This is a genomic window from Variovorax robiniae (assembly GCF_037889955.1).
Lineage (GTDB): Bacteria > Pseudomonadota > Gammaproteobacteria > Burkholderiales > Burkholderiaceae_C > Variovorax > Variovorax robiniae.
The window spans coordinates 1-114,495 of the sequence record NZ_JBBKZS010000018.1; the positions used below are offsets into that span (position 1 = coordinate 1).

The 114,495-nt window shown below is 66.2% G+C and carries 97 protein-coding genes and 1 pseudogene; 47 read left to right on the forward strand and 51 right to left on the reverse strand.

All coding sequences use genetic code 11. The annotated features are described in order from the left end of the window. Positions 1–397: 397 nt before the first annotated feature. Both WKW79_RS28550 and WKW79_RS28555 read left to right on the forward strand, forming a co-directional pair. On the forward strand, positions 398–2,296 hold the full coding sequence (locus tag WKW79_RS28550; RefSeq protein ID WP_340338614.1) for an ATP-binding cassette domain-containing protein: 1,899 nt from the start codon (positions 398–400) through the stop codon (positions 2,294–2,296). Positions 2,297–2,374: 78 nt separating this feature from the next. Continuing rightward, positions 2,375–4,090, forward strand: coding sequence for a phospholipase D family protein (locus WKW79_RS28555; RefSeq protein WP_340338615.1), 1,716 nt, complete (start codon positions 2,375–2,377; stop codon positions 4,088–4,090). A gap of 12 nt (positions 4,091–4,102) precedes the next feature. On the opposite strand, the gene WKW79_RS28560 is transcribed toward WKW79_RS28555, so the two are convergent. Then, positions 4,103–5,521 (reverse strand): aminotransferase-like domain-containing protein, encoded by a 1,419-nt coding sequence (locus tag WKW79_RS28560; RefSeq protein ID WP_340338616.1) that lies wholly within the window; start codon positions 5,519–5,521, stop codon positions 4,103–4,105. Between the two features lie 103 nt (positions 5,522–5,624). Between WKW79_RS28560 and WKW79_RS28565 the strand changes: the two genes are divergently transcribed. From WKW79_RS28565 to WKW79_RS28625, 13 genes are all read left to right on the forward strand, one after another. Then, positions 5,625–6,224, forward strand: coding sequence for a LysE family translocator (locus WKW79_RS28565; RefSeq protein ID WP_340338617.1), 600 nt, complete (start codon positions 5,625–5,627; stop codon positions 6,222–6,224). Beyond that, the gene (locus tag WKW79_RS28570; RefSeq protein ID WP_340338618.1) at positions 6,221–7,156 is read left to right on the forward strand and encodes a DMT family transporter; all 936 of its coding nucleotides are present in this window, start codon (positions 6,221–6,223) and stop codon (positions 7,154–7,156) included. The genes WKW79_RS28565 and WKW79_RS28570 overlap by 4 nt, the downstream gene beginning before the upstream one ends. Then, a complete protein-coding gene (locus WKW79_RS28575; RefSeq protein ID WP_340338619.1) occupies positions 7,153–7,761 on the forward strand; it encodes a LysE family translocator in 609 nt (202 codons plus the stop codon). Before WKW79_RS28570 ends, WKW79_RS28575 begins: the two co-directional genes overlap by 4 nt. A 28-nt stretch (positions 7,762–7,789) precedes the next feature. Continuing rightward, positions 7,790–9,016, forward strand: coding sequence for an aminotransferase-like domain-containing protein (locus WKW79_RS28580; protein WP_340338620.1), 1,227 nt, complete (start codon positions 7,790–7,792; stop codon positions 9,014–9,016). Positions 9,017–9,038: 22 nt separating this feature from the next. Beyond that, positions 9,039–9,671: a DJ-1/PfpI family protein gene (locus WKW79_RS28585; protein ID WP_340338621.1), complete on the forward strand. Its 633-nt coding sequence runs from the start codon at positions 9,039–9,041 to the stop codon at positions 9,669–9,671. A 15-nt stretch (positions 9,672–9,686) separates the two neighbouring features. Then, the gene (locus tag WKW79_RS28590; RefSeq protein WP_340338622.1) at positions 9,687–10,319 is read left to right on the forward strand and encodes a LysE family translocator; all 633 of its coding nucleotides are present in this window, start codon (positions 9,687–9,689) and stop codon (positions 10,317–10,319) included. A 29-nt stretch (positions 10,320–10,348) separates the two neighbouring features. After that, positions 10,349–10,996 carry a glutathione S-transferase family protein gene (locus tag WKW79_RS28595; RefSeq protein WP_340338623.1) on the forward strand — a complete coding sequence of 216 codons (648 nt, stop codon included), beginning with the start codon at positions 10,349–10,351 and terminating at the stop codon, positions 10,994–10,996. 5 nt (positions 10,997–11,001) lie between these two features. Then, positions 11,002–11,907 (forward strand): PhzF family phenazine biosynthesis protein, encoded by a 906-nt coding sequence (locus WKW79_RS28600; protein ID WP_340338624.1) that lies wholly within the window; start codon positions 11,002–11,004, stop codon positions 11,905–11,907. Between the two features lie 4 nt (positions 11,908–11,911). Then, positions 11,912–12,619, forward strand: a complete 708-nt coding sequence (locus WKW79_RS28605) for a VOC family protein (RefSeq protein WP_340338625.1) — start codon at positions 11,912–11,914, stop codon at positions 12,617–12,619. 2 nt (positions 12,620–12,621) lie between these two features. Further along, a complete protein-coding gene (locus tag WKW79_RS28610; RefSeq protein WP_340338626.1) occupies positions 12,622–13,254 on the forward strand; it encodes a LysE family translocator in 633 nt (210 codons plus the stop codon). Then, the gene (locus WKW79_RS28615) at positions 13,251–14,225 is read left to right on the forward strand and encodes a threonine dehydratase (protein ID WP_340338627.1); all 975 of its coding nucleotides are present in this window, start codon (positions 13,251–13,253) and stop codon (positions 14,223–14,225) included. The genes WKW79_RS28610 and WKW79_RS28615 overlap by 4 nt, the downstream gene beginning before the upstream one ends. Before the next feature lie 265 nt (positions 14,226–14,490). Then, a complete protein-coding gene (locus WKW79_RS28620; RefSeq protein WP_340338628.1) occupies positions 14,491–15,165 on the forward strand; it encodes a histidine phosphatase family protein in 675 nt (224 codons plus the stop codon). Between the two features lie 45 nt (positions 15,166–15,210). Continuing rightward, a complete protein-coding gene (locus tag WKW79_RS28625; protein ID WP_340338629.1) occupies positions 15,211–16,593 on the forward strand; it encodes an L-serine ammonia-lyase in 1,383 nt (460 codons plus the stop codon). A 67-nt stretch (positions 16,594–16,660) separates the two neighbouring features. On the opposite strand, the gene WKW79_RS28630 is transcribed toward WKW79_RS28625, so the two are convergent. From WKW79_RS28630 to WKW79_RS28640, 3 genes are all read right to left on the reverse strand, one after another. Further along, the gene (locus WKW79_RS28630) at positions 16,661–16,942 is read right to left on the reverse strand and encodes a DUF4124 domain-containing protein (RefSeq protein ID WP_340338630.1); all 282 of its coding nucleotides are present in this window, start codon (positions 16,940–16,942) and stop codon (positions 16,661–16,663) included. A gap of 26 nt (positions 16,943–16,968) precedes the next feature. Further along, positions 16,969–18,138 (reverse strand): ABC transporter substrate-binding protein, encoded by a 1,170-nt coding sequence (locus WKW79_RS28635; RefSeq protein WP_340338631.1) that lies wholly within the window; start codon positions 18,136–18,138, stop codon positions 16,969–16,971. Between the two features lie 313 nt (positions 18,139–18,451). Further along, complete coding sequence (locus tag WKW79_RS28640) at positions 18,452–19,945, reverse strand: D-amino acid dehydrogenase (protein ID WP_340338632.1); 1,494 nt, start codon at positions 19,943–19,945, stop codon at positions 18,452–18,454. On the opposite strand from WKW79_RS28640, the gene WKW79_RS28645 reads away from it, so the two are divergent. Continuing rightward, positions 19,884–20,351: a winged helix-turn-helix transcriptional regulator gene (locus WKW79_RS28645; RefSeq protein ID WP_340338633.1), complete on the forward strand. Its 468-nt coding sequence runs from the start codon at positions 19,884–19,886 to the stop codon at positions 20,349–20,351. The genes WKW79_RS28640 and WKW79_RS28645 overlap by 62 nt on opposite strands. Positions 20,352–20,364: 13 nt before the next feature. Here WKW79_RS28645 and WKW79_RS28650 read toward each other — a convergent pair whose 3' ends face one another. Genes WKW79_RS28650 through WKW79_RS28660 form a run of 3 tightly spaced genes read right to left on the reverse strand, consistent with a single transcriptional unit; the run spans position 20,365 to position 21,540 of the window. Then, the gene (locus WKW79_RS28650; protein WP_340338720.1) at positions 20,365–20,688 is read right to left on the reverse strand and encodes a hypothetical protein; all 324 of its coding nucleotides are present in this window, start codon (positions 20,686–20,688) and stop codon (positions 20,365–20,367) included. A 25-nt stretch (positions 20,689–20,713) separates the two neighbouring features. Then, complete coding sequence (locus WKW79_RS28655) at positions 20,714–21,232, reverse strand: hypothetical protein (protein WP_340338634.1); 519 nt, start codon at positions 21,230–21,232, stop codon at positions 20,714–20,716. Positions 21,233–21,288: 56 nt separating this feature from the next. Further along, positions 21,289–21,540: a GlsB/YeaQ/YmgE family stress response membrane protein gene (locus tag WKW79_RS28660; protein ID WP_340338635.1), complete on the reverse strand. Its 252-nt coding sequence runs from the start codon at positions 21,538–21,540 to the stop codon at positions 21,289–21,291. 107 nt (positions 21,541–21,647) lie between these two features. Between WKW79_RS28660 and WKW79_RS28665 the strand changes: the two genes are divergently transcribed. Beyond that, positions 21,648–22,325, forward strand: coding sequence for a YbhB/YbcL family Raf kinase inhibitor-like protein (locus WKW79_RS28665; RefSeq protein WP_340338636.1), 678 nt, complete (start codon positions 21,648–21,650; stop codon positions 22,323–22,325). Between the two features lie 22 nt (positions 22,326–22,347). Here WKW79_RS28665 and WKW79_RS28670 read toward each other — a convergent pair whose 3' ends face one another. From WKW79_RS28670 to WKW79_RS28680, 3 genes are all read right to left on the reverse strand, one after another. Continuing rightward, positions 22,348–23,082 (reverse strand): ProQ/FINO family protein, encoded by a 735-nt coding sequence (locus tag WKW79_RS28670; RefSeq protein ID WP_340338637.1) that lies wholly within the window; start codon positions 23,080–23,082, stop codon positions 22,348–22,350. Positions 23,083–23,184: 102 nt separating this feature from the next. Further along, a complete protein-coding gene (locus WKW79_RS28675) occupies positions 23,185–24,006 on the reverse strand; it encodes a creatininase family protein (protein WP_340338638.1) in 822 nt (273 codons plus the stop codon). Between the two features lie 41 nt (positions 24,007–24,047). Further along, on the reverse strand, positions 24,048–25,985 hold the full coding sequence (locus tag WKW79_RS28680) for an acyl CoA:acetate/3-ketoacid CoA transferase (RefSeq protein ID WP_340338639.1): 1,938 nt from the start codon (positions 25,983–25,985) through the stop codon (positions 24,048–24,050). Between the two features lie 139 nt (positions 25,986–26,124). Here WKW79_RS28680 and WKW79_RS28685 point away from each other — a divergent pair, with 139 nt between their 5' ends. Beyond that, on the forward strand, positions 26,125–26,922 hold the full coding sequence (locus WKW79_RS28685; protein WP_340338640.1) for an SDR family oxidoreductase: 798 nt from the start codon (positions 26,125–26,127) through the stop codon (positions 26,920–26,922). A 13-nt stretch (positions 26,923–26,935) separates the two neighbouring features. Continuing rightward, complete coding sequence (locus WKW79_RS28690; RefSeq protein WP_340338641.1) at positions 26,936–27,340, forward strand: VOC family protein; 405 nt, start codon at positions 26,936–26,938, stop codon at positions 27,338–27,340. Here WKW79_RS28690 and WKW79_RS28695 read toward each other — a convergent pair. Together WKW79_RS28695 and WKW79_RS28700 are read right to left on the reverse strand one after the other, a co-directional pair. Next, positions 27,313–27,900, reverse strand: coding sequence for an SET domain-containing protein (locus WKW79_RS28695; protein ID WP_340338642.1), 588 nt, complete (start codon positions 27,898–27,900; stop codon positions 27,313–27,315). The genes WKW79_RS28690 and WKW79_RS28695 overlap by 28 nt on opposite strands. Before the next feature lie 66 nt (positions 27,901–27,966). Then, positions 27,967–29,310: a PQQ-dependent sugar dehydrogenase gene (locus WKW79_RS28700; protein WP_340338643.1), complete on the reverse strand. Its 1,344-nt coding sequence runs from the start codon at positions 29,308–29,310 to the stop codon at positions 27,967–27,969. A gap of 183 nt (positions 29,311–29,493) precedes the next feature. On the opposite strand from WKW79_RS28700, the gene WKW79_RS28705 reads away from it, so the two are divergent. The 5 genes from WKW79_RS28705 to priA all read left to right on the forward strand — a co-directional run bounded on the left by WKW79_RS28705 (position 29,494) and on the right by priA (position 37,184). Then, on the forward strand, positions 29,494–30,234 hold the full coding sequence (locus tag WKW79_RS28705) for an alanyl-tRNA editing protein (RefSeq protein WP_340338644.1): 741 nt from the start codon (positions 29,494–29,496) through the stop codon (positions 30,232–30,234). 123 nt (positions 30,235–30,357) lie between these two features. Next, a complete protein-coding gene (locus tag WKW79_RS28710; RefSeq protein ID WP_340338645.1) occupies positions 30,358–32,574 on the forward strand; it encodes a protein-disulfide reductase DsbD family protein in 2,217 nt (738 codons plus the stop codon). 124 nt (positions 32,575–32,698) lie between these two features. Continuing rightward, a complete protein-coding gene (locus WKW79_RS28715) occupies positions 32,699–33,394 on the forward strand; it encodes a redoxin domain-containing protein (protein WP_340338646.1) in 696 nt (231 codons plus the stop codon). A 43-nt stretch (positions 33,395–33,437) separates the two neighbouring features. Continuing rightward, entirely contained in the window at positions 33,438–34,556 is a 1,119-nt protein-coding gene (hemE, locus tag WKW79_RS28720; RefSeq protein ID WP_340338647.1) for a uroporphyrinogen decarboxylase, read from the forward strand. A gap of 498 nt (positions 34,557–35,054) precedes the next feature. After that, the gene (priA, locus tag WKW79_RS28725) at positions 35,055–37,184 is read left to right on the forward strand and encodes a replication restart helicase PriA (protein ID WP_479694198.1); all 2,130 of its coding nucleotides are present in this window, start codon (positions 35,055–35,057) and stop codon (positions 37,182–37,184) included. Between the two features lie 4 nt (positions 37,185–37,188). Here the strand turns inward: priA and WKW79_RS28730 are convergent, their stop codons facing one another. Then, positions 37,189–38,415 (reverse strand): OmpA family protein, encoded by a 1,227-nt coding sequence (locus WKW79_RS28730; protein ID WP_340338649.1) that lies wholly within the window; start codon positions 38,413–38,415, stop codon positions 37,189–37,191. Continuing rightward, positions 38,412–40,685, reverse strand: coding sequence for a serine/threonine-protein kinase (locus WKW79_RS28735; RefSeq protein ID WP_340338650.1), 2,274 nt, complete (start codon positions 40,683–40,685; stop codon positions 38,412–38,414). Before WKW79_RS28735 ends, WKW79_RS28730 begins: the two co-directional genes overlap by 4 nt. A 231-nt stretch (positions 40,686–40,916) precedes the next feature. Here WKW79_RS28735 and WKW79_RS28740 point away from each other — a divergent pair, with 231 nt between their 5' ends. Together WKW79_RS28740 and WKW79_RS28745 are read left to right on the forward strand one after the other, a co-directional pair. Beyond that, complete coding sequence (locus WKW79_RS28740) at positions 40,917–41,789, forward strand: hypothetical protein (RefSeq protein WP_340338651.1); 873 nt, start codon at positions 40,917–40,919, stop codon at positions 41,787–41,789. Positions 41,790–42,229: 440 nt separating this feature from the next. Continuing rightward, positions 42,230–42,928, forward strand: coding sequence for a hypothetical protein (locus WKW79_RS28745; RefSeq protein ID WP_340338652.1), 699 nt, complete (start codon positions 42,230–42,232; stop codon positions 42,926–42,928). Positions 42,929–42,935: 7 nt separating this feature from the next. Here the strand turns inward: WKW79_RS28745 and WKW79_RS28750 are convergent, their stop codons facing one another. Further along, entirely contained in the window at positions 42,936–43,931 is a 996-nt protein-coding gene (locus tag WKW79_RS28750; RefSeq protein WP_340338653.1) for an AEC family transporter, read from the reverse strand. Between the two features lie 35 nt (positions 43,932–43,966). After that, positions 43,967–45,241 carry a phospholipase D-like domain-containing protein gene (locus tag WKW79_RS28755; protein WP_340338654.1) on the reverse strand — a complete coding sequence of 425 codons (1,275 nt, stop codon included), beginning with the start codon at positions 45,239–45,241 and terminating at the stop codon, positions 43,967–43,969. Positions 45,242–45,330: 89 nt separating this feature from the next. Between WKW79_RS28755 and WKW79_RS28760 the strand changes: the two genes are divergently transcribed. The 5 genes from WKW79_RS28760 (at position 45,331) to WKW79_RS28780 (ending at position 51,127) form a co-directional block, all read left to right on the forward strand. Further along, positions 45,331–47,415, forward strand: coding sequence for an ATP-dependent helicase (locus tag WKW79_RS28760; RefSeq protein ID WP_340338655.1), 2,085 nt, complete (start codon positions 45,331–45,333; stop codon positions 47,413–47,415). After that, positions 47,412–47,912, forward strand: a complete 501-nt coding sequence (locus tag WKW79_RS28765; protein WP_340338656.1) for a hypothetical protein — start codon at positions 47,412–47,414, stop codon at positions 47,910–47,912. Before WKW79_RS28760 ends, WKW79_RS28765 begins: the two co-directional genes overlap by 4 nt. Beyond that, positions 47,909–49,066 (forward strand): phospholipase A, encoded by a 1,158-nt coding sequence (locus WKW79_RS28770; protein WP_340338657.1) that lies wholly within the window; start codon positions 47,909–47,911, stop codon positions 49,064–49,066. Before WKW79_RS28765 ends, WKW79_RS28770 begins: the two co-directional genes overlap by 4 nt. Positions 49,067–49,239: 173 nt before the next feature. Beyond that, complete coding sequence (locus WKW79_RS28775; RefSeq protein ID WP_340338658.1) at positions 49,240–49,509, forward strand: DUF4242 domain-containing protein; 270 nt, start codon at positions 49,240–49,242, stop codon at positions 49,507–49,509. 208 nt (positions 49,510–49,717) lie between these two features. Continuing rightward, positions 49,718–51,127, forward strand: a complete 1,410-nt coding sequence (locus tag WKW79_RS28780; protein WP_340338659.1) for an FAD-binding oxidoreductase — start codon at positions 49,718–49,720, stop codon at positions 51,125–51,127. On the opposite strand, the gene WKW79_RS28785 is transcribed toward WKW79_RS28780, so the two are convergent. Then, entirely contained in the window at positions 51,117–54,665 is a 3,549-nt protein-coding gene (locus tag WKW79_RS28785; protein ID WP_340338660.1) for a helix-turn-helix transcriptional regulator, read from the reverse strand. The genes WKW79_RS28780 and WKW79_RS28785 overlap by 11 nt on opposite strands. Before the next feature lie 84 nt (positions 54,666–54,749). Here WKW79_RS28785 and WKW79_RS28790 point away from each other — a divergent pair, with 84 nt between their 5' ends. Continuing rightward, entirely contained in the window at positions 54,750–55,472 is a 723-nt protein-coding gene (locus WKW79_RS28790; RefSeq protein WP_340338661.1) for a Crp/Fnr family transcriptional regulator, read from the forward strand. A 6-nt stretch (positions 55,473–55,478) separates the two neighbouring features. On the opposite strand, the gene WKW79_RS28795 is transcribed toward WKW79_RS28790, so the two are convergent. The 3 genes from WKW79_RS28795 to WKW79_RS28805 all read right to left on the reverse strand — a co-directional run bounded on the left by WKW79_RS28795 (position 55,479) and on the right by WKW79_RS28805 (position 60,327). Then, positions 55,479–56,132, reverse strand: coding sequence for a redoxin domain-containing protein (locus tag WKW79_RS28795; protein WP_340338662.1), 654 nt, complete (start codon positions 56,130–56,132; stop codon positions 55,479–55,481). A gap of 19 nt (positions 56,133–56,151) precedes the next feature. Beyond that, the gene (locus WKW79_RS28800) at positions 56,152–59,499 is read right to left on the reverse strand and encodes an adenylate/guanylate cyclase domain-containing protein (RefSeq protein WP_340338663.1); all 3,348 of its coding nucleotides are present in this window, start codon (positions 59,497–59,499) and stop codon (positions 56,152–56,154) included. Positions 59,500–59,682: 183 nt separating this feature from the next. Beyond that, positions 59,683–60,327 carry a Crp/Fnr family transcriptional regulator gene (locus tag WKW79_RS28805; RefSeq protein WP_340338664.1) on the reverse strand — a complete coding sequence of 215 codons (645 nt, stop codon included), beginning with the start codon at positions 60,325–60,327 and terminating at the stop codon, positions 59,683–59,685. Between the two features lie 208 nt (positions 60,328–60,535). Here WKW79_RS28805 and WKW79_RS28810 point away from each other — a divergent pair, with 208 nt between their 5' ends. Continuing rightward, positions 60,536–62,137, forward strand: coding sequence for a phospholipase D-like domain-containing protein (locus WKW79_RS28810; protein WP_340338665.1), 1,602 nt, complete (start codon positions 60,536–60,538; stop codon positions 62,135–62,137). Between the two features lie 6 nt (positions 62,138–62,143). On the opposite strand, the gene paaZ is transcribed toward WKW79_RS28810, so the two are convergent. From paaZ to WKW79_RS28875, 13 genes are all read right to left on the reverse strand, one after another. Beyond that, the gene (gene paaZ / locus WKW79_RS28815; protein ID WP_340338666.1) at positions 62,144–64,189 is read right to left on the reverse strand and encodes a phenylacetic acid degradation bifunctional protein PaaZ; all 2,046 of its coding nucleotides are present in this window, start codon (positions 64,187–64,189) and stop codon (positions 62,144–62,146) included. A gap of 35 nt (positions 64,190–64,224) precedes the next feature. Further along, the gene (locus WKW79_RS28820) at positions 64,225–64,980 is read right to left on the reverse strand and encodes an ABC transporter ATP-binding protein (RefSeq protein WP_340338667.1); all 756 of its coding nucleotides are present in this window, start codon (positions 64,978–64,980) and stop codon (positions 64,225–64,227) included. A gap of 25 nt (positions 64,981–65,005) precedes the next feature. Further along, positions 65,006–66,865 carry a branched-chain amino acid ABC transporter ATP-binding protein/permease gene (locus WKW79_RS28825; RefSeq protein WP_340338668.1) on the reverse strand — a complete coding sequence of 620 codons (1,860 nt, stop codon included), beginning with the start codon at positions 66,863–66,865 and terminating at the stop codon, positions 65,006–65,008. After that, entirely contained in the window at positions 66,862–67,890 is a 1,029-nt protein-coding gene (locus WKW79_RS28830; RefSeq protein WP_340338669.1) for a branched-chain amino acid ABC transporter permease, read from the reverse strand. The genes WKW79_RS28825 and WKW79_RS28830 overlap by 4 nt, the downstream gene beginning before the upstream one ends. Positions 67,891–68,030: 140 nt before the next feature. Beyond that, positions 68,031–69,176 (reverse strand): ABC transporter substrate-binding protein, encoded by a 1,146-nt coding sequence (locus tag WKW79_RS28835; protein ID WP_340338670.1) that lies wholly within the window; start codon positions 69,174–69,176, stop codon positions 68,031–68,033. A 130-nt stretch (positions 69,177–69,306) separates the two neighbouring features. Continuing rightward, positions 69,307–70,392 carry a 1,2-phenylacetyl-CoA epoxidase subunit PaaE gene (gene paaE / locus WKW79_RS28840; protein WP_340338671.1) on the reverse strand — a complete coding sequence of 362 codons (1,086 nt, stop codon included), beginning with the start codon at positions 70,390–70,392 and terminating at the stop codon, positions 69,307–69,309. Between the two features lie 11 nt (positions 70,393–70,403). After that, positions 70,404–70,940, reverse strand: coding sequence for a 1,2-phenylacetyl-CoA epoxidase subunit PaaD (gene paaD, locus WKW79_RS28845; protein WP_340338672.1), 537 nt, complete (start codon positions 70,938–70,940; stop codon positions 70,404–70,406). Next, positions 70,937–71,713 (reverse strand): 1,2-phenylacetyl-CoA epoxidase subunit PaaC, encoded by a 777-nt coding sequence (paaC, locus tag WKW79_RS28850; RefSeq protein WP_340338673.1) that lies wholly within the window; start codon positions 71,711–71,713, stop codon positions 70,937–70,939. The genes paaD and paaC overlap by 4 nt, the downstream gene beginning before the upstream one ends. A gap of 7 nt (positions 71,714–71,720) precedes the next feature. Next, on the reverse strand, positions 71,721–72,014 hold the full coding sequence (gene paaB / locus WKW79_RS28855; protein ID WP_340338674.1) for a 1,2-phenylacetyl-CoA epoxidase subunit PaaB: 294 nt from the start codon (positions 72,012–72,014) through the stop codon (positions 71,721–71,723). Then, entirely contained in the window at positions 72,011–73,018 is a 1,008-nt protein-coding gene (gene paaA, locus WKW79_RS28860; protein WP_340338675.1) for a 1,2-phenylacetyl-CoA epoxidase subunit PaaA, read from the reverse strand. The genes paaB and paaA overlap by 4 nt, the downstream gene beginning before the upstream one ends. A 16-nt stretch (positions 73,019–73,034) precedes the next feature. Then, positions 73,035–74,348, reverse strand: coding sequence for a phenylacetate--CoA ligase PaaK (gene paaK / locus WKW79_RS28865; RefSeq protein ID WP_340338676.1), 1,314 nt, complete (start codon positions 74,346–74,348; stop codon positions 73,035–73,037). 31 nt (positions 74,349–74,379) lie between these two features. Next, the gene (gene paaI, locus WKW79_RS28870) at positions 74,380–74,823 is read right to left on the reverse strand and encodes a hydroxyphenylacetyl-CoA thioesterase PaaI (RefSeq protein WP_340338677.1); all 444 of its coding nucleotides are present in this window, start codon (positions 74,821–74,823) and stop codon (positions 74,380–74,382) included. A 14-nt stretch (positions 74,824–74,837) separates the two neighbouring features. Continuing rightward, positions 74,838–75,620: an enoyl-CoA hydratase-related protein gene (locus WKW79_RS28875; protein ID WP_340338678.1), complete on the reverse strand. Its 783-nt coding sequence runs from the start codon at positions 75,618–75,620 to the stop codon at positions 74,838–74,840. Positions 75,621–75,745: 125 nt separating this feature from the next. Here WKW79_RS28875 and WKW79_RS28880 point away from each other — a divergent pair, with 125 nt between their 5' ends. Both WKW79_RS28880 and WKW79_RS28885 read left to right on the forward strand, forming a co-directional pair. Further along, complete coding sequence (locus WKW79_RS28880; protein ID WP_340338679.1) at positions 75,746–76,351, forward strand: acyltransferase; 606 nt, start codon at positions 75,746–75,748, stop codon at positions 76,349–76,351. Positions 76,352–76,361: 10 nt separating this feature from the next. Then, positions 76,362–77,000, forward strand: coding sequence for a TetR/AcrR family transcriptional regulator (locus WKW79_RS28885; protein ID WP_340338680.1), 639 nt, complete (start codon positions 76,362–76,364; stop codon positions 76,998–77,000). 102 nt (positions 77,001–77,102) lie between these two features. Here WKW79_RS28885 and WKW79_RS28890 read toward each other — a convergent pair whose 3' ends face one another. Further along, complete coding sequence (locus WKW79_RS28890) at positions 77,103–78,611, reverse strand: arylsulfatase (RefSeq protein ID WP_340338681.1); 1,509 nt, start codon at positions 78,609–78,611, stop codon at positions 77,103–77,105. A gap of 304 nt (positions 78,612–78,915) precedes the next feature. Here WKW79_RS28890 and WKW79_RS28895 point away from each other — a divergent pair, with 304 nt between their 5' ends. From WKW79_RS28895 to WKW79_RS28910, 4 genes are all read left to right on the forward strand, one after another. Next, positions 78,916–79,530 carry a type IV toxin-antitoxin system AbiEi family antitoxin domain-containing protein gene (locus tag WKW79_RS28895; protein WP_340338682.1) on the forward strand — a complete coding sequence of 205 codons (615 nt, stop codon included), beginning with the start codon at positions 78,916–78,918 and terminating at the stop codon, positions 79,528–79,530. Then, positions 79,527–80,372, forward strand: a complete 846-nt coding sequence (locus WKW79_RS28900) for a nucleotidyl transferase AbiEii/AbiGii toxin family protein (RefSeq protein WP_340338683.1) — start codon at positions 79,527–79,529, stop codon at positions 80,370–80,372. The genes WKW79_RS28895 and WKW79_RS28900 overlap by 4 nt, the downstream gene beginning before the upstream one ends. A 423-nt stretch (positions 80,373–80,795) precedes the next feature. Next, positions 80,796–81,185, forward strand: a complete 390-nt coding sequence (locus WKW79_RS28905) for a hypothetical protein (protein WP_340338684.1) — start codon at positions 80,796–80,798, stop codon at positions 81,183–81,185. Positions 81,186–81,198: 13 nt separating this feature from the next. Then, positions 81,199–81,615 (forward strand): hypothetical protein, encoded by a 417-nt coding sequence (locus WKW79_RS28910; RefSeq protein ID WP_340338685.1) that lies wholly within the window; start codon positions 81,199–81,201, stop codon positions 81,613–81,615. 20 nt (positions 81,616–81,635) lie between these two features. On the opposite strand, the gene WKW79_RS28915 is transcribed toward WKW79_RS28910, so the two are convergent. From WKW79_RS28915 to WKW79_RS28925, 3 genes are read right to left on the reverse strand one after another with little or no spacing between them, the layout of a single operon-like run. Next, entirely contained in the window at positions 81,636–81,827 is a 192-nt protein-coding gene (locus WKW79_RS28915) for a hypothetical protein (RefSeq protein ID WP_340338686.1), read from the reverse strand. A 13-nt stretch (positions 81,828–81,840) separates the two neighbouring features. Continuing rightward, positions 81,841–82,218: a helix-turn-helix domain-containing protein gene (locus WKW79_RS28920; RefSeq protein ID WP_340338687.1), complete on the reverse strand. Its 378-nt coding sequence runs from the start codon at positions 82,216–82,218 to the stop codon at positions 81,841–81,843. Positions 82,219–82,231: 13 nt separating this feature from the next. After that, positions 82,232–82,543, reverse strand: coding sequence for a type II toxin-antitoxin system HigB family toxin (locus tag WKW79_RS28925; RefSeq protein ID WP_340338688.1), 312 nt, complete (start codon positions 82,541–82,543; stop codon positions 82,232–82,234). Between the two features lie 901 nt (positions 82,544–83,444). On the opposite strand from WKW79_RS28925, the gene WKW79_RS28930 reads away from it, so the two are divergent. Next, on the forward strand, positions 83,445–83,579 hold the full coding sequence (locus WKW79_RS28930) for a hypothetical protein (protein WP_340338689.1): 135 nt from the start codon (positions 83,445–83,447) through the stop codon (positions 83,577–83,579). Between the two features lie 152 nt (positions 83,580–83,731). On the opposite strand, the gene WKW79_RS28935 is transcribed toward WKW79_RS28930, so the two are convergent. Then, complete coding sequence (locus tag WKW79_RS28935) at positions 83,732–84,178, reverse strand: hypothetical protein (RefSeq protein WP_340338690.1); 447 nt, start codon at positions 84,176–84,178, stop codon at positions 83,732–83,734. 58 nt (positions 84,179–84,236) lie between these two features. Here WKW79_RS28935 and WKW79_RS28940 point away from each other — a divergent pair, with 58 nt between their 5' ends. Together WKW79_RS28940 and WKW79_RS28945 are read left to right on the forward strand one after the other, a co-directional pair. Continuing rightward, entirely contained in the window at positions 84,237–84,410 is a 174-nt protein-coding gene (locus tag WKW79_RS28940) for a hypothetical protein (protein WP_340338691.1), read from the forward strand. A gap of 176 nt (positions 84,411–84,586) precedes the next feature. Further along, positions 84,587–84,823, forward strand: a complete 237-nt coding sequence (locus WKW79_RS28945; protein ID WP_340338692.1) for a hypothetical protein — start codon at positions 84,587–84,589, stop codon at positions 84,821–84,823. Positions 84,824–84,985: 162 nt separating this feature from the next. On the opposite strand, the gene WKW79_RS28950 is transcribed toward WKW79_RS28945, so the two are convergent. The 6 genes from WKW79_RS28950 to WKW79_RS28975 form a co-directional block, all read right to left on the reverse strand. After that, complete coding sequence (locus tag WKW79_RS28950; RefSeq protein ID WP_340338693.1) at positions 84,986–86,794, reverse strand: hypothetical protein; 1,809 nt, start codon at positions 86,792–86,794, stop codon at positions 84,986–84,988. Further along, positions 86,791–87,690: a hypothetical protein gene (locus WKW79_RS28955; RefSeq protein ID WP_340338694.1), complete on the reverse strand. Its 900-nt coding sequence runs from the start codon at positions 87,688–87,690 to the stop codon at positions 86,791–86,793. Before WKW79_RS28955 ends, WKW79_RS28950 begins: the two co-directional genes overlap by 4 nt. Positions 87,691–87,706: 16 nt before the next feature. After that, positions 87,707–87,829: a hypothetical protein gene (locus tag WKW79_RS28960; protein ID WP_340338695.1), complete on the reverse strand. Its 123-nt coding sequence runs from the start codon at positions 87,827–87,829 to the stop codon at positions 87,707–87,709. Between the two features lie 91 nt (positions 87,830–87,920). After that, entirely contained in the window at positions 87,921–90,791 is a 2,871-nt protein-coding gene (locus WKW79_RS28965) for a Z1 domain-containing protein (RefSeq protein WP_340338696.1), read from the reverse strand. 1 nt (position 90,792) lies between these two features. After that, on the reverse strand, positions 90,793–91,788 hold the full coding sequence (locus WKW79_RS28970) for a PD-(D/E)XK motif protein (protein ID WP_340338697.1): 996 nt from the start codon (positions 91,786–91,788) through the stop codon (positions 90,793–90,795). Further along, positions 91,785–93,263 (reverse strand): ATP-binding protein, encoded by a 1,479-nt coding sequence (locus WKW79_RS28975; RefSeq protein ID WP_340338698.1) that lies wholly within the window; start codon positions 93,261–93,263, stop codon positions 91,785–91,787. The genes WKW79_RS28970 and WKW79_RS28975 overlap by 4 nt, the downstream gene beginning before the upstream one ends. A 457-nt stretch (positions 93,264–93,720) precedes the next feature. Here WKW79_RS28975 and zorA point away from each other — a divergent pair, with 457 nt between their 5' ends. From zorA to WKW79_RS29000, 5 genes are all read left to right on the forward strand, one after another. Continuing rightward, positions 93,721–95,907 carry an anti-phage ZorAB system protein ZorA gene (gene zorA / locus WKW79_RS28980; RefSeq protein ID WP_340338699.1) on the forward strand — a complete coding sequence of 729 codons (2,187 nt, stop codon included), beginning with the start codon at positions 93,721–93,723 and terminating at the stop codon, positions 95,905–95,907. A 32-nt stretch (positions 95,908–95,939) separates the two neighbouring features. Next, positions 95,940–96,692 (forward strand): flagellar motor protein MotB, encoded by a 753-nt coding sequence (locus WKW79_RS28985; RefSeq protein ID WP_340338700.1) that lies wholly within the window; start codon positions 95,940–95,942, stop codon positions 96,690–96,692. A 29-nt stretch (positions 96,693–96,721) separates the two neighbouring features. Further along, complete coding sequence (locus WKW79_RS28990) at positions 96,722–98,134, forward strand: EH signature domain-containing protein (RefSeq protein WP_340338701.1); 1,413 nt, start codon at positions 96,722–96,724, stop codon at positions 98,132–98,134. Positions 98,135–98,211: 77 nt separating this feature from the next. Beyond that, a complete protein-coding gene (locus WKW79_RS28995) occupies positions 98,212–101,493 on the forward strand; it encodes a DEAD/DEAH box helicase (RefSeq protein ID WP_340338702.1) in 3,282 nt (1,093 codons plus the stop codon). Between the two features lie 64 nt (positions 101,494–101,557). Beyond that, the gene (locus WKW79_RS29000; RefSeq protein ID WP_340338703.1) at positions 101,558–103,147 is read left to right on the forward strand and encodes a DNA cytosine methyltransferase; all 1,590 of its coding nucleotides are present in this window, start codon (positions 101,558–101,560) and stop codon (positions 103,145–103,147) included. Here WKW79_RS29000 and WKW79_RS29005 read toward each other — a convergent pair. From WKW79_RS29005 to WKW79_RS37085, 7 genes and pseudogenes are all read right to left on the reverse strand, one after another. Beyond that, the gene (locus tag WKW79_RS29005; protein WP_340338704.1) at positions 103,090–103,563 is read right to left on the reverse strand and encodes a very short patch repair endonuclease; all 474 of its coding nucleotides are present in this window, start codon (positions 103,561–103,563) and stop codon (positions 103,090–103,092) included. The genes WKW79_RS29000 and WKW79_RS29005 overlap by 58 nt on opposite strands. Before the next feature lie 36 nt (positions 103,564–103,599). Continuing rightward, the gene (locus WKW79_RS29010; RefSeq protein WP_340338705.1) at positions 103,600–105,264 is read right to left on the reverse strand and encodes a hypothetical protein; all 1,665 of its coding nucleotides are present in this window, start codon (positions 105,262–105,264) and stop codon (positions 103,600–103,602) included. Then, the gene (locus WKW79_RS29015) at positions 105,261–106,913 is read right to left on the reverse strand and encodes a DEAD/DEAH box helicase (RefSeq protein WP_340338706.1); all 1,653 of its coding nucleotides are present in this window, start codon (positions 106,911–106,913) and stop codon (positions 105,261–105,263) included. The genes WKW79_RS29010 and WKW79_RS29015 overlap by 4 nt, the downstream gene beginning before the upstream one ends. Then, positions 106,910–108,697 carry a DrmB family protein gene (locus WKW79_RS29020; protein WP_340338707.1) on the reverse strand — a complete coding sequence of 596 codons (1,788 nt, stop codon included), beginning with the start codon at positions 108,695–108,697 and terminating at the stop codon, positions 106,910–106,912. The genes WKW79_RS29015 and WKW79_RS29020 overlap by 4 nt, the downstream gene beginning before the upstream one ends. Continuing rightward, complete coding sequence (locus WKW79_RS29025) at positions 108,694–111,888, reverse strand: helicase-related protein (protein WP_340338708.1); 3,195 nt, start codon at positions 111,886–111,888, stop codon at positions 108,694–108,696. Before WKW79_RS29025 ends, WKW79_RS29020 begins: the two co-directional genes overlap by 4 nt. Then, the gene (locus tag WKW79_RS29030; RefSeq protein WP_340338709.1) at positions 111,875–113,470 is read right to left on the reverse strand and encodes a nuclease-related domain-containing DEAD/DEAH box helicase; all 1,596 of its coding nucleotides are present in this window, start codon (positions 113,468–113,470) and stop codon (positions 111,875–111,877) included. The genes WKW79_RS29025 and WKW79_RS29030 overlap by 14 nt, the downstream gene beginning before the upstream one ends. A gap of 662 nt (positions 113,471–114,132) precedes the next feature. Beyond that, positions 114,133–114,287 (reverse strand): annotated as a pseudogene (locus WKW79_RS37085) (transposase); the annotation flags it as partial. Positions 114,288–114,495 lie beyond the last annotated feature (208 nt).

A 114,495-nucleotide genomic window follows, 5' to 3' on the forward strand; every position in this document is an offset into this window, starting at 1 on the left:
TTTCAGCGAAGCCTTCGATTATGACTCAGTTTTTACAACTTCGTCAAGTCCGAGGGACTTTTTTCTCGACTTTTCAAACCACCCCGAAGAGCCCTGTCTGACGAAACGCTCCTGCGTTTCCTGTCGAGCCCACGAGTATATGCCGTTTTTTGACGCCTGCAACCGAAGCTGCGAAAAAAGTACCGGCTAGTAGGTTTCTTCGATTCGGCCACCCTGCGAACCGGGGCCGACGCGCACTGTACACGCGACGCTCAACTCACGTGGACACAGAGATAGCGAACCGCAGGCTACGGCCTGGGACCGCTTCCGACGTATCGGCACCTGCGTGGTGAGTGCTCGGTAGCAAAGGGGAGTCAGGGCAGCGGGTATGAAGGCTCCCCCGGATAATCCCTGCCACATGGCACTCATCACACTCCTCGACGCGCAACTCGCGTTCGGTCACGTCCCGCTGCTCGATCATGCGGACTTCTCTTTGCTCGAATCAGAGCGTATTGGCCTCATCGGGCGTAACGGCGCGGGCAAGTCTTCGATGCTCAAGATTCTCGGGGGGCTGGAGAAGGCGGACGACGGCACCTTGCAGCTGCAGCAGAACCTGCGCGTGGCCTATGTGGCGCAGGAGCCTGCGCTGGACATGGAGGCCAATGTCTTTGACGCGGCGAGCGAGGGTCTGGCGCATGTGATCGCTTCACGCGAGATGTATCTGAATGCCGTGGAGGGTGCGGACCTGGACGCGCTGCAGTCTGAAATAGAGGCCTACGACGCCTGGAACTGGGAGCAACGGGTAGAAGAGACGCTGCATCGCCTGCACCTGGACCCGGAAGCGCGCGTGGGATCGCTTTCCGGGGGCACGCGCAAGCGGGTGGCTCTGGCGCAGGCGCTCGTGACCGCGCCCGATGTGCTGCTGCTGGACGAGCCGACCAACCATCTGGACCTCGATTCGATCGAATGGCTGGAGCAGTTGCTGATCGATTTCAAGGGCAGCGTGGTGACGATCACGCATGACCGGAGCTTCCTGAATCGCGTGGCGACCCGGATCATCGAGCTCGATCGGGGCAAGTTGAATTCCTATCCCGGCAACTTCGAGCAATACCTCGTACAGAAAGAGGAGCAGCTGGCACAGGAGGCGGTGATCAATGCCAAGGCCGACAAGCTGCTGGCCCAGGAAGAGATCTGGATCCGCAAGGGGGTGGAAGCGCGCCGTACGCGCAGCCAGAGTCGCATCACCCGCTTGCAGGAGCTGCGTGCCAGCCATGCGGCACGTCGCAACGTGCAGGGCAGCGTCAACATGGATGTGGTCTCGGGGCAGTCGAGCGGCAAGATCGTGGCGGAGCTGACCCATGCATCCAAGTCCTTCGGCGCCAAGACGGTGGTGCGCGATTTCAGCAACACCATCCTGCGTGGGGACAAGGTGGGGCTGCTGGGGCCGAACGGCGCTGGAAAGACAACGCTACTGAAGCTGATCCTGGGCGACCTGGAGCCCGACAGCGGCAAGGTGCGTCGCGGGACCAATATCGAGGTCGCTTACTTCGACCAGATGCGCGAGAAGCTGGACCTGGACGCGACGCTGGAGGATTTCATCAGCCCGGGCAGCGAGTGGATCGAGATCGGCAAGCAGCGCAAGCATGTGAAGAGCTACCTGAGCGACTTCCTGTTCTCGCCGGCGCGTGCCAATTCGCCGGTGCGCTCGCTGAGCGGCGGAGAGCGCAACCGCTTGCTGCTGGCGCGCCTGTTCGCGCGGCCGGCCAATGTGCTGGTGCTGGACGAGCCGACGAACGATCTGGACATCGATACGCTGGAATTGCTGGAAGACCTGTTGCAGAACTATGACGGCACGGTTTTTCTCGTCAGCCATGACCGGACCTTCCTGGACAACGTGGTGACGAGCACGATTGCCTTCGAGGGCGACGGCTATTGGCGCGAGTACGAAGGCGGGGTGCAGGACTGGCTGATCCAGTCGAAGCGGGCCCGGGAAATCAACGCGCAACGTGCGGCCGCCGCTCCGGCGCCTGCACCTGCGCCGGCTGCCGTTGCGGCGCCGGCTGCCACGACGGGCGCGGCGACGCGCAAGAAGCTCAGCTACAAGGAGCAACGCGAACTCGACGCCCTGCCAGGCCGGATTGCGGAACTGGAAGACGAGCAGAAGCAGATTTCCGAGACGCTGGAGCGCGACGGTGGCGCGATCTACTCGACGGAGGCCTCCCGGGCTGTGGAGCTCGGCGAGCGCCATGCCCGGATCGACGACGAGTTGATGGCTGCGCTGGAGCGCTGGGAAGAATTGAGCGCCGCTGCCCGCTGAGGCCGGCGCGTCTGTCTGACATGTCGGGGCGGTGCGGCGCGCTATACCGCATGCCATAACGACTTCCACTGGCATGTCATGTTCCGTCCGCCGCGCTGGCTTCTCGCTTTCACCGCTTCCATTGGCCTGTTCACGGCCGGCGGGTGCGCAGAGCTTCCAACCCAGGTCGATCGCCCAGTGTCCCATGCGCTGGTGTCACCGGCAGGGACGTCATTTGCGGCGCTGGTGAAGCAACGCCATGACGCGGCGCAGGCGCGCTTCGACTCCGGCTTTCAACTTCTCGACGGTCCGCAGGCTGCCTATGGCAGCCGGCTCGCGCTGGTGGAAGGCGCGCAGAAGACGCTGGACCTCCAGTACTACGCCATCCATGCCGATGCCAGCACTCGGCGACTGATGTCCGCAGTGCGAGAGGCCGCAGCGCGCGGCGTGCGGGTGCGCATCCTCATCGATGACTTTCACAGCACGGGGCGCGACGCGCTGGTGCTGCTGTTGACCTACGACAAGAACATCGAGGTACGGCTGTTCAACCCGGTCGCCGGTGCGCGCAGCTCCACACTCGGACGGCTGGTCAACTCGATCGAGGATCCGCAGCGCATCCAGCAGCGCATGCACAACAAGCTCTTCCTGGCCGACAACGTGCTGGGCGTGACGGGCGGGCGCAACCTCGGCGACGCGTATTTCGGCATCGGGGAAGACGGCAACTTCGTGGACCTCGACGTGCTGGCCGCGGGGCCGATCGTGCAGGACCTGTCACGAAGCTTCGACAGCTACTGGAACAACGAGCGCGCCTATCCCGTGGAGGCATTGGTCAAGCGCGAGGAACTCGAGGCGATCCGTGCCAAGGCGCGTTCGGACGCGAAGGAAAAGCCCGAGGAGGACGCCAAGGCCGCGAAGAGCCGGCGCACCGTCGCGTGGGATGAAAAGGCGGCCGACCTGCAGGGCGCCGAGTTCATTTGGGCACCCGCGGCGATGCTGGCAGACAAGCCCGGGAAGATTGCGGCCAGCAATGATGAGGCCGCCAGTGCGAACGCGACGCCGCGCGGCAATGCACCCGGGCTTGTCGTGACGCAGCCCGGCGGCATGCAACGGACGGCGGCCAAGGCGCCAGGCGGGCGTCAGGCGGCCGTCGAGGATGCGGCCGACACGACTGCGGGCAGCGAGACGCTGGTCGAGGGGCTGCTCCAGCTCGTCGGGCAGGCGCAGAGCGACCTGCTGATCATCTCGCCCTACTTCGTGCCCGGGCCGGACATCACGCAGGCGCTGGCGGCATCGCGTGCGCGCGGTGTTCGCGTGCGTGTGCTGACCAACTCGCTGGCGTCGAACGATGCGCCGGTGGCGCACGTCGGCTATGCGCGGCATCGCGAGGGGCTGCTGAAGATGGGCATCGACCTGTACGAGATGCGCAGCGAGCAGGCCGGCATCGGGAGTGCGTTCGGCTCATCGGGCGGTTCAGTGACAGGCGCTTCGCGCGCGATGCTGCATTCGAAGGTGCTGGTGATGGACAACCGGCTGCTGGTCGTTGGCTCGATGAACCTCGACCTTCGCTCGCAGAAGCAGAACACCGAGGTTGCGTTGTTGATCGGCAGCCGCAAGCTGTCGGGAAACACGACCGAGTTGATCGAGAAGACGCTGCGCGAGGGCGCATGGCATGTGCAACTGGTCGATGGCCGGCTGACCTGGCGCGCGCCGCAAGGCAGCGGTCTCCAGGACACCACGACCGAGCCCGATGCCAGCGCGGGTCTCAAGCTAATGCTCAAGGTGCTGGGGCCACTGGCGCCGGACAGCATTCTTTGAGGGCCGGCCGGATCACCCTCGCACCCGCCCAAACACCTTCCAGAACTCCGCATCCTGCGCCGTCGCGAAGTTGATCCGCATCAGGGTACTTGGCGGCCGCCGCGCGTGGAACAGCGAGCCGGGCGCCAGCAGGTAGCCCTCGTCGAGCATGCGCTGCGTCAGCGCGTCGGTGTCGACGCCGGTATCGACCCAGCCGAACAACCCCGCCGGCTCCGACACGAACGTGCAGCCGTGCGACAGCGCCAGCTTCACCGTCCGCGCACGGGCCCCATCGAGTCGCACGCGGATGCGATCCGCATGCCGGCGCAGTTGGCCCTGGTCGATGCACCAGGCCAATGCGCGTTCGAACAACGCGGGCGTGGTCAGCGTCGCGAGCAGCTTGGTCTCCAGCAGGCCGCCCAGCAAACCCGGCGGCGCCGCGAGAAATCCGATGCGCCAGTTCGGCGCGAGAATCTTGGCAAAGCCACTCACGTAGATCGTGCGCTGCAGTCCATCCAGCGCACACAGCCGCGTCGCATGCTCGGGCGCGAGGTGGCTGTAGGTGTCGTCCTCGACGATGTGGAAGTCGTGCTTGTTGGCCAGTTGCAGCACGCGGTGCGCGCTGCCGGGCGAGAGGCTGTAGCCGGTCGGGTTGTGCAACACGCTCACGCTCACGAACAGCTTCGGGCTGTGGGCCTCGCAGTACTTGGCCATGACCTCCAGGTCCGGCCCGTCGGCGCGGCGCGGCACCGGCAGGATGCGCATGCCCAGCGACTCCAGCCGCGCGAACTCGATGGCCCAGCCGGGCTCCTCGACCATCACCGGATCGCCTGCGCGCAACAGTGTGCGGCTCACGATGTCCAGTGCATGCGTGGCGCCGATGGTGGTGATGATCTGGTCGGGCGCGGCTGGAACGTTGATGCTGACCAGTTTCTGCGACAGGCTGCGGCGCAGCGCCGCATCGCCCAGCGGCTCGCCGTACTGCAGCGACAGATCCTGTAGCGCCCGTGTACTGGTCAGGCGGCGGAGCGAGGTCGGCATGAAGGTCGACTCCATCCAGTCCGGCGGGAACACGCCCATGCCGGGCTGCGGCTTGTCGCTCTGGCGGTGGAACATGCCGCGGATCAGCGAGCTGGCGTCGGCCGGCACGCCGCTGGCCGGCAAGGGCATCGCGAGGGTGTTGACCACCGCGCCCGGCGCCCGAACCTCCTGCTGCGCCACCGCCGAATCCCGCACATAGAAGCCGCGCTGACGCCGCGCCTCGACCAGCCCCTGGGCCAGCAACTGGTCGTACGCCGCGACCACCGTGTGCGGGCTCACCCCCTGCTGCCGCGCACATTCGCGCACGGAGGGCAGGCGCGCGCCAGGCGCGAGCAGGCGCGTCCGGATGCGTTCGGCAAAGCGACCGGCCAGTTGTTCTGTCAACGACTGTGTGGAAGTTCTCGTCAGCATGCGCGTCTTGGGATCTGTGTCGATGGTCGAACCAGTACAGACGCAGCCCATGTTCGACCATCTGTACTGGTACTGTAATGGTCATCAGTTTAGAGTGTGTGCCATGAACTGGCAAGAATTCACTGCGCTGCTGGTGTTGGCCACGGCAATGAGTTTTTCGCCAGGTCCCAACACCACGCTTTCCACTGCCCTCGCGGCCAACGGCGGCTTGCCGCGCGCGATGCGCTTCATTATCGCGGTGCCAGTGGGCTGGACGCTGTTGCTCGCGTTGTGCGCGGCCGGCATCGGCGCGCTGGTGACGGCCGCGCCGATGCTCCGGCTGGCCATCAAGGGCCTGGGCATTGCCTATCTGCTGTGGCTGGCGTTCAAGCTGAGCGGCAGCGGGACGCTGGGCCAGGCCGATGGTCGGCAGCTCGATGTCGGTTTCGGCCAGGGCGTGATGCTGCAGTTCGTGAACATCAAGGCCTGGCTTCTGGCGCTCACGCTGGTGGCAGGATGGATCGCCGGCCGGCCCGACGCGCTGCATCGCTTCGCGATCGTGGCGCCGGTGATGCTGGGCTATGCCTTTGCCAGCAACTTCCTCTATGCGTTTATCGGCGCGCTGCTGCGGCAGTGGCTGGCGCATGGCACGCGCCTGCTCTGGTTCAACCGCGCGATGGCGGCTGTGCTGGTGTTGACGGCCTACTGGATGTTCGAGACATGAAGCTCAAGGACGAGACCCTGGGGATGTGGCTCGGCGTGCTGGGCGTGGCGATCTTCGCGGTGACGCTGCCGATGACGCGGCTGGCCACGGGCACGACCGAGGCGCCGCAGCTTTCGCCGTGGTTCGTGACGGTCGGCCGCGCGGCCTTGGCGGGGCTGTTGTCGCTGGCCTTCCTGCTGGCGACGCGCCCGCCCTTGCCGCAGCGGCACCAATGGAAGCCCTTGGGCATGGCGGTGCTGGGCAATTGCCTCGGCTTTCCGCTGCTGCTGGGCTACGCGCTGCGCACGGTCACCGCAAGCCATGCGGCCGTGATCACCGCCCTGTTGCCCCTGGCGACGGCGGCCGTGGCGGCGTGGGTGCTGCACCAGCGTGCGCGCTTGGGATTCTGGGTATGCGCGGTGCTTGGCAGCTCGCTGGTGGTGGTCTTCTCGGTGCTGCGGGCGAGCCAGCACGGCCATGGCTTCAGCTTCGAATGGGCGGACCTGATGCTGGTCGGCGCGGTGGTTTGCGCGTCCGTCGGGTACGTGTTCGGCGCGCAGGTCACGCCGTCGCTCGGCGCAGAGCGCGTGATCTGCTGGGTTTGCGTGATGGCGCTGCCCTTCAGTCTGCCGGCAACGCTGGCGCTGTGGCCGCAGCAGCCGGTGGCGACTTCGGCGTGGGTCGGCTTCGCGTATGTCGGCATGTTCTCGATGTGGATGGGTTTCTTCGCCTGGTATCGCGGGCTGGCGATCGGAGGCGCGCTGCGGGTGAGCCAGACCCAGTTGCTGCAACCATTCCTCTCGATCCTGGCGGCCGTGCCCTTGCTGGGCGAACAGCTCGACCTCGTGACACTGGCCTTCGCGGCGGCCGTGGTGGCGACGGTGGTTGTCGGCAAGAAGCTGTCGCAACCGCGCGTCGTCGCGCGGCCCGCTACCGCAGGAGGAACAGCATGACCGCAGAAACCTGGCTGGCCTTCAGCCTCTTCGCCCTGGTGAGTTCGATCACGCCGGGCCCCAACAACACGATGATGCTGGCGTCGGGCGTCAACTTCGGCTTTGCCCGGTCGGTGCCGCACATGGTGGGGATCACGGTCGGCTTCTGCTTCATGGTCCTCTTGATGGGCCTGGGCCTGGGTGCGGTGTTCGAGCGCTTTCCGGTGCTGTACACGGTCATGCGCTACGCCGGTGGCGCCTACATGCTGTACCTGGCCTGGAAGATCTTTCGCAGCGGACCCGCGAGCGATGCGGCAAAGGACGGTGCGACCGAGGTCCGGCCGATGGGCTTCACCGCTGCAGCGGCCTTCCAGTGGGTGAATCCCAAGGCCTGGGTGATGGCGCTGGGTGCCATCACCACCTATCTCCCTGCCGAACACTCGCTATGGCAACTTCTTGCCTTGACGGGCGTGATGGCGGTCATCAACATGCCAAGCACCGGCTCCTGGGCGCTGTTCGGCAGCAGCATGCGCCGCTACCTGCAGCAACCCGCCTTCCTGCGCGCCTTCAACACCGTCGCGGCCCTTGCGCTGGTCGCCTCGCTCTACCCTTTGCTCACCCATTGACCCTACACATCACCGAACGGAGAACAACATGACCACCACCTGGAAACTGGCCACCCGCGCCGAGAAGATGAATCCTTCGGTGCTGCGCGAGATCCTGAAGGTCACCGAGCGTCCCGGCATCATCAGCCTGGCCGGCGGCCTGCCCTCGCCCAAGACTTTCCCGATCCAGGCCTTCGCCGACGCCTGTGCCCACGTGCTGCACACCGACGGCCAGGCCGCGCTGCAATATGCCGCCAGCGAAGGCTACGGCCCGCTGCGCCAGGCGGTGGCCGACATGCTGCCGTGGAACGTCGATCCGGCGCAGGTGCTGATCACCACCGGCTCGCAGCAGGGCCTGGACCTGGTCGCCAAGGTGCTGCTCGATCCGGGCAGCCGCGTGCTGGTCGAGACGCCGACCTACCTCGGCGCGCTGCAGGCTTTCGCGCCGATGGAGCCGGTGCCGGTGAGCGTGGCCAGCGATGACGACGGCGTGGTGGTCGACGACCTCGTCGCCAAGGCGGCGGGCAACGCTTCGCAGGAAGCGGCGCGCTTCGTCTACCTGCTGCCCAACTTCCAGAACCCGACCGGCCGCACCATGACCGAGGCGCGTCGCCAGGCGGTGTCGGAGGCCGCCGCCAAGGCCGGCCTGCCGATCGTGGAAGACAACCCGTACGGCGAACTCTGGTTCGACCAAGCCCCGCCGCTGCCGCTGGCCGCGCGCAATCCGGACGGCGTGATCTACCTCGGCTCCTTCTCGAAGGTGCTGGCGCCGGGCCTGCGCCTCGGCTTCCTGGTGGCGCCGAAGGCGATCTATCCGAAGCTGCTGCAGGCCAAGCAGGCGGTCGACCTGCACACGCCTATCTTCACGCAGCGCATGGTCTCGGCGGTGATGAAGGACAACTTCCTCGCCAGCCACGTGCCGACGATCCGCGCGCTCTACAAGCGCCAGCGCGACGCGATGGTCGCGGCCCTGCGGCGCGAGATGAAGGGTCTGGACGTGCAGTTCAACGTGCCCGTGGGCGGCATGTTCCTCTGGGCGCGCATGCCCGAAGGCATCGACACGGTGAAGCTGCTGCCGCGCGCGGTGGAACGCAACGTGGCCTTCGTGCCGGGTGCGCCCTTCTATGCCGGTCCGGGCGACACGCGCACCATGCGCCTGTCCTTCGTGACGGCCAATGTGGACGAGATCGACACGGCCATCGCTGCGTTGGCCGCCGCGGTGCGCGAGGAACTGGCGGCGCAAGCCAAGGGCCAGCCCGCGCCCGCCCTCGGCTGATCGCGCTTCAAGGGACCGCGCCATGCACATCGCCATCCTCACCTTCGACGGCTTCAACGAGCTCGACTCGTTCATCGCGCTGGGTATCCTCAACCGCGTGAAGAAGCCGGGCTGGCGCGTGACACTGGCCGCACCGACGCCGTCGGTCACTTCGATGAACGGCGTCACGGTGCAGATCGGCACCTCGCTGGCGGACGCTTGCGCGGCTGATGCCGTGCTCGTTGGCAGTGGCATGTGCACGCGCGAGATCGCGGCCGATGCGGCGGTGATGTCCGCGCTGCGGCTCGACGCCTCGCGCCAGTTGATCGGCGCGCAGTGCTCGGGCACCTTGCTGCTGGCGAAACTGGGACTGCTCGGCACCGTACCGGCTTGCACCGACCTCACGACCAAGCCGTGGGTGCAGGAAGCGGGCGTGCAGGTGCTGGAGCAGCCTTTCTTTGCCCAGGGCAACGTGGCGACGGCGGGCGGCTGCCTGTCTTCGACCTACCTGGCGGCCTGGCTCATCGCGCGCGCCGAAGGCGTCGAAGCGGCAGCAGCAGCCATTTACTACGTTGCGCCGGTCGGCGAAAAGGACGAATGGGTCGCGCGCACGCTGCGCAACATCACACCCTACCTGCCGACGACCGCGCCCGCTGCGCATCTCGCGGTCACCTGACGCGCGGCGGCTCGCATGATCGACCTCGCGACTTGGGGCTTGTTCGGGGTCGCGCTGCTGGCACTGTTCGCGTCGCCGGGGCCGAACATGGCGTTCGTGCTGTCGCATGGCGTGGCGCACGGGCCGCGTGGCGGATTCGCAGCGGCGCTCGGCATCTCGGCCGCCGACCTGGTGCACACCTTGTGCGCAGCAACCGGTGTCACCGCGTTGGTGGCCGCCTGGGCACCGGCCTTCGACCTGCTGCGCTGGCTCGGCGCGCTGTACCTGCTGTGGCTGGCGTGGCAGGCGCTGCGCCACGGCGCCGCGCTGCCTGACGCATCCGACCGCGCCGGCAGCTTCGGGCGCATCGTGCGGCAGGCCTGGCTCAACAACCTCGTCAATCCGAAGGCGCTGCTGTTCTTCATGGTGTTCCTGCCGCAGTTCGTCGATCCGGCGCGCGGTTCGGTCGCGGTGCAACTGGTGGTGCTGGGTGTGGTGTTGGCGCTGGCCGCCTTGCTGTTCAATACTGTGCTCGGCGCTTGCAGCGGGCAGGTGGGGCGCTGGCTGCGGCGGGGACCGAAAGCCAGCCCGTGGCCTGGCCGCATGCTGGCGGCGGTCATGTTCGGTCTCGCGATGCGCCTGCTGCTGCTCGACCGCCCCGCCCGCTGAACCTTCATCTCTCGAAAGAACCGACAAACATGCTCAACATCTGGGGCCGCATCACATCGATCAACGTGCGCAAGGTGGTCTGGTGCGCGCAGGAACTGGGGCTGGACTTCCAGCGCACCGAGGCCGGCGGCAAGTACGGCGTGGTGCAGACGCCCGAGTACCACGCGCTCAACCCGAATGCGCTGGTGCCAGCCATCGACGACGGCGATGGCGAGGACGCCTCGCATGTGAAGCTGTGGGAATCGAACGTGATCGTGCGCTACCTGTGCGCGCGCTATGCGCCCGGCACGCTCTACCCGGAGCCGTTGCCCGAGCGCTTCGATGCGGAGCGCTGGATGGACTGGCAGCAGACCACCTTCAACCGCGCCAGCGCGCCGGCCTTCGTGCAATGGGTGCGCACGGCCCCGGCCGACCGCAACCCTGATGTGATCGCGACCTCGGTCCACGCCACAGAGCGGCTGCTCGGAATTCTCGATGCGCACCTGGCCACGCGCCGCTTCATGCTCGGCGAAAGCTTCACCATGGCCGACATCCCGTTGGGCTGCGAGGCGCACCGCTGGTTCGGACTGCCGCCGACCGAATACACGCGGCCGGCCTGGCCCAATGTCGAGCGCTGGTTCGGTGAACTGAGGTCGCGTTCCGCCGCGCGCGGCGTGCTCGACCTCGCATTGGAGTGACCCCGATGAAAGCCCGTGCCTTCCAGCAAGTCGATGTCTTCACCGCCGTGCCTTATCGCGGCAACCCGGTCGCCGTGGTGCTCGACGGCAGCGAACTCGACGATTCGGAGTTCCAGCGCTTCGCGCAATGGACCAACCTGTCGGAGACCACCTTCCTGCTGCCGCCGACCGAGCCCGGCGCCGACTACCGCATCCGCATCTTCACGCCCGGTGGCGAGATGGCATTTGCCGGCCATCCGACACTCGGCAGTTGCAGGGCCTGGCTCAAGGCCGGCGGCAAGCCGAAGTCCTCGGAATTCATCGTCCAGCAATGCGTGACAGGCCTGGTCACGATCCGCCGCGACGGCGCGCGCCTGGCCTTTGCCGCACCGCCGTTGAAGCGCACTGCGCCGAGTCCGACGATGCTGGCCAAGATCGCCCACGCGCTGGGCCTCAAGGCGGCGCAGATCCTGGCCGCGCAGCAACTGGACAACGGGACGAACTGGCTGGGCCTGCTGCTGGACGAGATCGACAGCGTGCTGGCGCTCACGCCGGACCATCGTGCGCTGAAGGAACTCGGCATGAAGGTCGGCGTCGCGGCCATTGCGCAGGCGCCCTCCCCCTCGCAGCTGATCGCACGCTCGAACCGCGAGGCCCGGGCCTTCGGCGGCAGCGGGCAGGGCACCGTCGACCTGGAGGTGCGCGCCTTCGCGGCCGCCACCGGCATCGAGGAAGACCCGGTCACCGGCAGCCTCAACGCGAGCCTGGCCCAGTGGCTCATCACCGACGGCCATATGCCCGAACGCTACCTCGTCGGCCAGGGCCAGTGCCTGGGCCGCGACGGGCGCCTGAGCGTGGAACGCGACAAGGAAGGCCGCTTCTGGATCGGCGGCGACACGGTCGTGTGCATCGAGGGAGCGGTCACGCTCTGAAGCCATGCGTCGCACCGGCAAGACCGCCCAGCTCGATCACCTCGTGATCGCCGCGCGCACGCTCGATGAAGGCGTGCAGTGGTGCGAGGCGACGCTGGGCGTCACGCCGGGACCGGGCGGCGTGCATCCGCTGATGGGCACGCACAACCGGCTGCTCAAGGTCGCATCGCCGGCCTTTCCTCTGGCCTACCTCGAGATCATCGCCATCGACCCCGGCCGCCGCCCGACGCGCTCCGGCAAGCTGCACCGCTGGTTTGACCTGGACGACCCGATGCTGCAGCTTGCGGTGTCGCGCGGCGGGCCGCAGCTCATCCACCTCGTCGCGCGCGTGCCCAACGCCGCGGAGACGGTGCATGCGCTGGCGCACATGGCCTCGCACATCGACCGCGGCCACCTGATCGAAGCCTCGCGCGACACGCCGGCCGGCCGGCTCGACTGGCGCATCACGGTGCGCGACGACGGCCAGCGCCTGTTCTATGGCGCCTTGCCGACGCTGATCCAGTGGGGCGCGGTGCACCCGGTCGACACGATGCCGGATGCAGGCGTCGAACTCGTCGGGCTGACCGCCGTGCACCCGCGTGTCGACAGCCTGCGCATCGCGCTCGAGGCCATCGGCTTCGACGCGATGACCTTGCAGCAAGGCCCACCCAACCTCTGCGCCACCCTGAACACGCCGCGCGGCGTCGTCACGCTCGAATCGAAAGGACACTGAACATGCTCGCCCTCCACGAACTCGCCTGGTTCGCACTGGCCTCGCTGCTGCTCGCACTCACGCCGGGGCCGAACATGATCTATTGCGTCTCTCGCACGCTGGTGCAGGGACGGCGCGCCGGGCTGATCTCGCTGGGCGGCGTGATGCTGGCCTTCCTCGTGCACCTGGTGGCGGCAGCGCTCGGGCTCACCGCCGTGCTGCTCGCGGTGCCGCTGGCCTTCGACGCAATCCGTCTCGCCGGCGCGGCCTACCTGTTGTGGCTGGCCTGGCAGTCCGTCAAGCCCGGCGGCACGGCGCCCTTCGAGCCGCGTTCGCTGCCGGCCGATCCGCCGGGCAAGCTGTTCCGCATGGGCTTCATCACCAACCTGCTGAACCCCAAGGTGGCGATGTTCTATCTCTCCTTCTTTCCGCAGTTCATCCATCCGGAGCGTGGCTCGGTGCTGTGGCAGAGCGCCCAGCTCGGCACGGTGCAGATCCTCGGCAGCGGCCTGGTCAACAGCATGATGATCGTCTTCGCGGCGGCCATCACCACCGTGCTGTCGCAGAGCACGGGCTGGCTGCGCGCGCAGCGCTATGTGATGGGCAGCGTGCTGGCCGCGCTGGCCGTGCGCGTCGCGCTCACGGAGCGCAAATGAACTTCACGCGCGAGGAGATCGAGGCTGCGCAACGCACCGTCTACGCGGCCATGCCGCCGACGCCGCAGTACGTGTGGCCGCTGCTTGGCGAGCGGCTCGGCTGCACGCTCTGGGCCAAGCATGAGAACCATACGCCGGTGGGCGCCTTCAAGATCCGCGGCGGCCTCTGCTACGTCGAATCGCTGGTGCGCGAGCAGCCCGGGGTGCGCCATGTGATCAGCGCCACGCGCGGCAATCACGGCCAGTCGATCGGCTTCGCGGCGCGGCGCCACGGATTGGCCGCGACCATCGTCGTGCCGCATGGCAATTCGGTCGAAAAGAATGCGGCCATGCGTGCACTGGGTGTCACGCTGGTCGAGCATGGCGACGACTTTCAGGCCGCCACCGAACATGCGGCGCTGCTGGCCGAGCGCGATGGCCTGCATCGCGTGCCTTCCTTCGCACGCGAGCTGGTGCGCGGCGTCACGACATGCTGGGTCGAGTTCTTCGAGGCGGTGAAGCGCGCCGGTGATGTGCCGGATGTGCTGTTCGTGCCGATCGGCCTCGGCTCCGGCTTTGCTGCAGCAGCCGCGGCGCGCACGCATTGCAAGGTGACGACGCGGCTTGTCGGGGTGGTCTCCGCACATGCGACCGCCTATCGCGACTCCTACATCGCAGGCCATGCAATCGATGCGCCGGTGAGCACGCGCCTGGCCGACGGCATGGCCTGCCGGTCGCCGGTGCCCGAGGCGTTGGAAGTGTTGCGCCGCGAGGCCGATGAGGTGATCACCGTCACGGACGATGAGGTCGCGAGCGCCATGCGCATCCTCTTCACCGACACGCACAACGTGGCCGAAGGCGCTGGCGCCGCAGCCTTGGCCGCCGCGATACGGCAACGCGAACGCTGGCGCGGCAAGACAGTCGGCGTCGCGGTCAGCGGCGGCAATGTCGATGCAACACTGTTCGCCGAGGTGCTCAAGACGACGCCTTGAATGCGGTCAAATTCGACTGTTTGGCTCGGGCAAATTCACCTACGACTTAAGTTATAGATCCGAACTAGTCCCTACAATGTCCTTGCCGGACAGTGATTCGCGTCAAAACGAGTCCTGGTTTTTTTCTCTACCTCCCTGGAAGAAAGCCGCCGGACTTCGCGGCCGCCTCGTGCGGCCGCTTTTTCTTTGGGGGGTCGCAAGACGCTTGGCGAACTCGTCGCAGCCGGGACAAGCGCCCCGCCCGCCCTTTGCCAGAATCGACCGCATGGGAACCCTCTACCTCGTGCGCCATGGGCAAGCCTCCTTCGGCGCGGCCGACTACGACAACCTGAGCGCCCTGGGGCACAAGCAGTCCGTGCGGCTCGGCGAATACTGGCGCGAGCGCGGCATGCGCTTCGACGCCGTCATCACCGGCACGCTGAAGCGCCATCGGCAGACCTGGGAAGGCATCGCCGAAGGGCTGGGCCTCACCGAGCAGGACGTGCTGCCCTGGCCCGGCCTCAACGAATACGACAGCGAGGCCGTCGTCGCCACCATCCACTCCGGCGCGCTGCCCAAGGCCGACACGCCCGAGTTGTACCGCGCGCACTTCCGCCTGCTGCGCGACGGCCTCACCCAATGGATGCAGGGCAAGACCGAGCCGGTCGGCATGCCCAGCTACGTCGACTTCCTGGCCGGCGTGACCAACGCGCTCGACCACGTGCGCGACAAGCATCACGGCGCGAAAGTGCTGGTGGTGTCGAGCGGCGGACCGATCTCGACCGCCGTCGGCCATGTGCTGGGCACCAGCGCCGAGACCACCATCGAGCTCAACCTGCGCATCCGCAACACCTCGATCACCGAGTTCGCGTTCACGCCCAAGCGCCACATGCTGGTCACCTACAACACGCTGCCGCACCTCGACGGTCCCGCCTACGAGAACTGGATCACCTACTCCTGAGGAAGTAGGCGACGCAGCAGGCGCGGTTCGGCGCATGATCGGCGGATGCTTTCCGCCTTCGACATCTTCAAGATCGGCATTGGTCCTTCGAGCTCGCACACCGTCGGCCCGATGCGCGCCGCGCAGCAGTTCGCCAGCAGCCTGGAACGCGACGGCCTGCTGGCCGCGACCGCCCATGTGCGTTGCGAGCTGTTCGGTTCATTGGGCGCCACCGGCGCGGGACACGCGACCGACCAGGGCGTGATCCTCGGCCTGTTCGGCGACACGCCCGACGCCGTCGACCCGGCCAGCGTGCAGCCCCGGCTCACGGCCTTGCGCAAGTCGGGCCAGTTGCTGCTGCTGGGCCGCCATGCGATCGCCTTCGACCGGGTGCGCGACATTCCCTTCCTCGGCGAGGAATCGATGCCGGAACATCCCAATGCGATGCGCTTCACGGCCTCGGCGGCGGACGGCTCGACCTTGGCGCAACGCTGCTACTTCTCGGTGGGTGGCGGCTTCGTGGTCGAGGGCGGTGCGCATCCGGATGCCGTGCCCGAGGTCGCGCGCGACTGGCCCTGGGCCTTTCGCACCGGCGACGAGCTCATGGCCCAGACCCGTGCCAGCGGCCTGTCGGTCGCGCAGCTCATGATGGCCAACGAATGCGCCTGGCGTCCCGAGGCCAAGGTGCGCGCCGGGCTGCTGCGCATCTGGGCCGTGATGCAGCAGTGCGTCCAGCGCGGCTTCGGCATCGACAACCCGATGGCCACCGCCCCGTTGCCCGGTCCGCTGCGCATGCGCCGCCGTGCGCCCGACCTGCATCGCGAGCTCATCGCGCATCAGGGCGCGGCCGACCCACTCGCGGCGATGGACTGGGTCAACGCGTTTGCCATGGCGGTGAATGAGGAGAACGCGGCCGGCGGCCGGGTGGTCACCGCGCCGACCAACGGCGCCGCCGGCGTGGTGCCGGCCGTGATGCATTACTACACGCGCTTCGTGCCAACGGCCAGCGACGACGGCATCGTCGACTTCCTGCTCACCGCGGCGGCGATCGGCATGCTCTACAAGGCCAACGCGTCCATCTCCGGCGCCGAGGTCGGCTGCCAGGGCGAGGTCGGCGTGGCCTGCTCGATGGCGGCCGGTGCGCTGGCTGCCGTGATGGGCGGCACGCCGGCGCAGGTCGAGAACGCGGCCGAGATCGGCATGGAGCACAACCTCGGCCTGACCTGCGACCCGGTCGGCGGCATGGTGCAGATTCCCTGCGTGGAACGGAATGCGATGGGCGCGGTCAAGGCCATCAACGCGGCGCGCATGGCGCTGCGCGGCGACGGCAGCCACTACGTGTCGCTCGACGCGGTGATCCAGACCATGAAGCAGACCGGGGAGGACATGAAGTCCACCTACAAGGAGACTTCGCTGGGTGGGCTGGCGGTGAATGTGGTGGAGTGCTGATCCCGGACGGGTTCACGGCGCGGCAGGTCCGCGGCCCCCACTCATTCGCGTCAGGCCGCCGAAACCGCTATTTCGTCTTGATCACACCCGCGGCGCGCGGAGGCGTCTGCACCGAGACCGGGCTCACGTCCTGCCGCGCGCCCGAAGTCGTCGGCCGGTAGACCTCCTCTTTCCAGCCCTTGGCGGAATTCACCGCGCTGAAGGATTTCTCGGCGCGCACGCCGTTGCAGACGGTGTCGGAGAAGGAAATCTTGCCTTCGGCATCGATGCAGCGATGAACGCCCGCCATCGCGGGGGCGGCGGCCAGCGCGAGCAGCACGGCCAGGACAGGGGTGGAATGCAGATTCACGAGTTGGCTCCTTTTCGGGAAATCGTTCAACGCAACACCCGGCCTTCGGCCGTGATGTAGACCAGGTCGACCGTGCGGGCCGTGTCGTGCAGCGGCGGGCGCAGGTTCACGCGAAAACCGCCGACGTCGTAGTCGTTCATGCCCGCCATGGCCTTCTGCAGGACGGCGCGCGTGGGTGCCGGCCCGGCGCGGCGCACGGCCTCGGCCAGCGACTTGGCGGCGATGAAGCCTTCGAGGCCTTCATACGATGCGGTCTGGTCGGAGTCGGCCAGCGCGGCGAGGTATTCCTTGACGATGGGCGTGCGGCTGTTGTCGCGAGGGGCCGGGACCACCTGCGAAATGATCACGCCGCGGATTTCCTTGCCGAGCGCGGTGTAAAGCGGGTCGATGCCGACGACGGAGAAGGTCATCAGTGCGCTGCCGTAGCCGGCCTTGCGCATCTCGCGCACGAAGGCGGCGGTGGTCTGCGACAGCGAGGCCTGGATGACCGCCTGCGGCTGCGACTTCATCACGGTGGCCACGGCCTCGGAGACCTTGGTGTCGCCCGATGTCACTTTGGCCACAGCTACCGGCGCGGCCAGCTTGAGTTCGACCGCGGCGTCCTGCAACGCTTGCAGGGCGGCGCGACCCATGGCGTCATCGTCGACCACCACCGCGATGCGCTTCTGGCCCAGCGTGTCGCACTGGCGCAGCATCGCGTAGGCCTCGTCGGCCATGCTGGGACGGACGTGAAAGACGTTGCCGTGGTTCCTGTCGCGCAGCGAGTCGGCTGCGGCAAAGGGCGCGAAGAAGGGGGCGCCCTGCTTCTGCGCGAGCGAGGCGCCGGCCTCGGCGCTGGCCGTGCCGACGAAGCCGAACAGCACGTCCGCGCCCTCCGCAAGCAGCTTGTTGGCATTGGCGCCGGCCTTGTCGGCGCTGTAGCCGTCGTCAAGCTGGCGCAATTCGATCGTGGTGCCACCGGCCGCGGCGGCGCGGTCGTTGTATCCGCCCACGAAGAGCTTGGCGCCCCCGGCGAATGCCATGCCGATCTCACTGGCCGCACCCGTCATGGGGATGGACTGGCCGACGATCAGTTTGCCGGATGGCGTGCCCCGCTTGGCGCCTGTGCTTTGCGCGTGCAAAGGGCCAGTCAGCCCCAGCAGCGCCCAGGCGCCGGCTGCCTGGGTGAATCGTCTGCGCGTCGCCTGATGAGACATTGAGAGACCTTTGCAACAATAATTTACAAAGGTGAATCATAGGATGTCCACTCGGCCTATGTCCAAAGCCTGGCGCATGTAACGGCGAAAGCAAACGTGCAGTTCAGCACGCTTCGAGCGGTTGGCCGGGCCTCGGAGCGCAGAGTCTTTCGTGGGCACCCGCGGATCCGGCTTTGCCGGGCCGCTGGGTGCGCCCCCTTGAGGGCTGAGGGCCGCGGCTCCAAGCCTGCCTGCGCAGGCTTTGACGGACCGCAAGAGCAGCAGCCTCCGGCGGCCGCCCCGGCGCCGGAGGCGCTTCGGGGGTGAGCCTATTTCAGGCGGTCGCAGGCGAAGGCGAGCGCATGCCGCGCGCGCCTGCGCGAGGACGCGTGTAACGGTCGATCGCCAATCCCTCCGTGCTGATCTCCGGCCGCTGCCCGGTCACCATGTCGGCGACCAGCTTGCCCGAGCCGCAGGCCATGGTCCAGCCCAGCGTGCCGTGGCCGGTGTTGAGGAACAGGTTGCCGAATTTCGTGGCGCCGATGATCGGCGTGCTGTCCGGCGTCATGGGGCGCAGGCCGGTCCAGAAAGACGCGCGCTTGACGTCGCCACCGGGGAACAGGTCGTTGACCACGAGTTCCAGGGTGGCGCGGCGGCGCGGGTCGAGTCGCAGGTCGAAGCCGCCGAGTTCGGCCATGCCGCCCACGCGGATGCGGTTGTCGAAGCGGGTGACGGCAATCTTGTAGGTTTCGTCGAGCACGGTCGATTGGGGCGCGAAGGCCGGATCGACCAGCGGCACGGTCAGCGAATAGCCCTTCACCGGGTAGACCGGCAAGTCGAGGCCCAGCGGCGTCAGGAAATCGCGCGAGTAGCTGCCGAAGGCGAGCACGAAGCGGTCGGCGGTCAACACCTGGCCATCGACGCGCACGCCGGTGACGCGGCCACCCTCGGTGACCAGGCCGTCCACCGACTGATTGAAGCGGAAGTCCACGCCCAAGCCGTGTGCCAGTTCGTAAAGGGCGTTGGTGAAGCGATGGCAGTCGCCGGTTTCGTCGTTCGGCAGGCGCAGGCCGCCGGTGAGCCGATCGCGGGCCTGTGCCAGGCTGGGTTCCACCTGGCCCAACTGGTCACGGGTCAGCAGTTCGAAGGGGACGTTGCATTCCTTCAGCACGGCGACGTCGCGCTGCACGGCGTCGAGCTGGGCCTGCGTGCGGAACAGTTGCAGCGTGCCGCCGGTGCGCTGCTCGTACTCGATGCCGGTGTCGGCGCGCAGTTGCTGCAGGCAGGCGCGGCTGTATTCGGCCACGCGCATCATCCGTTCCTTGTTCACGGCATAGCGCTCGGGCGAGCAGTTGCGCAGCATCTGCGCCATCCACTGCAGCTGGAACAGGCTGCCGTCGAGCCGGACCGCAAGCGGGGCATGCTTCTGGAACATCCACTTCATCGCCTTGAGCGGGATGCCGGGCGCGGCCCATGGCGTCGAGTAGCCGGGGGACACCTGGCCGGCATTGGCAAAGCTGGTTTCCAGCGCCGGGCCAGCCTGGCGGTCGAGCACCGTGACGCTCGCGCCCGAGCGGGCCAGGTAGTACGCCGTGCTGACACCGATGACGCCGCCGCCAAGAACAATGACTTTCATTGCTGATTCCGAATGTGGTGAGGAATTCGGATAATTTATGCGGCCTGCATCCGTGGATTTGATTGAAGTTTGTTGGCCTTGCAGTGAATATTGCTGCCGCCCACCCCCGTTTTGACCCGCTGGAAGTGAAATGACCGAACTCGACCGCATGGACCGCAAGATCCTCGACATCCTCCAGCGCGACGGGCGCATTTCGATGACCGACCTGGCGCAGCAGATCGGGCTGTCCACATCGCCCTGCTCCGAGCGCGTGAAGCGCATGGAACGCGCCGGCGTCATCACTGGCTACCACGCACGCGTCTCCCCGCAAGCGCTGGGGAAGTCGCTGCTGGTGTTCGTCGAGATCACGCTGTCGTCGAAATCCGCGGAGGTGTTCGACAAGGTGCGCGAGGAGTTGCTGCACGTGCCGGACGTGCAGGAATGCCATCTTGTCTCAGGCAGCTTCGACTACCTCGTGAAGGCCCGGCTCGGCGGCATGGACGAGTACCGCAGCCTGCTGGGGGATGTGCTCAAGAAGCTGCCGGTGACGGCGCAGTCGCACAGCTATGTGGTGATGGAGGAGGTGAAGGAGAGCCTGGCGGTGCGGACGGACAGGTAGCGCTCGATCGAGATCAGGCCTGCCACACGCCGTAGCCGAGCGAACGCAATCGGATGCCCAGCTCGACCTCCATCAGCGCCGCCTCGTCGCGCTTCATCGGGTTGTAGCGCTCGTACAGCGCGGGCAGCAGCCGCAGGCCGTGGTCGCGCACGAACACGTTGGCCTGGATGCCGGCCTTGTGCTTGTCGAAGCGGATGTCCGGATCGAGCCCGGTCATGCCCACGTAGACGAAGGGCTTGCCGAGCAGGTAGTCCGGGTTGGCGCGGCGGAAGCGCGCGCTTTTCCAGACGGGGTCGTCCAGTTCGACGACGTACACGTGATAGCGGGGCTTGCCCAGGACTCCCTCCCCGGCGCTCGCGCGCTCAGCCCCGGTTGTCGCTGGCGTGCTCTTTCATCTTCGCCAGCGCCACCATCAAGGCGGCGCCGCCCAGCGTCTTGATCAGGCCCGAATGCTCGGCATAGAACTGGCTCACCTGGTCGACCACGCCCGGATGCGCCTGCTCGGCATGGGCCGCGATCTCGGTGACCTGCGCCGGCGACAACTGCGAAGCCTGGTCGGGCGTGACCTGGGTCTGGCCGGGTTGCAGCACGCGGCCCAGCGCACCACCGGCGATCGCGGCGGCCGCGGCCGGGCCGAGCGTGGCCAGGATCTGGTTCAGCACACCGGCCTTCTGGTTCGGCGAGGAATTGCCGAACATCTGGCCGACCATGTTGCCGAAGGGCGGGGTCTGGTCGGAACGCATCGCCGCCGCGAGGCCGGCCCCGAGCTGGTCTTGCGAAGCATGTTGCGTCACCTGGTCGAAATGCGTCTCGGCATTCGCGGCATTGGCGCCGCTGCCCGCACCCGACATCACTTGTTGAAGGATGTCCAGCAGTCCCATGGTGTGCTCCTTGACAGGCTGTCATGCCCCGGCGACGTGCCGGGAACCCGACATTCTCAGCTTTTGCGCTTGATCATGCCCCACACGAAAAGCAGCACGATCGCGCCCACCACCGACATGATGAATCCTGCCGCCTCGTTCGGGCCGTACCAGCCCAATGCCCGACCGAGGTAGCTGGCGATCAGCGCGCCGGCAATGCCGATCACCGTGGTGAAGATGAAGCCGGCGGAGTCGTCGCCCGGCTTGAGCGCACGCGCGATCAGCCCTGCAATGAAACCGATGATGATGGTCCCGATGAGTGAAAGCATGGCATTCCCTTGAGCAAAGGTGGAGGGTTCGACGGTGCCGCCAGCGGCGCGGATCATGATAAGCCGCGCCGGCGCTCAACGTCACGGAAAGGCGCGCGGCGGCGAGCGTGTCCTACACCCTGTCGCGCCAGGCGGCGCTACAACGGCGCATGCTCGAAAAACTCCCCGATGCCATCGGCCAGGCCTTGCATGACGTCCGCGCCGGCCTGGACCAGATCGTCTTCAACACGCTGGGCCTGCGGACCGGCATGGCCACCATCGAAGTCAGCAGCCTGGCCTTTGCCGACCACGCGCCGATCCCCGCGCGCTACACCGCGGACGGCGAAGGCTGCTCACCGCCGCTGGCTTGGCGCGGCCTGCCGCCGGAAGCCATGGCCGCGGTGCTGCTGGTGGAGGATGCCGATTCGCCGACACCCCATCCGCTGGTTCACGCGATCGTGGTCGACCTGCCCGTGGCGGACGGTGTGATCGCCGAGGCCGCGATGCCCAGCGCCGACGTGGCCGGCGTGGGCTTGCACGTCGGGCGCAATTCGTACCTGCAGGCGGCGTGGCTGCCACCCGATCCTCCCCCCGGGCATGGGGTGCATCGCTACGCGTTCCAGGTGTTCGCGCTGCGCGACGGCGAGGCGTTCTCGGACACGCCGGGCCGCGACGAAGTGATCGAACGCCTGCGCGAGCGCGCCATCGCGAGCGGGTTGCTGATCGGCACTTGCGAGCGGGCGGACACGTCGATCCAGGATCCGCTGGCGGAGACCGTGTCCGGCGTCACGCAACTGGCAGGCTGAAACCTGCCGGCCGCGTCTTGCGTTACGCGTTTGGGAGCATCCGCCCGACTTCGCGCGGGTCCAGGCCGTACATCTCGGCGAATTCAGCCACCGTCTTGCCGCTGGCGGCAAAGGCGCGCTGCAATGCCTCGCGTTTGGCCGTCTGCGCGGACAGTTCGGCAAAGGCTTCGTCGGTGAGCTCGTTGTTGGCCGGGTCCTGGCTGCGCACCAGGGCCTGGTAGTCCTCGCGCGCGAGGCCGGACTTCTCGAAGGCGTCGAGGATGCGCTTGCGCGTCAGAGGGCGCAGGTCGTCGGCGGTGCGGGCCTGGCGGCGCTTGAACACTTCGAGGATGGCGTGGTGAACGTGCTCCGGGGCCACGTCTTCCACGGGCTGGCCGTCGAGGCCGTGGCGCTTGTCGCCGGCGGCCACGCGTTCGAGGTACTTGGTCGAACGGGTGTGGATCGCGAGCGCCACCTTGAGCTCGTCCTTCTTCAGCGCCTCGGGGTGCTTTTCGAGCAGTGCCTGGAACACGCCACGCTGCAACGGCAGGAAGCGCGCGCCGAACAGGTCGGGATAGAGGCCGAACAGGGTTTCAAGCGCCGGGTGCGTCTTGCGCGGGCCCTTCTGGGCCTGCTGCGGCGGCCTGCCTTGTTGTGGCGGCTGCTGCGAGGGGGACTGTGGAGCGCCTTGCGCCTGCGGCGCGCGGCCAGCCGGGCGCGGCTTGCGCTTCTTCTTGGGCGCGCGGGGCGCTTGGGGTTCGGGGGTGTCGGTCATCATGCGGGCCCGATTGTCGCCGCTCGCACGAAACCGGGCTCCGCCCGGCCTTGTGCGCCCATGTCCAGTCCGTGAAAGACCGTGGCTGAATGGCCGCGCGACAGCTCAGGCCGGGTCCGCCAGGGTCGACAGCGGCAGGCGAGAGACTTCCGCGAGCAGCAGCGCCAGTTGCGCAGCCGCCGCGTCGACCACCTTGCGTCCCTTCTCCGCCGTGGCCGCCGCAGCATTGCCGGCCGCGCCCTGCCGGTTGTAGTCCTGCATGGCCCAGCCGAGCTTGGCGCTCCTGCCATTGCCGAGGATCGCGTAGTCGGCGGCGCGCTGTTGCGAAGTCGAGGGGAAGTCCCGTGCCGCATCGGTGCGCACCAGCGGCGCACGCAGCGCCAGCATCATCGAGGTCTCGATCTCGCCCGCATGCACGCCGAAGCGATGCTCCTGCGCGCTGAACTGTTCGTTGGCCTCGCCCAGCGGCAGGTTGAACCAGCTCACGCTGTAGACGATGAGGTCGTGAGCCTCGCGCAGTTCGCGCGCCACGATGTCCATCGCGCCCACATGCCCGCCGTGCGCGTTGAACAGCACCAGCTTCTTGACCCCGGCGCGCGCCACGCCGGCGCCGATGTCCTTCCACAGCCGAATCAGCGTCTCGGCCGACAGGGTGAGCGTGCCGGTGAAGCGCGCGTGCTCCGGGCTCAGGCCGATGGCTTGGGTGGGCAGGAACAGCACGGGCAAACCATGCGGCAGCTGCGGCAACGCGGCCGCGACGATGCCGTCGACCAGGCAGGTGTCGACGCCCAGCGGCAGGTGCGGTCCATGCTGCTCCGTCGCGCCCAGCGGCAGCACCGCCACCGTGCGCGCCGGATCGAGCGCGGCGAAGTCGCGCGTCGTGAGTTCGGCCCAGAAGCGATGGGGTGCGATGGTGGCGTCCGTCATGCGGCGGATCTTAGGCGAGGGCGCTGTTCAGCGTTGCCGTGTCAACGTGCCGGGCGGTCGCCTTCCACATATTCGGTCGCCGCGCCGAGGCAGTCGAACACGGCCGGCGCGATGGTGCGCGTCAGCGTGCGGGTCAACTGCATGCGCCGGAACGCGCCGCCTGCATGGCGCGACACGCGCGAGTAGAAGCGCTCCTCCATCTCCGTGACCATCCGGGCATAGGCCTCCGCCACGCTCTCGTCGAGCCGGAATCCGTCGTAGTTGACGATGACCGGAACCTTGCGGCCGATCGCCTCGCAGCATGCCGACACAGCCTGGCGAATCCGCGCGACATCGTCCTCGCTGCGGACATGCAGGTGCTGGAAGTGCAGGAACAGCAGGTCGCGCTGGGCGTCGTGCTTCACGCGCCCGCTCAGGTCCAGGTCGAGCAACTGGCTGCGCAGGCCGATGGGGCCCGGCGCGAAGATGCGCGCGTCCATGACCTCGGGCTGGTCGATGATCGGGCGGAAGCTCATGTGGGCCAGGATGTCGCGCTCGATGTCGATGCCCGGCGCCACCTCGGCCAGTCGCAGGCCCTTGGCCGTGAGCTCGAACACGCAGCGCTCGGTCACGTAGAGCACGCGACGGCCCTGCGCGGCGGCGTGCTTGCCAGAGAAGGTGATCTGCTGCACGGCAGAACAGAACTTGCGCGCGCGGCCTTCCTGCACGATGCACAGCCGCCCGCTTTCCACCGCCACCTCCAGACCGCCGGCGGTGAAGGTGCCCGCCAGCACCAGCGTGCGCGCGTTCTGCGAGATGTTGATGAAGCCGCCCGCGCCCGCCAGCTTGGGCCCGAAGCGGCTCACGTTGACGTTGCCCTCCGCATCGCACTCGGCCATGCCCAGGCAGGCCATGTCCAGGCCGCCGCCATCGTAGAAATCGAACTGCTGGTTCTGGTCGACGATGGCCTCGACATTGAGGCCCGCACCGAAGTCCAGCCCGCTGGCGGGCATGCCGCCGACGATGCCGGGCTCGGCCGTCAGCGTGAACAGGTCGAGCACCCGCTCCTCGTTGGCCACGGCGGAGACGCCCTCCGGCATGCCGATGCCGAGATTGACCACGCCATCGACCGGCAGCTCCATCGCGCAGCGCCGGGCGATGATCTTGCGTTCGTCGAGCGGCAGCGGCTTGATGTTGTCGAGCGGCACCTGGATCTCGGACGCGAAGGCCGCCGAATAGGCCGTGCCATAGGTCTGGCGATGGTTCTCCGGCTGCGCCACGACCACGCAATCCACCAGCGTGCCCGGGATGCGCACCGCGCGCGGGTCGAGCGAGCCGTGGCGTGCGATGCGCTCGACCTGCGCGATGACCACGCCGCCCGAGTTGTGCGCCGCCATCGCCATGGCCAGGTTGTCCAGCGTGAGGGCCTCTCGCTCCATCGTGATGTTGCCGTGCTGGTCGGCAGTGGTGCCGCGCACGAAGGCCACGTCGATCTTGAAGGCCTTGTAGAACAGCCACTCCTCGTCGTCGATCTCCATCACGCGGACCAGGTCCTCGGTGGTCACCGCATTGACCTTGCCGCCGCCCAGCCGCGGATCGACGAAGGTGCCGATGCCGACCTTCGACAGCGTGCCCGGCTTGCGCGCCGCGATGTCGCGGTAGAGCTGCGAGATGCAGCCCTGCGGCAGGTTGTAGGCCTCGATGCGGTCCTCCACGGCCAGTCGCGCGAGTTGGGGGATCAAGCCCCAATGGCCGCCGATCACCCGCCGCAACAGGCCGTCGTGCGCGAGTTGGTTCAGGCCCCGGTCGCGCCCGTCGCCCTGCCCGGCGGCGAACACCAGGTCCAGGTTGCGCGGCTCGCCGGTCTCGACGAAGCGCTTGGCCAGCGCCAGCAGCAGCTCATCCGGCGTACCGATGCCGACGAAGCCCGAGGTCGCGAGCATGTCGCCCGCGGCAATGACGGCCACCGCATCGGCGGCCGAGACGATCTTGTTGCGCATGCCTGTTGTCTCCGTCTCAATGCAGGCCCGTCAGGTTGTGTCAGCCCGGTGACGACCAGCAGCGTGATGACGGCGCCATTGTGCGGCAGCACTCCGGAAGAACCGTGCGCACTTCGCCGTTTCAAGGTTCAATCGCCCCATGGACCTCCAACTCACCGACCAACACGTTCTCATCACCGGCGGCAGCAAGGGCATCGGCCTGGCCTGCGCGGTGGGCTTCCTGCGCGAAGGCGCGCGCGTGAGCCTGGTGTCACGCGACCTGGCCCACCTGCAACGCGGCGAGCGCGAACTGGTCGCGCAGTTCAGCGAGGCCGGCGGCCATGTGGCGCTGCATGCGGCGGACCTGCGGCAATCGGCCAGCGCGATCGCTGCGCTGGATGCGGCGGAGCTGAACTTCGGCCCGGTCGATGTGCTTGTCAACTCGGCCGGCGCCGCCAAGCGCACGGCACCCGAGGACCTGGACGCGACGGCCTGGCACGAAGCCATGGACGCCAAGTACTTCACCTACATCCACATGCTCGACCCGGTGATCAAGCGCATGGGCCAGCGCGGTCGCGGCGCCATCGTCAACGTGATCGGCGCCGGCGGCAAGGTCGCCAGCCCGATCCACATGGCCGGCGGCGCGGCCAATGCGGCCCTGATGCTGGTGAGCGCGGGCATGGCCGCCGCCTATGCAGCCAAGGGCGTGCGCGTGAATGCGGTGAACCCCGGCCTCACGCTCACCGCGCGGCTGCAGGAAGGGCTCATCGCCGACGCCAAGGTGCAAGGCATCGGCACCGAGGAGGCGTTGCAACGGGCGACCGCACGCCTGCCGCTGGGCCGCATCGCCACGCCCGAGGAGATCGCGAATGCGGTGGTGTTCCTCGCGTCGCCGAGGGCCAGCTACATCACCGGTGCAGTGCTCGCGATGGATGGCGCCGTGACGCCGATGATCTGAGCCTGGCCCGACGATGTTTTCCCACGTCTTCGTCAGCGTCGGCGACTTCGAACGCGCCCTCACTTTCCACAGTGCGGTCATGCAAAGCCTCGGCGTGGCGCTTCGCTTCTGCGAGCGCGACAAGCCCTGGGCCGGTTGGCACAGCACGGGCGGCGCGCGGCCCCTGTTCGTGATCTGCCAACCCTTCGACGGCCAGCCACACGATCCTGGCAACGGGCAGATGGTGGCCTTCGCGGCGCCGGACCGGGCCACCGTGCGCGCCGCGCACCGCACGGCTCTGGCGCATGGCGGCACCTGCGAGGGGCCACCCGGCCTGCGCCCGCACTATCACGCGAACTACTACGGTGCGTACTTTCGCGATCCGGACGGCAACAAGTTCTGCGTCGCGTGTCACGCGCCCGAGGGCGACGGCACCTGATGCGGCTTTGCCGCATGCGCCGGGTCGGTGGGCGGTCGGTGGATCTGCTCGGGCTCCTCTGCCAGCCCCACACTTGCGTCCGAGGGTTCTTGCTCCTCGGCCTCCACCGGCGCCAGCATCGTGCCGCGGCAGTTCGGCGCGCCACAGTGGCAGGGATAGTCTTCCGGCGACGACCCATCGTCGGCCGTGAGGCAGTAGTCGATGAACAGTTCTTCTCCTGCATCGACCGGCTGCAGCGTCTGGAACTTGAGGATCAGCTTGCCCGCATCGTCGTATTCCTCCACCGCCTCGCAGTTCGGCTCGCACGAATGGTTGAGGTGCCGTGTCGCATTGCCGCCCTTGGCCCCGTCGATGGTCTCCTGGTTGGAGAGCGTGAACAGGTAGGTAAGCTGGTCGTTCCATTCCTTCGCCGCGATCTGCTTGGGCGTGTAGCGCCGACCTTCGTAGAGGCCGAGCAGCGCGAAGGCCGGCAAGGGTCGGGTGGCAAAGGCGCCGAGGCCATGCACGCCGCTCGGCGAGACGCGGATCAAGGGGGTGGCGGAGGGGTCGTGCTTGGACATGGGCATGGTTCGCGGAACACGCAAGTTTCGCGCACATCGCCCCGCTCACGAAAATGAACCAATGGGCTACTTGCCCCTCGACACCCGCCACACCGCGTTGCCCACGTCATCGGCCACCAGCAGCGCACCCGACTTGTCGAGCGCCACGCCGACCGGCCGTCCCATCGCCTTCTCGTCCGCATCGAGGAAGCCGACCAGGAAGTCCTTCGGCGGACCGCTCGGCTGCCCGCCGATGAAGGGCACGTACACCACCTTGTAGCCCGACTTGGGCTTGCGGTTCCACGAGCCGTGCTCGCCGATGAAGGCCCCATTGGCGAACTCGGCCGGCATCCGCTTGTCCGAGAACACCAGGCCCAACGGCGCGACGTGGGTTCCGAGCGCGAAGTCCGGCGCGATCGCCTTGGCCACGAGATCGGGCCGCTGCGGTTGCACCCGCACGTCGACGATGCCGCCCCAATAGCTCCAGGGCCAGCCATAGAACGCGCCGTCCTTCACCGAGGTGAGGTAGTCCGGCACCAGGTCGCTGCCGATCTCGTCGCGCTCGTTGACCACCGTCCACAGCACCTTGGTCTCCGGCTCGAAGCGCATGCCGTTCGGGTTGCGCAGGCCGCTCGCGAACAGGCGCTTGGTCCCGGTCTTCGTGTCGACCTCCCAGATCGCGGCGCGGCCCTCCTCGGCGGGCAGGCCGTTCTCGCCGATGTTGCTGTTCGAGCCCACGCTCACGTAGAGCTTGCTGCCGTCCTCGTTGGCGACGACGTTCTTGGTCCAGTGGTGGTTGATGCCTGCGGGCAGGTCGGTGACCTTCACCGGCGCAGCGCTCGCGGTGGTCTGGCCCTCGGTGTACGGGACTTTCACCAGCGCGTCGGCATTGGCGATGAACAGTTCGTTGCCCACCAGCGCCATGCCGAAGGGCGACATCAGCCCTTGCAGGAACACCGTGCGCACTTCCGCGACGCCGTCCCCATCCGCATCGCGCAGCAGGGTGATGCGGTTGGCGCTCGACACTTCGGCGCCGGCGCGTTTCATGATGATCGACGCCGCCTTCCCCTTGATGCGGTCGAAGATGCCGTCGCCACCATCCTTCGCGCCTTCCGGCTTGGGCGGCTTGTTGCTCTCGGCCACCAGCACGTCGCCATTGGGCAGCGTGTAGACCCAGCGCGGATGGTCAAGGTTGCGTGCCAGCGCCGCCACCTTGAAGCCCGGCTGTGCCGCTGCCGGGCCCTGTGTGTCGGTCCAGCCGGTGGCGGCGGCGACGTTGACGGTCGGGAACATCGTCTTGTTTGGCGGCGGCAATTCCGGCCGCGTGCCGACCCCGGCCTCGAAGGGCAGCCTCGCGGTCTCGCCGCAGCCGGCCAGCAGCAAGGCGGCAAGGCAAGCGGCAAGGGGCAAGGTGGTTCGGTATCGGGCCATGCGGTAACTCCAAAGATGACGTGATCGGCAAGTGCTGAACTGTGCGGCAGGCCTGCCCGAGGGGCTGTCGGCTGCGGGCGCATTCTGGCGTGGTCGCGCCCCCAAACGGCCTGGCCGCTCTGGGAGGCCTTGAACAAGTCCCGTCAAGCGCCTCGACTCGGAGCCTCCCTTACCATCGCCCCCATGACCGACGACCTGTTCCGCACCGACGCCTACCTGCGCGACTGCGAGGCGCGCATCCTGCGCATCGATGAATCCGGCATCGTGCTGGACCGCACCGTGTTCTATCCGCTCGGCGGCGGGCAGGCCGGCGACGCCGGCATCCTGGCCCTGGCCGATGGCCGCGTGCTCGCCATCGCCGACACGCGCAAGGCGAAGGACGCGGACGGCAAGCCGACCGACGAGATCGTCCATGTGCCCGCGCCAGACCAGGCCGAACTGCTGGCCGCCCTCAAGCCGGGCGACCCGGTCACCGCAAGCATCGACTGGGAACGCCGCCACAAGCTGATGCGCTTCCACACCTCGACGCACCTGCTGTGCCATCTGATCCCGTGGCCGGTCAACGGCTGCTCGATCACCCCCGAGTACGCACGCCTCGACTTCCACATGACCGACCCGCTCGACAAGGACGCGCTGAGCGCCGGCCTCGCGCGACTGGTCGGCGCGGCGCATCCGCTGGTGGTCGGCGCCATCACCGACGAGGAACTCGACGCCAACCCGGCCCTGGTCAAGAGCATGAGCGTGCAGCCGCCGCGCGGCACCGGCACCGTGCGCACCATCCGCATCGGCGGCGAGGAGCAGATCGACTTCCAGCCCTGCGGCGGCACGCACGTTGCGAACACCGCCGAGATCGGCGGCGTCGTCGTCACCAAGATCGAGAAGAAAAGCGCCAGCAGCCGCCGCGTCGTACTGGGCTGGGCCTGATGACCTGTCTTCGCCATGTCGCCAATGCGCGCTGTGCCTTCGGTCGCGAATCGACCGTTGCTGGCCGGCGGCACACAGCCGCTCGCCGGAACTTGCACGCCCGCCCCGGCTCCCATTGAGCGCATGACCATTCCCCGCCTCTCCCTCGCCGCGCTCCTGGCAGCGTTCTTCGCCGCCATCACGCCGGCTGCAGCCCAGTTGGCGCCGAAGGTCGGCTCGGTGGTCACCACGCCCCATGTCCGGGCCGAGTTGGTCGCGCAGGCGCCCGAAGGCGTCGCACCCGGCGCACCGGTGCGCCTGGGCCTGCTGATCACGCACCAGCCCGAATGGCACACCTATTGGAAGAACGCCGGCGATTCCGGCCTGCCGACCGAACTGGCCTTCACGCTGCCGGCCGGCCTGAGCGCCGGCGACATCGGCTGGCCGGTGCCGAAGAAGATCCCCGTCGGCACGCTGGCCAACTATGGCTATGAAGGCACCGTCCTGCTGCCGGTGCCGGTCACTGTTGCACCGGACTTCAAGCCACCCACCTCCCTGACCGGCACGGCCGCTGCCTATATCAAGCTCAAGGCCTCCTGGCTGGTGTGCCGCAAGGAGTGCATTCCCGAAGACGGCGAGTTCGCGCTGTCCCTGCCGGTGCAGGGCTCGACCGCACTGCACAAGGCCGAGTTCGATGCCGCCCAGGCGGCCGAGCCGGTGGCGCTCGCCAAGCCCGGCGCCGTCGAGGTGAGCGGCAACACGCTGAGGATCCGAATCGACGGACTGCCCGCCGCCGCGCACGGCAAGACGCTGGAGTTCTTCCCCGAAACCACGGACGTGATCCACACTGCCGCCGTCTCCGGGAAGGACTGGACGCAAGCCTGGCAGGGCGACACCTGGACCGCGACCGTCCCGCTGGCCGACCAGCGCAGCGCCAGCCCCACCGACATGCCGATGGTCGTGGCGCTCGCCGAGAAAGACAGGCGAGCCGGCCAGCCCGTCGCCTGGCGCGCCGACGCGCCTGTGTCGGGCACCTGGCCCACCCGGGCGCCGCGCGCCGAGGTGTCGCCCGCCCTGCAAGCCGCACTCAATGCCAACACAGCCAGCGCACCGGCCTCGTCGCCGGTCGCCCCCTTCCAGCAGGCTTCGGCCAGCTTCTGGATGGCGCTGGCCGGCGCGCTGCTCGGCGGCCTGCTGCTCAACCTCATGCCCTGCGTCTTCCCGGTGCTGGCCATCAAGGTGCTGGGCTTCGCCCGCCAGGCCGGCGACCGCGGCGCGCACCGCCGGGCCGGGCTGGCCTACACGGGCGGCGTCATGGTGTCGATGCTGGCGCTGGGCGCCGTGATGCTGGCCCTGCGCGCGGCCGGCTCCCAACTCGGCTGGGGCTTCCAGCTCCAGTCGCCCGCCGTGGTGGCGGCGCTGGCCGCGCTGTTCACCGTGATCGGGCTCAACCTCGCCGGCGTGTTCGAGTTCGGCAGCATGGCGCCGTCGCGGGTCCGGTCGGCCGAGGCGAAGCATCCGGTGCTCAACGACTTCCTTTCCGGCGTGCTGGCCGTGGTGATCGCATCGCCTTGCAGCGCGCCCTTCATGGGTGCGTCGCTCGGCCTGGCGATCGCCTTGCCGGCCGCGCAGGCACTGCTGCTGTTCGCGGCGCTGGGGCTGGGGCTCGCCTTGCCCTACCTGCTGGCGGCCTTCGTGCCGGCCGTCGCGCGGCTGCTGCCCAAGCCCGGCCGGTGGATGCAGACGCTGCGCCGGTTGCTCGCCTTTCCGATGTTCGCGACCGTTGCCTGGCTGGTCTGGGTGCTGGGCCAGCAGAGCGGCATCGACGGTGCCGGCGCCCTGCTCGCCCTGCTGGTGTGCCTGGCATCCGTGGTCTGGGCATTCACGCTGCGGGGCCGCACCCGCGCCATCGTGGCCACGCTCCTGGTGGCGATCAGCGCCCTGCTGACCGGCGCCATCGGCCACAACGTGCTCCAGGTCGTGGAACCGGCGCCCTTGGTTTGGGCGGCGCCCTCCGGGGAACCTGCCCGCTGGCAACCGTGGTCGAGCGAACGCGTCAGCGAACTGCACGGCGGCGGTCGCCCGGTGTTCATCGACTTCACTGCCGCCTGGTGCGTCACCTGCCAGTACAACAAGCGCACGCTGGCCGATGCCGATCTGCTGGCGGAATTCGACGCCCGCAAGGTGGCGCTGCTGCGCGCCGACTGGACCCGGCGCGACCCGGCCATCACTGCCGCTCTCGCTGCCCTGGGTCGCAACGGCGTGCCGGTGTACGTGCTGCAGGCACCCGGCAAGGCGCCCGTGGTGCTGACCGAAATTCTCGGCAAGGACGAGGTGCGGGCGGCCTTGGCGGCGTTGTAGACACGGGATCGGCAAGTCAAGCCGCGCCTATTCACCCCGTTGGTCTACGGGTTGTCACATCCACATGAGAAAAACGTCCTAAGCTGCGGCCGTTGTTCACTTTTGATTGAGGGACCTGCAGACGATGTCATCCCTTCCAGACTCCATTTCCACACGCTCCGCCAATGCGGCCCGGCGCGCCCGGGCGGCCCTGGACCGTGCTTCCCGCCGCGCCATCATGGCGGCCGCCGTGGCCCTCGGCGCCACCCTCCTGATGGGCACGGGCGCCCACGCGGCCCCCTCCATCGGCCAGCCGGCACCGGACTTCGTTGCGGTCGATACCGCCGGCAAGCAGCATCGGCTCTCGGACTTCGCCGGCAAGTACGTCGTGCTGGAATGGACCAACCCCGGCTGCCCCTTCGTCCGCAAGCACTACGGCAGCGGCAACATGCCGGCCACGCAGAAATCGGCGACGGCCAAGGGCGCTGTCTGGCTCTCCGTCAACTCGACCGAGCGCGCCTCCAGCGACTACCTGAAACCCACCGCGCTCGACAAGTGGATGAAGGACCAGGACGCCGCGCCCACCGCAGTGCTGATGGACGAGGACGGGGTGATCGGCCAAGCCTACGGCGCTCGCACCACGCCGCACGTGTTCATCATCGACCCCAAGGGCGTGCTCGTGTATGCAGGCGGCATCGACAGCATCGCCTCGTCGCGCCCGGACGATATTGCGCGCGCCACCAACTACGTGAACCAGGCGCTGGCCGAGGCCTACGGCGGAAAGCCGATCTCGGCCGCGGCGACGCGCGCCTATGGCTGCTCCGTGAAGTACAAGGCCTGACCCCCTCCAACGCGGGTCGCGCCCCGGCGGCGACAATGGGGGCATGCCCTTCGCCCCCCTGCAAAACGACACCTTCCTGCGCGCCTGCTGGCGTCAGGCCACCGATCACACCCCCGTCTGGCTCATGCGCCAGGCCGGACGCTACCTGCCGGAATACCTGGCCACGCGCGCCAAGGCGGGCAGCTTCATGGGGCTGGCCACCAACGTCGGCTACGCCACCGAGGTCACGCTGCAGCCGCTGGAGCGCTTTCCGCTCGACGCCGCCATCCTGTTCTCCGACATCCTGACCGTGCCGGACGCGATGGGCCTCGGCCTCTCCTTCGAGGCTGGCGAGGGCCCGCGCTTCGCACGCCCGGTGCGCGACGAGGCGGCCATTTCAGCGCTCCAGGCGCCGGACCTGGACAAGCTCCGCTACGTGTTCGACGCCGTCACCTCGATCCGCCGCGCGCTGAACGGGCGCGTGCCCCTCATCGGCTTTTCCGGCAGCCCGTGGACGCTGGCCTGCTACATGGTCGAAGGGGCAGGCTCCAGCGACTACCGCCTTGTCAAGACGCTGATGTACAGCCGTCCGGACCTGATGCACAAGCTGCTCGCGGTGAATGCCGATGCGGTCGCGGCCTACCTCAATGCGCAGATCGATGCCGGCGCGCAGGCCGTGATGGTCTTCGACAGTTGGGGCGGGGTGCTGGCCGACGGTGCCTTCCAGGAATTCAGCCTGGCCTACACGGCGCGCGTGCTGGCCGGCCTGAAGCGCAATGGCGCCGATGGCCAACCCGTGCCCCGCATCGTCTTCACCAAGGGCGGCGGCCTGTGGCTTGACGCCATGCGCGGGCTCGACTGCGAAGTGCTGGGCCTGGACTGGACCGTGAACCTGGGCCGCGCACGCGCATTGGTCGGTGAAGGCGGCGCAGGCGCGAAAGCGCTGCAAGGCAACATCGATCCGAACGTGCTGTTCGCGCCGCCGGCCCGCATCGAAGAAGCGGTGGCCAAGGTGCTGCAGGATTTCGGCGCGCCGCACACCGATCGCAGCATCGCAGGGCCGACGCACATCTTCAATCTCGGCCACGGCATCAGCCAATTCACGCCGCCGGAGCATGTCGCGGCACTGGTGGCCGCGGTTCAGGCGCAATCGCGTGCGGCGCGGGCGGTGAGCAACCACTAATTGTGAACCAATGTAACGGTGCCGTGTGCAATATTTGCGTTTGTCAAGCCACTTTCGGCGGCAGTGACAGACTTATGCACAAAAGATGTATCGCGGCACGCGCGAACGTCACTCCGATGTGGCACCTTGCTACCAAAGCGATAGCACGCGTAACTCGTTGATTTATATAGAGTTTGCGTTTTGCTTTTTTTACAGGCATTCCAGTGAAAGCCTTGATTTGCGTGGGTTTGGAGGGTGTCGGGCAGGGATATCAACAAAGTTATCCACATAAACTTTGGACACTGTGCAAAGCGCAAGAAAATCAACGACTTAACTCGTTTTGCTCCAAGCTTCTTTAAGAGCGCCCATGCCGGGCACGCTGCCATGACGACAGACTCGGGCGATGCCGGAACTGGGGTTTCTCCCGCGCCGGACTCGCATATTTGCAACACTTTGCAACACTTTTGGGTGCTGGACGTGGCCGTCCAGACCCCCGCGCACAGTGCGCTTGGAAACCTTTTGTCTTACGCAAGCACCGTGCCGATGCCGCCCGGCACTTTGGTGCGGGTGCCGCTGGGGCGCCGGGAAGTGCTGGGCGTGGTCTGGGCGTGCGAGGAGCGATCGGGCGATGAAGGCACGCGCGAGCTCAAGGCGGTGGCCGGCGCGCTGGACGCCCTGTCTCCGCTGGCCGAGGGCTGGCGCGACCTGGTGGCGTTCGCGGCGCGCTACTACCAGCGCTCGCTCGGCGAAGTCGCGCTGGCGGCGCTACCGCCGCAACTGCGCGATCTCACGAGCCAGCAACTCGCACGACGGCTGAAACGCCGGGCGACATCGGCGTCCACCCCGGTCGATGCGGGCTTGTCCTCTCAGGATTCCCCTCGGGGGGCGGGCCAGGCGCAGTCCGGCCCTGGGAGCCCGGACCTTGCCGCCGAAACGGATGTCGCCCATGCGGTCGAGCCCAGTGCGGAACAAGCCGCCGCCCTGGCCCGCTTCGAGGCGGAAACGGGCCCCTTCCTGCTGTTCGGCAGCACCGGCAGCGGCAAGACCGAGGTCTACCTGCGCGCCGTGGCCGCCCTGCTGGCGCGCGACCATGCGGCCCAGGCGCTGATCATGGTGCCCGAGATCAACCTCACGCCCCAACTCGAGGCGCGCGTGCGCGATCGCTTCGAGGCACGCTTCGGCGCCGGTGCCGTGGTGTCGCTGCACAGCGGCATGACCAACCCGCAGCGCCTCGCCAGTTGGCTGGCGGCGCACGCCGGACAGGCGCGCATCGTGCTGGGCACGCGCATGGCGGTGTTCGCCTCGATGCCGTCGCTGAAGTTGATCGTGGTCGACGAGGAGCACGACCCGAGCTACAAGCAGCAGGAAGGCGCCCGCTATTCGGCACGCGACCTGGCCGTGTGGCGTGGCCAGCGCGAAGGCGCCAAGGTGATCCTGGGCTCGGCCACACCGTCGCTGGAAACCTGGCACCACAGCCGCCCCGCCGACGGCGAGGATCCCGGCGGACGCTACGTGCGGCTGGCCATGCCCGGCCGCATCGGCGATGGCGCGCTGCCCACGGTGCGCGGCGTCGACATGAACCTGCAGCCGCCGAAGACGGTGCTGTCGGGCGCCTTGCTCGACGCCATCGGCCAGCGCATCGCGCGCGGCGAGCAGAGCATGGTGTTCCTCAATCGCCGCGGCTATGCGCCAGTGCTCGCCTGCGCCGATTGCGGCTGGAAGAGCGAATGCCCGCACTGCAGCGCCTACCGCGTGTTCCACAAGATCGACCGCACGCTGCGCTGCCACCACTGCGGCTTCACCGAGCGCGTGCCGCGCGCGTGCCCGGCCTGCGGCAACCCTGACATCGCGCCGGTCGGCCGCGGCACCGAGCGGCTGGAGGAGCATCTGGGCGAGTTGTTCGCGCCGGTCAAGCGGTCCGACGGCAGCCCCGTGCGCATCGCGCGCATCGACGCCGACAGCACGCGCAAGCAAGGCGCGCTCGCGCAGCAACTGGCCGAGGTGCACAGCGGCGAGGTGGATGTGCTGGTCGGCACACAGATGATCGCCAAGGGGCACGATTTCCGCCGCGTCACGCTGGTGGCGGCGGTCAACCCGGACGGTGCGCTGTTCTCCAGCGACTTCCGGGCGCCGGAGCGGCTGTTCAGCCTGTTGATGCAGTCGGCCGGACGCGCCGGACGCGATGCCAACTACCTCGCCACCCAAGGCAGCACGGCCGAGATGTGGATCCAGACGCACCACGGCAGCCATCCGCTGTTCCAGGCGCTGAAGCGGCACGACTACCCGGCCTTCGCGAAGCAGCAACTCGATGAGCGGCGTGTCGCCGGCATGCCACCCTTCGCGTTCCAGGCCCTGGTACGGGCCGATGCGCGCACGCAGGAGACCGCGCAGGACTTCCTGCACGCGGCCAATGCGGCGGCGGACGCGCTACCCCACGCGGCGCAGGTGATGCGATATCCCGCCGTGCCGCTCGCGATCCAGCGTGTGGCGAACGTCGAGCGGGCGCAGATGCTGGTCGAAAGCGCCTCGCGCGTGGCGCTGCAGCGCTTCCTGGCCGACTGGCAACCGCTGCTGCACGCCCTGCGCCGGGAGCCGGTCGGCAAGGGCGTGATCCGATGGCTGGTTGACGTGGACCCTCACGCCATTTGATCCATCAGCAAGGATTGACCTTGAACTCGACGCGACGGTCGAGGGCGTCGACCGCGTTGTCGGTGCCGCTGCCGACGATGTTCTCGCGGAAGCCCTTGCCGTCCGGCTTGGTGCGGTCGGCGAGGACCTGCGACTTGCCGATCAGTTGGTCGCGGATGAAGCTGCCGCGCTGCATCGAGAGCGTGTCGTTGAATTCCTGCGAGCCGGTGCGGCTGGTGTGGCCGACCACGGTCATGCAGACCTTGGCGTCGGTGGCCTTGGTCGCGAGCTGGTTCAGCCACATGCCGTACTGGCCGCTCACTGCCGGGTCGGGCCAGAACACCGTGCTGCCGGGGGTGAACAGGAATTTCACGCCCAGTTGCTTGTTGTCGATGCCGTAGGTCACGACCTTGCCGAAGGCGGCTTCGGCTTCCGGCATGCGGTTGAGCTTGACCAGCGACAGGTAGACGCCGGTCAGCACGCGCAATTGGTCACCGGCGGGCAACGCGGCGGCGGCGCTGTACTGGGCCAGGGCGTCGGCATAGCGGCCGGTGGCATAGGCCTCGGTGGCCTTGTTGATGGCGGGCGCCACCACGACGTGCTCCATGTAGTACGGGTCTGCCTTCTGGCCGGGGGCCGTCGACGTGGTGCGGACGTAGCCATCCACCACCTTGTCCTTGGCCAACACCGGGCTGTCCTGGTCCGTCGCCAGCGGCGTGCCGTCGAGGCCATCGTCGCGTGCGATGGCGGTGGCCTGCGCCGCGACCTTGCCGTTGCGCAGCTCCGTCAGCGCCAGCTTGATCTGCACCGGCGTACCGGGCTTGCCAACGGTGCGGGCGACGGTGCCGGTCAGCAGGTAGGTGGCCCTGGAAAGATTCAGACCCTCGAAGGGGATCACTTCCACCGTGTCCTTCGAGGCGCCCAGGCGCTCGATGACGCGCTTCTGCATGAGCTGCGTGGTCTCGGTCCGCGCGCCGCTCACGATGTCGATCATCGGGTCGATCATCACGGTGGTCCTGGGTTCGAGCTTGGACAGGAAGCTCGGCAGCGTGTGCGTCTGCGCCACCAGTGCGTCGGTCGCCTGCGCGATGGCCTGGTCGAAGGGCTGCACGGCGCTGGAGGTGCTGGCCTTCGGCGCGGCGCAGCCGGCGAGGGCCAGCGACAGCAGCACCGCCGAGGATGAGAGCGCGACCTGTTGGAAGCGCAAGGTGGATGGGGTTGAGGTCTTGATTGTGGTTGTGGTTGTGGTCATCGATGACATTCCCTTTTTAGAAAAGCGGTATCGCCGGCATTGAGCGGGCCGAGCGAAGCGGATTGAATGATTTCGGTGCAGCGCGCGCGATTGGCGGCGCTCCTGGCGGGTGCGGCCTGCGCGAGGTGCTCCGGCCGGGTGGGCGGGGCTGGCGCCTCGGCATGGGACGGCGTCGTGGGCGTGGTTTCGACGCGAGGCGATGTGGCGGGGGCGGCCGCCACAACGGGCGGTTTGACGTGGCTGTCACCGCTCGCGGGCGGGGTCGGTGCTGGCGCGGTCGGATGCTTCAAGGCAACGGTGGTGGACGGTGCGCTGTCGGGCGAAGTCTTTGCTGCCGTTGCCGGTGGCGCCGATGCGGATGCGGTTGCTTGTGCGTGGCCCGCGCTGGACGCCGCAGGCGGCGCTGCTGCCTGGCTGCGTGCCGACGCAGGCGCAGGCGTTGCAGGTGCGGAAGCCGTGACCGATGCGGGGGCGTGTGATGTTGGCGCTGCCGTCGGCGCTGCCGGGGTCCGGGTCGCCTGCGACACAACTGCGGGCGTCGGTACCGGCGGAACTGTGGCCGTCGGCGCGGATGTGGCCGTCGATGCGGGCGCGGGGGCGGGGGCGGATGCGGGGGCGGATGCGGATGCGCTCTTCGTGGTGGTGGAGGGCTGGAGCCTCGACACCATCGGCGGCGGGGTGGTCGAGCCCAGTCGATAGCCGATGGCGGCCAGCACCAGCACGAAGGACATGCCCAGCAACACGTGCAGCGGCATCCTGGAACGGGCCGGCTTCTCGCGCGCCCAGCTCGGCAGCGTGGTGGCAGCGGCGGCGCCGGTGTCCACGGCCACGATGGCGCCGAGGGGGGCTGTCTCTGGCTCAGGCGCGGCTTCGGGCATGGCGCCCGCCCCCAGTTCGAATTCCGATACCGGCATCGGGGCGGACGCCGGTGCCGGTGCTGGCAACGACGCTTGTGCGATCGCCGGCGTGGCGGTGTTCGCCAGGGCGGGCTCGGGCGCCAGCGCGGCATCGCCTGCACCGGCCGGCGGCGTCGCGGGACGTGGCGACGACTCATCCGCGAACTCGAAGGTCGGCGCGAACTCCGCGGCCAGAGGCGCCACACCTGCCATCGCCGGCAACTCCGGCGATTCCTGGGCGGGGTACGAGGCAAAGTCGAAGGTGGGCTCGGTCCGCCCATCGGTGCCGGATTGCGCCACCTGGAACCGCGCCTCGCGCGGCGCCTCCACAGGTCCGTTGCCGACCGCCTCGCCATCCAGCTTGAGCAGGAAATCGGCCACGCTCTTCGGCCGGTCCGCGGGGCGGACGGCGAGCGCGCTGTCGATGGCGGCGATCAGGGCCGGGCTGAACCGGCCCCTGGCCACCTCGGAGAGCGGCTTCAGCCGATCGTCCTTGACGCGGTCCACCGCGGGCTGCGGCGGCTTGCCGGTGACGGCGGCATAGGCCACCGCCGCCAATGCGTACAGGTCGGTCCACGGGCCCTGCTTGAGCGACGGATCTTCCGCGTACTGCTCGATCGGCGAGAAGCCCGGCTTGACTACCGCGCTGAGGTCGTTGGTGAGGTTGCCGATCACGCGCCGCGCGGCGCCGAAATCGAGCAGCATCGGGCCGTCGTCGGTCAGCAGGATGTCGTCGGGCGCGACATCGCGGTGAAAGCAGTTGACCGCATGCATCGCGGCCAGCCCGTCGAGCAGCGGGCGCAGCAGGCGCCGCAGTTCCTCTTCGTCAGGCGAGCGGCCCAGCGCGGCCAGTTCGTCCGCGAGCGTCGGTCCCTGGCAGTAGGGCATGGCCATGTAGGCCGTGCCGTTGGCTTCCCAGAAGCGCAGGACCTTGACCAGCGCCGGATGATTGAAGCGCGCCAGCAGCCGTGCTTCGTTGATGAAGCTGCGCAGGCCGACGCCGAAGGCCTCACGCGTTCGATGCGAGCGCGGCGTGACATAGGGCGACAGGGGCGCCCGGACACCGAGGCTCGCGGGCAGGTACTCCTTGATGGCGACATGCCGCTCGAGCAGGTTGTCGAAGGCGAGGTAGACGATGCCGAAGCCGCCCCGGCCGATCACGCCGATGACTTCATAGCCGGCGAGTCGCGTGCCCTCGCGCAGCCCGGAGTCATCGCCTGGCGGCTTGGCCTGGGAATGGGTGCTGGTGCCCACGGCGGCAACGGCAGCGTCCGTGACAGCGCCGACGCCCGTCTCGACGGCACCCTCATCGTCCTTCGTGCTCATCGCGTCGATGGGCACGGTGTGCTGATGCACCAGGTTCGGGGTCTTCATGACCCCGCCCGTCGATGACTCGCGCACTCCCTGCTCTTCCGAGCGAACTTCCGCCGCTTGCATGTAGCTCCCTGTTGGTCGAGGGACTCTAGCAGTGAGCACTAACGAAAGTATTCGCTCTTTGTCACGCTTGCAGGCTGAATGTGCAGGCCGGGCACACGACCTTCGGCCGATGCGTGAACTTTGCCTGTCCTCTAGACGGCGGGCGTGCGGAAGCAGATGATGCGGCCCATGCCTGCTGCTCAATTCCGCCGGATGGTTGTGCTTTTGTGCTTCGCGCTGATGCCGTGGGCTGCCCATGCGCAGGATGCGGCCTCATTGAAGAGCAAGCACGGCTCGCTCAGCGCACAACTCGCCAACAATCCGTTCAAGCGGCCGCTGGTGCTGGAGTCCTCGGAAAGCTCGAACCGCCTGGCCGGCGACATCTACGCGGTGATCGACCATTCGTTCGCCGAGGTGAAGCAAACCCTGCAACTGCCGGCGAGTTGGTGCGATGTGCTGATGCTGCACCTCAACACGAAGTACTGCGCCGTTGCGAAGGCGGGCGCGGACACTTCCCTGTCGGTCGCGCTGGGACGGAAGTTCGACCAGCCGCTGGCGGATGCGCAACGTGTGAAGTTCGTGTGGCAGCCGGTGGTGGCGGGCGATGACTACCTCAATGTGGGGCTGGCAGCCGCCGAGGGGCCGCTGTCGACGCGGGACTACAAGATCGTGCTGGAGTCCGTGCCGCTGGAGGGTAACAAGAGCTTCATCCACCTGTCCTACTCGTATGCCTACGGCACAGCCGCGCGTCTGGCCATGCAGGCTTACCTGAGCACTATCGGCAGCGACAAGTCGGGCTTCACCGTCACCGGCAAGGACGACAAGGGCGCCCCCAAGTACATCGGCGGGGTGCGGGGTGTCGTGGAGCGCAACACCATGCGCTACTACCTGGCGATCGACGCGTTCCTTGACGCGCCGGCCTCGGCGCAACTCGACGCGCGGCTGGGTGCGTGGTTCGATGCGACCGAGCGTTATGCGCTGCAGTTGCACGAAACCGAGCGCAATGATTACCTGACCATGAAGCGCAACGAATACCAGCGCATGAAGACCGGAGGGTCTTGACGGCTCTCGGCTTGCTGGTCCCCGTTCAAGGGACCGCGACTGGCTCCTTTGTCATGTGCACATACTGAAGCGATTGGTCGCCACGGCGGCGGCGTGACGACGGCCATGCCAAAAGTAATACGACCGGGACGGCAAGCACCAACGCCCAACCGGCGCGCAGGGCACCTTCATACCAGAGCAAGCCTGTACCGGCTGCCAAGGCGAGGCCGAAGAGCCAGCGAAGAAGCGTAGCCATATGTTTCTCCAAGGAGCATTCAATCCATTCTGGCAGTCGACCTGAGAACTTAGGTACTCGCCAAATGGACGATGTTGGACTATTGCAGCAAGCAAGGGGCAGGCCTGTAGGAAATTTTCTGAAACATCGATTGACGCAGGCCTACCGCTCAGCAAGCTGTCAGTATGCATGCATCTCATTGGCTCAAAATCCGGCGGAAATGCACTTGAAACTGCGCTATCACATCGTCGTCGCCCTCGCCGTCGGGGCAACAAGCGTCGCCTCCGTGGCGGCGGAGATCGAACTCGAGGGCAGCCGCCTGATCGTGTCGGGGATGCTGGACGGCAGCGCCTTGCCGGAATTCGTCATGCACGTCAACAACAGCCGGATCCGCACGGTGATGTTCGACAACTCGATCGGCGGCAGCGCGGAAGTCGCGGAAGCCTACGCCCAGGCCATTCGCAGCAAGGGCCTGTCGACCGAGGCGCGCGGCCAGTGCCAGGCGGCCTGCGCCTATGCCTTCCTCGCCGGCAAGGAGCATCGATTCGGGCGCGGCGGGCAGGTCAATGCCCTGCTGATCCCGTTGCCGCGCAAGCCGACGCAGGCCGAGTTGGCGACTGGCGGCTGGCGCAGCGACGAGGCGCGGCACGCGGCGCCGCCCGCGCCTGCACCCGCGGCCGAATCGGTGAACGTCGCATCGGCCGCTTCCGCGAGCGCGAGCAGCGACGCCCCTGCCTCCGATGCCGGCCCGGCGCCCAAGGAAGCCTGGATGCCGGGCAAGGGCATCCTGTTCACCTCGTCACCGACCTTTTTCGGGCGGGTCTACAACACCTACTACTGCGACGGCAACCAGGGAGCGGACCTGTCGCGCTGCGAGCGGATGTCGGATGCCGACCCGTACAAGCTTGGCGTGCTGACGCAATAGGCGTCGTTCATTTCGCCGCCGCGGCTGCCGGGTGCAGCCAGCCCACCGCCACTGGAAAACTGAAGAAGGCCGCCACGGTCGTCCACAGGATGATGCGTGCGATGCGGCCGTTGTCGGCGCCGAAACGCTCGGCCAGCATCGATACATTGCTTGCACTTGGCAACGCGGCCAGGAGCACCAGCGCGACCATCGACGGTTCGGACAGCGGCAATCCGGCCGCCATGGCCAGGCGCGCCATGCCGAGCATCAGCAGCGGGTGGAAGAACAGCTTGGCGACCACGACCGGCAGCACGACATGCACCGCGTCGGCGCGCCGCCGACCGCGCGCCAGCAGCGCCGAGCGCGCCAGCACCGTGCCGATGGTGAAGAGCGCCACGGGTGATGCGGCATCGGCCAGCATCGCCACCGTGCGGTCGAGCGGGCTTGGCAGCCGGTACGACAGCGTTGAGGCCAGCGCACCCAGCAGGATCGACCAGGGCATCGGGTTCAGCAGGATGCCGCGCAGCGCCTGGCGCAGGGCCCGGGCCACGCCGGGTCGCCCCGCCGCGCCGCCGTCGCCCGCGTCCAGTCGCGACAGCGCGATGCACAGCGACGAGGTGATCACCATGTCGAAGGTCAGCGTGATGATCACCGGCCCCGCCGACGCGGCGCCCAATATCGCGCTCAGCAAGGGCATGCCCATGAAGCCGGTGTTCGGGAAGGCCGCGACCAGCGCGCCGAAGGAGGCGTCGTTCCAGCCCATGCGGCGGCGGCTCGCCATCACCACTGCGGCCACGGTCAGCAGGCTGCACAGGCCCCAGACCAAGGCGACGCTCGCGTCGAGCAGCTGGCCGATCGGCGTGCCCGCACCGAAGCGGTACAGCATGCAGGGCAGCGCGAAGTACAGCACGAAGATGTTGAGCCCCGGAATCGCCGCCAGCGGAAGCACGCCGCGCCGGCCGGCCGCATAGCCGGCCGCGATCAGCGCGAAGAAGGGAAAAGTGACGAGGAAGACGTCGAACACGGCGGCGATTGTCGCTGCCGCCGCAAGTGGGAACGCTACAGCTGCAGGGAGAGCAAGGAGGCCAGGTGCTCCATCGCCTTCTCGTGCAGCGGCCGGTCGCGCCAGGCTTCCAGCGTGATGCGCCTGGACTGCTTCAGGTCGGCTTCGAACTGCACCGTTTGCGCGGCGGCGAAATCGGCGTCGTAGATGTTGAGGTTGGCCTCGTCGTTGAGGCGGAACGAGCGGTTGTCAAAGTTGGTGGAACCGACCGACACCAGCAGCCCGTCGACCGTGAACACCTTGCAATGGAACATGGTCGGCTGGTATTCGCTGATCTGCGCGCCGGCTTCCAGCAACGGCCCCCAGCCGGCGCGCGAGGCGCCGCGCACGGTCTGCGAATCCATGATCGGCCCGGGTGTGATGATGCGCAGGCGCACGCCGCGCTTCATCGCCTCGACCAGCGCCGCGGTGGTGAGATCGTCGGGCACGAAGTAGGCGCTCGACAGGTCGATGGTCTTCGTCGCCGCGGCGATCGACAGCAGGTACATCAGGTGCATGCTCTCGCTGCCGCCCGAGGGCGAGCTGCTGAACACCTGCGCCCGGCCGCCGCCCACCGGAGTCAACGCGGGGAAGTAGCGCTCGCCATGCAGCACCTCGCCCGAGGCCTTGATCCAGTTGTCCATGAACACGGCTTGCATCTGGGCCACCACCGGACCTTCGGCCCTGAAGTGCGAGTCGCGCCAGTGCTCGGCGTCCTGGCCGTTGCCCGTCCATTCGGGCGCGATGCCGACGCCGCCGGTGAAGCCGACGCGGCCGTCCACCACCAGCAGCTTGCGGTGCGTGCGGTTGTTCATACGCGCCATGTCGTACCAGCTCGGCTTGTGGAATTTCTGGATCTGCACGCCCGCAGCTTCCATCTCCTTGAGGAAGTTCTCGTCGATCTTGGCGCTGCCGACCCAGTCGAGCAGCACATGCACCTTCACGCCGGCCTTGGCGCGCTCGGTCAGCGCGTCGGCGAAGGCGCGGCCGATGTCGCCGGACCAGTAGATGTAGGTTTCGAAGGTGATGCTCTGTCTGGCGCCGCGGATGGCGGCGAGCATCGGCGGGAAGATCCTGTCGCCGTTGTAGTAGGCCTCGAAGCGGTTGCCCTCGAGGATCGGCGGGCCGAGCAGCACGCCGAGGGCGCGCTGGTATTGGGCGTCCTGCAGCGCGTATTCGCGGTGCACCTGCTCCTCGAGCTTCTTCTCGCCGCTCATGAAGTTGAGGACGAGCAGCGTGGCCGCGAGCGTCAGCAGGAAGGTCCAGACGATTGTTTTTGTTTGTTGTCTCACAGCGGAAAAACCTAGCACAACATGTAACCGGACGTTGTAGTCCAGCCCAGTATCATTGCGCGCTTTCCCGTCTGGTTACCCTCTCCCCCATGTCTTCCGGTCTCAATCCTGCCCAGCAGGAAGCCGTCAACTATGTCAGCGGCCCTTGTCTCGTTCTTGCAGGCGCGGGCTCGGGCAAGACGCGCGTGATCACGATGAAGATCGGCCGGCTGATCCAGGCCGGGCTGGAACCCAAGCGCATCGCCGCCATCACCTTCACCAACAAGGCCGCCGCCGAGATGCGCGAGCGGGCCAAGCACCTGATCGGGCGGGACGCCAAGAATGTGATGGTCTGCACCTTCCACGCGCTGGGCGTGCGGATGATGCGTGAGGACGGTGGCGTGCTCGGCCTGAAGCCGGCCTTCAGCATCCTCGATGCCGACGACGTCACCAAGATCCTGAAGGACGCGGGTGGCACCACCGACGCGGCCACGGCCCGCATCTGGCAGTGGACCATCAGCAAGTGGAAGAACATGGGCCTGAACTCGGCGCAGGCCGAGGCCGAGGCGGCAGACGACAACGAGCGCGTGATCGCGCGGATCATGGCGCGCTACGAGGAGCGGCTGGTCGCCTATCAGAGCGTCGACTTCGACGACCTCATCGGCATGCCGCTCAAGCTGCTGAAGGACTTCCCCGAAGTGCGCGCCAAGTGGCAGGCGGCGCTGGGCCATGTGCTGGTCGACGAATACCAGGACACCAACGCCACCCAGTACGAGGTGCTGAAGGCGCTGGTCGGCGAGCGCGGCCGCTTCACGGCAGTGGGCGACGACGACCAGTCGATCTACGGCTGGCGCGGCGCGACGCTGGACAACCTGAAGAAGCTGCCGGTCGACTTCCCGAACCTCAAGGTCATCAAGCTCGAGCAGAACTACCGCAGCACCAGTGCGATCCTGCGAGCGGCCAACAACGTGATCGGGCCGAACCCCAAGCTGTTCCCGAAGACGCTGTTCAGCGAGTTGGGCGAAGGCGAACCGGTGCGCATCGTCGATGCCGACAGCGAGGCGCACGAGGCCGAGCGCGCGGTGGCCCGCATCCAAGGCCTGCGCGAGACCTCGCAGCACAAGGAATTCCGCGACTTCGCGATCCTCTACCGCGCCAACCACCAGGCGCGCGTGTTCGAGCAGGCGCTGCGCAAGGCGCAGATTCCGTACAAGGTCTCGGGCGGGCAGAGCTTCTTCGACCGCGCGGAGATCAAGGACCTCTGCGGCTGGTTCCGCCTTTGGGTGAACCAGGACGACGACCCGGCCTTCCTGCGCGCCGTGACCACGCCCAAGCGCGGCATCGGCCACCAGACGCTGCAGAGCCTGGGCGTGTTCGCCTCGCAGTACAAGCTCAGCCTGTTCGAGGCGCTGTTCAGCTCCTCGTTGCCCAGCGTGATGCCCAAGCGCGCATTGGAAGGCCTGCACGAGTTCGGCCGCTACATCAACGAGCTCGAGTACAAGGCCCGACAGACGCACGGCGCCGAGGACTCGCGCGCCTTCATGATGGAGTGGCTGAAAGAGATCGACTACGAGAAGCATCTCTACGACGGCGAGGACAGCGAGCAGGCCGCGGCCGCGCGCTGGACCAACGTGATGGAGTTCGTCGACTGGATGACGCAGCGTGCCGGCGGCACGATCGACGACACCAGTGGCGCGATGGAAGTGAGCGAGCGCAAGAGCCTGCTCGAGGTGGCGAAGACGATCTCGCTGCTGTCCACCATCAGCGAGCGCGAGCAGGACCAGAACGTGGTGACGCTGTCGACGCTGCACGCGTCCAAGGGCCTGGAATGGCCGCATGTGATGCTGATTGGCGTGACCGAGGGCCTGCTGCCCTTCAAGCTCGACGACGACAACGGCCGGCAGGAGAAGGTCAGCGACGACATCCTCACGCGCCTGCAGGAGGAACGCCGCCTCATGTACGTGGGCATCACGCGCGCGCAGCGCAGCCTGGCGGTGAGCTGGACCAAGAAGCGCAAGAAGGGCCGCGAAATGGTGCAGGCCATCCCCAGCCGCTTCATCGCAGAGATGGGGCTGGACAAGACCACCGCCAAGGAAGACCCGCGCGAGAAGCTCAAGGCGCTGCGGGCCGAATTTGCCAAGCGGGCGGCGGACGGTGCGGCGGCCGCTGCCGCAGCGGCGGCCGCCGCGCCATGAGCGGCATGCGTTGCGTGCCCTGGCTGGCGATCCTCGCGGTCGCCTGCGTCGGCTGCACGGGTCCCGCAGCGCAGGTGGGCGCGCCACGGCCCTCGGCCCCCATGCCCGCCGAGTGCCCGCCCGACACGCAATCGCTGCCCCTTGAAGCCCTGTTCGGCCGCTGGGAGTTGCGCATCGACGGCCAGCCCGGCACGGCCATCGTCGACATGGCGCGCCATCCTGATTACGCCGGCGTGCGCGGCACCGTCACGCGCGAAGGCAGCACGGCGCCTTCCCAGATCGCCGGTGACATCGACGACGAAGGCCTCCTGAGCATCGACCAGTCGGACGATGGCCACAGCATCAACGCGGTCTGGTCCGGCAGCATGCAACCCGGTTCCTGTGGGAAAGTCTTCGAAGGGACGTGGCGCAAGGCCGCCGACGAGCGTGGCACACCCTTCGTGCTGCGCAAGCTTTCATCCGCGCGTGGCAACACGACGCCTTCGACTCGACAATGAACAGACCTCTACTGGCCCTGCCCGCGATGTTCGCGGCGCTGGGCCTCAGCACCATTCCCCATGCGCAGGCCGCGGAACCACCCCCCAGCCCGCTGTCCGAATCCCAACTGACTTGGCAGGCCTGCCAGCGCCTGAGCAGCAACAACGAGGCGCGCCTGGCGTGCTTCGATCGCTGGGCCCAGCAGCAGACCCTCCCGGCAGCGGCCGTGCCTGCCGCGCCACCCGTGCTCGCGACCACGCCACCCGCGCCGGTCGATGCCAGCGTGCCGGCCACGCGCGTCGTCAGCGTGGCCACCGAAGAAGGCTGCCGCGACCGCCAGTACTCCACGCTGTCGCGCTTCTGGGAGCTGGAAAAGGGCTCCGACTGCGGCACCTTCACCTTCCGCGGCTACCGGCCGCTGGACGTGTCCTTCGCCATCGCCGACGGCAAGCCCAAGATCCCCACGTCGCCCGCCGAGGGTCACACCGGCACCTACATCCCCTACCAGGCGCAGGAGATGCGCATCGGCCTGTCGGTGCGGACCAAGCTGGCCCAGGGACTGCTCACTGGCAACGACCCTGAGAAGAAGGACTCGCTCTGGTTCGCCTACTCGCAGCAGTCGACCTGGCAGGTGTTCAATTCCGACATCTCGCGCCCCTTCCGCACCACCGACCACGAGCCCGAGATGATGTACGTCTACCCCACCGACGTGGCCTTGCCCGGCGGCTGGCGCTGGCGCTACGCCGGACTGGGCCTGGCGCACAACTCGAACGGCCAGAGCCTGCCCTATTCGCGCAGCTGGAACCGCTACTACCTGATGGCCGGCGTGGAACTGGACAACCGCTTCACCGTCACCGGCCGCATCTGGAAGCGCATCAACGAGAGCGTCGCCACCGACGACAACCCCGACATCGAGGACTACATCGGTCGCGCCGAACTCACCGGCACCTGGAACATCAACCGCGACAACATGGTGGCCGCGACGGTGCGCAACAACCTGCGCAGCGACGGCAAGGGCTCGATCCGGCTGGAGTGGTTCAAGGTGATCGGCGACCCGGCCAAGAGCAACCTGCGCTTCCATACGCAGCTGTTCCATGGGTATGGGGATACGCTGGTGGACTACAACCGCAAGCGCACTGTATTGAGCGTCGGGTTGAGCCTCGTCGATTTCTAGGCTCGCGGGGGTCGACGGGGCCGCCATTCGGTCTACCCCCGACGGGGGTTGCTACGCACTTCGGCAAGTTGCAAAGCGCGAGGTCGTCCACTAATGTGAAACGAGCCAGTCGAGGGGAGGCCACGCTCTGCGCGGCGCACTGCCAGCAATCACCCTGTCAAGGAGGATTCCCCATGCCCCTGTTTCTCATCGAGCGCAACTTCGCCGAGCAGATCGAGCTCAATGTCGACGGTGTCAACGCAATCACCCAGATCAACGGCGAGGAAGGCGTGAACTGGCTGTTCTCTTTCCTGAGCGCCGACAAGCGCAAGTCCTATTGCCTCTACGAGGCGACCAACCCGGAAGCGATCCGCGAGGCGGCGCGGCGCGCGAACGTGCCGGCCGACGTGATCATCGAGGTCTCGCAATTCAACCCGGAGCGGATGCTCGCGGCCGCGGCCTGACAGTTCTCACGTCGGCGTGGTATTGCCATCTCGACTTGTGCTCCCGTCGGGGGCGGGTGGGGGTGTTGCCCGGCCCCCGGGGCCCTGGTAGTCAGGTCGACGGGCGCCGCTGGTCAGGACTGACTATTTCGCCGGGTTGGGGTGCTGCGTACAACGGCAGCGTGGTTCAGCGTTCAGGTGAACGCGCCATCTACCGGAGAAACTCATCATGCTCAACCCCGAGTCCATTGCCCAGTTTTCCGCCTCGCTGCGCGGGCGCGTCGTGCAGGCCGGCGACGCCGACTACGACGAGGCGCGCAAGGTCTACAACGCGATGATCGACCGAACGCCGCGCCTGATCGTGAAGTGTCGCGATGTGGCGGATGTCATGCGCAGCGTCCGCTTCGCGCGCGAGCATTCGCTTCTACTGGCCGTGCGCGGCGGCGCCCACAACGGCGGCGGGCTGGGCACCTGCGACGACGGGCTGGTGATCGACCTGTCAGGTCTCAATGGAATCCGCGTCGACCCGCACGGGCGCACGGTACGCGTCGAAGGCGGCTGTACCTGGGGCGACGTGGACCATGCAACGAGCGCCTTCGGCATGGCCACGCCCTGCGGGATCATCAGCACCACCGGTGTCGGCGGCCTCACGCTCGGCGGCGGCATCGGCCACCTGTCGCGCAAGTGCGGGCTCACGATCGACAACCTGTTGGAGGCCGACGTGGTGCTGGCCGATGGCTCGATGGTCACGGCCAGTGCCGACAAGCACCCCGACCTCTATTGGGCACTGCGTGGCGGCGGCGGCAACTTCGGCGTGGTGACCTCCTTCGTGTTCCAGATGCACCCGGTGTCGATCGTGTATGCGGGGCCGACCTTCTGGGAGCTGGAGAAATCGGCCGAGGTGCTGCGCTGGTACCGCGACTTCATCACCCAGGCGCCGGAGGAACTCAACGGCTTCTTCGCCTTCACTTCCGTGCCGCCGGCGCCGCCCTTCCCCGAGGCGCTGCATGGCCGGCCGGTGTGCGGTGTGGTGTGGTGTTACACAGGCACGCCGGAGCAAGTCGGTGGGGTGTTCAAGCCGGTGCGCGAATTCAATTCACCGCTGCTGCATGCCGTGCAGCCGATGCCCTTCCCTGTCTTGAACACGGCTTTCGACGGGCTGTATCCGCCGGGACACCAGTGGTACTGGCGCGCCGACTTCGTCAACGAGTTGTCGGATGCGGCCATCGCCGAGCATGTGCGCTTCGGTGCGCAGATGCCGACGGGGCAATCGACCATGCACCTCTATCCGATCGATGGCGCCGTGCATCGGGTCAAGTCGTCCGACACGGCCTTCGCCTATCGCAATGCGCGCTGGGCCGAGGTGGTCGTCGGCGTCAGCCCCGATCCGGCGGACGCGTCGAAGATCACCGCCTGGACCAAGGCCTACTGGGACGCGCTGCATCCGTACTCGGCCGGCGGCGCCTACGTGAACATGATGATGGACGAAGGCGAAGATCGCATCCGCGCTTCCTACCGCGACAACTATTCGCGGCTTGCGCAGATCAAGCGGCGGTATGACCCGGACAACCTGTTCCGGGTGAACCAGAACATCCGGCCCGCCCAGGAGGCGGTGGCGGAGGCCGTGGTTACTCCTTGAGCAAGCCTTCGCGCCGCGCAAACGCCGACGCCTCCGTCCGGTTCGCCGTGTAGGTCTTCTCCAGGATGCTGCGCACATGGTTGGCCACCGTGTTCGGGCTGATCTGCAGCACCTGGCCGATCTCGCGGTTGTTGCGGCCCATGGCCATCAGCCGCAGCACGCCGACTTCGCGTTCGGTCAGGCCGGAAGGCAAGGCGGGCGGTGGCGCGGCGAGGGTGTCGACCAAGGCGATGATGCGCTGCGACAGCGACTGCATGCCGAGTGCGGTGGCCTCCGCCAAGGCCTCGACCAATAGCGCGCTGGCGCGTTCCGTGTCGCCGGCCAGCGCCCGCCGCAGCAGCATGACAGCGTACGCATGGCGGCTGTGCGCGAGCCAGGTGCGCGAGCCGGTCTGGCCGTCCATCGCCAGCGCGGCCTCGAAGTGGCGCTGCGCCACCACCCATTGCCGCATCACCATCGCCAGCCCGCCCAGCAGCCGGTCGGCCGAGCCGAGGCAAGGTCCGCCCGAGTCGGCCACGAGGTTGGCACCGGCATGGACTTTCAGCACCGCGTAGAGCACGGCGGCGCGCGTGGCATCGCCGAGGTAGATGCACACCTCGGCCGCGAACATCATCACCGTCATGGTGCTGGCATCGATGGCGGACGTGGCTGCACGGTCCCAGGGCAGGCTGTTGAACTGCGCCTCGCATTCGGCGCGCATGTCGAGTTCCGCATACAGCACGGCCAGGCCCGGCACCCAGGTCTGCGCCTGCGGCGTGGTGCGCACGAAGTGCTGCAACAGCGGCAGTGTCTCGCGCAGCCGGCCCTGCTCCCGCCGCAGGCAGAACATCTGCATGCCGTAGACGCCAACCGCCAGTGCCTCGTTGGCGCGGCGGCCGATGGCCAGTGCCTTGCCCGCCCATGCCTCGGCTTCGGCGAAGCGCCCTTCGTTGATGGCGATCACGCCTTCGACGTAGTTGCAGATCGCCTGCTCGTGCAACGCGCCGGTTTCCTGCGCCTTGCGCAGGCCATACGGCCGCACGCGCGCCAGCGTCGCCACGTCGCCGGCACGGATCAGGTCCACCAGGAAATACGGCAACAGGCGCAGCAGGTCGCGGTGCAGCTTGAGGCTGTCGGCGATGCCCCAGGCCTCGCTGGCGGCGGCCAGGTGTTCGCGCAACTGGTCGGGCCAGTACACGCCCGCGGCAATCGAGGACAGGGCCAGGCACAGGCCGCGTCGGTCGCCGAGCCGGCGCGCGAGCGCCACGGCGCAGCGGTGCGCCTCCTTGGCCTCGTCGGCACGGTTGCAGTAGACATAGCCGCGGCACAGGTGTGCGAGCAGTTCGACGCGCAGCGGGTCATCGGTGCGGTGCAGCGACAGCGCCTCCAGCAGCAAGGCCACCGACATCTCGCCCGAGCGCGCGGACTCGACGTTGCTGATCTCGAAGCCTGTCGCCGCCTGCGCGAACAGCGCAGCCAGGCCGTGGCTGCGCGCCAGTTCGGCTGCCTCCAGACAGGCCGCCCGTGCCAACTCGCCGGCACCGAGCAGGCCCTCGACTTCGGCCAGCTTCAGCAACAGCGTGCAGCGCTGCGCCGCGTCCTTGCCGAAGTGCTGCTGTTGCAGATGCAGCGCCAATCGATAAAGGCGCGCGGCTTCCTCGAAGGCGAGCAGTTGCGTCGCATGCTCGGCCGACTGCTGCGCGTAGTCGAGCGCCTTGCCGGCGGCGCCCGGCCCGGCCTCGCTGAAGTGGTAGGCCAGTTGCGGCAGCACCGCCGTGTTGTCGCTGCCGCTGCGCGCCTCCAGGATCTCGGCAATGCGCAGATGCAGCCGCGCGCGGCGCAGGCCGAGCATCTCGTCATAGATGCATTCGCGAATCAGCGCATGGCTGAAGCGGAACTGTTGCGACTGCGGCACCGGCTCGATCAGGCGCACCGCCAGGGCTTCTTCCAGCGCCTCCAGCACGTCGTCCTCGGACTTGTCGGTGTCGAGCTGGGCCAGCAGCTCCAGCTCGAAGACGCGGCCGATGCAGGCGGCAATCGACAGCAGCCTGGATGCCGGCACGCTGAGGCGATTCAGGCGCTTGCCGATCACCTCGCGCACGCCGGTGGGGATCTTCTGCAGCAGGTCGTCCATCGAGCCGGAGGCATTCGGCGCGCGCGTCTCCGTCATGTAGCGCATCGTCTCCTCGAGGAACAGCGGATGCCCCTCGGTGCGCGCGTGGATCGCGTCCGCCAGGTGGGCGCCCGCCGCGCCGCCGCTGGCCGCCGCGATGAACTCCTGCGTCTCGCGCTCGCTCAGGCCGGCCAGCTCGATGCGGCGCAGCACCGGCGAGCGGGCCAGTTCACCGAGCGTGTCGAACAGCGGATGCTGGCGCGACAGCTCGGTGTCGCGATAGGTGCCGATCAGCAGCAGCGCGCTGTCCTCCAGCTCGGTGACAAGGAAGGCGAACAGGCGCAGCGAGGTCGCATCGGCCCAGTGCAGGTCCTCGAAGATCAGCACCTGCGGCATGCGCCGCGCCGCGCGCCGCCAGAAGCCGGCCACCGCATCGAACAACTGGAAGCGCGACTGCGCGGTGTCGACAGTTTCAGCGTGGGCGTCGGGTGGCTGGAGCGGCACGGCCTGCGCGACCTCCGGCACGATGCTGGCGATGTCCGCCAGGCCGGTGCCCAGCGTCTCGGCCTGCCGCGGATCGCCGCTGCCGCGCAGGTACCCGCGGATCAACTGGCGCCACGGCCAGTACGGCGGCGCGCCGGGTTCTTCGAGGCAGCGCCCCCACAGCACCGACACGCCCTGCGCCTCCGCGTGCGCCGCCATTTCCTGCACGAGGCGCGTCTTGCCCATGCCGCCGGAGCCGGCCAGCAGCACGACCTGGCCCCGGCCCTTGCGCGCGTTGTCGAGCGCCTTGGCAAGCTGGGCGATCTCCTGGCGGCGGCCCACGAACAGGCCGGCGGCACGGGACGACGGGCGCTGCGGGGACGGCGTTGCATCACCGCCGGCGGTCAGGCCTTGCTCCGCATCGGCGGTCTCCGGGCCCAGGTCGACGGCAAACGCATGGATCGGCGTGGCGATGTTCTTGAGCGGCTGCACGCCCCGGTCCTTGAAACGTGCATCGACCCGGCCCAGCACCACCCCGCGCACGGCCTCCGACACGGTGATGCCGCCCGGGTCGGCCAGCGCCTGCAGCCGCGCGGCCACGTTGACGCCGTCGCCATAAACCGTGCCGTCCTCCTTCTCGACCACGTCGCCCAGGTGCACGCCGATCCGAAAGCGCATGCGCCGGTCTTCCGCCACGGCCCCGGCCGACAGGCCCAGCGCCTGCTGCACGGCCAGCGCCGAAGCGACCGCGCCGGTGGCCGCATCGAACACCGCGAGCACCGAATCGCCCGCCATGTCGACGACGCGCCCGTGGTGCGCCGCGACATGCTGCCGGAACACGGCGCGTGCAGCATCGAGTGCTGCGACGGTGGCGCCCTCGTCCACCGCCATCAGGCGCGAGAACTCGACGGCATCCGCCGCGAGGATGGCCGTGAGCCTGTGCTTGACGGATGGATCGGTCATGGCAGCCGGAGCAGTATCAGCATCCCCACTCTCACGGTCAAACGTCCGCCTGTGGCACATTGGAAGTCCTCACGAGGAACTCGCATGGCATTGCCTGACCTGTACGCCCTTGCCACCCAAAGCCTGGAGACGGCGTTCGCCACCACCTCGGGCACCATCGCGCTCTTTGCGGCGGGGATCGCGGGGCTGCTGGTGGTGGTCAGCTCCTTCGTGAAGACCATGATTCCGCTGCGCTACCTTGCCGTGGCGGGCAATGTCGGCTTCCTGATCTACGGGGCGCTGCATCCGGCTTTCATCATGATCCTGCTGCACGGCGCGCTGCTGCCGATCAACATCTGGCGGCTGGCGGAAATGGCGCGCCTCACGCGGCAGGTGACCAAGGCGGCCGAGCAGAGCGACCTCTCCGGCGTCTGGCTGCGGCCCTACATGCGCAAGCAGCGGCTGCGCGCGGGACAGGTGCTGTTCCGCAAGGGCGACCAGGCCACGCACCTGTACTTCCTGGCCGACGGCCGCATGGAATTCGTCGAGATCGGCCAGGAGATGGAGCCCGGCCGGCTGTTCGGCGAGATCGCCTTCTTCGCGCCCGACAAGCGCCGCACGCTGACGGCCCGCTGCGTCACCAAGTGCACCGTGCTGCGCATCGACGAGCACACCTTCCGCGAACTCTACTTCCAGAACCCGGCCTTCGGCTTCCAGGTGGTGTCGCTGGTGGCCGGTCGCTTGATCGCCGACCGCCAGCGGCTGGAAGCGATGGTCGCGGAACACAGCCGGCCCGCGGAACTTGCTGCGGCGGGCAGCGTGCAGTGAAGGAGATCAATGCAGCAAGGTGCGCGCGGCATCGATGATCGCGTCCTCAGACGGCAGCTTGCCGATACCGGCGAGCCCTTCGTCCTGGCATTCGATGTTGGCCCAGCGCACGATGCCCTCGCGGTCGATCATGAACAGCGCCTTCAGTTGCGGCCATTGCCGCTCGACATCGCCCTGGTCGCTCGCCGTGGGGACGAAGCCATCCATCTTGTCCATCGCCTTGCCTGCCTCCGGAAGCGGCATCGGGTGGGGCAGGTCGCCGAAGGGATTGACGACGGTCTGTCCCATCTCCTCCAGCATCTCCGGCGTCGGCTCCGGCTTGGGCACGCCGAAGGCGCGGTGTGTCGAGAGAAAAGGATCGGACGCGAGCCGCAGCCGGGTCGGCCTGAACTTGAAGTACATGCGCGCGTTCTCCGGATCGGTCGCGACGACGGCCAGGCTTTCCACGCCCAGGGCCTTGAGCTTGCCCTCGAAGCCGCTGAGCTGGGCCAGTTGTCGTCGGCAGAACGGGCACCACAGGCCCAGCATCAGCGCGAGGAACACCGGGCTGCGCCCGCGGTAGTCGGCCAGTGAAATCGTGTCGGAACCGGCCACGGCCGGGAGGGAGAAATCGGGCGCCGGCTGGCCCGGGCCCACGGGTTGCGTCATTGCAGCAGTCATGTCGACTCCTTTGGCAAATTCAGCAGAGGAACGGAAGCACCATCAACTGGTCGGGCTCGAGGCCGGCGCGTTCGCACACCGCCTGGGCCTTATGGAACCAGCCCTCGGCCTGGGCCGGGCGCCCCGCGTCGAGGTACAGCGTAGCCAATCCGTCGTAGCAAGGGAAGAGCAATTGCGGCTCGTCGGCCTGCTCGGCCAGTTGCAAGGCTTCCGTGTAGGACGTGAAGGCCTTGGCCGGGTCGCCGTGGCACTGGTAGATCTGGCCCAGCACGATCAACGGCACGGCCAGGTGGTCGAGCAGGCCGAGGCGGCGGTCGAGGCTGGCAGCGGCACGGGCGGCCTCGATGCCCTCCGCCTCGCAGCGGTTGGTGAGCGCGCAATACGCGACGGCCAGGTTGGCATACAGGCGCGACTGGAAGCCGAGGTCGCCGACCTTCTTCGCGGTTTCCAACCCGCGCAGGCAGGTGTCGATGCTGCGCTGCGGGTCGAGCGTGGCATAGAGCACGCCCAGGTTGGTGTAGCCGCGGCAGGCGGCCTGCAGCAGGTTGTGGGCTTCTGCCTGCGCGACGCTGAGTTCGATCTGCTCCACGGCTTCCTCTTGGCGCCCGAGCCGCGCGAGCGTGACGCCGAGGGTGTTGCAGGCCTCGGCGCGCACCACGATGGCCTCGCGCGTGCGCCCGGCGCCATCGTCGGGCACCTCGGCCAATGCGCGCTGTGCGAGCGTGAGGGCGGTGGCGTTGTCGCCGGCACGGAACGCGAGGCGGCCCATTTCCTGGAACAGATGGGCACGCTCGATGGGATCGCCCTGCTCGCCCAGGCGCTGCAGGCCGGCGCTGAAGCAGGCACCGGCACGATCGCGTTCGCCGGCCTCCCAATGCAGGCCGCCGATCTTGCGCAACACACGCGCGCCGCGGACCGGGTCGTCGTGACCTTCGATGGCCTGCTGGATGGCGTCGTAGTGGGCGAGCGCATCGGTGCGGCGGCCTTGCAGGCCGAACAGGTCGCCCAGGCGTTCGCGCGCATCGAGCTGCGCCGCCTCGACTTCGGCGATGGCCTGCGGGGTTTCCGCCAGGGCAAGAGCAAGGGTCGACAGCGCGCGCTCGTAGTGGCGCAGCGCATCGTCGTTGGCATAGACGTCGCGGGCCCAGTCGCCCGCCGCGAGCAGGTAGTGCGCGCCGCGGGCCTTGTCCGGCGACAGGCTCCAGTGATGACCGAGCGCCTCCAGCTCGGCCAGGCGACGAGGGCTGCCGGGCGCTTCGTCCATCGCGGTTGCAGCAGCGTCGATGTCGTGTTCTGTCACGATGCCCGTCGTCAGGGCTTCCAGCGCGCGGCCGACTCGAAGATGCAGTTCGGTGCGCCGGGTCAGCAGCAGGTTCTGGTAGGCCACGTCATGCAGCAGCGCATGGGTGAAGCGCCAGTCCGCAAGCTCGGTCGCACCGGCACGGACCAGGTCGGCCGCGGCGAGCCGGGCCAGGGCGGCGTCGATGAGAGCCGGTTCGCTGGCGATGCGCCGCAACAGCGCGGGATCGAAGCGCGCGCCCAGCACCGCGGCCTCCTGCAGCGCTCGACGGTCTTCCATGCCGAGCCGGTCGATGCGCGACAGCAGCAGGCCATAGAGCGTCTGCGGCACGTCGACCGCATCGTGCGGCGCCCCGCAGACCCATTGACTGCCCTGGCGCGACAGTTGGCCGCCACCGGCCAGGCTGCGCACGATCTCCTCGACGAACAGCGGATTGCCGCCGGCACGCGCCGCGACCAGGTCACGCACCGGCGCCAGGCCATCGCCATCCGATGGGCCGAGCAGATGGTTCACGAGCGCGCGGGCCTCGTCGTCACCCAGCGGGGCGAGCACGATGTCCGAATGCTCGGCGCGCACGACACCCACGCCGCGCACATCAGGGCGCTGCGCGACCAGCAGCATCAATGGCCGGTCGACGAAGTGGTCCAGCGCGTCGCGCAACAGGCCGATGGATGCGGCGTCCGCCCATTGCAGGTCGTCGACCACGAGCAGGAGCGGCTGCGATGACAGGCGTCGCTCGATGAGCGCCCGCGCGGCCAGGGTGATCTGGCGCTGCAACTGCTCGGGCTCGATGTCGGGCGGGCGGCCTTCCTGGATGCCGAGCAGGTAGTGGATGACCTGCGCCACCGCCGCGGCCTCGTCGGCATCGGCGCCGAGGGCCCGCAAGCCTTCCTGCAGCTTGTGCCGGGCCACCTCCAGCGAATCGCCGGCCTCCACGCGGTAGGCATCGCGGAACAGTGCGCCGAAGGTGCCGTAGGTCGGCTCGCCCAGCGGCGAGCAGGTGGTCCGGCGCACGCCCGTCGCGACCAGGCGTGCATCGCCTGCCAGACGCAAGAACAGTTCGGAGAGCAGGCGCGACTTGCCCGCGCCGGCCTCGGCGGTGAGCGTGACGAGCTGCGCCCGGCCCTGCTGCATGCGGTCGAACGCGACGAGCAGGCGTTCGATCTCGGCGTCGCGCCCGACCAGCGGCGCGGCCAGGCCCAGGTCGGCCAGGCCGCGTGCCGAGGCCTCCAGCTGGCGCACGCCGAGCAGCCGGTGCACGCGCATCGGCTGCGCCTTGCCACGCAGCCCCAGCTCGGTCGGCGCGTCGAAGTCGAAGCGATGGCGCACCATGGCCTGCGTGGTGTCCGACACGAGCACCGTGCCGGGCTCCGCGGCGGTGAGCAGGCGCGATGCGGTGTTGACGGTGTCGCCGGTCACGGCATAGGTTTCGCCCGCGCCGCTGCCGAGGCTGCCCGCGACCACGGCGCCGGTGTGCACGCCGATGTGCAGCGTCACGCCGCGGCCCAGGCGCGCGGCCCAGCGCTCGCTCAGGCGCTCCACGCCTCGCAGCATTTCCTGCGCGGCCTCGACGGCGCGCAGCGGATCGTCCTCGTGCGCATGCGGTGCACCGAACACGGCCATCACCGCATCGCCGACGAACTTCTCGACGAAGCCGTCGTAGTGCACGATGGCCTGGGCCATGGTCTCGAACAAGGCGTTCTGGAAGCTGCGCACCGTCTCCGGGTCCAGCCGCTCGGCCAGGGAGGTGAAGCCGGTGAGGTCGGCGAAGAGGATGGTGACCTGGCGGCGGTCGGCTTCGTGGGCCGGGGCGTCGGGCGTGGGCGTCGTTGGCGCGGGTGCGGCTGCAAGGGTTGGCAGTTGCGGGGGCTGCTGCGGCGGCGATAGTGCGGCCCGCGGCGATGCCTTGGCCCCGCGCGGCGCGCCGCAGCGCGGACAGAACGCGAAGTCCGGCTCGCAAGCATGGCCGCACGACGGGCAAAGGCTCTCCAGCCGACGGCCACAGCGCGGGCAGAAGGAAGCGTCGGGCGGCGCCTGCGCACCGCAGCCGGAACAGGTCGAGGTCATCGTGTGTCGCTGGCCGGATGCTGCGCCGTTTTGAGGAAGCGCGCCACTGGTGGCTCGAACCCGGGATCCGCCGATCCCGCGCGAATGGCGCAGACGTCGCAGCTACGGGCCAGGTGGCATTCGCGAAGGCTCCTGCGTGCGGGGGCCGGACGCAGAAAGAACTCAACAATCCCCAGGCCGCCGCTACCAGGCCGACGGCAGCTTGCGCAAGATCACCAGCCGCCCATTGCGCTGCGTCACATAGCCGCCAGCCGTCAGTTCCTTCATCACGCGGTTGACCATCTCCCGCGACGCCCCGACGCGATCAGCGATGTCCTGCTGCGTGAGCTTCTGGCGCAGCACGCGCTCACTGCCGATCTGCTCGGACATGTCGTTCAACACCCGCACCATGCGGCCGTAGACGTCTTCCGTGGCGATGCTGCGCACCTGCTCGGTCAGGCGCCGCACCATGCGGATCAGCTTGCGCGTCAGGTGCATCGCGAAGTCGGGGTACTCGATCATCAACTGGCGCAGCTCCGATCCCTGGACCACGCGGCACGTGCAGGGCTCCATGGCCTTGATCGACGCGGAACGCTTGGCGCCGTCGAGCGAGAGTTCGCCGAAGTACTCGCCCGGACCGTATTCGGTGAGCACCACGTCGCGGCCTTCCTCCGAACTGGCATAGACCTTCACGCGCCCGGTCAGCATGATGTAGAGCGAGTCGGTGGTGTCGCCTTCGTTGATGAGGATGGTCTGGGCCGGGAACGCACGCGTCGCGCCGCGCAGCGCGATGGCCTCAAGCAGGGCGGGGGGCAGTTGATCGCTCACGCCCTCGTCGTCGGAACTCATCGGTCACTCCGTTTTTCTGGCATCGCGCACCTGCCCGGCGCAACGCCAACCCTCGTGCGTCGCTCTTGTGCCGTGCAACAAATTATCCGGTCTTGACTGGCTGTGATCAATGTCACATCGGTGATGCGCATTGGGCACTCGTCCGCGCGCGGACGGCTGGGTAGATTAACGCGAACCTCCCACAACTGCACCACTTTGGAGCCCCTCGATGTCCGCGCAGTCCAAGCACATGGTCCGCCTGATCGCCCTTTGCCTCGGCATCGTGCTGTCCGCGCTGCTGACCGCGTGTGCCAGCCTGCCGGCCGACGTGATGCGCCAGCCCTCGCACAGCCTGACGGACGACGCCCATGGCGCGACCCGCCTGACGGACGTGGCCGATGCCTCGTTGCCCGCCGACGACGACAACATCTCCGGCCTGCGCCTGCTGCCCGACGGCGGCCAGGCACTGGAAGCGCGCATGGCGCTGGCCCACGCCGCCGGACGCACCATCGACGCGCAGTACTACCAGATTGCCAATGACGCCTCCGGCCGCGAGTTCCTGCATGCGCTGGCCCGCGCGGCTGACCGCGGCGTGCGCGTGCGCCTGCTGATCGACGACCTGCATGCGGGCGGCGAGGATGACCTGCTCGCGGGTCTGGCCGCCACGCCGAATGTCGAGGTGCGCATGTTCAACCCGCTGGCGGTGCGCGGCGGCGCCGTGCCCTCGCGCGTGCTGCTGTCGCTCAATGATTTTTCGCGCGTCAACCGGCGCATGCACAACAAGCTCTTCATCGTCGACAACGCCTTCGCGATCAGCGGCGGGCGCAACATCGGCGATGCCTACTTCGGCCGCAGCCAGCCCGCCAACTTCATCGACATGGACGTGCTCGCCGCCGGCAAGGTGGTGCGCGAGCAATCCGCGGTGTTCGATGCCTACTGGAACAGCGAGCATGCCTATCCGATCCAGAGCCTGGTGTCGACCGAGCGGCTGCCGCAAGCTGCACGCGCACAGTTCGATGCGTGGGCACAAGGCAGTGCGGGTACGACGGCGGTTCAGGCGATGGCCGAACGGGACCTGCTCGGCCAAGGCCCGGTCGGCGCGCAATTGGCCAGCGGCCGCATCGACCTGCACCTGGCCACCGTACGCGTGATGGCCGATGCGCCGATGAAGGCGACGCATGAGCAAAGCCTGGCCGACAGCACCGTCATGAACGGCAACCTGGAGCTGCTGCAATCGGCGCGCTCCGATGTGCTGGTGACCTCGCCCTACTTCATCCCGGACACACGCATGCTCGACATCCTGCAAGCCTCCACGGCCCGCAAGGTGCGCGTGGCGGTGCTGACCAATTCGCTCGCCACCACCGATGAGCCGCTGGTGCACGTCGGCTATTCGCGCTACCGCGACGAGCTGCTGGACATGGGCGTCGCGCTCTACGAAATGATGCCCGGCGTGGACGCGCCGCAAGCCACTGCTGCGGTATCGCACGGCTCCCTCGGCCGCCTGCATGCCAAGCTGGCCGTGGTCGACCATCGCTGGCTGTCCATCGGCTCGATGAACATGGATCGCCGCTCGGCCCATTCCAACACCGAGATGGGCCTGGTCATCGACAGCCCCGAGCTGGCGATGCAGGTCGCGACGCTCCTGCAACGCGAGCAGTTGCCGCGCAGCTACCAGTTGCGGATGCAGCCCGGTGCAGCGCGCCCCAAGCTGCAATGGGTCGCGCCGTCCACCACGCAGCCGCTGGTGTTCAGCGCGGAACCCAGCCGCAACTGGCGCCGGCAGCTGGGCGTGTCGTTCACGTCGATGTTCGTGAGTGAACAGCTGCTGTGAGGGCGTTCAGGCCCGCTTCGACACCAGCGTCAGGATGTCGTAGCTCGCCACCACCTCGTCGAGCTGGTTGGTGACCTCCACATCCCACGCGACCACGCCTTGGCCGACGCCGTTGGCGTCCTTCTTGTTGCGATCGATCTTGCGCTTGGCCGTGAGGCGCGCGCGGATCGTGTCGCCGATGCCGACCGGCTTGACGAAGCGCAGCGTGTCCAAGCCGTAGTTGGCCAGCACCGGCCCCGGCGCGGGCGACACGAATAGGCCGGCCGCCGCCGACAGCACGAAGTAGCCGTGCGCGATGCGCTTGCCGAAGGGCGATTCCTTCGCCGCCACTTCGTCGAAGTGCATGTAGAAGTAGTCACCCGAGATGCCGCCGAAGGCGACGATGTCGGCCTCGCCCACCGTGCGACGATGCGTGAGCAGCGAGTCGCCGATCTGCAGGTCCTCGAAGTGCTTGCGGAAGGGATGCGATTCGCTCTCTTGGCGTGCCGCACCGCGCATGTACTCGCCGGTGATCGCCGCGATCATGGTCGGCGAGCCTTGCACCGCCGTGCGTTGCAAATAATGCTTCACGGCGCGGATGCCGCCGAGTTCCTCGCCACCGCCGGCGCGGCCCGGGCCACCGTGCTTGAGCTGCGGCAGCGGCGAGCCATGGCCGGTCGATTCGGCGGCGGCTTCGCGGTCGAGCACGAGGAAGCGGCCATGCAAGGCAGCCACCGCGGGGATGACGCGCGCCGCCGTCTTCGGGTCGCGCGTGACCAGCGTGCCGACCAGGCTGCCGCGTCCGCGTGCGGCCAGCGCCACCGCCTCGTCGATGCCGTCATAGGCCATCAGCGTGCTGACCGGGCCGAAGGCCTCGACGTCATGCACCGCATCGTGTTCCATCGGCTTGCGGCTCAGGAGCAGCGTCGGCGAGAAGAACGCGCCGTTGGCCACGCCATCGCCCACCGGCGCAAAGCCGTCGCGCGCACCGTAGACCAGCTCGGCGCCCTGCATCAGCATCGCAACGCGTTCCGACACGTCGTCGAACTGCGCACGCGAGGCCAGCGCACCCATGCGCACGTCCTCACGCGTCGGGTCGCCGATGACGGTCTTGGCCAGGCGTGCGCGCAGTCGGTCCGCGACCGCATCGACATGCTGGCGCGGCACGATCGCGCGGCGGATGGCGGTGCACTTCTGGCCGGCCTTGGTGGTCATCTCGCGCGCCACCTCCTTCACGAAGAGGTCGAACTCCTCGTCGTCGGGCGTCACGTCGGGCGCGAGGATCGCGCAGTTGAGCGAGTCGGCCTCGGCATTGAAGGGGATCGAGTTGCGCACGACGTTCGGATGCACGCGCAGCTTGGCCGCGGTGTCGGCCGAGCCGGTGAAGGTGACGAAGTCCGAGCCGTCGAGACGGTCCAGCAGGTCGCCCGTACCACCGATGACCAGTTGCAGCGCGCCTTCTGGCAGCAGGCCCGATTCGTTGATGAGGCGCACCAGCGCCTCGGTCAAGTAGCTGGTCGCGGTGGCGGGCTTGCCGATGCAGGGCATGCCGGCCAGGAAGCTGGGCGCGAACTTCTCGAGCAGGCCCCAGATCGGAAAGTTGAAGGCATTGATGTGCACGGCCACGCCCTGGCGCGGCACCAGGATGTGCGTGCCGGCAAAGCCGCCCTTGCGGCCGAGCGGCATCGCCGGGCCTTCATGCACCAGGTTGCCCGAGGGCAGTTCGTTGCTGCCCATGCTGGCATAGGCCAACAAGGTGCCGGCGCCGCCTTCGATGTCGATCCAGCCGTCGGCACGCGTGGCGCCCGTGTGGGCCGAGATGGCATAGAGCTTTTCCTTGTGCTGCGCGAGGTACTTGCCCAGCGCCTTGAGGCGTTCGGCGCGCTGCTGGAAGTCCAGCGCCAGCAGGGCGGGCAGGCCGACCTTGCGCGCATGCGAAACGGCCTCGCCGAAGTCGAGTTGCTCGGCATGCGTGTGGGCTACGGGCTGGCCGTTGATGGCGCTGTTGAGCGTCTGCGCGGCCTGGTTGCCAACCCAGCGGCCGGCGATGTAACTCTGGAGAACGTTGGTCACTTGTGAATGTCCCTAGCTAGTTGTGTGAAAGAGGATCAGGCGTGGGCCGGCGCAGCGTCGTCGCGCTGCGCATTGCCGATGCCGAGATAGGTATCGATGATTCGACGGTCATGCAGCAAATCGCTGGCCGCGCCGGACAACGCGACCGCGCCGGTCTCCAGCACGTAGCCGCGGTCGGCCACCTGCAGCGCCGCCCGCGCGTTCTGCTCGACCAGCAGCACCGAGACGCCGTGGTTGCGCAGCGAGGAAACCACCTGCAGCACTTCGCGCACGATCAGCGGTGCGAGGCCGAGCGAAGGCTCGTCGAGCATCAGCAGGCGCGGCCGCGCCATCAGCGCACGGCCGATGGCCAGCATCTGGCGCTCGCCGCCGGAGAGCGTGGAGGACATCTGCTCGCGCCGCTCGCGCATGCGCGGGAAGATCTGGAAGACTTCTTCCATGCGCGCCTTCTGGTCGCGCTGGCCCTTGCGCCAGCGGTAGAAGCCGCCCAGCAGCAGGTTGTCTTCCACCGACATCTCGCCGAACAGCTCGCGCTTCTCCGGCACCAGCGCCACGCCGCGCGCCACCATGGTCTCGACGGTCGGTCGTGCGATGCGCTCGCCGGCCAGCGTGAGCGAGCCAGTCGATGGCAGCAGGCCCATCGCCGCGCACAGCAGCGTGGTCTTGCCCGCGCCGTTGGGGCCGATGACGGTGACGATCTCGCCTTCGCGCACGTCGAGCTGCACGCTGTGCAGTGCCTCGACGCTGCCGTAGGCGACGCTGAAGGCGTCGAGTTCGAGTAGCTTGTTCATTTGATCCTTCCGCTGCCCTGCGAGCTCAATCCGCACCACCCAGGTAGGCATCCAACACGCGCTGGTTGGCTTGCACCTCGGCCGGCGTGCCTTCCGCGATGACCGTGCCGAACTCCAGCACCGTGATGCGGTCCGCCAGGTTCATGACGAACTCCATGTCGTGCTCGACCACCAGGATGCCGAGGCCTTCGGCGCGCAGTTGCGAAAGCAGTTCTGCCAATGCGCGCTTCTCCAGGTGGCGCAGGCCGGCGGCCGGTTCGTCGAGCAGCAGCACGGCCGGCTGGCTGGCCAGCGCCCGCGCGATCTCGACCACGCGCTGCTGACCCAATGCCAGCGAGGCGGCGGGCGTATCGGCATGCGCGCCGAGTCCGCAACGTTCGATCTGATGCCGCGCCTCGGCCAGCAAAGCCGCCTCTTCGCCACGGTCCAGCCGCAGCATCGACGCGATCCAGCCGCGCTTCGCGCGCAGGTGCCCGCCCAGCGCGACGTTCTCGATCACGCTGCGTTGCCCGAGCAGGCGCACGTGCTGGAAGGTGCGGCTCAGGCCCAGCGATGCGAAGTCGCGCGCAGGGTGTTCGCGCATGGGCTTGTCCATCAGGCGCACTTCGCCTTCGGTCGGATCGTCCACGCCCGAGATCATGTTGAAGAAGGTGCTCTTGCCCGCACCGTTCGGTCCGATCAGCGCATGGATCTCGCCGGCCTTCACGTTCATCGTCACGTCGTTGTTGGCAACGAGGCCGCCGAAGCGCTTGGTGACCTTGGACGACTGCAGCAGCACCGTGCCGCGCGCCGGCAGCACGCGCCGCGCCAGCGTCGCCATGCCGCGCGGTGCTCGCGCCGTCTCCGGCCGCAGGAAGCGCTGGCCCAGGCGCTCCAGCGCCGGCCACAGGCCTTCCGCGAAGCGCTGCAGCACCAGCAGCATCAGCAGGCCGAACACGATCACTTCGAAGTTGCCGCTGGTGCCGAGCAGGTTCGGCAGCACGTCCTGCAGCTTCTCCTTGAGCAGCGTGATCAGCGCCGCACCCAGCACCGCGCCCCACAGATGACCGGCACCGCCGACCACCGCCATGAACAGGTATTCGATGCCGATGTTGAGGTTGAAGGGCGTCGGGTTCACGAAGCGCTGCATGTGCGCATACAGCCAGCCGGAGATCGCGGCCAGCAGCGCGGCCAGCACGAACAGCTTGATGCGATAGCGGGCCGTGTCCACGCCCATCGACTCGGCCATGAGCCGACCGCTCTTGAGCGCCCGCACCGCGCGCCCTTCTCGCGAATCGAGCAGGTTGTGCAGCAGCCACAGGCCGAGCAGCAGCACGCCCCAGATCACCACGCCGAGCGCACGCGGCGAGGCCAGTGACCAGCCCGCGATGACCAGCGCCGGCACGCCGGTGATGCCGGTCTGCCCGCCGAGGAACTCCATGTTGCCGAACAGGTAGTAGAGGCTCAGGCCCCAGGCGATGGTGCACAGCGGCAGGTAGTGGCCCTGCAGCTTGACCGTGACGGCACCGAGCATCCAGGCCAGCGCGAAGGTCAGCGCCAGGCCCAGCAGCAGCCCGACCCAGGGCAGCAAGCCGGTGCCGACCACCGCGCCGACCGTGGAGGCCGCCATCGGCGAGGTGCAGGTCCAGGCCGTCGCATACGCGCCCATACCGACGAAAGCCGCCTGCCCGAAGGAGGTCATGCCGCCGACACCGGTGAGCATCGCAAGGCCCACCGCGACGATCGCGTAGAGGCCGATGTAGCTCATCACCACGACAGTGAATTCAGGCAGCCAGTTCCAGATCACCGCCAGCGCCAGGACGGCGGCGAGCGTGAGATGGCGGCGCGTGAGGAAACCGTTTGCCGATGTCTTCGGCAGCGAAGTGTTGTTGGCGGAGGTGGTCATTCCTCGTCCTCCACATGATGGCTGCGCAGCGAACGCCACCACAGCACCGGGATGATCAGCGTGAAGACCAGCACTTCCTTGAAGGCGCTGGCCCAGAACGACGAGAAGGATTCGAGTTGCCCCACCAGCAAGGCGCCGAGCAATGCGGCGGGATAGCTCGCCAGGCCGCCGACGATGGCAGCGACGAAGCCCTTCAGGCCGATGAGAAAGCCGGTGTCGTAGTACACCGTGGTCAGCGGTGCGATCAGCAGGCCAGACACGGCGCCGATGAGCGCAGCCAGGGCAAAGCTCACATCACCCGCCAGCTCGGTAGGGATGCCCATCAACCGCGCCCCGACGCGGTTCATTGCGGTCGCGCGCAAGGCCTTGCCGACCATCGAGCGGCCGAAGAACTGGAACATCAGCACGACCAGCACGAAGGTCACGCCTATGACGACGAGCGACTGTCCGCTCACCTGCAAGCCACCCAGCTCGAAGCGCGCTTCCGAGAACGCCGGCGTGCGCGATCCTTCAGCGCCGAAGAAGAGAAGCCCGAGCCCCACCAGCACGCCATGCAGCGCGACGGAGACGATCAGCAGTGTCAGCACCGTGGCATTGACCATCGGCCGAAACGCGAGGCGATAGAGCAGCGGTCCGAGCGGCATGACCAGCACCAGCGTGGTGAAGGCCTGCGCCGCCACACCCGCGGGCCGCCACACCAGTGCGAGCGCACAAGCCAACGCAGGAAAGGCCACGCACCACAGAATTGCGGAGGCCCATTCCACCGTGGCGCCCCGCTTCCAGCGCCAGGCCTCGACGATGAGTGCCGCCGCAGCCAGCACCAGCAGCAACCACAGCGTCGGGGGCACGCGACCGGCCTGCATCATGGCCATCGACAGCGCGCCGAAGGCGACGAACTCACCCTGCGGAATGAAGATGACGCGGGTGACGGAGAACACCAGCACCAGAGCCAGCGCCATCAGTCCGTACACCGCGCCATTCACGAGGCCGTCCTGCGCAAGCAGCAGGGCGATCTGTGCGTCCATAAGAAATTACCTCGAGCGAGAAGGTGGGAAGATTTCGTAGCGAGCGCCTCGAGGTCGGGTCGAGGAGCGGAACCGTACTCTCGTACGGTGAGCACCGCAGGCCCGAGATCGGGGCGCGCAGTAGAAAGATTCCTACCTTCTCAAGGTTGGTATTTCCAGGCGCCGTTCTCGATCTTGACCATCACGCGTGCGCGTTGGTCCAAACCCAGGTGGTCGGTCGGCGACATCGTGAAGATGCCGTGTGCACCAGGCATTTCCTTGATCTGCTCCAGCGCATCGCGCAGCGCAGCGCGGAACTCCGGCGTGCCGGGTTGCGCCTTCTTCAGTGCCACCGGCACCGCGGTCGTCATCAGCAGGCCGGCATCCCAGGCATGGCCGCCGAAGGTCGAGACGCTGCCCTTGCCGTTCGCGCCTTCATAGGCGGCGATGTAGGCCATCGCGCTCTTCTTCACCGGGTTCGAGGCGGGCAACTGGTCGGCCACGAGCACCGGGCCCGAGGGCAGGAAGGTGCCTTCGACATCCTTGCCGCCGACACGCAGGAAGTCGTTGTTGGCCACGCCGTGCGTCTGGTACAGCTTGCCGGCATAGCCGCGTTCCTTCAGCGTCTTCTGCGGCAGCGCGGCGGGCGTGCCCGAGCCGGCGACCAGCACCGCATCGGGCTTGGCCGACATGATCTTCAGCACCTGGCCGGTGACCGAGGTGTCGCTGCGGCTGAAGCGTTCGTTGGCGACGATGGTCAGGCCCTTGAGGCCCGCGGCCTTGCCGAATTCCTGGAACCAGCCTTCACCGTACGCATCGGAGAAGCCGATGAAGCCCACGGTCTTCACGCCCAGTTTCTGCATGTGCTCGGCAATGGCCAGCGACATCATGATGTCGTTCTGCGGCGTCTTGAAGACCCACTTGCGCTTGTCGTCCATCGGCTCGACGATGCGCGCCGACGCGGCCATCGAGATCATCGGCGTCTTGGCTTCGGAGATGACGTCGATCATCGCCAGCGAGGCCGGTGTGACGGTCGAGCCCAGCACCACGTCGACCTTGCTTTCCGTGATCAGCTTGCGCGTGTTGGCCACGGCTGCCGTCGTGTCCGACGCATCGTCCAGCACGATGTAGTTGACCTTCTGCCCGCCGATGGTCTTGGGCATCAGCGCGATGGTGTTTTTCTCCGGAATGCCGAGCGATGCCGCCGGGCCGGTGGCCGACAGCGTGACGCCGACGTTGATGTCGGCCTGCGCGGCCAGCGCTGCGCCGAGCAAGGCGATCAGCAGCAGGGGTTTGAACGATTTCATGGGTGGTCTTCTCCGGAGTGAATTTGGAAAGGAATGCTTGAAAAATTGAGGCGAAAAGCGCTCGGGCGTTAGTGGACGGTGTTCATGCGTTCCCCGTCATCGGGATGTACCCGCGCGCCCGGTTACACCACTAGCGCTCATCAAAAGAGAGGACCACACGCTCCGTCAACGGATGCGCCTGGCAGGTCAGGATGAAGCCGCTCGCCACTTCCTTCTTGTCCAGCGCGAAGTTGCGCTCCATGCGCACCTCGCCCTCGACCACCTTGGCGCGGCAGGTACCGCACACGCCCGACGTGCAGGAGTAAGGCACCTCCATGCCCGCAGCCGATGCCGCGTCGAGGATGCTCGGCTGGTTCTTGGTGAACGAGATCTCGCGTTGCAGGCCATCGCGGATGATGACGATGCGCGCCGTCTCGGCGTCGCCGGGCTTGGCTTCATGCACCACCGCGCCCACAGGCCCCGTCGATGGCAACGCGACGCCGAAGCGCTCGATATGAATGCGCTCCTCGGGCACGCCGGCCTCGAGCAGCGCGGCCTCGGCCTCGTCGTTCATCTGGAACGGCCCGCACACGAACACATGATCGATGCCGCCTGCGGGCACCACGCTCTTGAGGAACTCGCCGATCTTCTCGCGGTTCATCAGGCCGTGGTTGAGCGGCGCGTCGGTGTGCTCGTCGGAGAACACCATCTGCAACGACAGCCGCGTCATGTAGCGGTTCTTGAGGTCTTCGATCTCTTCCTTGAACATCGTCGACTGCAAAAGGCGGTTGCCGTAGATCAGCGTGAAGCGGCTCTTGGGTTCGCGCGCGAGCACGGTCTTCATGATCGACAGGATCGGCGTGATGCCGCTGCCGCCGGCGATGCCGACATGGTGGCGCTTCGATGCCGGGTCGAGCGGCACGAAGAAGCGGCCCTGCGGCGCCATGACCTGCACGGTGTGGCCGGGTTGCAGGTGCTCGTTGATCCAGTTGGAGAACACGCCGCCGCGCACCTTGCGCACGCCGACGCGCAACTCGCCGTCGTCGACACCGGCGCAGATCGAATACGAGCGGCGCAGGTCCTGCCCGTCGATGTCGGTGCGCAGGGTGAGGTACTGGCCCTGCGTGAAGCCGAACACTTCGCGCAGGTCGGGCGGCACGTCGAAGGAGACGATGACGGCCTCTTGCGTGTCGGGCTCGATGGCGCGCACACGCAGGGGATGGAACATGACGGACATGGTGTTCTCGCTCAGATCGGCTTGAAATGCTCGAAGGGTTCCTTGCAGGCCAGGCAACGGTAGATCGCCTTGCACGCGGTGGAACCGAAGGCCGCGAGCCGCTCGGTGTGGAAGCTGCCGCAACGCGGGCAGGCCAGTTGTTGCGCCTCGCTGCGGCGGCCGAAGAAGCGGATGGGCACGGCTTCGCTGGAGGTCGCCGGGCCGGGTGGCGCGATGCCGTATTCGGCCAGCTTGCGGCGGCCTTCGGCGCTGATCCAGTCGGTGGTCCAGGCGGGCGCGCGGCGCAGGCTCACGCGCGCCGGGCCGAGGCCTGCCGCATCGATCGCTGCGAGCACGTCATGCTCGATCACCTCGGTGGCCGGACAGCCGGAGTAGGTCGGCGTCAGCACGATCTCCAGCGCGTCCTCATGCGCGATCACGTCGCGCACGATGCCGAGGTCGCGCACCGACACGGCTGGCACTTCGGGGTCGAGCACCGTCGCGAGCACGTCCCAGGCCGCGCGCGTGCGCTCGTCCTGCTCGGGTGCTGCGCAGAGCGCCACGGTCACCACACGCCCCCGGGAAAGCTGCGTTGCAGATACTGCATATCGGCCAGGATGAAGCCCATGTGCTCGCTGTGCACGCCGCGCTTGCCTTCGCTGCGGAAGGCGGAATCGGCGGGCATCTGCAAGCCGGCTTCGTCGAGGATCAGTTGCATCTCGGCCTGCCACGGTGCCTTCAGCTCGGACCACAGCGGACCCATGCCGTCTGCATGCGCCTGCTCGTCCGCGGCATCGGTGTCGAACATCTCGGCGGCATAGCGCCACAGGTGCGCCAGCGCGGCCTTCATGCGTTCGCGCGATTCGTCGGTGCCGTCGCCCAGTCGCACCACCCAGTCGCCCGAATGCTGCTGGTGGTAGCGCGCTTCCTTCAAGGCCTTGCCGGCGATGGCCTGCACTTCCGAGTCGCTGGAACTCGCGAGCCGTTCCCACAGCAGCTTGAGCCAGGTCGAGACCATGGTGTTGCGCAGCACGCTGACCGCGAAGTCGCCGCGCGGCAGCTCGACCAGCGTGAGGTTGAAATAGTCGCGCTCGTTGCGCAGGAAGGCGAGCTGGTCTTCGTCGTGCTGCTGGCCCTCGATCTCGCCGGCACGCGTCAGCAGGGCGCGCGCCTGGCCGATGAGATCGAGCGCGATGTTCGACATGGCGATGTCTTCCTCGAGGATGGGCGCGTGGCCGCACCATTCGCCGAGGCGTTGCGCGAGGATCAGGCAGGTGTCGCCGATGCGCAGCAGGTATTGCGCGGGAGGCGTCAGCTGGAGTTCGATGGAGGCTGTGGACATCGCGCGCTCACATGTGGTCTACGGCCTGAGGGAGCGCGTAGAAGGTGGGGTGGCGGTAGACCTTGTCCTCCGCCGGATCGAAGTACATGTCCTTCTCGCCCGGGTCGCTGGCCACGATCTGCTCGGACAGCACGACCCACACGCTGCAACCTTCCTGGCGGCGGGTGTAGACGTCGCGCGCCATCTGGATCGCCATCTTCGAATCGGCGGCATGCAGGCTGCCGCAATGCTTGTGGTCCAGGCCCGCCTTGCTGCGGACGAACACTTCCCACAACGGCCATTCGTTTTCGACTGAGCTCATGCTGCTTCCTTGAGATTGGTTTGCTTGCGTGCGTGTGCGAGTGCGGCGTCGCGCACCCATGCGCCGTCTTCCCATGCCTTGACGCGGGCGTTGAGCCGTTCGCGATTGCACGGCCCGTCGCCGCCGATCACGCGCCAGAACTCGCTCCAGTCGATCGGGCCATGGTCATGCGCCTGGCGTTCCTCGTTCCACTTGAGGTCCGGGTCGGGCAAGGTCACGCCGAGGATGCGCGCCTGCTCGACGGCGGCATCGATGAACTTCTGACGCAGGTCGTCATTGCTGAAGCGCTTGATGCCCCAGCGCATGGATTGCGCACTGTTGGGCGACTGGTCGTCCGGCGGACCGAACATCATGATCGACGGCCACCACCAGCGATTGACCGCGTCCTGCACCATCGCCTTCTGCGCATCGGTGCCCTTGGTCATCATCGTGAGCAGGGCTTCGTAGCCCTGGCGCTGATGGAAGCTCTCTTCGCGGCAGATGCGGATCATGGCCCGCGCATAGGGCGCATAGGAGCAACGGCAGATCGGCACCTGGTTCATGATGGCCGCGCCATCCACCAGCCAGCCGATGGTGCCGATGTCGGCCCAGGTCAGCGTCGGGTAGTTGAAGATCGAGCTGTACTTGGCCTTGCCGCTGTGCAGCGCATCGAACATCTGGTCGCGCGAAGTGCCGAGCGTTTCTGCCGCGGCATAGAGGTAGAGGCCGTGGCCGCCCTCGTCCTGCACCTTGGCCAGCAGGATGGCCTTGCGCTTGAGCGTCGGCGCGCGCGAGATCCAGTTGCCCTCGGGCAGCATGCCGACGATCTCCGAATGCGCATGCTGGCTGATCTGCCGCACCAACGTCTTGCGGTAGTGGTCGGGCATCCAGTCCTTCGCCTCGATGAAGTCGCCGGCATCGATGTGCGCATCGAAGTTTTCTTCCAGGCGCATCTCGTCGGCGGAGCGCACGACCTTCTTGCCGTCGGGCTCCTTGCCCATCGTGTCCATGGCTTGCGTGTACATGAGCTGTTCTCCTTGTTCAGCGGGGACGTTTGTCGACCACGCGGCGGGCCTTGCCGGTCTGCGTGCGCTCGATCGTGTTCGGGTCGAACACGCGGACTTCGGTCGAAATACCGACCAGCGTCTTGATGCGGTGCTGCACCCACTTGGCCACCGCGACGCGATCGCTCTCGGAGATGATGCTGTTGGGCTGCAGTTCGCAATGCACCTCGACCTGGTCGAGCAGCCCTTCGCGGCTGATGTGCATCTGGTAGAGGCCGGTGAGCGCCTCGTGCGCGAGCACGATCTCCTCGACCTGCGTGGGGAACACGTTGACGCCGCGGATGATCATCATGTCGTCGCTGCGGCCGACGATCTTGCCCATGCGGCGGAACGAGCGCGAGGTCGGCGGCAGCAGGCGCGTGAGGTCGCGCGTGCGGTAGCGGACGACCGGCAGGGCTTCCTTGGTCAGCGAGGTGAAGACCAGTTCGCCCTCCTCGCCGTCGGGCACCAGCTCGCCGGTGATCGGGTCGATGATCTCGGGATAGAAGTGGTCTTCCCAGATGACCGGGCCGTCCTTGCTCTCGATGCATTCGCTGGCGACGCCCGGGCCCATCACTTCGGAGAGGCCATAGATGTCGACCGCGTCGATGCCGGCCTTGTGCTCGATGTCGTGGCGCATCGCCTCGGTCCACGGCTCCGCGCCGAAGATGCCAACCTTCAGCGAGCTTTCGCGCGCATCGATGCCCTGCCGCGCGAACTCCTCGATCACCACCTGCATGTAGCTCGGCGTGACCATGATGATGGACGGCTTGAAGTCCTGGATCAGTTGCACCTGCTTCTCGGTCTGACCGCCGCCCATCGGTACCACGGTGCAGCCCGCGCGCTCCGCGCCGTAGTGCGCGCCGAGGCCGCCGGTGAACAGGCCATAGCCATAGGCGATGTGGATCAGGTCGCCGGGACGTCCGCCCGCGGCACGGATCGAACGCGCGACGAGTTCGGCCCAGGTGTCGATGTCGTTCTTCGTGTAGCCGACCACGGTCGGCTTGCCGGTGGTGCCCGACGATGCATGCACGCGCGACAGCTTTTCGCGCGGCACGGCGAACAGGCCGAAGGGGTAGTTGTCGCGCAGGTCGGACTTCACCAGGAAGGGGAACTTCGACAGGTCGCTGAGCTGTTTCAGGTCGCCCGGCTTCACGCCCTTGGCATCGAAGGCCTTGCGGTAGTGCGGCACGTTGTCGTAGGCGCGTTGCAGCGTGTCCTTCATGCGTGCGAGCTGCAGCGCGGCGATCTCGTCGCGGCTGGCGGTCTCGATCGCCGACAGGTCGCCGGGGGCGGGTTGCTTCACGGGCATGTTCTTGTCTCCTCTTCAGGCTGGCAGCGGGTCAGGCGGGCTGGACAGCCGGCTTGCCCTTCATGGTGTACGAGCGGCCGCGGAACACCGCCAGGCGCTCGCCGCGCTGGTTGGTGACCTCCGTGTCGTAGACGCCGGTGCGCCCGGACTTCGACACCTCTTCGCATCGCGCGACGAGTTCGTCGCCGAGCCTGCCCGGCGCCATGAAGTCGATGCCGAAACCGGAGGCCACCGTGAGTTCGTTGTACGAATTGCAGGCGAAGGCGAAGGCCGAATCGCACAGCGTGGCGATGAAACCGCCGTGGCAGATGTCGTGGCCGTTGAGCATGTCTTCGCGCACCTGCATGTGGATCGTGGCGCGGCCGGGCGCGACCTCGACGATGCGCATGCCGAGCGAGCGCGTCGCGCGGTCGTTGCGCAGCATGCCTTCGCGGACATGCTCGGCGGTTTGTTGGGGCGTTTGGACTTCAGTCATGGGAAGCGAATGGGTCAGCGGTCGGTGAAGGTCGGCGCGCGCTTGTTGCGGAAGGCATCGACGCCTTCGAGGTAGTCGTGTGCACTGCCCAGTTCGGATTGCAGCGTGGCCTCCAGTTGCAGGGCCTGGCGCATGTCCATGCCTTGCGCTGCGGTCAGGGCCTGTCGCGTCGCGACCAGCGCGCGCGTCGGCATGCCGGCGAGGCGCGTGGCCAATGCGTTGGCTGTCTCGAGCAGCGAGGTGTCATCGACGCACTGCCAGATCATTCCCATCTGCGCCGCGTCGGCCGCGGGCACCTTGTCGCCCAGCATGGCCAGGCCCATGGCGCGGGCCGAACCGATCAGCCGCGGCAGCAGCCACGTGCCGCCGGTATCGACGACGAGCCCGATCTTCGAGAAGGCCTGGATAAAGCTGGCCGAGCGCCCCGCAACCACCAGGTCGCAGCACAGCGCGAGATTGGCGCCCGCACCGGCAGCAACCCCGTTGACCGCAGCAATCACCGGCACCGGCATCGAGCGCACGCGCTCCACCAGCGGCGCGTAGTTGGCCTCGATCAGCTTGCCCAGGTCCTGCCCCGGCGCAGCCGCCGGGTCGCTCAGATCCTGCCCCGCGCAGAAGCCGCGCCCCGCGCCCGTGATGATCACGCAGCGCACCGACGCATCGTTCGCGGCGGCATTCAAGGCCGCCAGCAGCTCCGCATGCATCGCGCTCGTGAAGCTGTTCATCGCGGTGGGACGGTTGAGCGTCAGCGTGGTCACGCCGCCTGCCTGTGCTACCAAAATCGTGGGTTCTGTCATCTCTCTATTGCTCTTAAAACATTATTGACCGACCGTTCGGTAGAGTTTATTATTTCCCGACTTCGCTGCGCAAGTCGTTTGACCTAGTGCAAACCCTAGCCCCCAAGAAAACAGAAGGAAGAGACATGCCCTGCTACTCCATCGAAGGCGTCGTGCCGGTGGTCGACCCGAGTGCCTACGTGCACCCCACCGCCGTGCTCATCGGCGACGTGATCGTCGGCCCCAACTGCTACATCGGCCCCAATGCCAGCCTGCGCGGCGACTTCGGTCGCATCGTGCTCCACGCCGGGGCCAATGTGCAAGACACCTGCGTGATGCACGGCTTTCCGGAGCAGGACACGCTGATCGAGGAGAACGGCCACGTCGGTCACGGCGCGGTGCTGCATGGCTGCGTGATCCGGCGCGATGCGCTGGTCGGCATGAACGCGGTGGTGATGGACGAGGCCGAAATCGGCGCGAATTCCTTCGTCGCGGCCTGCGCCTTCGTGCCCGCCGGCATGAAGGTGCCGCCGCGCAGCCTAGCCGCCGGCATGCCCGCCAAGGTCAAGCGCGAACTCAGCGACCAGGAGATTGCCTGGAAGCTCGACGGCACCCTCACCTACCAGGAACTCACGCGCCGCTGCCAGGCCAGCCTGGTCGAGGTCGCGCCGCTTGCCGCCGTCGAGGCCGATCGGCCGCGCGTACAGCATGCGCCGGTGAAGACGCTGATCGCCACCAAGCGCGACGAGTAGGCGCCAGCCCATGCCGCGCGGAAGAGCCGCCACCTACGAAGACCAGCGGGAGATGATCCTGTCCCGCGCCGCCGCGCTGTTCGCGAAGCGGGGCTATGCCTCTGCCTCGATGAACCAGGTCGCGGAGGCCTGCGGGCTGTCCAAGGCCTCGCTGTATCACTACTACAAGGACAAATACAGCCTGCTCGTCAGCATTGCCGAAGGGCACGTGTCGCGCCTGGAAGCCCTGATCGACGACGAGGCCGCCGCCCATTTGCAAGGCGAGGACAGGCTGCGCCACCTGATCCACCGCATCGTGGCCGAATACGCCAACGCCCAGGACGCGCACCGCGTGCTGACCGAGGATGTGAAATTCCTGGAACCCGAGGACCGCGAGCGTGTGCTCGACAAGGAGCGCCACGTCGTCGCCGGCTTTGCGCGTGCGGTGTCGGAGATGCGCGCGGGCCAACCCAGCGCGCACCTGTCGAAGCCGCTGACCATGCTCCTGTTCGGCATGATCAACTGGATGTTCACCTGGATGAAGCCCGACGGCGAACTTGGCTACGACGCCATGGCGCCGATCGTGGCGGACCTGTTTCTGGGTGGCATTGGCGAGGTGCGGCTGCCGGAAGCGGCAGCCACGGCCGACCCGCACGCCCGCACCATCTGAAACAAGAGCGCGCCCCTTCGTGGGCACCCGCGGAGCCGGGTTCGCCGGGCCGCTCGGTGCGCTCCCCTTGGGGGGAGCGCCGCAGGCGCGTTCGGGGGTGGGTCAGCTTCCGCTCGACGCCTCGGTCATCTTCGCGATCACCTGATCCAGGCTGAAGCTTGCCGCCTTCTGCCGAGGCGGGAATTCCTTGAAGGTCGCGAGGAACTCCCCGACGATGGCCTGCGCCGGCACCAGCAGGTAGATGTGCCGGAACATCCAGTCGTAGAAGGTGTTCGATGTGATCTGCGCACGCTCGTACGGGTCCATGCGCAGGTTGAAGATGTAGGGCGTGCGCAGCACCACGAAGGGCTCCTGCCAGATCTTCAGCGTGCCCGTGACGCGCTGCTCCATGAACAGCATCTTCCAGTGGTCGTAGCGGATGGCCGCCACGTCGCCCTCGTCGGTGAAGTAGATGAAGCCGGGACGCGGGCTCTTCTTCTCCTTGCCTGAGAGGTAGGGCACGAGGTTGTAGCCGTCGAGGTGCACCTTGAAAGTCTTGTCGCCGATCTTGTGGCCCTTCTTGAGCTTTTCCTTGATGTCGGGCTCGCCCGCCGCGGCCAGGATGGTCGGGAACCAGTCGAGGTGGCTCACGATCTCGTTCGATTCCGATCCGGCCTCGATCACGCCAGGGAAGCGGACCACCAGCGGAATGCGATAGGCGCCTTCCCAGCTCGAATTCTTCTCGTTGCGGAAGGGCGTCGTGCCCGCATCCGGCCAGGTGTTCATGTGCGGGCCGTTGTCGGTGCTGTACTTGACGAAGGTGTTGTCGGCGATGCCGAGTTCGTCCAGGAAGTCGAGCATCTCGCCGATGCACTTGTCGTGGTCGATCATCACATCGTGGTACTCGGACTGCCAGCGGCCGGACTGCCCGCGGCTTTCGGGCTTCACGTGCGTCCACGCATGCATGTGCGAGGTGTTGAACCACACGAAGAAGGGCTCGCCCGCGTCGTGCGCGGCCTGGATGAACTTCTTGGCCGCGGCCATGAATTCGTCGTCGCAGGTTTCCATGCGCTTCTTGGTGAGCGGCCCAGTGTTTTCGATCTTCTGTCCGCCCTTTCCATCGGCCCAGCAGTGCAGCACGCCGCGGGGTCCGTACTTTTTCTTGAAGTTGGGGAAGTCCTTCTCGTTCGGGTAGTCGACTTCCTCGGGCTCCTCTTCCGCGTTCAAGTGGTAGAGGTTGCCGAAGAACTCGTCGAAGCCGTGCATGGTCGGCAAGTGCTCGTCACGGTCACCCAAATGGTTCTTGCCGAACTGGCCGGTGCGGTAGCCGAGCGGCTTGAGCGCCTCGGCGATGGTGATGTCCTCGGCCTTCAAGCCCAGTTCCGCGCCGGGCAGCCCCACCTTGGTCAGGCCGGTACGCAAGCCGCACTGCCCGGTGATGAACGACGCACGCCCGGCCGTGCAACTCTGCTCGGCATAGGCATCCGTGAAGATCATGCCTTCCTTGGCAATCCGGTCGATGTTGGGCGTGCGGTAGCCCATCATGCCCTTGGTGTAGCAGCTCAGGTTCGACTGACCGATGTCGTCGCCCCACATGACAAGAATATTCGGTTGCTTGGTTTTCGTCGCCATTCTGTCGCTCCTTGCGTTGGGATCGCCGCCGGAAAGGCAGCACTGCACCAGCGGCCACAGCCTCGGTGAGGAAGCGATCTTCCGCGCGGTGCATGGCGTCGCAACTAGCTTTTGGTATAGCGGTGCGAGGTGCCTGTCCCGCTCGCAAGAACTGCAGGGGATGCATGGGATGCAAGAGAGCCCCTCCCATCTCAGCTTGCTGATGCCCAGAAGACAGACTTTCAATGCCGCCAAGGGCAACAGTCCATGTTGCATTTTCCCCATATTTATTGATAAATGACTAGCAAATCCAACATACTCCAGCATGCCCCCACCCACCTTAGCACTCGAACTAGCTGTCATGGCGCTCGCCGACCAGCAGCCACTGCTGCGCGCGCGCGATCTGGCAGAGCATGGACTCCCCACGATGGCACTCAGCCGGCTGGTCGCGGCAGGGAGGATCGAGCGGGTCGCCCGAGGTGTCTACAGCCTGCCAGGACGCACACTGAGCGAGCACCGCTCTCTGGCAGAGGTCGCCATTCGCGTCCCGCAGGGCATCGTCTGCCTGCTGTCCGCGTTGCGCGTGCACGGGTTAGGCACGCAAGCGCCGTTCGAGGTCTGGATCGCGATCCCCCGCAACTCACCCACGCCCAAACTCGACCAGCCTGCACTGCGTGCCATCCGCATGTCCGGCCCCGCACTGTCCGAAGGCGTCGAACTCATCGAAATCGATGGCGTCAGCGTTCCGGTCTTCAACGCTGCCAAGACCATTGCCGACTGCTTCAAATTTCGCAACAAGATCGGCCTGGACGTTACGCTGGAAGCGCTACGCGACGGATGGGCGCAGCGGAAGGTGACGATCGACGCGCTCGGGCACTACGCGACGATCGATCGCGTATCCAACGTGATGCGGCCCTACCTCGAAAGCGTCATCACTTGAGCCGCAACATCGCTGGGTCGATCCGCGCCCGGCTGAAGCAAATTGCAGATGCCAAGAAGCAGGACTTCAACTTAACGCTCACTCACTACGGCCTTGAGCGCCTGCTGTACCGCTTGTCCATCTCATCCAGCGCCTCCAACTACCTGCTCAAGGGCGCACTGCTGTTTTCGCTCTGGTACGACCAGCCACATCGGCCCACTCGCGACGTCGACCTATTGGGGTTCGGGCCAGACGACGTCGCGTCGACTGTGAGCGCGTTCCGTGAGATCTGCCAGATTGCAGTGGACGATGGGATCGCTTTCGATGCTGCGTCAGTGCAAGGTGCAGTGATCCGCAAGGAAGCCGGCTACGGAGGCGTTCGGATCGATCTGCGAGCGACACTGGATGGTGCACGAATCGCGCTGCAGGTGGACATCGGCTTCGGCGACGCGGTCACTCCGGCGCCGGAAGCCGTAAGTTACCCGGTACTACTCGAAGACTTGCCGGCCCCGCAGTTGCGCAGCTATCCCAAGTACACCGTCGTGGCCGAAAAGTTCCATGCGGTCTGCCTTCTGGGCATGGCCAATACCCGGATGAAGGACTACTTTGACCTCTGGGTGCTGATGACCGAGGGGACGTTGGACACCAGCGAACTGCGGCGTGCCATTGCAGCCACTTTCGAGCGCCGGAAGCTTTCGATGCCCAGCAACCTCCCTACAGGCTTGAGCGAAAGCTTCTCCGATGACAGAGCGAAGAAGGCGCAGTGGGCGGCATTCTTGAAGAAGAACCGCCTTGAGGCGATGGACCTCGCGCACGTCGTGACACGACTGCGAGAGGAGTTCCAGAAGTGCCGCGCGTTCTGACGCCCCGCACCAATCCACCCAACGAATGCGAAGCGCCGCAAACTGAAAAGCCCTTGATCCGTCTGGAATCAAGGGCTTTTGATATTTGGTGGCCTGGGGCTCTCCCACAAGATGTCCGCAAACCCGCTTGGGATCTACGTTCTCACCTTCCGCACACCATCAGTTACTGCACGAGTTACTGCAGCGAGCGACCATTGGACCCGCCCTCAATCCAGCCAATGCCATGCACGCTAAGCTTATCAGAGGCCTATGGGATCCAAAAGCTGACACGGGGCTTGGGGCAAGTCCCAAGCTCCAAAGATAAACAATTGGGGCGCTCTACCTAGGCGTCGGTTTCGACCGCCAAGGACCATCCGCTAAGGACCAATCCGTAACTGCAAGGGGTGCTGTACCTGCTTTGCAGGCCCGGCTGAGAAAGTTCCTTTGATTCGCGCGATCGGCAACGGGGACCGCATCGACCCCGCCCCGCGCCGGATCGACGTGGTGAGCATCCCGGTGTTCTCGAACACGCTCGATTGGACTGATGTTGTAGGCCGCGTCGTTGACTATGCGCGGACGATCAGCAATGTCACGTTCCTCGTTGACATCGGCGGGCAGGGCGAGCAATTCGCGCGCCTCTTGGAGCGCGTCGGGATCGGCAACATCGTGCGGGTGCAGTGGGGCGAATTCTGTTTCAAAACCAAGAACAAGAAGCGGTTTCACAACCTGCGTGCGCGGTCGCCAGACTGGGTGAAGGTCATGCGCAAGGGCGCGGTGCCGGCGGGAGCGTTTCAAGCGCAGGTGATCCGGTACATTGCCGAAATTCGAACTTAGGAGCGAGGCGGGAATGGTCAAGAGTCTCATGGTCGGAGCGTCAGGCGCCTTTGTGCTGGTGCTCATCGGGTCGTTGTTTGCCGGCGGTGGCGATGCCATCCGGGCGATGTTCGGGAGGCCGACGGACAATCATTTCGCGTACGTTGCGATCGCTCTTTTTTCATATCTCGCCGGTCAGTTGAGCGTCAATGGCGCATCGTCGTCGGGTCGATTTGACGCTGACTTGCTCGACACGTCGCGTCTCCAATGGTTAGCCACTGTGGCGTTTCTCGCGATCTACATTTGGATTAATCGGGACATGGTGCAGTCGCAGGCACAGTTGGTCGACGGCATTCTGCGATGCGCAGCTTCGTTGCTCGTTTGGGCGTTCGTCGTTTTGATGCCCTGGGCTGCGATCGAGAAAGCCTCGGCGAAAGAGAGGCGGCCGTGATCGCTCCAGGTCGGCGCGCGCTACACGTAGCGATCGTTCGCGCTATCGGGCAGCAACAGGCGAATGGTGCCGGGCTCGCCGGCGGCCACGAAGACCGGCGGCGTGGTGCCGGGGATCGGCAGGCAGAACGCGGCCGTGCCGGTCGCGTCGAAGAGAGCGCCCACCGCATCGAGAACGGCCTGATGCAAGGCCTCGGTGCCGGGCTGTCGCATGGGTTGCCCGCCGTCAGGCCGCGGCGTGAACTTGGCCGTGCCCGATCAGCACTTCGGCCGGAATGCCCAACTCGGCAAGCCGGCGGATCATGTTCAGCGTCAGCGAGCGCTTGCGGTTGAGCACTTCGTAAACCCGGTTCGGCGGGCCGATGTACGGGACCATGTCGGCCACGGACAGGCCAGCTTGATCCATGCGGAACTTGATCGCGTCGACCGGGTCCGGCGGGTCGATCGGGTAGTGCCGCGCTTCGTACGCCTGGACAAGCGTTCCAAGCACGTCGAGGCGTTCACCCTCGGGCGTATCGATTTCGGGGTCAAGGTCGACGAGCGCCGACACTTCGCGCAGCGCGGCGCGATAGGCGGCTTCGGTGCGGATGGCGTGGACTTCCATGATGGCGGCTCCTTTACTTGGACTGGTCAACGGTGGCGGCATCGATCGCATCGTATTGCGCGTGGGTGCCAACGAACTTGATGTAGACGTACTTCATCTTGTAGGCGATGGCGACGATCAGGCGGTAGTCGTTCCCTTTGATGTTGAAGGCCACCCGGTTGTTCGCGATGAAGCTGGCGTTTCTGTAGCTTGCCTTCACGTCGGCCGGGGTTTCCCACAGCGCGGCCGTCGCCTCGCGGTACCACGCGGACAGCGCCGGCTCCGAGTCCTTGTAGTCGGGCTGGCCGTAGAACTCGGTGAGGGCAGACTTGGAAACGATGTGCATGGGGCATTGTAGTCCCAAATTGGGACTAGTGGGTTTCGCGGGCGCGAAAAATCCCGAGCGATAGAAAATGCCGCAAGGACACTTTCACCGCCTACCTTGCGAGTGGCGCCCCATTAGCTGGGCCACTTCTGACCTTCATCGCTGCCCTGATTGCGGCGCGCATCGCTTAGAATTTCGGACACATACAGGCGGACATTTCGAGGCAGCAAGCAGCGACTGCTTCGTGGGCAGCGGCCACGGCTAGGAACAAGCTGCGGCTCGATCTATTCGAGCGCCGGATGGTGTTCTACGACCTTGTGACGAAGCACATGGAAACGGCTCTCGCGACTGGCTTCACTGACGACGAACCTGGTTATGACTTGTCGCACCCGTTCTGGCGAGACATGACGGGCGCGAAGTGGCTCTTCAACAAGAGCGTGTCGCATTGGCTTGTCGTCGAGCTTGCAATGGCTTTGCACGAGCTTCATGTAGCTCAGCGGGCGGCCTTGAGTAGTGCAGAGACGGGGTCATGCCGCTCGATCAGCAGATGGCGAAAGCTACCGCCGAAGGAAAGTTGTCGACCAATTTGGCCGGCGCGATGAAGTGTTCGGGCCGTTCCTGCACCTGACCGACGAGTAGGCGCACAAAAAAACCCGCACGCGGCGGGCTCAGTGGCGTCGGAATGGCTTCGTTACTGGCCCTATGCGGTCATGCTGGTCGGCGTAGTGACGCTCGTATGGCTCTGTGCAAAAACTCGAAGGCGGCTCGCGGCCGACTCGTGGCGCGCAAAGGCGAGGGAATACGTGTCCGCTCGCCCGCTCAAAAACTAGAGGCAATAAAAGCGCGCATCCGCGATCCGCTGGCGAAGTTGGAGTCGTCGTCGCCGCCTCGCCGCGCCTGGACTCGCTTTGACTCCGTGTATATGCCAGCGTTGGTCAACCTTGTCGTTCTCTTCGCTGCGCTCTACGTGGTGCTGGCGAGTGTGTATGGCGACAGCGAACAGAAGTGGGCGTATGGCGCGATCGGGACGATCGTCGGCTTCTGGCTCCGCAAGTAGAAAAGCCCGCACTCGGCGGGCTCGTCGTCGGCGTCAGCGTCCCGATCTCGGAGGGCGACGACGGTTCCTGTTTTCTCTTCGGAAGCGGGCTCCCTACTCGGAGAGACTCCCGCGGGCAAAAAAGTAGCCGGCGCGGGGCCGGCTACTGTGCTCTAGCGCGACTTCTGCGCCTGATCGATGCGCAATCGAGACGGCATTCGATCAATGTTGGGGGTGAGGATGAGAGCGTCATCGCCGCGCTTGTAGGGACAGAATGGTCCTGTGCAGATCGGCTTTGGGTCTGGTGGCTTCGGGCATCCCTTCTCGCAACCGGGAAACACCGGCCAAGTTTTGGGGTCATCAGGCTTTGGCGACGGCGACGGCGACGGGGATGGCGACGGCTTGGGGTCATCGCTCTTTTGCCCATCCATGGCTTCCAAGTAGAGGGGCTTCGCGTTTCGGAGGTCCGCGATCTTGGCGCCGGTTGAGCCGTCGTATACCGCTCCGATTCCTTTTGGGTTGACCATGTAAATGGTCTTCCCGGCAATTAGCGACTGGGCTTGCGCCTGCGCCATGGTGCAGGCGAGTAGCGAAAGAAGTAGAGCAATAACCGCCTTCATGAGTTCGCCTCCGTGTAAGGACAAATGATCAATGCGAACCCGGTGCCAGTCAAGTCAGATGCGTGCCGCCGTGCTGACGCTAAGGGTTGCGCAAGCGACCTACGATGACGAGCGATTCGGCGACAAGACCGGGAGGCTCGATGCGTTGAATGCCGCAAAAACGGACTTCGATGCGCAATTCGCTCGTCGTCACGAACTCTTTGAACCGTTCCTCCGGCTGACCGACGGTTAGGCAAGAAAAGCCCGCACGCGGCGGGCTCGTCCGGGGTGCGGCTGGTTCACGCGGCGACGGTCAGCGCATGGCGCTCGGCAAGCGTGAGCGCTCCATCCCTGGGCCTACGACACGGCCGAGAGCATGCTTAGTGAACGCCTGCGCCGCGAGGATGCAGCAAGGGAAGGGAAGCCATCATGACAGCCCGCAAGCCCAAGCAAGCGAGCGGCGAACTGGGCGCCGCCCTCGATGCCATTCGCGCTCGCGCCGAGCTTGTGATCGTGCGTGACGAGCGTTGCAGCCCGCCGCGCGCGGGCTTTTTTCTGGCACACGAATACAATTGTTCTCCGCTAGGTGTTGACGTGATGTCGGCTGAGAAAGTCCCTTTGAACCTGACTTGGCCGAATGGCTGGGGCAAGAGGGTTTTACTTTGATCTTTTGCCCGAGGTAAGCCACCGGCTACAATTCATATACGCGGCCCGTGCCGCGCAGCAGCAGGTGAGTCGAGGGACTTCTCCTCGATGCTGCCACCGCAGTGCTTCGCAAGAGGCCTTCGGCCATGAACCTTCAGCCACTGTCTTCCTCGGACCGCCATCTCACCTGGCTTCTCCGGCGAGCTTCGCGAAAAGCTCGACCTTTTGCCCCCGCGAACGCAGCATCTCCGCAGCCTCCGTCGCGTTCATCGCGGCCGCGGTCTTGATCTCCTCGATGGAACATCGAATGAAATCGGTCGTTCCACTGCCCGGCGGCCCGAGCTTCTTCGTGTAGCTGAACGAGTCCTCGAGCCGCATCACGAACGGCCGCAGGTGGCTGAAGGCCTCAGCCTCATGGTGCGTATATGCCCAGCGGCGGGAAACGAACGCGTCTTGCGAGCGGCCGTTATTAAAGCCCCTGTTTCGGAACTGCACGACGCGCTCGTCCTTTAGCAGCCAATAGCGTCCCACGTCGAACCAGTAGCCGCGGTCAGCAATGGCCTCCACCCTCATCTGGCCCAGCGAGTCCCCGATGAAGTCTTTAAAGTGCCGCAGGAACGCGTCGAGCCGGTCTTTCGCGATTGAGAGGTGCACCGAATCGATGTTGGCGTAGCAGACCTCCACCGAGTCGAAGGCGACGAAGCGCTCGATCGCTGCGAGCAGCTTCACGCGCGCATTTGCAAGCACGCCGCTCGACAGGCAATAGACGGCGCCCGCCGCGTCAATGTCGAGGTGGCGCAGCTCGAGCCCGTCCGCGTGATCGCGCACGCCGAAGTACGCCGTGCGCCCCAGGAAGCGTTGCAGATCCGCCGGGGGTACCTGCGCGTCGAGCGAGAGGGCGTAGTTCGACGCGAGGAAGTCGCGCAGTTCGCGCGGCGACGCGAAGCCCGTACGTTTATCGTGGCGCTGATTAGTCGCACTGTGCATTAACTGCAACGACGACTTGCAGAACTGCTCCAGCGCGCCATCGCCGCGCGAGCGCGCATGGCGGCGTCGCGCGTACAAGCGCTCGGCCGCCGCCGCGAGCGGGTGCGCGATGGACCGGGGGCTGCAGAAGCCTTCTTTCACGTCCACCGCGTCGAAGAAGCGCGCGAAGTGGAGCAGTTCCGACTTGTGCAGCAGCGTTTCGAGAGAGCCGCCCACGTCGAGCCGGAAGTGGAACGAGCGGCCTAGCCGCCGGAACAGGAATGGATGGTGGTCTTGGATGAAGCCGGGGCGCGCGCCGCGCAGCACGATCCGGTAGATTCCCTCATCGAGCGCGTCCAGGGCTGCGGGTTGCCGATCGAAGACACGATGCCGGATGGCGCGCGGCTCGCAGAAGCTGCCGCGCAGGCAGTCCGCGAACATCGAGTTGAAGTCGAGTGCAACGACAGCGCGCTCGGGTCGCTCCTCGACGTGCTTGTACACCTCTTGGTGCCCTTCTCTCAGCGAGAAGAAGAAGAACCGGTCCAGGCCGCTCTTGAACTTGAGCGCCTTTGCCACGTGATGCAGGTGCCGGGTGGACTGGTCGCGCGAGAAGCTGGACGCCACGATGCCGAGCTGCCCCACTTTCCGCAGCAGCTTGCGCAAGGTAGCGAGATTCGCCTGCAGCGAGGGTGCGTGACGAAGCTGCGGAAATAGCGGGTACTGCCTCTCGAACGAGTAGAGCCGGCAACCACGCAGAGACGCGGCCTCGAGCGTGGCCAAGTATTCGCGGTTCGTGAGAACGACGAGCGGCGGCGTGCCGCTCGCCACGTGCGAAGCGAGGAACGTGTGGAGTTCCTCCAATCCGCCCGCATGCAGCACATGGTGGCCGTCGGTGGCGATAGGCGTGAACTGGAAAGGCTGCAAGCAGTTCGGGTTGGGCGCGACGATGCGCCGCACCGCCGTGGACTTGGCGATGAGAGCAGGGTCGCACACAATGAGCGGGTCGAAGCGGCCGCAGGTGATCACCCTGCGCTCCGTGCGGGTGCGTCGCGGTTGAGCGCGAAGCCGCGGCAAGCCGCTTCGACGTAGGCGTCAAACGCCAGCTCGATGTCGAGCGTCAGCAGGACCGACAGTCGCCCCCGGCCCCTGCGACGGTAGAAGTACGAGAGAGGCCGCAGGTGCCGCACCCGCCAGCGGGTGTAGACGTGCTTGCCCACGACCGCGAGTGGCGGCGGTGAGGGACTGAGGTACTCAAGGGAAGCCCTCGCGCTGCTTACCTCGTTCAAGTAGATGGCGTAACCCGGGTCTCGCGCCTCAAGGTCCACGAGATTAAGGTGCAGCCGAGCCACCGACAGCAGGCAACGCATGGGCTCCACACGAACGCGCTCGACTATGCCGTCATCTCCGTGCAGGCGCAGCTTCTCGTGCACGAAGCGCTGCAGCACGCCGACGCGGTCGTACACGATGAGCTTCTCCTCGTTCGCTTTGAGCGAGGCGCACAGCCGGGCCACCTCGGCGTCGAGCGCGACCTTTCGCGGCAGGGCCGCCACCTTGTAGAAGATGCCGCGCACCAGAATCTCAATGCAGTCGACCAGCCGGATGAGGGCATGGTAGGCGGCGGGGATGCGTTCGCGCTGCAAGTAAGACGCGATGGCCGAGTCGGTTTCCTCGCGCATCAGGTGGTAGACGAGCTTCGCGCGGACCGAGCTCTTGACGGTAAGTCCGGCGACGAGGCGCGCCGCCTCCTTTAGGCGGGCTGCGTTGACCGCAGGCCGCGAGACGATCGCGCCGGCGATGGGAGATGCTGATGGTGGCGCGTGGTCGAAGCGCTCCTCGTCCTCGTCAGTCCCGTCGTAGTCGCCGAACAGGATCGCCCGTGCCAGCCCGAGCCCGACATGCTCGATTTCAGTTTCGGAGAGCATGCCCCGAAGCTCGTCGTCATAACCCACGCGCCATCCCCCATAGCAGCTTGATGCGCCGGTTGTACGCGCCCAAACGACGCTCGATGCGATCAATGATTTGCACGCCCGCCTCAACCGATGGATTGTTGATGGCGGGCATCACGGTCTTGCAGGCCTCTGATTCGATTCCAAATGGAGCACCTCTCATAGTCTTGCGCCTGCCGTCGCACTGCACTTTGCCATTCTCGTGTCTAAGTCGTATCAACCACGATTTGATCTTTGCGCGACGCGTCGCGATGCCCCCATGTCGCTCGAGCCGGGGCGGGGGACTTCGGAAACTGAATGCCGAATCCGATGGACACTGGCGATTCGTCGTCAAAGCGAGGTAGAACGGGATAGATGATCAGCACGGCGCGTGAATTGCAGCGCAACGCTTTCAATGTATCAACGGGGTCCGAGAGCTCCTTGACCGCAGAGATCCACGCGGCGGCGTCACGATGACGCGGCTCTGAGAACACCTTGTAGCGCCCTCCCTCACTGACGCGCGACCGCCTCACCACGCTTAGCGGACCTGTCGTGGGATCAGGCCAGAGATCCGTGTCAAGTTTGCCGTTTTCTCGCAGTTGCGGAAGCATGATCACCCAGTCCTTGATGCCCGGGTCGCCGTGCCTGCCACCAAGATGTTCAAGCTCCCAGCGTATGGGACTCGTCTCGCCCTCCCAGCGGAACTCGCGAAGAAACTTCAGGACTTGGTCAGGCGATGCGATCCCGCAGAGGGCGTCGAAGCCTTTCGCGTTCTGATCCCAGGCCAAGCGCTCCATCTTCGCTCCCACCTGCGCGAGCAGAGCTTCGGTCAGCCAGCTGTTGTGGAACGCGCACTCGTCCGAAAGCGTGGTCTTTTCCTTCCACTCTCCGCCGTAGTTCTTGTATTGCAGCACGGCGTTGTACATCTTGTTTGCTGCCGTCGGCCGCAGCGATGGGAGATGCGAATGCACGAGTGGCGGCACCTGGGCAGGCTTGATGCTTTCTTCGTCGGCATAACGCGTGAGCTCTTCCCGAAACGCTTCCTCATCTTGGCACAATGCCCCGAACTGGGCATAGATGTCGATCTCCTTGCTCGATTTGGCCGACTTCTTCTCCTTGGTTCCCACAAACCACCTGACAGTATCCACATAGCCGCGCCTGAACCCGAACCAGCGCCCCATTTGCATGAGAGTGTCGCCTGCACCAGCGAGGCGTCGGTAGTAGGTTGTAGTCAGCCCCTCGACCGTATAGCCACGCGAGAGCTTGGTGCCGCCTACCAGGATCGCCCAGACGGATTCAGCGTCAAAGTCCGGCGTGTCGTCCGCATAGTCATCGTCGCCGTTGACGATGCGCACCGCCTTGTCCTGCTGCAGCCGGCCCATGCACTTCGCAACGTAGGGCTCCAGCTCTGCGTAGTCCTGGGGAAACGGCAGCGACGAATCCCTGTATACAGCGAAGTCACTTTCAAAAAGCGCCTTCAACCGCCGGCGTCCACTTGGCCGAATGAACTCGCCGCTCGTGAAAAGCTCCTCCACTATCTTTGCCTGCAGTTTGTGCACGCGGCGTACTGCCGCATGATGAACAAGCATCGTGTGGTGACGAAAGTTGAAGTCCAGGGGGGCTCGCCCCATTCGAAACAGCTTGATGGCTCCCGCCAGCACAAACGAATCAATCGCTTTCACGAGGTTGTCCGGATGGCGATCTTCGCCGCTGACTTCGCGTACGTGGGCGCGCTTGTTGGGACCTCCTTCGTCGGCGTCCGAATCCAGATCGAAAAACGCAGCGGCACCCATGTAGCCCTCAGGACGGGGCAGGCTCACGATGAAGTCCTTGGGGAAAAGCTGCAGCGCATCGCTGGGATCGATGAACACATTGGCGAAGGGGGTGGCGGTGTAGCCAACGTACTGCGCTCGCGGCAACGCTGTCAGCAAGTCAACGATGGCGCCGTTCGTCGCAGTCCTCCGGGACTTGCCAGCCGCATCCGGCTTCAGCACATTTATCGAAGCTTGGTCAGACTCGTCGTCAATCACCAGAGCCGGAACGTGTCCCAGATCAGCGCCCCGATCTCTCAGCTGCTTCAGATCATGCGTGAGATTGTTGATGAGCAGAGGCAGCTTCTTGATCACGATCAGGCGAACCGGCGCAGTTTCCAGGTTCTCCGGGTCGTTGTATGGCTTCGCAGCGTTTTGACGCTTGAATGCGAGCGCTGAAACCCGCGCGCCCAGTGGGGCATAGTCGTCATTGCGCCCAGTCAGGCGTTCCCAATCGGGTGCACCCTGAGCGCTGGGGACTCCATCGTGCGAGACAAAGGTGCTCCAGTCGTGATCCGCACCATACTCACTCATACCCAGCAATTCCTGCCCGACCAGCGACTTGTCGATCCGTCGCTGCGTCTGCTGTCGCAGGATGTTCAGCGTGCCGGCCAGGATGATGATCAACCTGTATCCCACATCTACAGCCTTGGCGACCACTCCCGTGAAGTGGGCTGTCTTCCCACTTTGCACGTAGCCCATGACCAGACCCTTGACCTGGTAGACCTCGCTTCTGCACGGATCAGACAGACGCGAAACTACATCATCAATGCTTGCTGACAACTTGCTGATGGCTGTTTCCGAGAAGCCCGAGCCGCTTTGCGAGAGCTGTCGTTCGTATGCCTCCCAATAAAATCGGCTGGACCTCGACCGCTGCTTCCAGTACCAGGGCTCGTGCTCGTTGGCGATCACGGTCGAGACCTCTTGGCGCACGAAGCTCGGGATGTGCGCATTGAGAAGCGACGCCTCGGATGCGCTCAGGCCAAGGCGGTCCGCGATCAAATCGCGACGAGCGACCGAGTGCGGCGGCGTTCCCGCGGCCCACGAGACGTCCTGGTAGGCATCCCACTCGTGGATTCTGGTGGCAAGCCTGTTCACGAGGGGGGCGTTCGGCTTCGCGGCACTGAACTGGGCGAAGAGTTCCTCCGCCGCATCAGGCACATTGAGTTCGTTCAGCTGCCCCCAGGCAAACATGGCTGCGCCAAGCGGCTTGGGGCCGCTGCGCATCATTTGCAATGCGCCGGCAAGCATGGCGATCAGATCCGCCTGCGAGATGATGGTAGTCATTTCAATTGATTGGCTGATCGCCGAAGATGTCGACATACGTATCGGATTCCGCCCCTGCGCCCAGCTCGGAAAGATCTACCTCGTAGGAGAGCGATCCGATTCGACCAAGAAGTTCCGGGGGCAAGACGACCCTCAGCTTTTCCCGGGTTATCGCAGGGAACGCCGTGCCGACCGGAATGACATGCGCAGACGCTGCGGGGATCAGTTTTTCAAGGTAGTGCGCAGAATCGATGTCCCGGTAATGCGCCAGCGTCAGCTTTGCTTCGAATTCTGCGCGCTCTTCGGTGGCGGGCGGAAGGTGGGAACGCACAGCATCGACGACATCTGCCAGCGACAGGCCGCCAGACTGCCCCCCCTGCTCGTACATCAAGGACACCACAAACAGTGCATTGCCAGGACTCGGGGTCAACTGTTCGAGACCATGTATGACGTGGATGCGCTTTCTGCGGCGCGTCGCCTTTACTTCGAGCTCGATGTTGCCGAGGCGAAAGTCGTGTCGCCCCGGCACTTGAGTGTGCCTGGCAGTCCAGGCTCCAACGGCGCAAGGCCCCCGACTCGCCAGAATGGACAACAGAACCGCAAGCTCCCCCCTCAAGCCCAATTGCGCCTCGTCGCTCAACAGCGGCAGATTGCGAAGCAGCGCCCTCCATGAGGTCACGGCCTGCATGAACGCATCCGCGGCAGTGGCAGTCGGCACTTCAAACAACCGCGTTGCCAAGGATGCCAACTGGTGAAACGTAGAGAACAGCTCGACGTTGTCGACCTGCGCGCAGAACCAAGGCGTTCCATCCCTGCTGCGCATGTTCACTGCAATCTCGTTGAACGGGCTGGCAGGAGCGCTGGTGCCCGGTGCAGTTGCAAGGCACAAGGTCAGGCGTGGAGCGCCTGGATCGAATTCGATGATTGCACCACGCGAACCACCTAGCGGCAGTGCGAACGGACGGCCCGCATGCATATGCCCCGCCAACACGTCCCAGGAGAGCGTCTCGATGCTCATGCCGCGAAGGTGGCCAACAAGGCCTGATTGATCCGCGCGAGCCTGTCCCTGCTAGGTGCGGTCAGGAAGCTTTTGCCCATTTCATCTTGGAAGAGCAGCAGTATCAGCAGCTTGATGATCGCGCCGTCGTGGCCGATGTTCTGCGTGAGATCGGTCTTGTAGCGCCTGTTGAACTGGATCTGCTGTGCAGCGCTGTCGAGGCGAATGACCTCGTCCGGCTCCATGCGCATCCAGACGAAAGCGATTTCTGCGGGAGCGGGCACTCCTGTCTCGCGAAATGCCGTGCGGATCTTGGCGCGCACTCCGCGGGGCATGCCGGCGCCTGGAATCAGAGGAAACCTCGCGGATTCCTTCTTCTTCTGATGACGGTAAGCATCCTCCGCATCGTCGAGAAACTGGGTGAACTCACGGTATTGGCCCGCGGCGGTGAGATTGACGATGAAGTCGGATGGCGGGTCGATGCTCGACTTTCCGATGTCCAGCTTGAACGAGGACTCGAGCGAAGGTGGCAGGTCGATTTGCACGCGAGCTAGAGACATGTGAGGCTCACTGTCGTCGGCCTGCAAGCCGTTCCATCCGCCGGCTTGAATAAGCCGGTCGTTGCGATAGAAGTAAAAACCTTGACGAGAAGCGACGCGCCCTCCTCCCAGCTTGTACCCTGGATCCCGCGATTTGGGCGGCCAGACATGGCAGATCAACCTCAGTTGCTCGGTCCTGCCAATGGGAATGACTAGGGCTTTGGGATATTTGGGGTGCCCGCTCCCCGAATAGCCAAACGGATCGAGCGACTCGACTGGAACCGGGAGAGACGCCTCGTCCTCGGTTATTTCAATGTCGTCAATAAATATGGTGACCCTGCCGGCGCTCAAAATTCTGTGGAACTTGATCCCCAACTCCACAGAGAGCGAGCGGCGGACCTTCTCCAAGACCTTGTCGACATGGCCGCCGCCTGCCCTCAGATGCTCCAGCCGATCCCAGACTACAACAGTACCGTTGCCCGTATGAGTCACAGGTCCGAAGCTTGCATCCATGAACTGCGCACTCTGGCTGGACTCCAAGCGTTCGCACTGCCAGTTCTTCCGGATGTTCTCAACCGTCCAACGACGCCCTATGGTCGTGCCTGCGCACCGGGAGAGTACGGTGACAGTCTGTGCCTGGCTGAGCGAGGCCGATTTGAGACCGATCCCGTACTTGCCCAATGCAGAGGCGTCCTTCGTGGTTCGCGTTCCGAAGCGCATCGCCTCGAGCAGTTCCTCATCGTTCATGCCATCGCCGTTGTCGGCGATGATGACACTGTGAATTCCCTGGGAAGAGCGCACAAATCGGATGAGAACCTGGGAAGCATGCGCATCGATGGAGTTGTCGACCAAGTCAGCAACAGCTTCCTCAATCTTGTATCCGACACGTGAAAAGATGTCGGCAGACTTCTCCTCATTGGGAAGAACAGAATCCGTGCCAACGGTGCCGATGTTCATTTTCCCCAAGTACATAGTTCTCCTTTGTCCGTCGAGACCAGCATTATCTTTTGAACCTGTCAGCTCTTGGCCGGTGCAGATTCGTTTGACGCAGTTGGTCAGCCGAACATCTTTGATGCAGCCTGAGTGTTCGCCGACAACGCCTTGACAGCCTCGCGCACTGGCATTTGCGAATCGAATTCAGCCATCCATGAGGTGGCACCTCGCCGCCTGCTGCGGACCCTTGAGGAGCTACGAATGCGGTCCCAATCGCCCAGAACCGTGTGCTGATTGGCGAGCTTAGACAGGCCTTCCGTGCTGTAGCCCTGCCCGAATCGAAACAAAGTGAATTGCAAACAATTGTGTTACCGCCGTGAAGTAGTTCACTGCGTCACTAACCCCGATGCCCGAAAATTGGGGTATCCCCTGTGGCGCCTCTAGCCCATCCATTTCCACGCCGCTTGGCAGGAACAATCCCATGTCTTCTTTGTTGTCGCCGGACGTCCAGGCCACGCTCTCGCTCGCACTGCATGTCGCCATTGCCAGCCTCCTTTGCGTGGCTTTTCTGTCATTCGTGCTTTTCTTCGTGATGCCGGGCCTGCGCACTGGTCGCGAACTCAAGCTTGCTCATCGCAAGCTCGCAGCCCTGAAGAGGGCAGGCGTCGTGCTGGACCTTGATCAGGTCCGCGAAGAGGCAATGAACAGCGCGACACTGCGTCATTGCTGGGACGAATACCGCGATACCCTGCACGGGCAGAAGACGCCCAGCGCAACCGGAATCCTTGAAATCGCCCGCTGGCGCGCCACTGCAACCGCCAACGCCTTCTTCACTGAGCAGGCGCTCGTCGACGCCCCTTTGCGCACCGAGTTCTACAAGCACCTTCCTGGCATCCTGACCGGCCTCGGCATCATTGCCACCTTTGCCGGCCTCATCGTCGGCCTGATGGGATTCAAGGTCCAAGGCGATGCCGCCGAGGTCCAGCGCAGCCTCGGAACGCTCATTGGCAGCGTCGGCGGCGCGTTCATCTATTCCGGCGCGGCCATCTGCCTGGCCATGGTGGTGACGACCATCGAGAAGCTGGTCATCAACAGCCGCTACACCCAGGTGGAGCGCCTGTGCGGCCTCATCGACAGCCTGTTCGACGCCGGCGCCGGCGAGGAGTATCTGCAGCGCCTGGTCGAGGCCTCCGAGACCTCGGCCACGCAGGCCATGCAGATGAAGGAATCGCTGGTCACCGACCTGAAGCAAGTGCTGACCGAGCTGACGCAGCAGCAGATCGCCTCGATGACCGCGAACAGCGCCAAGCTCGGGGAGACCCTCTCGGGGACGTTGAAAGAAGGGCTTGCTGGTCCGCTGGATCGGATCTCCGAAGCGGTCCAGAGCTTTGGCACCAGCACGGGCCAGGGTGTCAACGATTTGCTCACCAACGTCCTGACCAATTTCACGGAGCGGATGGAGGGCATGTTCGGGGGCCAGTTGAAGGGCATGAGCGAAATGCTCGGCCAGACGGCCGCGACCATCAAGGATGCCTCGACGCGCTTCGAGACATTGGCCAACCAGATTCAGTCCGCCGGCACTGGCGCGGCCGAGGCGATGGGCAAGCGCATGGACGAGGCACTGCAGCAGATGCAGGTCCGCCAGGCGGAATCCAACCAGCAGATGCAGGCTTTTATCGAGCAGATGAAACAGAAAGTCGCCCAGGGTCAGGCCGACACCGCGGCGCAGACCATGAAGATGATGAAGGATCTCGGAGACGCCACGGCCAAGCTGGTGCAGAACCTGGAAGGCAATGCCCACCAGGCCCAGCAGGACCACCTCGCCCGCCTCGGCGACACCCAGAACGAGATGCGCGCGCTCATGGAACGTCTTGGCAACAACATGGCCAAGACCCAGGGCGACTCCACGCAGGCGACGTCGGCCATGCTCAAGGATCTGGGCGACAGCACCGCGGCCCTCGTTGCGAACATGCAGGCGCGTGCGGCAGAGGCCGACAGCGCCCAGCGAGAGCGTCAGGCCGCGCTCGCCAGCCAGGCCGGCACGCTGCTGGACCGTCAGGACCAGCATGCAACGCGCCTGAGCCAGACGGTCTCGGCGGCGGTGGATGCCATGCGCCAATGCGTCGAGCGCCTGCAGACGGCCACCAACGCCAACGTCGAACGCATGGGCACGGGCGCCGAGCGCCTCCTCGGCGCGTCCAACCGCCTGGGTGACAACCTAGAAGCCACCCGGGCTGCGACCGATGGCCTGGGCAACGTCGCGGACAAGCTGCAACTCGCAGGCAGCACGCTGAACACGGCGCTCGATTCCACGCGCCAATCCCTGGGCGAGCAGAAGGCGGTGCGCGATGCGCTCGCCACCATGGTGAGCGACCTGCGCAGCACCGTGGAGAACGCCCGGCGTGAAGCCTCGCTGACCAGCACGCTGGTCGGCAACCTCGATGCGGCCAGCCAGAAACTGGGACAGGCGCAACAGGCCGCCGATGTCTACCTGCAGGGCGTCACCCAGGTGCTGGGCGAGGCGCACGCCGCCTTCGCCAGCAATGTCGAGAGCACGTTGAGCAAGAGCAACACGACGTTCCACCAAGAACTCGCGAAAGCCACCAACCTGCTGCGGGATGCGATCCAGGAACTCGGCGACACGCTTGAAGCGCTGCCGACCGCCTGAGACGGAGTGAAAGAATGATTGGTGGCGTACGAATGCCCACGCGCCGACGCGGGCGCGAAGAAGGTGAGAAGCCCTTCTGGATCTCCTTCTCCGACCTGATGTCGGCGCTGATGGTCCTGTTCCTGGTGGCCATGAGCGTGGCCTTGCTGTCGGTCACGAAGAAGGTGTCGGTCGAGGAAGAGGAAAACCGCCAACGCACGGAAGCCATCTCCCGACTGATGAGCGACATTCGGAAGGCTGTGACTGCACAAGAGTTCGCCGGCATCCGCGTCATCGGCAACACGATTGACTTCGGCCCGCGCGGGCGCTTCGAGCGTGAAGGACAGAACGTCCTGTCCCAGCCGCAGGGCGACCTGCTGCGCCAGTTCACGCCCGTGCTGCTCGACCTGCTGAGAACCAGCGAGGCCGGCCAGAAATGGTTCAAGCGCGCGATCGTGGAAGGCTATGCAAGCCAGAGCGGCAAGTACCTGTTCAACCTCAACCTGAGCCTTGAGCGCAGCGAGCGCGTGCTGTGCGAGTTGCTGCGCGCGCCCGCCAGCGGCGTCGCACCACTGGCGGAAGCCGACCGGCAACTCATCGCCACGCGCTTCTTCGTTGGCGGTGCATCGTTCAACTCGCTGCAGGCCACGGCCGACGACAGCCGCCGCATCGAATTCAAGCTGGAGTTCAAGACCCGCGACGAGCAGATCGAGGAAGCGCGCCATCCTGCGCCAACCGTTGACAAAGGCGTCCTGGCCGAAGCCCTGGACCCTCGCGAACGATGCCCCATCCCGGATCGGCGCTAGACGCCCTCGGCGCCCTCATGCGGGCCGAGATGACCCACCGTCCCAAGGCGCAACAGTCCTGGGGCGCACCGCAGGCCATGACGAAGGCGCTAACGGATCTGCGGCGCATCCTGGGTGACAGCGACGTCGCCATGCCGTCCGGTGATGTCATGCAATCCTCGCTGCGCCACTTCGCATCGACGCAGGAGGCCAGGTCATTCACCGAACTGAAGTACGTCTGCTACGGCGTCACATTGCCCGTCGGCGCCGCCGGCTGGCGCATCATCGATCGCCCGCCGCTGTTCGAGAAGCTGATCAGCCTGGTCGAGGCGCGCGAGGGGCAGCCCAGGCAGTTTCGCCGGTGCTACCAGGGATTGCTGAACGGCTATTTCGGGTACGACCGCTCGCCCGACGCGGCGACTGCCGCGTCCACGGTCAACTGGGGCCGGCTGCGCGGCTTCCTCGACCACAAGCTCGATCCGCTGATGGCGAAGACGCGCCTGCGAGAGGCAGCCCCCGGATGGATCGAGACGCTGCTCTCGCATCGCAACCTGTTGACTTCGGACCCTTGCACGCGCTACGCGAAAGCGCTCGCAGGGGGCGATCGCGCGCCCTTCCGCCAAGTCTGCACCGAGCTCGGCATTCCCGCCACCTCCTGGGTCTGGGAGGACGCGCTGATGGCCTATGTCCAGACCGTCTGCGGCGCCGCCGATCCGGCATTCCATGCGGGATTGCCGGGCATCTTGGATCTCGTCAACGCACGATCGGACCTGCGCCTTCCGCGCGCGCTCGCCACCCGTGCCGCCGCGCTGGCGGTGGCACGCTATGCGCGATGCGCCAGAAAGCCGGTGCACGAGGACCTGCGCGACACCTGCGTCGAGCGGATCGGCGACCCCTGGCTCCATCGCGTCGCATGGGATGCGGACGTCCGTTCCGACCCGGCCCGGGAGATGGTTGGTGCATGGATCAACCGTGCGCTCATCCGTGACTTCTTCAAGTTGCTCGCCCAGGACGGCGCTGCCGACGTTCGGCGCCTAGACTACTGGCTCAAATGGGAACTGGAGATCTCCGGCATGTGGTTTGTGCTCGGCGCGGACGCCCGCCGCAACAAGAGCAAGCCCTTCCTCGACCTGCGCAAGCTCATGGCCGAGCGGGAGCGCGCGCTGGCAGGCAACGATGGGCAGAACAATGCGTTCATCATGCGCATCGGCCCCTTGATGGTCATTGAATTCGGGCTGACCAACAACGCCTGCTATGTGTTCGCGGCTTCGGACTTCAAGACCGACCTTGGAAGACAGACGTTCTCGATCGACGACCTCAAGCAGCGGGCGCTGGCCAAGCGACTGAGCCACACACCGGGCTGGGAGCCCCGCTTCGACATGGAATTGCGCACGCTGCTGCGGACGGTGCCGGCCGAGCGGGGCGAGTTGCGGCCCGTGATCCGTCGCCCGACAGGACGCTGAGCCGGGTCGACATGCAGCCCATCGTCCTTCCCCGCAGCAACGGCCAGCGCGGCTGACCCCAGGCACAGCACCGCCCCATGCTTGGCTCATTCTTTCGAAGAAAAAAGCCCCCTCCAGAGACGCAGGCGCCGAAGGCAAGCTTCGACGCCATCGGCATCCACTATCCTGCGCCGGCCGGGTCGTCGGCCGCCGCCTGGCTGGCCGCGCCCCATGCGTTTCCCGCCGTCGCGGATCTCGGCGCCCGCTTGGCGCAGATCGTCGCCGAAGGCCTGGGCATCTGCGAGGACACAGCCGTCGTCCTCACTTGGGACGAGGTGTACACGCTCCTTCGCCACCCGGATTTCGGCCCCTGGCGCGAGGCATTGCAGATTCCGCCACAGTCCGATGCGCGACCGCGGCTCGTCAGCACCGGCGCGCTGATCGATGCGGACTTCGCCGTCCTGGCGGATGGCTGGGTCGACGCTGCCGGACGCCCGCTGCGGCCCGCACCCCGCCCGGCCGGGCGCGTGCTGCACGGTGACGCCGGTGCACAACTCCTGCCCGAGGGCATTCATCAGCTGCTCGACGAGCTCGCGCGCTTTCATGCCACGCCGGTCGCCAACCGCACCCTGCCATTCAAGGAGTTGTTCTTCGGCCGGCTTCGCAAGCTGGCCATCGCAGCCGGATGCCCGGTTTCCGACTACCTCTCGCGCACGATCGTCCTGACCGCCGAGCGCCTTCGCCTGCAACTGCGGCGGCATGGCGCCGGCGACGCCAGCGTGCTGGAAATCATTCCCGATTTCGACGGTGCGCCCGCCGGCTGGCTCTCGTTGTTCGACCGGCTGCCCGTGCAGCGCAGCTACGACGTGCCTGAAGGCCCCGCGCTGGCCCGCGTGATCATCGCGCCGGAGGTTGCGACGGTCTTGGCCGCTATCAAGCGTATGGCCGGCCGCCGGGCGGCCGGCGCGCGCGCGCAGGCTTTCGTGCGCAACCCCTTCGCCGTGCTCGGCGAGGCGGCGCGCGCCGTCATGGATCCCGACGAGTTCGAACGCGCCCGCGACGATGCCGGGATCGCCTTCGAGACTTTCACGCCGCACGTCGAGCGCACCGACACGGGGGAAGTCGTGTGCGTCGGCCTCCTGATCGAATCGCTGGGCGCGACGGCCGTCAAGCCGCCCGACGAGTGGATCGACAGCATCGATGAACTCGCCCGGTTCACCGACACGCTGAGCCGCTGCCTGGACGACGACGCCCCCTGCGTCAGCTGGCGCGGACGCGAACTGGAGATCACCGGCGACACGCCCGACGAGCTCGCGCGCCTGCAAGGATGGCTCCATGAATGGCGCCGCCCCACGCTGTGGACGGCGGATGAAGTGCTCGACCTCGGCAGCTATTCGGAACGAGTCGAGGCGATCGGTAGCGAGCGGCCCTTCATCACGCCGGTGATCGCCCGCAAGGACGGAGGCGCCGGCTGGTTCGAGGGCAACGCGGAGGTCGGCATCCGCATGCCGACCGTGCCCGGGCAGGACCCGGCCTTCGTTCCACTGGATTTCGAGGACATCCCCTCGCTGCAGGCCGCGGTCGACGCGGCGCAGGCGCAGGGCCGCAACGAGGTGCATCTGCCGGGGCTGACAGTGCCGGTGCCCCTGGCGGACGCGCGCATGGCCGTCGGGGCGCTGGCGAACGCACGCGCCGCGTTGAGCAACGGCAGTTTCAGGCCCACCGGCGACGCACCACGGCTCGAGCCGCACAGGCGCCTGGTCATCAAGCGCAACCTCGAGGAGATCGACTACAGCGAAGCGCGGGCCGAGTCGCTGCACATGCCCGAGGGCCATGCGCCTCGCCTGCCCGCATCGCTGCGACCGGAAGTACGGCTTAAGCCGCATCAGGAGAGCGGCATCGCCTGGCTTCAGCACCTCTGGAGCGCATCGCCGCACCAGTGCCGGGGCACCATCCTGGCGGACGACATGGGCCTGGGCAAGACGCTGCAGCTGCTCTGCTTCATCGCCGAAAGCTTCGAGCGCGACCCGGCGCTTCCGCCCGCGCTGATCGTGGCCCCGGTGGCACTGCTGGAGAACTGGCGCAACGAGATCGATCGCTTCTTCCAGCCCGGCGCGCTGCCCTTCCTCATGCTCTACGGCGATTCGCTGAAGGCCCTGCGCGCCGGCAGGGACGAGGTGGACGTCGAACTGCGCGCACAAGGCATCACGCGCCTGCTCAAGAAGAACTGGATCGGAAGCGCCAGGCTGGTGCTGACCACATACGAGACGCTGCGCGACCTCGAGTTCGCTATGGCGGCCCGGAGCTGGTCGATCATGGTCTGCGACGAGGCGCAGAAGATCAAGACGCCGGCGGCGATGGTCACCCGCTCGGCCAAGAAGCAGAAGGTGCGCTTTCGCATCGCATGCACGGGCACGCCGGTCGAGAACAGCCTCGCAGACCTGTGGTGCCTGTTCGACTTCGTGCAACCCGGGCTGCTGGGCGCGCTCAACCATTTCTCGCGCACCTACCGGCAGCCGATCGAGGCCAGGACCGAGGCGCAGCGCGCGAAGGTCGAGGAACTGCGCGAGGTGATCCGACCGCAGATCCTGCACCGCAAGAAGATCGAGGTGGCGCGAGATCTGCCGGTGCCGGTCGAATACCTCGCCTGCAAGCAGCTTCCGATGTCGCCCTACCAGAGCGGCCTTTACGAGGCGGCGCTCGCCTCGTTGCGCGCGCAGCGCGCCGGCAATCCTTCGGCACAGCTTCAGGCACTGCTGGCCATCCGCCAGATCTGCTCCGATCCGCACGGCCATGCGGAAGCCGACGTGCAAGGTGTGGCCATTGCCCGGCTTCTGAACGAGTCGCCCAAGATGGGCTGGCTGGTCGAGCGGCTGCGCACGCTGGCACGCGATCCGGCCGGCCAGCACAAGGTGATCATCTTCTGCGAGTTCCGCGAACTGCAGCTGACGATCCAGCGTGTCGTCGCGTCCTTCTTCGGATTCGCGCCCGCCATCGTCAATGGCGACACCTCCGCCGACCCGCGCGTGGGCGAGAACCGCCAACGGCTCATCGATGCCTTCCAACGCAAGGACGGCTTCAACGTCATCATCCTGTCGCCCGTGGCGGTGGGCTTTGGCGTCAACATCCAGGCCGCCAACCATGTCGTTCACTTCACGCGGACATGGAATCCCGCCAAGGAGGACCAAGCCACGGCCCGGGCCTGGCGCATCGGCCAGCAGCGCACCGTCACGGTCTACCACCCGGGCGTGGTGAGCGAAGACTTCCCGAGCTTCGACGTGCGCCTCGATGCATTGCTGACCCGAAAACGGGAACTGGCGGCCGACATGCTCAACGGCAGCGGCGACCTGCGCGCCGCCGACTTCGCGGACTTCGGCTGAGCCCCGCACCACGGCTCCGAACGCTGCACCTGGTAACATCGAACGCCACCCACCTCTGCTCAGAATGCCCATTCCCATCATCGATCTGTTTGCCGGACCCGGCGGCCTTGGCGAGGGCTTCGCCGCGCTGAAGGACGAGAGCGGGCAGCCGGTGTTTCGCCTCGGTGTGTCGATTGAAAAGGAAGCCAGCGCCCACGCCACGCTGCTGCTGCGCGCGGTCTTCCGGCTGCTGGACGGCACGCCGGATGAACAGCACTACTACGACTACGTCACGGGGTCGATCACCGCTGCGCAGTTCCAGGCGATTCCCGCAGTGGCCCGAGCCTTTCGGGAGGCGCGCAACGAGGCACACGCGTTCGAGTTGGGCAAGACTGCCGAGACCGAGATCGACGAGAAGATCCGGCATGCACTCCAGGGCAGCACGTCATGGGTGCTGATCGGAGGCCCGCCCTGTCAGGCCTATTCGCTGGCCGGCCGGGCTCGGCGTACCAACGACGCAAGCTTCTCGAAGGACGCCAAGCACTTCCTCTACCGCGAGTATCTGCGCATCATCCGGGCGCACCGCCCCGCGATCTTCGTCATGGAAAACGTCAAGGGCCTGCTGTCCTCAAAGCACTCGGGCCGCTCGATGTTCGGCCGCATCTTCGACGACCTGTCCAAGCCCCACGACGGCGTGGAGTATGAGCTTCGTTCCTTCGTGTGCGATGACCGGGGTCTGGGCCTGTCGCCGCAGGACTACCTGATCGAGTCCGAGCGCTTCGGCATTCCGCAGACACGCCATCGCGTCATCCTCCTCGGGGTGCGCAAGTCGGGCTCGCCCATCGCGCACGAGCTGCTCGAGCCCATGCGTTCGATCGGCGTCCGGGACGCCATATGGGATCTACCGATGATTCGCAGCCGTATCTCTCGAGAAGAAGATTCACACAAGTCCTGGCACCGCGCCGTCGCGGGCGCGCACAAAGCACTCAAGGGCTGGCGCTCGGAGAATGCGCGCGGGCTCGCCGAGTCCATGAAGGAAGCCGCCGTTACCGCGGCTTCGGTCTACAGCACTGGCAGTGCCTTCCTGAAGGAGCCACCAATTCGCCCGGTTGCGCGGATGAACACGACCGAGACGGCCTATCGCCAGTGGGTGCTGCGGCCCAAGGTCGGGGGCGTGCTGCAGCATGAAGCGCGTTCGCACATGGCTTCGGATCTCGCCAGGTATCTGTTTGCGGCCACCTTCGCCAGTGTGACGGGTCGATCGCCGAGGCTCCCCGCCTATCCGCCCGAGCTGCTGCCCGAACATCGCAACGCCGGCGTCGGCGATGGCGCGCCAATCCCCTTTCCCGACCGATTTCGCGTCCAGTGCGGTGACGATCCTGCATCGACCATCGTTTCGCACATCGCCAAGGACGGCCACTACTACATCCATTACGACCCGATGCAGTGCCGAAGCCTCACGGTACGGGAGGCGGCCCGTCTGCAGACCTTTCCCGACGACTATTTTTTCGAGGGCAACCGTACTCAACAGTACGTGCAGGTCGGCAACGCCGTGCCGCCGCTGCTGGCCAACCGTCTGGCGAGGATCGTCTGGAAGATGTTGGGCCAGTCTGCTGCTCAGGGCAGTTCGAGCAAGTCCCGGCGCCGAGTCCCGGCTGAAGCCCCGGTCGCCTGACTGATCCAAGCGACGAGACGGTCGAATTGAAGAGCGGTCAGCCCATCCGGGCCGATCACACACTCCCACACGACAGCAACGCGCCAGCCAAGTTCCTGGAGCCTTCGCACGGCAGCTGCGTCCCGCTCGACATTGGCCGAAAACTTGGCCTCCCAGAACGCTGCATTCGTCGAAGGCACCGTCGTCATTGGACAGCCCGTATGCCGGTGCCAGAAACAGCCGTGCATGAAGAGCGCGACCTGATACCGCGGCAACACCACATCCGGCGTTCCGGGCAGATCGCGCCGATGAAGCCTGAACCTGTAGCCCGCCGCGAACAACTGGCGCCGCAATGCCAGCTCGGGCCGCGTGTTCTTGCCGCGAATGCGCGACATCATCGCGCTGCGTTGCTCGGGAGTGACGATGTCTGCACACATTTTGCGGTGACCCCGGCAGCTTCGTCAGGCCCGTGCTCAAGCAGCTGGCGGCTTTGTGGACTTCTTCCTGGGACGCGCTACCGGCTTTGGCGGGAGGCTGCAGAGCTCGACAGCCTCGCTCAGCGCGTGCGCGAGCAATCCGAGTTGCGCGATGTCAGGCAGGGCCGGGAGATCGCAACACAGCAGCCGCTGTCCGCTGGCATCCACCCGGGGATACCAGAGCCGGCCTCCCCGTTCGAAATTTGTGTCGACCTCCTTGACCTTCCTTGGCTTGCGATCGGCCGCAAGCCTGAAACGCAGCATCGGAAAACGCGCACCACCAGCGTTGCAGTGAACTACCTCGATCCGCTGGTCGTCAGGCAAGGCGATCAGCCAGGAATGCGCGACTTCGCCCTTGCCAACGACCTGGTAGCCGAGACGCACGAAGTCTGTGCGCCAAGCCATTTCCACCGGGTCCGGCGCCTTCTCTTCTTCCCATTCGATCAGCGGGCGCCCAGCCATCGAGAGGCTGAAACGGGTGGAGTGGTCTGAGTCGGCGGAAGAGACAGAAATCACTTGCGCGGCGGCTTGTCCCCCGTTCTGCGCAAGCGACTCAAGCAATGCGCGCGCGATGAACGACAGCTGTTGCGCGCGAGGCCCTTTCAGCCGCCAAGGCGCGTTGATCAACCCCTGCTTCAGGCCGACGAGGAATGCGGCGGCCGAGCTGACCATGACGCCGGACGGCTTCGGCGCGGTCAGGAAGGCGGCCAGAGCAGTCGGTCCGTCGGTCTGCAGCGCAAGGAGCGCAGCCCTGAGGAGAACCGATTTGTCGTCGGATAACAAATCCCCATCCAGCGGCGCTCGATTGGCAGTCACATCGCGGGCAATCCGGACCCACTTTTCCTCGACCTCCCTGCCGCGCCGGTCATCATCTGAACCAGATGCGGTGAATCCGTGCGCCAACGCGTCGATCAGTTCGCGCGCCGACGCATCACTGGCTTGGGCGAAGGCGTGAACGACCGCGCTCGCCATTGCCGCGCCGTCGGCTTCCGCAGGGGCTGTCAGCGCTGCCACCGCGCCAGCCAGATTGAACTCGGTGGCATTGGCCTGATTCGACAGGAAGTGACCCACCGCCGGAAGACAAGCGGGTTGCGTTTCAGTCAATTCCACCATGCAATGAATGCCCGCAACGATGCGGTCAACCAGATGCCCAAGGCTCAAGTTCCCGGGATCGCGCCGCTCGACCAGTTCGAATCTCGCCGGCCCTTCCAGCCCGAAACACGCCGGCTCGACCTGCCAGGCCACGGACTCGGGGTCGAACTCGTCCACAGGACGGAAGCGGAAGGCATCAGCCTCGCTTTGCGATCTGAAGACCAGGCGCGCGATGTCCGCGTAGCCGACGATGTGGCACGCGCCTGGATTGAAACCGGGGTCGAGTTCCAGCAGGATCGGAAAACGCTCGCTGCGCCCTGCTTCAAGCAGCGCCGCCTCTGTCGTTCGCAACCCAACTTCAACGAGAGCAACACGAGCCGATTGGAGGGCAAGCCGCACGCCCTCATCAGGAAAACCGTCCGAAATGATCAAGCCCGCCAACAGGATCAGCGCATCCTCCCTGTTACAGGGGAAGAAGCGTCGCGTCCTTTCGGGCGTCGGGATCTCGAGTTCGCGCTGCTGCGCGGCCGACAGAGGCTTCAATTCGGCCTCCGTGCCATTTGCTGTCATTGCTTTCTCCACCATGCAGAGCGTTTTTCCGAGTATGTCAGTCCCAATGGGCCGAGAAGCGGTCTCAGCTCTGGCCCGCCGCCGATCCAGAGAGCGCCGCCACCGGCACGGTGGTCGTCAAACTGCAGCGACATCCGGGTCGCAATTCGCTGCAGTTGCGCGACCCACGCAGCTTCGCCAAGCTCGGCGACAACAGGGGCCTTGGAGCCCGTGGCAGCGGGCGGTGGGGCGATCGGCGCTGTCGCAGCGCTTACCGCAAACGCCGCTTCGCGCTCAAGGACATCGGATCCGGGCATGAGCGCGAAACAAGGCCCGGCGCCGGCGTGGGGCCCCGAATCGATCAGTTGCACCCAGTTGCGCGCCCGCGATGTCGCAACGAACATCTGCATTCGGAATCTGTCGGGTCCGTAGATTCCGATCTGCGCTTGGGAAACGTCAACGATGAAGGTCGCATCAAACTCCAGACCCTTGCAGCTTTGCATGTTGAGGACAGTGACGACATCCGGAGCGTCGAACTGCAGTTTATCGGCGGGGTTGTCGCGCCTGGACTCCCACGAGTAGCTCTGCACTCTGATGGGACGGCCGACCTGATGACTCAATATATCCTTCAGCAGGGTGGCCATCATCTTGCGCGTTGCCTCGCCAAAGACCAGCACGCCCACCTCCTTGCCCGGATTGTTCGTTAGCCAGATGCTGATGCGCTGCGCCACCTGCGCCTGGTTGGCAACCACGCTCAGCATGGGCCTCTCGCCCTGTCGCGCGGGAAGATTGGGCATCACGCCAACATCGGCAAAGAATGAACGGGCGAGTTCGGCAATCTCGCGGGTATTGCGGAAGTTGTCGAGCAACTGATACCGGTTGTCAGCTGCAATGCCCAGCGCTCCGGCAATTTCGTCGAGCGTCGAATTGCTGGTGGTAATCTGCTGATTCTCGTCGGCAAGCACGAAGCAGCGTGGCGGATGCTGAACGCGCGCACCGCGTGCCAAGGCTACCGCAGACAGCGTACGCAGCGTCTTGTAGAAGCCGCGGGGAAAATCCTGCCCTTCGTCGATGAGAAGCGTGCCGAGCTCGAGCGCCTTGTCCGGAATGCATTCCTCGTACATCAGGACATGCTTCGCGACTGCGTCCCAGTCCAGACTGGAAGGGTTGTCCTGCGCGCGTGGGGGCTCGTGCCACACCTTCCATGCGGAGAAGGCCTCGGGGTTGGCGAGGTATGTCGGAACATCCATCATCCAGACGCCCTTTTTCTTCTCCCACGGACGCCATTCGTTCGCATACCACCCGGCGCCGGCCAGTTTGGCCGCGTCCTTCTGTTCGTAGGGAACTTCGATGGCGATCCGGTTGGTGCCCTCCGGGTGCGGCGGAAGGCCGCTGCTGCGTTTCCACCAGTCTCCGAACCAGGTCAGCACCGTCGCGGACGGGATGCGGCTTCCATCTGCCGCGTTCGAGGAATATCTGGCCAGCACGCGATTGAACATGCCGAGCATCACCGGCACCTCGCGTTTTTCCAGCTCAATGGCCCGCTGGCAGGCGATCAGCGTCTTGCCTGTGCCGGGCGGACCGCTCACGAGCACATGCTTGTCCGTCGGCGCGTAGAGGTAGACCTGCTTCTGCGCCTCAGTGAACTGCCGAAGCTTCGGCAATCTCATGGCTGCCTCTCGAGATGTCGCAGCAGGCCCCAGTCGGGGTCGAAGAGCATGCGCCGGTCCAGCAAAGTGTTCGCGGCAACGCAGCTGGTCTCGGACACCAGACTGCACGCATGGCAAGCGGCGTGATTGAAGCCGCCGAGCCCCTGCCCTGCGGTTTCGGAACAGACCGGATCCGATGAACACCAGGCGCCTTGGCTGATCGCCTCGATCAGCGACTGCGCCAGCCTGTCCCTGCGCCCTTGGCGTACCAGCCCGCCAAGTGATCCCTCGGAATCGCCGTCGGCGGTATAGATCATGATCGCTGCATACCCCTTGTCTGCATTGACGTAAAGACGCTCGCGAAGCGAAGAGGACGAGTACCCGCATTCGAAAGTGATTCGCCGCAGCAGCAGATGCGACAGCGTGTGGACCGCCAGATACACGGCGTCGATCTTCGGGAGGAACCAGAAGTTGTCGTCCAACCGCTTGTTCTCCAGCGCTTCGATCGACGCTCGCTCGGCCTGCGGAAGGGCCTGAGCCCAGCCGTGCAGGGCGGCATGGTCGAGCGCCAGCACGATGCCCTCACCGAACACTTCGGCGGCGGGCAGCCAGTTCACCGAAGCGCCCACATCAGGACGGACCATGCGATCGGGTGCACCTGGCGTCACGCGCTGAAAGCCTTGGTAGGCCCGGACCTCCCGTAAGCGCCGGACGAGCAGAACGCCCTCGACCAGCGATTTCATCCACGGCGGCGCTGAGGGTGCCAATTCCTCGGTAACCGCAGAAAATCCCGAGCTGGCCAGTCCGCCTTCGCTCAAGGCAGCTTCGATCGTCTGCCATTCTTCGTCAAGCAGAACAGCCTGGTCGATCGCCTCCGCGGCAGCAGGTTTGCCTTCCTGCCCCAGCACGCGTCCATCGAGTTCGGCTCGGGCGACTTCCAGAATGTCGGCCGGCGCGCAACCAATGACCTGAGCCAGAAGGTCGGCGAAGCTGTCGACAAGTTCCTGGGTGTCTCCTTCAGCATTGCGCAGGAGATTCAGCACCTTCTGGTATTTGGGATGCTGACGGATCTGCCCCGCGTACTGCGCTGCCGTGCTCTCCGCCACAGCTGTCGGAATGTCCAGCGCCGAAACAGTAACCGGGTAGTGAAGGTTGGTTGCCCCCCTTTGCAGCACAACCACGTCGGCATCGCACGATTCCTGTTTGCCGTAGATCCACGGATGCCTGCCGCTGCAGTTCCGAAAGGTCTCCTTGATGATGGCCTTGTTGGACAGATCCTCCAGGCTTCGGGAGCTGCCGCACGCGCACTTGACACGCACCGAGGCCAAGCCGCCCGTCGCGGCGGAGGGGTCGACGATAAACGAAAGCCGGTCCCGCGCCTGGCACCCGCGGTCGGCGCCGCTTCCGCTGTGGGCCCAGAAGCGCCAGTCGACGTCGTCCAAGTGGCCGTTCTCGCACGCAGAGACGAATCTCATGGAGACCAGTTTGCCGCCACAGCCCTTGCTGGGGCAAGCCGGTTCACTGTCCTTCTCCTCCAGTTCCGTCTTCCAGTGCACCAGTTCGCGGCACTTCTCGCAAAACATGGCCCGCGGAAAGCGACGGACCTTCAGCGAAGGCTTCTCCGCCTTGGGCGTCTTGAGGATCTTGCCCAGACGAGACGAGAGACGCTGGAGCGCGATGATCTCCAACTGCTGCTGTTGCCATTGATCGATGCCTGGGACCAGGAACGACTCCTGCCCCACGTCCACGATGGCGCCTGCGCCGGCCACGCCAGCCACCGCGCTCGAACGGATTTCGCGCTTCATGCCGGCCCCCCCGTTTGGACCGTGGGCACGAACAATTTCAAGGGTGTATCCACGTGCCGCAATGACTGCAGCGTCTCCCAGCCCTCGCCGGACTCCCTGAAGGGCTTGATCAGTTGCGCGTGCTGCCTGCCACCGCTCTGGAAGCGAAGATTGGTACCCTTTGCACGGGCCAGGTCGATCCATTCGCCAATGAAGCGGTCCAAGTGTTCGCGTGACTCGGCGATGTCGCCGTCCTCGGCCGCCGCAATGCGCGCAAGAAAGGCGTCGGCGAGTCGGCGCACTTCGTCTGATTGCCTGTCGATCCTGGATGCATGGGCGTTCGCATGCAGACTCGAAACCATGCGCACCAGCACCAAAAAGGCTCCGTGCAGACCGCGGTCCTGCGCCGGCGGGGCAAACGGCGTCACGCTGGTTGGCTCGACGTGGCGGTAGTAGCCCTTGTGGAAGGCGCCGAAAAACTCATAGTGCGATCGATCGCGGGGCTTGGTGGGGGAGAAGAGGGCGAACACAATGCCCGGTGGCCGCTTGGCATCGCGGCCCACGCGGCTCGAAGCCTGGATGTACTCCGACACGGTCTTGGGCTGGCCATTGACCAGCATCAGGCCAAGGCGCTGCACGTCCACCCCAACTGACAGCATGTTGGTGCAGGCCACGAAGTCGAGCGTCGCCTTGTCCGGCAGACCGGTAGCCAACTGGTGCAATGCCTCGGGGATTTCGCTGTCGCGCAGGTTGGCGGAGAGCTCCTTGACGCCTGCCCCCGAAACGGATCTTGGCTCCCCCAGCGCGCGCAGCCGCGCCGGGATGTCATCGCGCGCCAGCGAGAGCGTCTTACCCAATTCGCGCTTGCTGTTGTGATAGGCCACCAGCGTCCACCAAGTGTCGGTCAGGTCGCCGATCTTCTTGCGCATGACACCGCCGGCCGCAAGCAGTGCTGTCGAGGCGATCACGTTCGAGAAGGTAGGCGTGTGGCCCTGTCCCATCGCGCCGACATACAACCGACCGGCCACCTGCTTTTGCGCCCTGGAGAAGAAGGAGTCGGCGGCATCGAGCCCAGGCGGCGGGAACAGCGCAGCCTGTCGGCCGTACAGCTTGAGGATCTGGTCGTCGGCGCGCCGGATGGTGGCCGTCGCGCAGATGTACTTGGCGCCACGTCCGAGGCTTGAAATCGCAGTGTCGATGGCTGCCTCATAGATTCCGGCCAGGGTGCCAAGGGGGCCCGAAATCAGGTGCAGTTCATCCTGAATGATCAGCGAGGGCGGCACCACGTCTCTGCCCGTGCCGAAGAAAGCACGCGCCTCGTCGCGCCACGCAAGCATGGCGAATTTGTCGATGGTCCCGAGCAGCATCGTCGGCGGATGGCGATAAAGCTGTTCGTCGATATAGCTGATCGGCAAGCCACTGTGAAAGGCGCAATGCGGGTCGGGGCAGAAGAGCTCCAAGTTCCCGCTCACGGTCCGCATGCCCACTCCGGTCATGCCTTCGTCCTTGCGTGCGGGCACGATGGGGGTGTTGCAGACGGGGCACTGCTTCAGCGGAACCTTCACACCTTCGACCTTGCCGATCGTCGACCGAATCTTGTCCAGGTCGGCCAAGGCCGCCTTGTGCTCGTTGGGCGAGGAGTCCTTGCCAACCCACAGCCCGAGGCTGAAAGGCGCCTTGCCCGGAAGATCCCCGGTGCGACGCAAGGTCTCGAGGGCGCAGATCAGCCCTCCAGCACGCTCGAATTGCTGAATGGTCAGCAGCCGCAACGTGTAGCGCTTTATCACCGCAGTGCCGCCGCCACGCTCACCTTCAACAAATCGGCGCCGCAGCATCTCGAAAGCCGCGACGGCCAAGTACGCCTCTGTTTTGCCACCACCGGTGGGGAACCAGATGAGGTCGACGATCTTGCGGTCGCGATGGTCCGGCTGCCACAGGCCGCGTAACGACAGCAGGAAGAACGCCAGCTGGAACGGCCGCCACCGGAAATCGTCCGGACTCAGCCCCGGCAGATCGACGTCGCGCCAGCGCGCACCTTCCGCCCTGCCCCGATTGGAGGACGCGCGCGCGACGCTCAACAGCATTGCCCGGTTGGACAAGCGAAAAATGTTCATCGCCGCCGGCTCCGTCCCCAGCAACCGCGCCCCGTCCTTCATGCGCTCGACAGCCGCGTCGATGCGCGCGAGCACCCGCGCCCGCGGCGGGTCGAACCGGGCGGGCAGAGTAACGGACGCGAGGCGGTTGCGCCAGTGCACGTAAGCGTCGATGAACGCCTCGAAGGCAGGTGCGGGGTCGAAGGCCGGATCCTGCAGACGGAAGATGGACAAGGCACTCTGCACGGACGCCGGCAGGGAGTCGATGTCGGTTGTCACAGGCGGCACTTCGACCGCGGGCATGAAGTCCACCGCCACATCCGCGACCTGGCCCGACATCGGGTCCGGCCAAGCCGCGCCGCAACCGTGACCAACAGCAAAGGTCGGCAAAGAGCGGTATTGCAGCGCCAGTTCCTCGGCCTCTTCATCCTCGCTGATGGTCGGCGCGTCCGGATAAGAGGGCACGCCTCGATCAGGTCGGCATTTCATGCGCACCTGGAACAGGATGTCCGCCACTTCGACCGGCGCTTCCTCCGGCGTCTTTCGTTCATTGACCAGCGAAACGGTCGCGATACGCACGCCCTGCGCGCGGCGGATGAACAGATGCACGCTGGCTCGCCCGCCGAAGGCTTCCTTCGACTGTCGTCCATCCAGGCGCGCATCGAAAGGAATGGCGAGATCGGCTTCTGCCTCGACGAGCGGGCGCCGCTGCCACACCTGCGGACCTCGGCTGCGGCTCGGCGCCGCGCCGCCCGCATTCGCCACCAGTTCCGCAGTGGTGCGCTCGTAGCGCGCGCCGGCGATGTTGACGACGATTCTCTCTTCGGCCACGTCAATCGCAAAGGTGAGCCCGACCGACGCGGGAAGCTTCTGGAAGATCATGTCCATGGGCGACTCCAGCTCTTCCTCCTCTTCGTCGTCCGCCAGGTCCTCGGCGAGTTCTTCCTCGTCGGCCGTGGCCCTGCCGCTACTTGCGCCCTTCGGAAAGATCATGCCGGTCAGGTAGCGCTTGTTGGGCTTTTCCCTCATTTGCTCGTCAGACGAGCCAGGGCCGACCAGGCGCCACCGCACTTCCTCCAGGAACTCCCGCCTCAATTGCTGGTTTTCATTGTTGTTCATCGTCTCCTCGCTTGTGTTCGAAAGATGCCTTGGCCAAGTTTCCGAGAAACTCGCGGAATGATGGCCGCACTGGCAGAAGGAGCGATGCGCCCGCTCGCGACATGCCCATGTACAGCAGCGACTCGCCCAGCCTGCCTGCTGGCAGGCAGTCCAGGTCGACCAGCATCACCACGCGTGCCTCCATGCCCCTGAAGTCGCGGATGCCCGTGATGACGCCATGGCTGCAAGAGCGTACATGTCCTTCGGGGGACAGCGGCAGGCAGGCGTGATCGATCAGACGAGCGAGGCGCGCGCAGGCTGGCCCATCATTGCCGCCGGCGCCCAGGATGGCAATCTCAAAAGGCTGAACACCGTCGGCCAAAGCGTCCGACACGCGGGCGCGCACGGCGGCGACCTCTTCATCAACGTCCGCCACCGAACGAAAGGCCACCTTGATGCCGAACCCGTCGACATGCGAGGTTCCAACGTCGGCATCCAGGAAGGTCCGGATCAGGCTGACGATCTCGCGAGTTGAGCGAACATTTCGGCGAAGCGCAACCGGGACAGAGTGCTGCGTCAGCAAGTCCAGTGAAACGGGATCAGGGGGAGCATCCATGAACTGCAGGTTCGGATCCATGAACCAGCGCCATCGCCCGGCGGCCAGTCCTCCCGGCAGCTGACGGAACACGTGCTCCATGCGTGCCGGCTGTGCCTGGTCTTGTCCTTCGTCAACGATAAGGACGTCTGTGCCAGACGGCAGCGCGCCGGACACGACCGGAATGCCGCAGGGCGCCATTCTTGCTCTAAGCGCCGCGGCGAACGGCGTGTCACTGGTGAAAATTGCAGGCTGCCGGCCCGCCGCCTGCTCGGCCATGGCGCACAAGGCTGCGAGTTCCGACTTTCCCGTGCCCGCGCCGCCGGAGACGCAGATCCGGGCATTGGCCTCCAGGCTCTCCAAGATCGCGAACTGCTGACCCGTGAGCCTGAAGGCCTCCTGCTGTGCCGCACGAGCAGAAAGTCCCAGGGAAATGGCAGCGCTGAACTCCGGCACGAGGACGTCGCGGATGGCTTCGATTTCCCCCTCATCCAGAGCGAAGTCATTGGCATCGTGCTGATCGAAGGGAACCCGGTCCAGCCAACTTGCAAAGCTTGCAGCGTCCTGGCACGTTCGGATGTCCGCGAGCCTTGTCGGAGGAAGTTCCGCCAAGTCTCGCCTGAAACTGCAGAGCGGAAAGACAACGCCCCAGCGGCATCGCACGCGTCGACCCAGGCGAGTGCGCAAAAGTGCTTCTATAGCGATGGCGGCGGATAGCGCTTGGGCCGCCGGCCCTTCAGTCGACACGATGGCCCGGCCGCGCGCGTTTTTGTAGAACCACTCCCGTCCAACCAAGCTTACATTGCCGCCCTTGACTTCGAGCACAGTCAGCCCCGCCTTGGACACCACGACAAAGTCTGCCTCGCCCCAACGCTTGTACTCATGCTCTGGCAGATTCACTGAGTGAACGGCGAACCCCGATTCGGGTGTCAGGGCGGAAAGCAGATCGTAGATCCTGGCTTCCCCGAGGTAGCGCGGTCGGAGCTGGTAACGGGGATAGATCCTCAAGCACGCCCCCGAGCGTCGGCTGAGGCCAGACGAAGATCGGCACCCACTCTTCGGCGCACCGACCATCCGGGTGAATCGCGTCCCGTGATGCTTGTGGGTTGATCCTGTAGCAGTCTTGCCTTCATTTGTCTGTCAATGTCTTGGTCGGCAACGAGGCAAGCCTTCACGAACCGGAAGACGCCATCAAAAAGAATAGTCGATCACGCAAGACGCCGCCATCCCCTCGCATACCGACTTGGAGACGCATGTTGGCTGCTGCCCGAGACTCGTTTGACGAGCCAGCAAAACCATGTGTTACCTGTCCTTCTTGCCTGCAAAATCTTTCGGCGCAGATAGGCGGGCTCTTCAGAAAAGGACATGAACGACTCGGACTCCTCTCGGGCTGCCAAGCGAGATTGCAGCTTCGCCGACGAGTAGCGAGCTTCCTTCATCAATCGCTCTCGCGATCGCGTGCGTGCCACGTCGGTCATTGCGGCAAGGATGCTCGCGACCGCCCGCAAGCTGCCGCCCGGCGAGGTCGAGCATCTCGTCGACGGTCCAGTTGCGCTCTTCCGCCGCTGCTCGCATACGGGTCAGCATTTGCCCCGCTGCCACTTCGGCAGCGCGACGGCGGACCAATTCGTCCTCAACAGCGCATCGAACTCGCTCGGGGGCAGTACGGGCACCCCGCCACGCCCCTGGCTGACCCAACGTCTGAGCACGCTCTGCTCGATGCCAAGGTCTCCGCAATGTGCGTGACCTTCGCGCTTGGCTGTTTGACCAGCCCCACAGCCTCATGTTTGAACTCGTCCGTGAAAGCTCTTCTCGTCCTTGGCACAGCTGCCTCCTGAACACATCATGTCATTCGATGTGTCCGGGAAACCGGGGAAGCCCATCCGGATGCACTCAGCCTCGAAGCGACGCTCGCTCGAGGCAGCTTCGCAGCGGTTGCGGTCTTTGCGGATCGCTCGACGAACTCACGCTGCGAGGCCGCTTCCTGTCGTTCAAAGGCCAAGAAGGGTTCGATATGAAGGACCGGTTCAAAG

Coding starts and splice junctions, on each gene's coding strand:
- WKW79_RS28910 (WP_340338685.1), top strand. CDS start 81,199: ATGGTCAAGAGTCTCATGGTCGGAGCGTCAGGCGCCTTTGTGCTGGTG.
- WKW79_RS28620 (WP_340338628.1), top strand. CDS start 14,491: ATGGGAACCCTCTACCTCGTGCGCCATGGGCAAGCCTCCTTCGGCGCG.
- WKW79_RS29005 (WP_340338704.1), bottom strand. CDS start 103,563: ATGTGTGCAGACATCGTCACTCCCGAGCAACGCAGCGCGATGATGTCG.
- paaB (WP_340338674.1), bottom strand. CDS start 72,014: ATGAGCTCAGTCGAAAACGAATGGCCGTTGTGGGAAGTGTTCGTCCGC.
- WKW79_RS28735 (WP_340338650.1), bottom strand. CDS start 40,685: ATGAAGACCCCGAACCTGGTGCATCAGCACACCGTGCCCATCGACGCG.
- WKW79_RS28940 (WP_340338691.1), top strand. CDS start 84,237: ATGCGTGCCGCCGTGCTGACGCTAAGGGTTGCGCAAGCGACCTACGAT.
- WKW79_RS28770 (WP_340338657.1), top strand. CDS start 47,909: ATGAACAGACCTCTACTGGCCCTGCCCGCGATGTTCGCGGCGCTGGGC.
- WKW79_RS28625 (WP_340338629.1), top strand. CDS start 15,211: ATGCTTTCCGCCTTCGACATCTTCAAGATCGGCATTGGTCCTTCGAGC.
- WKW79_RS28890 (WP_340338681.1), bottom strand. CDS start 78,611: ATGGCGACGAAAACCAAGCAACCGAATATTCTTGTCATGTGGGGCGAC.
- WKW79_RS28830 (WP_340338669.1), bottom strand. CDS start 67,890: ATGGACGCACAGATCGCCCTGCTGCTTGCGCAGGACGGCCTCGTGAAT.
- paaE (WP_340338671.1), bottom strand. CDS start 70,392: ATGTCCGTCATGTTCCATCCCCTGCGTGTGCGCGCCATCGAGCCCGAC.
- WKW79_RS28585 (WP_340338621.1), top strand. CDS start 9,039: ATGCACATCGCCATCCTCACCTTCGACGGCTTCAACGAGCTCGACTCG.
- WKW79_RS28700 (WP_340338643.1), bottom strand. CDS start 29,310: ATGGCCCGATACCGAACCACCTTGCCCCTTGCCGCTTGCCTTGCCGCC.
- WKW79_RS28880 (WP_340338679.1), top strand. CDS start 75,746: ATGCCCTGCTACTCCATCGAAGGCGTCGTGCCGGTGGTCGACCCGAGT.
- WKW79_RS28985 (WP_340338700.1), top strand. CDS start 95,940: ATGCCCACGCGCCGACGCGGGCGCGAAGAAGGTGAGAAGCCCTTCTGG.
- WKW79_RS28605 (WP_340338625.1), top strand. CDS start 11,912: ATGCGTCGCACCGGCAAGACCGCCCAGCTCGATCACCTCGTGATCGCC.
- WKW79_RS28820 (WP_340338667.1), bottom strand. CDS start 64,980: ATGAACAAGCTACTCGAACTCGACGCCTTCAGCGTCGCCTACGGCAGC.
- WKW79_RS28695 (WP_340338642.1), bottom strand. CDS start 27,900: ATGTCCAAGCACGACCCCTCCGCCACCCCCTTGATCCGCGTCTCGCCG.
- paaC (WP_340338673.1), bottom strand. CDS start 71,713: ATGTCCACAGCCTCCATCGAACTCCAGCTGACGCCTCCCGCGCAATAC.
- WKW79_RS29015 (WP_340338706.1), bottom strand. CDS start 106,913: ATGAGATTGCCGAAGCTTCGGCAGTTCACTGAGGCGCAGAAGCAGGTC.
- WKW79_RS28785 (WP_340338660.1), bottom strand. CDS start 54,665: ATGACCGATCCATCCGTCAAGCACAGGCTCACGGCCATCCTCGCGGCG.
- WKW79_RS28740 (WP_340338651.1), top strand. CDS start 40,917: ATGCCTGCTGCTCAATTCCGCCGGATGGTTGTGCTTTTGTGCTTCGCG.
- hemE (WP_340338647.1), top strand. CDS start 33,438: ATGCCCTTCGCCCCCCTGCAAAACGACACCTTCCTGCGCGCCTGCTGG.
- WKW79_RS28790 (WP_340338661.1), top strand. CDS start 54,750: ATGGCATTGCCTGACCTGTACGCCCTTGCCACCCAAAGCCTGGAGACG.
- WKW79_RS28600 (WP_340338624.1), top strand. CDS start 11,002: ATGAAAGCCCGTGCCTTCCAGCAAGTCGATGTCTTCACCGCCGTGCCT.
- WKW79_RS28975 (WP_340338698.1), bottom strand. CDS start 93,263: ATGAACATCGGCACCGTTGGCACGGATTCTGTTCTTCCCAATGAGGAG.
- WKW79_RS29025 (WP_340338708.1), bottom strand. CDS start 111,888: ATGAACAACAATGAAAACCAGCAATTGAGGCGGGAGTTCCTGGAGGAA.
- WKW79_RS28595 (WP_340338623.1), top strand. CDS start 10,349: ATGCTCAACATCTGGGGCCGCATCACATCGATCAACGTGCGCAAGGTG.
- WKW79_RS28690 (WP_340338641.1), top strand. CDS start 26,936: ATGTTTTCCCACGTCTTCGTCAGCGTCGGCGACTTCGAACGCGCCCTC.
- WKW79_RS28550 (WP_340338614.1), top strand. CDS start 398: ATGGCACTCATCACACTCCTCGACGCGCAACTCGCGTTCGGTCACGTC.
- WKW79_RS28920 (WP_340338687.1), bottom strand. CDS start 82,218: ATGGAAGTCCACGCCATCCGCACCGAAGCCGCCTATCGCGCCGCGCTG.
- WKW79_RS29010 (WP_340338705.1), bottom strand. CDS start 105,264: ATGACAGCAAATGGCACGGAGGCCGAATTGAAGCCTCTGTCGGCCGCG.
- WKW79_RS28610 (WP_340338626.1), top strand. CDS start 12,622: ATGCTCGCCCTCCACGAACTCGCCTGGTTCGCACTGGCCTCGCTGCTG.
- WKW79_RS28875 (WP_340338678.1), bottom strand. CDS start 75,620: ATGACAGAACCCACGATTTTGGTAGCACAGGCAGGCGGCGTGACCACG.
- WKW79_RS28570 (WP_340338618.1), top strand. CDS start 6,221: ATGAAGCTCAAGGACGAGACCCTGGGGATGTGGCTCGGCGTGCTGGGC.
- WKW79_RS28800 (WP_340338663.1), bottom strand. CDS start 59,499: ATGACCTCGACCTGTTCCGGCTGCGGTGCGCAGGCGCCGCCCGACGCT.
- WKW79_RS28945 (WP_340338692.1), top strand. CDS start 84,587: ATGACAGCCCGCAAGCCCAAGCAAGCGAGCGGCGAACTGGGCGCCGCC.
- WKW79_RS28590 (WP_340338622.1), top strand. CDS start 9,687: ATGATCGACCTCGCGACTTGGGGCTTGTTCGGGGTCGCGCTGCTGGCA.
- WKW79_RS28925 (WP_340338688.1), bottom strand. CDS start 82,543: ATGCACATCGTTTCCAAGTCTGCCCTCACCGAGTTCTACGGCCAGCCC.
- WKW79_RS28915 (WP_340338686.1), bottom strand. CDS start 81,827: ATGCGACAGCCCGGCACCGAGGCCTTGCATCAGGCCGTTCTCGATGCG.
- WKW79_RS28995 (WP_340338702.1), top strand. CDS start 98,212: ATGCTTGGCTCATTCTTTCGAAGAAAAAAGCCCCCTCCAGAGACGCAG.
- WKW79_RS28555 (WP_340338615.1), top strand. CDS start 2,375: ATGTTCCGTCCGCCGCGCTGGCTTCTCGCTTTCACCGCTTCCATTGGC.
- WKW79_RS28805 (WP_340338664.1), bottom strand. CDS start 60,327: ATGAGTTCCGACGACGAGGGCGTGAGCGATCAACTGCCCCCCGCCCTG.
- WKW79_RS28710 (WP_340338645.1), top strand. CDS start 30,358: ATGACCATTCCCCGCCTCTCCCTCGCCGCGCTCCTGGCAGCGTTCTTC.
- WKW79_RS28645 (WP_340338633.1), top strand. CDS start 19,884: ATGACCGAACTCGACCGCATGGACCGCAAGATCCTCGACATCCTCCAG.
- WKW79_RS28760 (WP_340338655.1), top strand. CDS start 45,331: ATGTCTTCCGGTCTCAATCCTGCCCAGCAGGAAGCCGTCAACTATGTC.
- paaI (WP_340338677.1), bottom strand. CDS start 74,823: ATGACTGAAGTCCAAACGCCCCAACAAACCGCCGAGCATGTCCGCGAA.
- WKW79_RS29000 (WP_340338703.1), top strand. CDS start 101,558: ATGCCCATTCCCATCATCGATCTGTTTGCCGGACCCGGCGGCCTTGGC.
- zorA (WP_340338699.1), top strand. CDS start 93,721: ATGTCTTCTTTGTTGTCGCCGGACGTCCAGGCCACGCTCTCGCTCGCA.
- paaA (WP_340338675.1), bottom strand. CDS start 73,018: ATGTACACGCAAGCCATGGACACGATGGGCAAGGAGCCCGACGGCAAG.
- WKW79_RS28560 (WP_340338616.1), bottom strand. CDS start 5,521: ATGCTGACGAGAACTTCCACACAGTCGTTGACAGAACAACTGGCCGGT.
- WKW79_RS28775 (WP_340338658.1), top strand. CDS start 49,240: ATGCCCCTGTTTCTCATCGAGCGCAACTTCGCCGAGCAGATCGAGCTC.
- WKW79_RS28795 (WP_340338662.1), bottom strand. CDS start 56,132: ATGACTGCTGCAATGACGCAACCCGTGGGCCCGGGCCAGCCGGCGCCC.
- WKW79_RS28580 (WP_340338620.1), top strand. CDS start 7,790: ATGACCACCACCTGGAAACTGGCCACCCGCGCCGAGAAGATGAATCCT.
- WKW79_RS28685 (WP_340338640.1), top strand. CDS start 26,125: ATGGACCTCCAACTCACCGACCAACACGTTCTCATCACCGGCGGCAGC.
- WKW79_RS28640 (WP_340338632.1), bottom strand. CDS start 19,945: ATGCGCCCGTCGCGCTGGAGGATGTCGAGGATCTTGCGGTCCATGCGG.
- WKW79_RS28895 (WP_340338682.1), top strand. CDS start 78,916: ATGCCCCCACCCACCTTAGCACTCGAACTAGCTGTCATGGCGCTCGCC.
- WKW79_RS28990 (WP_340338701.1), top strand. CDS start 96,722: ATGACCCACCGTCCCAAGGCGCAACAGTCCTGGGGCGCACCGCAGGCC.
- WKW79_RS28780 (WP_340338659.1), top strand. CDS start 49,718: ATGCTCAACCCCGAGTCCATTGCCCAGTTTTCCGCCTCGCTGCGCGGG.
- WKW79_RS28885 (WP_340338680.1), top strand. CDS start 76,362: ATGCCGCGCGGAAGAGCCGCCACCTACGAAGACCAGCGGGAGATGATC.
- WKW79_RS28680 (WP_340338639.1), bottom strand. CDS start 25,985: ATGCGCAACAAGATCGTCTCGGCCGCCGATGCGGTGGCCGTCATTGCC.
- WKW79_RS28575 (WP_340338619.1), top strand. CDS start 7,153: ATGACCGCAGAAACCTGGCTGGCCTTCAGCCTCTTCGCCCTGGTGAGT.
- WKW79_RS28955 (WP_340338694.1), bottom strand. CDS start 87,690: ATGCTCTCCGAAACTGAAATCGAGCATGTCGGGCTCGGGCTGGCACGG.
- WKW79_RS28715 (WP_340338646.1), top strand. CDS start 32,699: ATGTCATCCCTTCCAGACTCCATTTCCACACGCTCCGCCAATGCGGCC.
- paaK (WP_340338676.1), bottom strand. CDS start 74,348: ATGCCCGTGAAGCAACCCGCCCCCGGCGACCTGTCGGCGATCGAGACC.
- WKW79_RS28825 (WP_340338668.1), bottom strand. CDS start 66,865: ATGACCACCTCCGCCAACAACACTTCGCTGCCGAAGACATCGGCAAAC.
- WKW79_RS28675 (WP_340338638.1), bottom strand. CDS start 24,006: ATGACGGACGCCACCATCGCACCCCATCGCTTCTGGGCCGAACTCACG.
- WKW79_RS28765 (WP_340338656.1), top strand. CDS start 47,412: ATGAGCGGCATGCGTTGCGTGCCCTGGCTGGCGATCCTCGCGGTCGCC.
- WKW79_RS28730 (WP_340338649.1), bottom strand. CDS start 38,415: ATGACCACAACCACAACCACAATCAAGACCTCAACCCCATCCACCTTG.
- WKW79_RS28565 (WP_340338617.1), top strand. CDS start 5,625: ATGAACTGGCAAGAATTCACTGCGCTGCTGGTGTTGGCCACGGCAATG.
- WKW79_RS29020 (WP_340338707.1), bottom strand. CDS start 108,697: ATGAAGCGCGAAATCCGTTCGAGCGCGGTGGCTGGCGTGGCCGGCGCA.
- WKW79_RS28970 (WP_340338697.1), bottom strand. CDS start 91,788: ATGAGCATCGAGACGCTCTCCTGGGACGTGTTGGCGGGGCATATGCAT.
- WKW79_RS28965 (WP_340338696.1), bottom strand. CDS start 90,791: ATGACTACCATCATCTCGCAGGCGGATCTGATCGCCATGCTTGCCGGC.
- WKW79_RS28930 (WP_340338689.1), top strand. CDS start 83,445: ATGCCAGCGTTGGTCAACCTTGTCGTTCTCTTCGCTGCGCTCTACGTG.
- WKW79_RS28670 (WP_340338637.1), bottom strand. CDS start 23,082: ATGATGACCGACACCCCCGAACCCCAAGCGCCCCGCGCGCCCAAGAAG.
- WKW79_RS28635 (WP_340338631.1), bottom strand. CDS start 18,138: ATGTCTCATCAGGCGACGCGCAGACGATTCACCCAGGCAGCCGGCGCC.
- WKW79_RS28660 (WP_340338635.1), bottom strand. CDS start 21,540: ATGCTTTCACTCATCGGGACCATCATCATCGGTTTCATTGCAGGGCTG.
- WKW79_RS28935 (WP_340338690.1), bottom strand. CDS start 84,178: ATGAAGGCGGTTATTGCTCTACTTCTTTCGCTACTCGCCTGCACCATG.
- WKW79_RS28960 (WP_340338695.1), bottom strand. CDS start 87,829: ATGCCCGCCATCAACAATCCATCGGTTGAGGCGGGCGTGCAAATCATT.
- WKW79_RS28705 (WP_340338644.1), top strand. CDS start 29,494: ATGACCGACGACCTGTTCCGCACCGACGCCTACCTGCGCGACTGCGAG.
- WKW79_RS28655 (WP_340338634.1), bottom strand. CDS start 21,232: ATGGGACTGCTGGACATCCTTCAACAAGTGATGTCGGGTGCGGGCAGC.
- WKW79_RS28835 (WP_340338670.1), bottom strand. CDS start 69,176: ATGAAATCGTTCAAACCCCTGCTGCTGATCGCCTTGCTCGGCGCAGCG.
- WKW79_RS28615 (WP_340338627.1), top strand. CDS start 13,251: ATGAACTTCACGCGCGAGGAGATCGAGGCTGCGCAACGCACCGTCTAC.
- WKW79_RS28810 (WP_340338665.1), top strand. CDS start 60,536: ATGTCCGCGCAGTCCAAGCACATGGTCCGCCTGATCGCCCTTTGCCTC.